Origin of the sequence: Solwaraspora sp. WMMD1047 (assembly GCF_029626155.1) — a bacterium.
In the GTDB taxonomy this organism is placed as follows: domain Bacteria; phylum Actinomycetota; class Actinomycetes; order Mycobacteriales; family Micromonosporaceae; genus WMMD1047.
Genome location: NZ_JARUBL010000001.1, coordinates 6,471,056 through 6,586,398, shown reverse-complemented (window position 1 = coordinate 6,586,398; position 115,343 = coordinate 6,471,056). Strand labels below are relative to the sequence as shown.

Below are 115,343 nucleotides of genomic sequence, written 5' to 3'. Positions count from 1 at the left end.
CGTGGCGTCCGGCGGCAGGATGATCGGCTCGCTGGTCATCACGCTGCCGGCCGTGCCGGGCTTGTACTTGAGCAGTTGCCGGACCGGGTCCGCCTCGTCCGGCTCCATCAGGTCCAGCAGCACCTCCTGCTCCGGTGGCGGGAGCTCGCTGAGCAGGTCGGCCGCGTCGTCCGGGTCCATCTCCTCCAGGACGTCGGCGGCCCGTTCCCGGCCGAGCGCGGTGAGGATCTCCACCTGGTCGCGCTCCGGCAACTCGCCCAGCACGTCTGCGAGCCGTTCGTCGTCGAGCGCGGCGGCCACCTCGTCCCGCCGCCGGTCGGGCAGGTCCTGCAGGGCGTTGGCCAGGTCCGCCGCCCGCATCCCCTCCAGCACCGCGAGCAGGTTCGCCGTACCCCGGGTCTCGGAGAGGCCGATCAGGCCGCGGGCCTTCTCCCACTCCAGCTGGTGGAGGTGGCCCCGCCGGCTGAGCCGGCCGGTCTGCTCGCGGACCGCGACCCGGGTCAGCGTCCACTCACCGTTGCGGTTGGTCTCCATCGCGACGTCCACCACCGTGCCCGGCCGGCCGTTCGACTCGATCTGGACCCGGCGGTCGAGCAGGTCGGCCAGGACCAGCAGCTCGTTGGGCCGCTTCTCGAACCGGCGCAGGTTGAGCGTGCCGGTGCCGAGCACCACCGACTCGGCGTCGATCGAGGTGATCCGGTTGATGGACAGGAAGATCCGCCGGCGCATCGGCATCTCGGCCACCAGCCCGACCACCTGCGGTGGCCGGGTGACCGTGGTACGCAGCCGGGCCACCGCGTCGCGAACCCGGCCGACCTGGTCACCGTTGGGGTCGAAGACGGTGAGCCCGGCGAGGCGGGCGATGTAGACCCGGTTCGGAGTCGTCACCGGCCCAGCCTATGCGGCCCGGCAGCGCCGGTAGGCAACCGTCGGGCCGCCCGGTCCGGCGCGAGGTGAGGCAGGATACGAGGGGTGACCGACGAGGTAGCCGAGAGCACGCCCGCCCCGCTGGTGGCCGAGGCGATGAAGAAGGCGGCGATCGCCTGGGTGGCGGTCGCCGACGGACCGGCCGTCGGCCTGTGGTGCGTACCGCTGGACGGGGCGCTCTACGTGGCCAGTGGCCCGGGTGAGCAGGCCGCGCCGGGACTGGCCGAGGCGAGCACCGCGACCGTGACGCTGCGCGGGGACCATGGCGGCCGGATCGTCACCTGGCGGGCGGAGGTCCGTCGGGTGGAGCCCGGCAGCCAGCTGTGGACCGAGGCGGCCCCGCTGGTCGCGGCCAAGCGCCTGAACGCGCCCGGGTCCGCGGCCGAGCTGGTCGAGCGGTGGGCCGCGGAGTGCGTACTCAGTCGGTTGGTGCCGGTGGACGCGCCGCTGGCCGCCGGTGCCACGCTGCCCGACGACTCGCTCGCGGAACCGCCCCGACCGACCGGTGCGGTCCGCCGGCCCCGCAACCCGTTCCGGCTGCACCGGGTCCGCCGGCGGTGACCGGCCGACCCGGGTCAGCCCTGGACTGACGTCCCGGTCGCGGCCGGTGCTCGGCCGTCCCCGGTGGCCGGGTCGTCGCCCGTCGCCAGCGCCACCACCTCGGCCAGGGACCGCACCAGCGGACCCGACCAGGCCAGATCCGGATCGAAGACCAGATGACCGGCAAGGTCCGGGGCGGCCAGCCGGACCGCGGACAGGCCAGCCCGGATCGCCCCGGTCAGCTCCCGGCCACCACCGTCGCCGACGTAGAGGCAGTCCGGCGGCGCCACCGCGAGCCGGGCGCAGGCGGCCAGGTAGAGCGCCGGGTCGGGCTTGCACCTGCCCTCCTCGACCGACAGGACCCGGATGTCCAGCAGCGGAAAGACCGGCAGGTCGGGCAGGATGACCGGCAACTCGTGGGTGCAGTCGCTGATCAGGCCGGTCCGCAGCCCGCCGCGGCGCAGCGCCCGCAGCGTTTCGACCGCGTCCGCCCGCAGCCGGATGTCGGCCCGGACGGCGTCCAGCCGGGCCGCCAGCGCGGCGTCCAGCGCGGCGTCGGTCGGCCTGGTCCCGAGCCGCCGGCAGAGCCACCGCAGGCTGGCCCGCGCGTCCCCGAGCTGACCGCTGGCCCGGACCGGAAAAGACCGATCGAGTACGTGGATGAGCGCCTGCCGGTCACAGCCGAGCAGGTCGGCGACCACGTCGTGCCGCCTTCCCCGCTCGACGGCGTGACTGAGGGTTCCGAAAAAGTCGAAGATCACCGCGCGGAAGTGGGGCACGCGAACCAACCTCCGGACGTGGAGTGTGTGGATGAGCGCGGATCGTGAGGAATCGTAACGTCTCGTCTATCGAAAAGTCACCCGTTGTTACGTGTGACGATTTCTTCGTGCCGACCGCGTCCCCCGGGCCGGCCGGAGCCGACGAGCCGGTCCGGCCGGCCAGCCACCCGCTCTCCGGCGCCGCGGTGCTGCTCGCACTGCTCGCCGTCTCCTCCTCAGCCCCGCTGATCGCCTTCGCGGCGGCCCCTGCCCTGGCCCTCGCGTTCTGGCGCAACATCCTCGCGGCGGCGGTGCTCGGCCCGTTCGCGCTGCTCCGACGCCGGGCCGAGCTCCGGCTGCTGGCCACCGCGGCCGGACGCCGGACCGCGGGCTACTGCGTACTGGCCGGGCTGGCCCTCGCGGCCCACTTCGCCACCTGGATGCCGAGCGCCCAGCTCACCTCGGTGGCCGCGGCCGCCGCCCTGGTCGGCACCCAGCCGATCTGGCAGGGACTCATCGCGCTCGGCCAGGGCCGGCGGCTGCCGGTCGCGGCCTGGATCGGGATCGTGGTGGCGGTGCTCGGCGCCGGCTGGGCGACCGGCGCCGACTTCGGCACCTCCGGCCGGGCGTTCGCCGGTGATCTGCTGGCGGTGCTCGGCGGCCTCGCGGCAGCGGTCTACACCGCCCTCGGCGAGCGGGCCCGGGTCACCCTCAGCACCACCACCTACACCACCATCTGCTACGGGGTCTGCGCGTTCGCGCTGCTGGTGGGCTGCCTGCTCGGCGGGGTGCGGCTGACCGGATTCGACGGCCCCACCTGGCTGGCCATCCTCGGCCTGGTGGTCGGCGCCCAACTGCTCGGCCATTCGATGTTCAGCTACGCGCTGCGCCGGATCTCGGCCACCACGATCAGCGTCCTGATCCTGCTGGAGGCACCCGGGGCCGCGTTGATCGCCTGGGTCTGGCTGGGTCAGCTGCCCCGGGCGGCTGCGCTCCCCGGACTGGGCCTGCTGCTGGTCGGCGTCGCCATCGTGGTGCTCTCCGGCGCCCGCCCCGCCCGCCGGGCGGTGCCACCGGAGGCCGGGCCCCTGCCGTCCTGATCGGACTGCGGCACCTGGACCAGCCGGGTCGGACCGGTTTCGCGGGGCCGACCGCGGTCAGTGCCGTCTCGGCAAGACCTCCAACGGGAACTAACATCGGTGCAGATAAATGACGTCGGGGCGGCAAGGGCGCGGCTCCTGTCGGTGCCCGCTGCCGGCCGGCTCGCCCTTACCGGCTGCGGTACACCGCGAGCTCCCCCGCCTGGCCGGCGCGGCACCGCCTCGGTCGAGGAGCTGACGTAAGCGTCGAATCGCGTGCGGAAGGTTCCTGACGATGGCATCCGAGGCAATGGCTCAGGCGTCGGTCCCGACGACGTTCCGGCTCGGCGATTCGTGGGCGACGGACGCGCATGAATGTTGAGCTGTACCGGTTGTCCCATTCCCAGTTCCTCAGCATTGCGTCGGGCCACGGGCGGCCCGACGCCATCGAGGTTCTCGCCGCGAGTCAGCGCTCCAAACGGCGCCTGCTGTTGCTGGCGATCATCCAGTGTGTGGCCGGTTCCGAGCTTGCGGCGACGGTCGGGGCCGCGGTCGAGTTGTTGGTCGAGGCCGAGCACGTCCGAAAAGACGTGGTCCGGGCGGTCCTCGCGTATCCCTTCTTCGACAACTGGGCGAGTTCCTGGCTGAACCGGCTCGCTCAGGCCGGGGCGGCGGCCACCACGAACGCGGCCCTGCGCGACGATCTGAGCCACCTGACCACCCTCGCCGTCGCCGCCGCCGTCCAGGCCGGAATTCCGGTCGAGTTGACCGTGCCCAGCCGGGACGGGGTGGTGGTACTGCCCACCTTGGGAGCCGCCGTCGGCCTTGGCGCGGGGGAGGTCCGGATCATCGTTGATCGCTCCCGCGTCGTCTTCACCGGCAGCCACGGTGCCGTGGTGGTGCCGCGCCCCGTCGACGAACCGGCGCCGGGCTGGGAGCCGGTCCGCTCGGTGCGGGTCGAAGGCGCCTCCGACGGACATGTCCTGGCGATCGAGGACCTGGATCCGAACCGGGACTGCTATCAGTGGCAGGTGGCGCAGCGGCTGGACGAGGAGAATGCCGAACGGTTCGCCGACCACTGCCGCCGGGCCTGGGCACTGATCGTGGCGCACCACCCGGAGCACGCGGCGGGCATGCGGAGGGCGCTGAAGTCCCTGACCCCACTGGCGCAGACGGCCGCGGGAACCAGCCAGGGCGCGACCTCGTTCCGCGCCTTCGGGTCGTTGGCGGTCTCGATGGCAGCGCATCCGGAGAACCTGGCGATGTCGATGATTCACGAGTTTCAGCACATGAAGCTCTCCGCCGTCGAGGAGATCCACGGCCTCTACCGGTCGCGCAGCGGCTCCTACTTCGCACCGTGGCGGCTCGACCCGCGACCGATCCATGCGCTCATGCACGGGGCGTACGCGCACACCGGGGTCTGTGATTTCTGGCGACGCCGACGGACGGTGCTGGTCGAGCGGCCGGCGGTCCGCACCGCCCACTACGAGTTCGCGCTCTGGCGCCGGCTGACGATGCTCGCGGCCGACAGTCTGCTCGCCGCCCCGGAACTTACCGCTCGCGGTCGCCAGTTCGCCGGCCAGCTGCGCGCCACCCTGATCCGCTGGGGCCGGGAGCCGGTGCCGACGGAGATCGACCGGGCGACCGCCGATGCCGCCCTGGCGTACGAGGTGCGGTGGCGGCTCGTACACGGCAGGCCGGAGCCCGAGGATCTGGCCCGACTGGCGCGAGCGCCGAAGCCCCGATGGCTGCGGGTCGATCCGGCGGCGGTGGTACGGGTGGACCGGCCACCGCCGGCGGCCGTCGCCGTAGGTCCCGCGGAGCCGGCGTTCGCCCGCATGATCCGGGTCGGCACCATCGGCGCGGCGCCGGCCGGGCAGCCCGATCCGGCGGCGGCAGGCGCCGGCCCGCCCGAGCCCGGCACCGATCTGCCCTTCGAGCCAGCACTTCGCGACGGCGACCGGGCCTACCTTGCGGGTCGGTTCCGCGATGCCCGGGCGGCCTATGCGGCGGCGATCGACGGCGGCTGCCACTCCGGCTGGGTCGGCTTCGCCGTCGCGACGGCGAGGTCGGCGCGGGTGGGCCAGCGGTGGGCCCGGCAGATCGACCTCCTCCGGCAGGTGCACGCCGCGGGACAGGGCCGGGTGGGCGCGGCCGAGGTGGCGCGGTGGTGGCTTGACTCTGGCCGTCGTTCGCGCCACGCCCGGTAGCTGCCGGCCGGCCTAGTGCGGCTCCGGCTCGATGTCGGAGTTGATGCGTTCGCCGTTGCGGATCGCCAGCGTATTCGGGTGGTCGTCGCCAAGTACCTGCCGGGAGAGCCGGAGCGCCTCCTGTAGTTGGCGCCGGGCGTCCTGGGGAGCGCCGGTGTCGCGAAGGCTGACGGCGAGGTTCGAAGCGGCGGCGATCACCGTCGGGTGCTCCGGCCCGAGCGGCGCCAGCCGGCTGTAGCTGAGCTCGTCGAGGCGTCTGGCCTCCGTCAGATCGCCGGTGGCGTGCAGGGCGTTCGCCAGGTTGAGCCGGCAGACCAGGGTGTGCGGATGTTCCCCGCCGAGGGTGGTGGCGAGCCTGCCGGCTGCCTCCGCCAGGATCGGGCGCGCGGACCAGCCGTCGCCGGCCCGCATCAGGAAGATGCCGAGGTCGTTCTCGGCGGCCAGGGTGTGCGGGTTCGCCGGACCGTAGCTGTCCCGGTAGAACCGCTGCACCTGTCGCGCCAGCTCCTGCGCCCCGCTGTGGTCGCCCATCGCGGAACGTAGGCAGGCGATCTCCAGGGTGCAGGAGACGGTGTCCCGGACGCCGGGGCCGAGCACGGTGCGGGACCGCTTCTGGGTGTCCGCACCCAACTCGTTGGCTTCGGGCAGGTGGCCCATCCGTCGGAGCGTGACGGTGAGGCTCTTCGCGACCAGCAGGGTGAGTGGGTGATCCTCGCCGAGTCGGGCGCGGCAGGAGGCGAGGGCTTCCTCGAGCAACTCTCGGGATGCCGGATAGTTTCCGAGGTCACGATGGTCGCGGCCGTAGTTCATCGCGGAGAACAGCGTCCAGTAGTCGCGTTCGCCAAGGGTCTTGCGGCGGCGCCGCAGCGTTTCCGCGTCTATCTTGGCGGCCGCCGGAAAGTTGCCGTTGAGCCGCTCCGCCAGGGCGACGTTGTTCGCGGCGCTGAGGGTACGGGGGAAGTCGTCACCGAACGCCCCGCGCCACCGGTTCCAGATCTCATGGTTGAGTTGGAGGGCCTCGGCGTATCGGCCGGCGGAGAGCATGTCGGCCGCCAACCCGCTGGCCCCCTCGAGCCGGTACGGATGATCGGGGCCGAGCAGCGTGTCCAGCAGCGGTAGCACCGCCTCGCTGATGCGCAGCGACTCGGAATCGCGACCCGCCGCCCGGAGAGCGTTCGCGAGCTGGACCCGCATCCGCAGACTGAGGGCGTCCTCGTCGGCGTGGAGCTGGGACCAGCGCGAGTCGGCCCGGACGGCCAGCTCCTCCGCGCCGGCGGGGTCGCCGCTGAGGGTCAGATAGCGCACCATGTCGACGACGAACTGCCGGACCGCGTCGTCCCGGGAGTCCAGCGTCCCGGACGGCACCAGATGCGGGCGCAGCTCCTCAAAGGTCGACCAGTTGTCCCGGTCGTCCGGACCGCCCTGCCGCGCCGCCCCGGCCGCGGCGAGGATCTCCTGAACCTGCACCCGCGTCTCCGCCCTCGCCTCGACGCTCATGGCGTCCCTGATCACCTGTTGTACCAGCCGATGTACCCGGATCGAGTTGATTGCCGGATCGACCCGGGCCAGGGCGTAGCGTCCGATATCCTGGATCAGCGAACCGTGCAGCATCGGGTCTCGCATGCCCCGGTCGACCGCCACCAGATCCTCGACCATCCGCGGCGTGGAGAGCAGCCAGGTCGGGATCGGCTCCGGCGAGAAGAACGAGAAGAGCTCCAACAGCCGGGCGGCGGCGGGCCGGTTCTGCCGCAGCCGCTCCAGCGACAGGCTCCAGGTCGCCGCCGCCGAGTTCGGGTACCCCGGCGGTGGGCGCTCGGCCAGCACCTCGGAGAGCCGGGTGTCGAGCAGGTCCAGGTAGCTGCGTACCGGCATCGCGGTGGTGGCCAGCCAGGCGGCCGCCTGCTCCACGACCAGCGGCAGGTCGCCCAGTCGCTCGGCGACCGCGGCTGCGTCGGTCGACGGCAACGCCGCGACCCGGCGGGAGATGAGCTCCACGCTCTCGGCGCGTTCGAAGACGCCGACCTCGATGGCGTCCCCGACCTGGGCCCAGCTGGGATTGCGGGTGGTGATGATGACGTCGCCGGGACCGTCCGGGAGGAAGTCGCGCAGCTCTTCGGGGCTCTCCGGGTTGTCGAAAATGATCAGCCAGCGCGGCGAGCGGGTGCCCTGACGCAGGGCCTGCAGCACGGCGTCCACCTGTTCGTTGGTGGTCGAGCCGACGGGGATTCGCAGTGGTCCGGCGAGCTTGGCCAACTCGGCCCGGACGATCGGCGGCTGATCCGCCGATATCCACCAGACGATGTCGTAGTGGGCGGCGAACCGGTGGGCGTACTCCAGCGCGACCTGGGTCTTGCCGACGCCGCCGAGACCCAGCAGGACCACAGGTACGGCGGTGGTGTGCCGGAACAGCCGGACCCGAAGCTCCTCCAGCACCGCCTCCCGGCCGGTGAAGGCCGGGTTGCGGCCGGAGATTTTGCAGATCGGCGGTGGGAGTGCCGGGAACCGCGGCCAGGACGGCGACTCGCCACCGGTCGACAGCAGGTCGTGCAGACCGAGGGCGGCCAGGAGGACTTCTCGCGCCCGGGCCGCCGACACGCTGTGCAGGTCGACGATCTCGCGCTCCTCGAACGGCGCCGGCACCGCGGTGCTGTCCAGCCGGACCGGCACCAGGAACCGACCGCCGGGGAACTCCCGGTCCCGCCCACGCCGCCAGAGCTGCTCCGCGACCGGGGACCGGACGGACTCCTGGGAGATCAGCACGAGCATCCGGTCGACGTGCTCGACCGCGGCCACCGAGGCGCGCTGCTCCATCAGCCGGCTGGGCTGGCTGACCCGGCGCAGCTCCGAGCCGATCCACTCGGCCCAGATCCGGTCCCGAGCCGCGTAGCTGATCACCAGGTCGCGCTGGGTGACCGGGTCCCGCTGCTCGAACTCGGCCAGCCAGCGCTGCCGCTGCGGCTCCGCCAGGGTCGCCGGCAACTCGCACGGGGCGTCAATGATCATGCTGGTCAGCCGCTCGTACGCGGCCAGCAGGGAACCCTCCTGGCGGGGCCGGTCACCGAACGCCGAAAGGATCTCCTCGTACGCGTAGTAGGGCTTGTACGGGATCTCCACGGAACCCCAGTACTTGTCGTCGTCCTGCCGGTCCAGGGCGCGCACGAACTCTTCGAACTGCCGCCGGGCGTGGGTGCGGCTGCGTTCGAGCTTGGTCTGCTCACCGTCCTCGACCCGGGTCGGCACCGGCAGGATGCGGATCGGCCGCCGGCGCAGGTTGCGGATCGAGCGGGCCACCGCGACCGCGCCCTGGATGCTCTGGGTGCTCATCGTGAAGCAGTTGATCAACATGTCGGGGAGCACCACGGTGCAGATCCCCGCCGTGTCGCTGAGTCCGGTGCGGCTGTCGATGAGGATGAAGTCGTAGTGCCCGCGCAGGTCGTCGCGGAGCCGGGTCAGGAAGGCCGCCCCGCCGAGCCGGTCGTAGAAGTCGTCCCAGTTGAAGGTGCTGACCCGGGCCGAGTACTCCGGCCCCTGCCGGCCGGCCGGCACCAGGTCGATGCCGCCGTTGCCGGGGAACGGGAAGTCCAGCGAGCTGGCGTACCGCTGAATCCGGGCCAGCCGGGTGAGCTCGGCCCGGTCGAGCAGACCGGAATCGCCGTCGGTCGGCCGGGTGGCGGCGCGGGCGTACTCCCGGACGAGATCGATGACGCCGTGCGAGTCGCGCAGGTCCTTGTCCACCAGGAACGGATGGAAGTAGCGGTGCAGGCCGGGGGATTCCAGGTCCCAGTCGACCGTCAGCACCCGGTACCCGTTGCTGGCGAGCAGCCAGGCCACATTGGCCAGCGCCATCGTCCGGCCGGTCCCACCCTTGTACGAGTAGAACGTGATGATCGTGCCGGAGCGCTCCTGACCGTGAGGGCCGGTCATCGCCACTGTTGCACCGTCCCGCACTGTGGAGGACATTTGCGAGCCGGGCCCAGTATATGAAGGGGGCGCCATCAGGGCCCCTGCAGGATCGGCCGGTCCGGCGGCTCGTCCCCGGCCGGTCGGCGAAACACCCGGCCATGGCTGAAGATGCGATTCTGCGCCTCTTCGAGAGCGGTCACCAGGTCGATCTCAAATGATTCGGGACTGTCGATCTCGATCCGGACCAGTTGGTCACCCCGGTTGAGGTTGTGCGGGAACGTCCGGCCCAACTGGGCGCGCAACTCGCCCCGGTGCCGGACCGTCTCCGGATCGGTGCTGCTCGCCGGTGCCAGTACCGCCACCCCCGATTCGCCCCGCCCGTCGAACTCGGCGAGCATCCGCTGATAGCCGGCGAGCCGAGTCACCCAACTGTCCACCAGCAACACGACGATCTCGTTGTTCCGGCGGGCCTGGTCGACCCGATGGGCCAGTTGATCGAGATCACTGACGTCCGAACCGAAAAGCCGCTCACCGGCCAGGGCGCGGGCGTGGGCCACCAGCGGTTCGGCCAGCGTCGGATGATAGGCCGCCCAGTCCCGTCCGCGCTCGCCGTAGAAGCGGAGATCGTTGCGGACCTCGTCCATCTCGGACCGGGACCCGGCCGCCACCACGAAGTGCACCCGCTGGGTCGGCGCCTCGGCGAAGGCCAGCGCCTCCGGCGTCTCGGTCGTGGCGTCAGCTCCGCCGAGGTCGAACGCGTTCGGTATCCGGTCGGGGTCGAAGTCCGGTTCGGACTCCGGTAGCGGGTGCGTCTCCGCGCATGTCATGATCCGCCCCGCCAACTCGGCGAGGTAGGTCTCGTACTGTGGGCGTCGGCTGCGTAGCCGGATGAGCTGCCGGATCGGCTCGTTACCGAGTTCGCCCCGCCGGTCCCCGCCGCCTGGGTGCTCGGCCTCCCCGGCGCTGGACCAGAGAACCGGGATCAGCGCCGGTGGCCGCTGCCCGGTCGCCCGTTCGTAGCGACGGATCCGGTCGGCGAAGATCCACCACTGCCGCCCGTTTCGCTCACTGAGAAAATAGCGGGGTGAGCACAACGCGACAAACGTCCGGCAGGAGGTCAAAGCGTCCCGCGCGGCGATCGACCATGGCGCCCGGCCACCCGCGTCCGAGGCCTCGACGAAGCCGACGTCGCCAGCCACGTCGGCGATCTCTCTGATCGTGGCCGACAGGTCACGGAAGAACCGGAGTGCGTAGCTGTCGTCATCGCCAGCCGCACGACTCAGGAAGAACCGCAGCAACTGCTCCTCCCAAGGCGAGTCGTGCTCGTGTGCGCGCTCCTACTCTGGCTTGCCGAATTCCGCCATCGACACACTGCGCGGCCCATTCTGGACGGACCGGCCACGCATCCGCAAGACCCTGATCGGTCAACGGCGGACGTCGATCGGTCGGGTCGCTCCGGTGCCGCCGTGGTCCGCTCGCCCGACCTGCGCCAGTGGCGTGGTCGGGGCGATAGATCAGGTTCGACCAGCGGTAGGCAACAGGCATCAGGGTCGCGGGCGCGGCATGCCGATCCCCTTCAATCCGCTACCGCGCCGGCGAATCGACGTCAAGTCGCGTCCTGGCAGGACGGACGTCGAGAGTATTCCGGTGATACGGCCATTACCCAATCGAGACCGGACCGTGCATCATGGCTCTGCGGGATGTCTCGATCGCCAGCCGTGACGCCCGCTGGTCCTTCTTCCGCCATCTCGACGGGGGGTCCGACGTGCCCGCGCAGCATCCCGGTCAGATGCCCGGGTCGGCCGACGACGCTCGGCCCCGGCTCTTCTTCTTCCTCAGCTACGCGCGCAGCGACGACGATCCGTACGTCGAGCAGTTCTACCGGGACCTCTGTGGTGAGGTCCGGGTCCGGGCCGGGTTGGCCAGCAGCGAGGAGGTCGGCTTCTTCGACACGCACAGCATCGGCATCGGGGCGACCTGGTCGTCCGAGCTGGTGGACGCGTTGGCCGAGTCCGGTACGTTCCTCGCGCTCTGCTCACCGCGGTACTTCGTCAGTGAGGCGTGCGGTCGGGAGTGGCAGATCTTCACCGAGCGGGTCGAGCGGCAGCAGCGGGCCACCGGTACGCGGTCGCGGACCATCATCCCGGCGTTCTGGCTGCCGCCGCGGCAGGTGCCGGCGGCGGTGCAGCGGCTGCAGTACGACAGTGCCGCGTTCGGGCCGGGGTACCGCCGGGACGGGTTGCGGCAGTTGCTGCGGTTGCGTCGTAACCAGGACGAGTACCTCGACCTGCTGGCGGTGCTCGCCGACCAGATCGTGGAGAACGCCAGCACCGATCCGCTGCCGGCGATCCCGCCGCCGGAGCGGGTGGAGTTCGTGCGGGCGCCGAGTGCTTTCCACCCCGCCAACCACCGGGCTGAGCCGACCCCGTGGCAATCCGCGGCGGCGCGTACCGACCATGTGCACTTCGTGATCGCGGCGCCGAATCGGGAGGAGGCGAGCGCCGTGCGGCGCGACGTCGACTACTACGGCGAGTTCCCGGTCGAGTGGGCGCCGTACCTGCCGACGATGGCGGACTCACTTGCCGACTTCGCCCGGGCGGTGGCCGCCAAGCGCGGGCTCACCTCAGAGGTGTCGGCGCTGTCCGGGTCCGGTCTGGAGACCGCCGGTGGACGGATCGTGGTGTTGCTCGTCGACGCCTGGGCGACCCAGATCGACGAGCTGCGGCGCGCCCTGGTGGAGCGGGAGATCCGGGCGGCGCCCGCCGAGACGGCGATGGTGCCACGCAACCATGAGGACCAGGAGACGCACGAGAACTGGCGGCTGCTCTCCGACGGGCTGCGCAGTGTGTTCCTGCGGCGGGTCGCGGCCGGTGAGGCGTTCGCCTTCCGGCCGGACATTCTCAGCCACCGGGCCTTCGACGAGGACCTGCAGGTGGTGCTCGAAGTGGCCCGCAACCGGGTCTTCTCGCAGGGTCGCGGGCCGGCAGACGAGCCGCCCGGACCCGGGCGATCCCGTCCCATTCTGGAAGGACCCTGAGGAGGGGCAGTGACGGCAGATCCACCCCAGGCGCGTCGACGGCCGGGCCAGATCATCACCTTCTACTCGTACAAGGGCGGCACCGGGCGGACGATGGCGCTGGCCAACGTCGCCTGGATCCTGGCCAGTAACGGGTACCGGGTGTTGGCGGTGGACTGGGACCTGGAGTCGCCCGGCCTGCACCGGTTCTTCCACCCGCTGCTGGCCGACCCGGAACTGCACACCTCCGACGGTGTGATCGACCTGGTCCGGGAACTCGCCGAGGCGGCCGTCCAGCATCAGCAGACGGTCCCCAACGGGACACCGGCGGAGCCGGTCCGCCCCGACGTCCGCCGGTACGCGGTCTCGCTGGACTGGCGGTTCGCCGACGGCGGCGAGTTGGACCTGCTGCCCGCCGGCCGGCAGGGGCCGGCCTACTCGGCGACCGTGAGCACCTTCGACTGGCCCAGCTTCTACGACCGGCTCGGTGGCGCCGCCTTCCTCACCGACCTGCGCCAGAACCTGCGGGACAGCTACGACATCGTCCTGATCGACAGCCGGACCGGGCTCAGCGACAGCGCCGGGATCTGCACGGTGATGCTGCCCGACACCGTGGTGAACTGCTTCACCCTGAGCACCCAGAGCATCGACGGCGCGGTGGCGGTGGCCCGCTCGATCCGCAACCTGCGGGTCGACGAACCGATCCGGGTGCTGCCGGTGCCGATGCGGGTCGAGGAGGGGGAGAAGAACAAGCTCGACGCCGGTCGCGAATACGCCTGGCTGCGGTTCGCGTCGCTGCTGGAGCACCTCGACCCGGAGGCCAGGGCGCGCTACTGGGCCGAGGTCGAGATTCCCTACAAGGTCTACTACGCGTACGAGGAGATCCTGGCCGCCTTCGGCGACCGGCCCCGGCAGCCGAGCACCCTGCTGGCCGCGTACGAGCGGCTGGCCGGGGTGATCGGCGGCGACCTGGAGCGGCTCGCCCCGTTCGACGATCCGGTGCGGCGGTACTGGCTGTCGAAGTTCGAACGCACCCGGCCGCGGGCGATGACCCGGGTCCTGATCAGCTACGCCGCCGAGGACCGGATGTGGGCGGAGTGGATCGCCGGGGCGCTCAGCGAGGTGGGGCTGCCGGCGGTGCTGCGTGACGTGGCGGCCGCCACCGAGGCGGAGCCCGGGTCGGACCAGGCCGGGGCCGAGGCCGACCAGCCCGGCCCGGAGGCGTGGGCGGACGCGGACCTGGCCGCGGTGGTGCTCTCCGCGGCGTACCGGGTGCCGCCCGAGATCGTCGCCTGGCCGCAGCGGCAGCTCGGGTCGGCGCCCGGGCAGCGCCGGTCGAACCTGCTGACCATCTCGGTGGACGGGACGACACCCCCGGCCGAGCTGGCGGAGTTCGGGGCGCTGGAGCTGTCGGGAATGTCCGCCGAGCGGGCCCGGGGGGCGCTGCTGGCCGCGCTCAACCGGCCGACCGCCGAGCCGCCGGTCGGCGGCGAGAGTCCGGACCCGCCCCGGTTTCCGGCCGACCCGCCCCGGGTCTTCTGGCTGCCACTGCGCAACTCCAGCTTCACCGGCCGCCGCCGGCTGCTGGCCGCCATCCGTGACCACCTGTCGGCCCGCTCCGGTGCCGGCTCGGTGTTGGCGTTGGCCGGCCTCGGCGGCGTCGGCAAGACCCAGATCGCCACCGAGTACGCCCACCGGTTCGCCGCCGACTACGACCTGGTCTGGTGGATCTCGTCGAGCCAGAGCAGCATGGTGCGGGCCGGCCTGGTGGACCTCGCCGACAAGCTGCGGATTCCGAAGACGGACACCACGGCCGAGCGGATCCGGCTGCTGAGCGAGGCGTTGAGCCAGGGCCGGCCGTACCGGCGCTGGTTGTTGATCTTCGATAGCGCCGGCGAACCGGCGGACCTCGCGGACGTGCTGCCCGGCGGGCGGGGACACGTGCTTGTCACCTCGCGCAGCCCGGCGTGGGCCAGCGCCGGTGAGCTGATCGAGGTCCGGCCGTTCGGCCGGCGGGAGAGCATCGAGCTGCTCCGGCTCCGCCGGCCGGCGCTCACGGTCGACGAAGCCGACCGGGTCGCCGAGCGGCTCGGCGACCTGCCGCTGGCGATCGAGGTGGCCGGCTCCTGGCTGGCGGCCACCGGCATCCCGGTGGACCGCTACCTCGCCCTGGTCGAGCACCAGCTCTCCCGGCTGCTGACCGAGAACCCGCCGGCCGGCTACGAGCGGGCCGGCGAGGTGACCTGGCTGCTCTCGCTGGACCGGCTCCGCCAGGAGAGCCCGGCGTCGGCCCGGCTGGTGGAGTTGCTGGCCTTCTTCGGGCCGGAGCCGATCCCCTCGTCGCTGCTCTACAGCCGGGCCTTCATCGCGGCGGTGGCGGGCGACGACCCGGAGCTGCGAGACGACGCCAACTACGGCCGACTCATCGCACAGGCCCGCAAGTACGCGCTGGTCAGCCTCGACGAGGGGCAGGGCAGCCTGCAGATGCACCGGTTGGTGCAGGCGGTGATCCGGGAGAGCCTGCCGTCGGAGACGGCGGAGTCCTACCGCGATCAGGTGCACCAGATCCTGGTCGCCGGTTATCCGGGCAGTTCGGAACGGCCGGAACACTGGCCCGGGTTCGCGAACCTCTGGCCGCACCTCGTCCCGTCCCGGGCGCTGCGCTCCACCGACGAGGAGGTGCGTCGCCTCGTCCTGGAGGTGGCCCGCTACCTCTACCTGCGCAGCGACACCGCGAGCAGCGCCGACCTGCTGCGGGCCGCGCTCGACGCCTGGTCCGCCCGCTGGCCCGCCGACGACCAGAAGATTCTCAAGGCCAAGATGTTCCTGGGCAACGCCCTCCGTCCCGAGGCGGATTTCAACTCGGCCCGGCGGTATGACGAGGAGGCGTACGCGGGACTGATGGCGACGGTCGGACCGCGGCACCAGGACACCATCATGTGCATGTCCGGCCTCGCCGCCGACCTGTGGGTCACGATGGAGTTGCGCCGGGCCCGCGAGCTCACCGAGGAGGCACTGCGCCAGTCGACGGACCTGCTCGGTGCGGACCATAGGCAGACGCTGCGGGCCACCAACAACGTCGCGGTCAGCCTGGAACAACTCGGCGAGTACCGGGAGGCCCGGCGGCTGCACCAGACCGCGTACGACGGCCGACGACGCACCCTGGGCGAGCGGTTTCCGGACACCCTCTACTCGGCGAACAGCCTGGGCCGGGTGCTGCGGCTCACGGGCGACCTGCGCGGCTCCCGCCGGCTGCTGGAGACCGGCCTCGCCGTGCACCGGGACGTACACGGGGACAGCCACGCGGACACCCTCCGCACCGCCGTCGAACTGTCCGCCACCCTCCGCCGGCTCTGGGACCTCGACCCGGCGTACGCCCTGGCCCGGGAGACCTACGCCGCCTACGAGGCGACCCGTTCCGCGCACAGTCTCGACCGGCTGGCCTGCGCCAACACCCTGGCACTGACGCTCTCGGCCCTCGGCAACCAGGTGGAGGCCGTCCGACTCGGCCGGGAATGCAGGGACCGCTACCGGGAGGCGATCGGGGTGAACCACATCTGGTCGCTGGGGGTCGCCGGCAACCTGGTGGCCTACCTGCGCCGGCTGGGCGAGGTGGACGAGGCGCGGCAACTGGCCGACGAGGTGGTCGACGGTCTGGACGCGGTGGTCGGGCCGGACCACCCGTACACGTTGCAGTGCCGGATCATCGCGGCACACGCCCGGTTCGTGGTCGGCGAGGTCGAGCAGGCGCGGGAGATCGAAGGTCGGGTGTTCGCGGTGATGACCAAACGGTTCGGCGAGACCCACCCGGACCGGCTGGTCGCCGGTTGCAACCTGATCTCCAGCCGGGAGGAGTTGGGCGACACCGACGGGTTGGCCGAGTTCCGGGCCAGTCTGCTGGCGGTCGCCTCCCGGGCGCTGGGCCGCGAGCACCAGATCGTCGAGGCGATCGCCCGGGGTGAACGGGAGGAGTGCGAGATCGACCCGGGCCAGGTCTAGGCAGGTGGTCGGGCGCCCGCCGGTTCGGGTCGAGACGGGCGCAGGTCTGCGCTGAGCCGGGTGTGCACGTGCCGGATCAGCGCGGCCAGGTCCGGGCAGTAGACCGACGGGTTGTCGAAGCCGTTGTCGGCCCGGTAGCGGTGGGCGTAGAGGCCGCCGCCGCAGACCCGCACCAGCGGACAGGCCCGGCAGGTGGCGGCCAGTCCGGCCAGCCCGGACTGCCGGGCCCGGAACTCCGGCAGGGCGAGCACGTCGTCGAAGCCGGCCGACCGCAGGTGCAGGCCGGTCGCGGCCATCCCGTCCTCGGTGGTCTTCAGCGTGTCGCCGTGCTCGATCGTGCCGTCGGTCTCGATCGTGAGCAGGTCGACCGGACCCAGTCCGACCGCCTCGCTGCGGCTCGCTCCGCCGAGCAGCAGGTCGATAAGCGCCTCGAAGAGCCGGATGCCGGTGCGCTGCGGCCGGGTCGCGTACCACCGGTCGAAGATCGGGATCAGCCAGTCGGCGTACGGTGTCGTGCCGTCGTTCGGCGGCCGGCCGGGTGGCGCCGCGGTCCAGTTGCCGTGCGGGAGGAGGAAGTCCAGCCGGGGCGGGTCGAACTCCAACAGGCTGCGGTACACCTCGATCGGGTCGTTGAGCAGATCGATGGTGCTGAGCACGCCGCCGTAGAGGTGCCGGCGGTCGGGGCCGGCGAGCAGCCGCAGCGCCCGGGCGACGCTGCGGTAGCTGCCCCGGCCGCTGGGGAAGATCCGGTGCCGGTCGTTGCCGGTCTCGCCGGCGTCCAGGCTGACGCCGACCCGGATGTCGTGCCGGTCGAACAGGTCCAGAAAGTCGTCGTCGAGGAGTACGCCGTTGGTCTGCAGCCGCAGATCCACGCGGGTGCCGGCGGGCGCCGCCGACCGGAGGACCTGGGCGGCGTACCCGATCAGGGTTTTCCGGGCCAGCAGCGGTTCACCGCCGTGGAAGATGACGGTGACAGCCGGGAGGTGGTGTCGTGCGGCGTGTTCGGCGATCCGGGCGGCGGCCAGCTCCACGACCGGCTCCGCCATGGTGACCGGCTGGTTCCGCCAGCTCTGGTCCACGTTCTGGTAGACGTAGCAGTAGTCGCAGGCGAGGTTGCACCTACTGTGGATCTTCAACAACACCTGCCGGATCGGGGACCCGGAAGGCGGCTCAGATGTAGTTGTTGAACGCCGCCACGGTGTCCTGGGGCTGCCGCTGGGCCGCATCGATGACCCTCCGGATCGAGTTGGCCAGGACAGAGTCATTCTCGTCCAGGTCCAGCACCTGAGCCAGCGGAATCAAGTCGAGGTCGACCAGGTGCCCCTCGACGTCGGGACCCAATGCTTCCATGCCGCCCTCGTCCTCCGCGCATGCTCCGCTGCGAAACGTTAGGGCAGAGGTTACAGGTCAGGAGCGAGCGGTGGGGCGGGTACTGGCGGTAGTGGATTGTACCTGCCAATCCATCAGAAGTGGCTCACCCGACGACCGGTTCGCCCGTGTCGAACCAGATGTTGCTCGGCCGGTCCCACTCGACTCCCGGCTGGTCGGGGCGGGCGATCACGCCGTACCGGTAGTCCCGGCCGAAGGTGTTGGCCCGGATCACGATGCCGGATCCGGTCAGGTCGGCGCGGACCCCGATCGAGTAGTTGCCGCCGGTGCAGTAGTTGCCCTCCACGAGCACGTTCCGGACCGCCGACCGGGGCTTCGAGCCGATCATGAGGCAGGCGTTCATCGGGTCTGCTGTGTCGGGTCGATAGGCGTCCAACCGGTTGCGGCGGACCACGATGTCGCTGCCGCCGACGGCCTGGACGGCATCGTTGTGGGTGTTGGCGGTCCGGACCAGCCGATGGACCCAGGAGTCGACGACCGTGCTGCGCGAGCCGACCCGCGGGCCGTCGACGCTGCTGTGGATGTCCGCCCGGCGCACCGTGTAGCCGACACAGCAGATCGCCGCGGCGGTACGCCCACCGCCGTCGATCTCGACATCGGTCACCAGCAGGTTGTCCGCGGTGCCGAGCATCCGGATGGCGAAGGCCGGGCCATGGCAGGTGATCCGGGTGTTGCGGATGGTGACGTTGCTGGCCCGGACGAGCACGCAGCCCTCGACGTCCAGGCCGTCGACCACCTGACCGTCGTGGCGCAGATCCAGCGGCCCGGATCTGGTCAGCACGGTGCCGGCGGGAACCCCGGTGGAGTCCGGGCCGGGCCAGGACCCGAGCGGAGTCGGCGCCGAGGCGGCCACCCGCCGAGGGGTGACCGCCGGCCCCTCCACCGCGCCGACGTCGGCCGGATCGGCGGCGACGGTGATGCTGCCCGGCACGGTCTCGGTGTACGGCTCGCCGTCGACGGAGGAGTCCAGGATGGTGGCCGGCGCGTCCAGGGTGCGGGCGAAGGGCCGGCCACAGCCGTGGGTCCGGACCCGCACCGCGGTGTACTCGCCGGGCCCGACGGCAACGGCGTCGCCGGTGGCGCCGACACAGTGGATCTCGCTCTCCTCGATCACGGTGTCCAGCACCCCCGGCCGGATCGTGACGGCCGAGGCGCCGTCCACCACGATCAGCACCCGCCGCAGGGTCACCCCGTCCGCCGCGATCTCGATCGGGCGGCTGATCGTCGATCCGGTCACGGTGGCGTTGGCCTCGCTGACGACGAGCGGGCCGGCCTCGGTCGGCCCGGGCCAGGCGACGATCAGCCAGAGACTGGCGCCGAGCACGGTCAGGCAGACCGCGAGGACGGCCAGCGGCCGCCACGGACGGGCGGTGGACGGGGTGTCGCCGCCACCCCGGAGAGCGGCGGGTGGGAAGGGGTCGACATTGTTCATGCGGAGTCCTCGGGTGCGCAGCCAGCAGCGGAGGCTCCAGAACGAACGTTACTCCCGGTAAAGGAGTCCTGCCCGGCGCTGCGCTGGCGGATTCTCGACAGGGGAGTTGTCAGCCGAGGTCGAGAAGGCGCCGGCTGGCCTCCCAGAGCCGCCCGGCCAGCTCCGGATCGGTGGTGCCCGGCCACGGTCGACGCAGTCGCCGCCGCCGGTAGTAGCCGCCGTTGGTGAGCGCCGCCCGGTCGGCGTGGGCCAACCAGACCAGCGTCCGGGCGCCCCGGGCCGGCGATGGCAGGAACGGCAGGACCCGGATCCCGAGCGCGGTGATCGGGTTGGCGTCGACGATCCGGGTCCGCACCGGGCCCGGGTGGTACGCCGCGGAGAACACCTCCGGCCAGCGCCGGGCCGCTTCGGCCGCGAACAGGACGTTCGCCTGCTTGCTGGTGGCGTAGGCCCGGAAGGGCCGGTATCCGCGCAGCTCGGCGTTGAGGTCGTCGGGATCCAGCGCGCCGAGCCCGTGCGCCCCGGAGGCGGTGCCGACGATCCGCCCGGTCCGGTCGCGGAGCAGCTGGCTGAGGAGGAAGGGCGCCAGGTGGTTGGTCTGCATGGTGAGCTCGAAGCCGTCGACGGTCACCGTCGGCTCGGCCACGATGGTGCCGGCGTTGTTGGCGAGCAGGTCGATCCGGTGGTAGCGGTCGCGCAGTTGGCCGGCGAGGCGGCGGACGTCGTCGAGCCGCGCGAAGTCGGCCCGGAAGGTGGCCGGCGGGGCGCCGGCGACCTCGCGTACCCGGTCGGCGGCCGATCCCAGGCGGGCCGGGTCGCGCCCGACCAGGACGACCTCGTCGCCGCGGCGGGCCAGCTCGACGGCGGCGGCCAGACCGATGCCCGAGCTGGCCCCGGTGATCACCGCGAGTCGGGCCGGTGGCGTCGCGGGCGACGGCGGAGGGCCGGGTCGCCGCCGCCCGACCCGCACCTCCGCCTGCCCTGCCCGCCGGGACCGACCCGGCCGGTCAGTAGCCGCTGTTCTGGTCCGCGTTGATCGCGAGGGCGATGCCGATGCCGATCGCGATGGTCGCCAGCACCGCGATACCGGTCGCGATCCAGCCCATGATGATGCCGGCGAGCGCCATCCCGTCGCCGCCCTCGCCGCTTTCCCGGATCCGCTTCTTGGCGGCGTGCCCGAGCAGCGCGCCGACCACGCCGATGTAGCCGCCGAGCCCGTAACCGCAGAGCCCGAGTAGACCGATGATCGACACCACCATCGACGCGATGGCGAGCCCGTTGGTGGGCTGGGCGGCGGCCGGGTATCCGTATCCCGGGTACGCCTGGCCGGGGTAGCCGCCCTGGGCCGGATAGCCGCCGGCCGGCGGGTAGCCGCCAGGCGCCGGGTATCCGTCCGGGCCGACCGGCTGTCCGCTCACCGGCTGCCCGCCGATGGGGTGGCCGCTGATCGGCTGCCCGCTGACCGGCTGGCCCGGTGGTGGCGGGTAGCCCGGCTCGGGGTAGCCCGGCGGGGGGTAGCTGGCGCCACTCGGGTCCTGGTACGCGGGTTGGTAGGTGGGGTCCTGATAGCCCGCCGGCTCCCCGCTGACCGGGTGACTCTGCTCCGAGCCGGACGACGGTCCGGACGACTGCCCGGACGATTGTCCGGGCGGCCAGGACGGGTCGCTCCAGTTGCCGGGTTGCTGGGGATTGGTCATGAGGTCTTCTCCGTAGGCAGGGGATGCGCGCCGTCAGGGTAGTCCTCGCCGGCCAGCTTCGTCGCTCCGGCGCTGCGACGTTGCCCGGGTCGGCCGGACCGGGCAGGATCTCGGCATGGCATTCGACGCGCGCGCCGGGGACAGATCGGCGAACCGGCCCAGGCGGGACGCCACGCGTCCGGCGCTGGGCCGCCGGAACCGGACCGTCTCGCTCGGCAGCGGACTGGCTGACCCGCCGTCAGGCACGATCGACGGGGCCGGCCCCGACCTGGACGGTCCGGCCCGGCAGCCGGAGCCCGAACCGGTCACCGAACGGCTCGACGGCCGGGTCGCCCTGGTCACCGGCGCCGGCAGCGTCGACGGCATCGGGTACGCGACCGCCCGCCGGCTGCGCGTGCTCGGCGCCCGGGTGGCGATCGTCTCCACCACCCGCCGCATCCACGACCGGGCCGGCGAGCTCGGCGCCACCGGCTTCGTCGCCGACCTCACCGACGAGGCGGAGGTGGGCGCGCTGGCCGACGCCATCGCCGAGCAGCTCGGCGAGGTGGAGGTCCTGGTCAACAACGCCGGGTTGGCCAGTCGGGCCAGTCCGGAGGTGCTCCGGCCGGTCGCCCAGCTCAGCTTCGACGAGTGGCACGGCGAGATCGACCGCAACCTGACCACGGCCTTCCTGTGCAGCCGGGCCTTCATCGGCGGGATGGCCGAACGCGGCTGGGGCCGGATCGTCAACCTGGCCGCGACGGCCGGACCGGTGAACGCGCTGCCGACCGAGGCGGCCTACGCGGCGGCCAAGGCCGGCGTGGTGGGGCTGACCCGGGCGCTGGCGATGGAGATGGTCGCCGACGGGGTGACCGTGAACGCGGTGGCGCCGGGGACGATCTACACCGCGGCCTCCACCGCCGCCGAGGTCAAACAGGGCATGGGTACGCCGGTCGGCCGGCCCGGCACGCCGGACGAGGTGGCGGCGGCCATCGCCTTCCTCTGCTCGCCCGCGGCGTCGTACATCACCGGGCAGATGCTGGTGGTGGACGGCGGCAACAGCGTGCGCGAGGCGCAGTTCCGGTAGGCGCGGCTCAGCGGTGGGCGGCCGGTAGCCCGGGCGGGACGTAGAGGCCGAGCCGGCAGGCCCGCAGGATGGCCACCTCCCTGGTCGGCGCGGCGAGCCTGGCCGTGATGAGCGCGACGCGGTCGGCGACGCCGGCCGGCGACGTCCGGAGTGCGGTGGCGATCCGCCGGTCCGGCCAGTCCTCGGCCAGCAGGCCGAGGATCTCCAGCTCGTGGCGGCTCAGGCCGTGCTGGTCACCGGGCGGGGAGAGGGTGACCACCGCGACCAGGTCCGGGGTCGGGCTGGCCGCGGCCAGCGCGGTGACCCGGAGCAGCCGCTGGTCGGCCGGATCGGCGCCGACCGGGCAGCGGAACGACAGGTGGGTCTCGCCGTCGGTGAACCGTCGTCCGACGACGGTGAGCGGGCCGGCCCCGCTGGCCAGCAGTGGATGCCCGGCCAGGCCGGGCAGCGGCAGCGGCTCGAATTCCCGGGTCAGAGCGACGCCGGCGGTGGCGTCCCGGACGATTCCGGCCAGGTCGGCGAGGGAGCGCAGCGGGTCGAGCGCGGCGGCGATCCTGGGGGCGAGGCGGCCGACGAGATCGAGCGCCTCGTCGGTCGGGTGGTCGGCGGTGTCCAGGTGTAGCAGGAGAATGCCGAGGTAGCGGCCGTCCGGGGTGAAGAGCCCGGTGCCGAGACCCTCCTTGAAGCCGGCCGGCCGCAGGTGCAGGTCCCAGGCCGGCAGCGCCGACTCCGGCACCGGCGAGGTACGCAGACAGAGCGCCCCGGGGCTCCGGTTGACGCCGGTCAGCTCGATCTGTTCGAACGTCTCCGAGCCGGCGAGGTAGTGGCGGAACCGCTGCTCGTGGCCATGGTTGAGCAGTTCGGTATGACCGAGATGTCCCATCGCGAGCAGGCCGATCCAGGCGGCTTGGAACGGCACGATCCGGCTGAGCGGGCAGAGCAGCGCCGCCGCGCGGTCCCTTATCGACATCGGGGTGGCTGCGATCCGTGCCACCTCACTGGCGACATCCAGGCTGGCACGAGCGAACTTGGTCACCTTGACCTCGACGGATTGTGGATTCCAGAAATTGTGGCCGGTCGTGATCGGCCAGTCGGGGTGGTTCGTCATTCTTGGCGGTGCCGGTGCTGATGCGGGACGTAGAGACCGAGTCGGAGCGCGCGCACCGCCGCCACGGTCCGGGTCGGAGCGGCCAGCTTGGTCATTATGTGCTCCACATGGGCCGCGACTGTTCGTGTCGCGATGTGCAGCTTTTCCGCGATTCGCGAATTGGGCCATCCGTCGACCACGAGGCTGAGCACGTCGACCTCCCGTGAGGTCAGGCCGCGCAGGTCCACGGTGGCACAGATCAGCACGATCGCCGCGAGGTGGTCCGGTGCCTCGGTGGGCGCGGCCAGGGTGGCGATCCGAAGGTGCCGGGGATGTTCGGCCGCCGGGTCGGGCCAGAGGAAGGAGGCGTACGGCTGTCCGCCGGCCAACTGGTCCCGGACCGCGGCGAACAGCGGCGAGCCGGCCCGCAGGACCGGGTGGTCGGGCAGTCCGGCCAGCGCGAGCGGGATGCCACCCCGGGTGAGTACGACCCCGGCGCTGGCGTCACCGACCATCCTGGCCAGCGGGGTGAGTGTCCGCATCGGATCGATGGCCTGGGTGATTGTCGCGCCGAGCGTGCCGACGAAGTCCCGGGCCTGGTCGGTGGGGTGCTCCTCGGTGCTGGTGAAGACGGTGAGGACCCCGAGGTGCCGCTGGCCGGGGGTGAACAGGCTGAGGCCGAGGGCCTCCCGGAAACCCTGCGGGGTCAGATGTTCGGCCCAGGTGGAGAGGTCGCTGGCCGGGACGGGCGAGTCGCGCAGGCACATCGGGCCGCGCGGCGAGGCGAGGCCGACCAGCTCGATCTCGGCGTAGAACTCGGACCCCGTCAGGTGGGTACGGGTGCTTTCGGTGTGACCGTCGACGGCGAGTGTCACGAGCTTCAGCCGGTCGGGATCGAGGAGTGCGACGAAGTAGCCCTCGAACGGAATCAGGCGGCGTAACGGCTCGCAAATCGCGCTGGCCCGTTCTTCGATGGTGGCGGGCTGGGCCGCGATCCACCGGAGTTCGGCGGCGACCTCGGCGGCGCCGGCCGGCAGGTCAGCCAATCAGATCATCGGTACTCATGGGAGCGCGACCTCCGCTGAATCGGTAATCCTGCCAATCGACAGCACCGACGCATGCTGGTGCGATCGCAGTAGGAAGCAAACTGCGATCGTGCGCCGTGGGGAAGCGACCGTCGCAAAGAGCCTGCCACACGGGGGCGGCCGGGTGCTCGCGGCGGACCGCCTAATCAGGATTCACCCGACCGGGTGAATCCACCAGATCTGCGACCCTGCGGACCGGTTTCGCATCGACCTGGCCGATGTCGACGGGTCGCGGCGTTACGCCCGGTCGCGGTAGGCGTGGGGGGCGCGCTTGGCTCCGGCGCGCTCCCCACCCCGGCTCGGGTCGGGGCCGGTGTCGGGTAGGTCAGTAGGTTCCGCTGTCGGCACCGGCCCAGACCACCAGCGCCAGCCAGGCGCAGCAGCCGATCAGGTAGAGGCCGGTGAAGATGTAGCTCAGCACGAGCCCGGCGGTGGCCAGGCCGCTGCCCTGCTCGCCGGTCTGCCGGATCTGCCGCCGGGCGAGGTGGCCGAGGACGATGCCGACCGGGGCGAAGATGAACGCGAACACCAGGGAGAGGATCGCCATCACGTTGGTCCCGGCCGGTTGCCCACCGCCGGGCCCGTGGCCACCGCCGGGCCCGTAACCGCTGTACGGGGGTTGCTGGGGATCTGGGGGTTCGCCAGGTGGTGGATAGCTCATCCGATTTGCCCTCCTTGTCCCGAGATTACCCGGCCGGACGAGACTTTTCCTCGCGGTTCCGGCTACTGCCCGACCCGGGCGGCCGGATGAGCCCGGCCGGCTCGTCGGGTCAGGGCTGGTCGAGCCGGGTGAGGTTGCCGGCGGCCCGCTCCACCGCCATGCAGTGGTCCTCCACGTAGTCGATGCCCGCCTCGGTGGCGATCTTCCGAGCCTCGGCGGAGACGATGCCGAGCTGCAGCCAGACGGCCGGGGCGCCGATCGCGACCGCCGCGCGTACCACCTCCGGGGCCTCCTCGGCCGGCCGGAACACGTCGACCAGGTCGACCGGGTGTGGGATGTCGGCGAGGGTGGGGTAGACCTTCTCGCCGAAGAGTTCACCACCGGCCGGGCTGACCGGGATGATCCGCCAGCCGTTGCGGCGCATCTGCAGCGGCACCCGGTGGGCTGCCTTGAGCGGGTCACGGGAGGCGCCGACCACGGCGATCACCGCGGAGTCGGCCAGGATTTGCTGGGGATCGCGCATCTGGTGACTGTAGCCCCGATCGGCGCGTTCGCCAGCCACGCCGCTCAGAGCAGGGTGAGCTGCTCCGTGTCGACCGGCGCGGGGCCGGCTCCGTCAGCCGGCTGGCGGGCCCGGGCCGGGTCGGTGCGGTCCAGGCCGTATCGGCGGGCCGCCAGCCGGACCCGGGCGACCAACTCCCGCTGGTAGTCCTTCGGCAGGTAGGAGCCGCGGCCGTACAGTTCCCGGTAGCGGGGCAGCAGAGCGGGGTGTTCGCGGGCGAGCCAGGCCGCGTACCACTCGCGGGCGCCCGGACGCAGGTGCAGCGGGAGCGGCGTCACACTGGCCGCGCCGGCGGCGGCGATCGCCGCCACGGTGGCCTCGATCGACTCGTCGGTGTCGGTGAGGCCCGGCAGGATCGGCGCCATCAGGACGCTGACGTCGAAGCCGGCCTCGGTCAGGGTGCGGACCGCGTCCAGCCGGCGGGCCGGGCTGGGGGTGCCGGACTCCACCGAGCGCCACATCGCCTCGTCCACGAACCCGACCGAGAATGCCACCCCGACCCGGGTCACCTCGGCGGCCTGCCGCAGCAGCGCCAGGTCGCGCAGGATGAGTGTGCCCTTGGTGAGGATCGAGAACGGGTTGGCGAAGTCGCGCAGCGCGGCCAGGATGCCGGGCATCAGCCGGTAACGGCCCTCGGCCCGCTGGTAGCAGTCGACGTTGGTGCCCATCGCGAGGTGCGCCCGGCGCCAGCGTGGGGCGGCCAGCTCCCGGCGGACCACCTCGGCCGCGTTGACCTTCACCACCACCTTGCTGTCGAAGTCCCGGCCGGCGTCCAGGTCGAGATAGGTGTGGGTGTTGCGGGCGAAGCAGTTGTGGCTGACCACGCCGTTGGCGATGAAGTCGCCGGTGCCGGTGGTGATGTCGTAGAGCGTCCGGTCGGCGCCGAGCGGCTCGATCGACCGCACCCGCCGGGCCACCCGGCGATCGAGCGCGACTCCGGCGGCCACGTCGTCGTCGATCGCGAGCAACCGGTCACTTGTCGTCAGGTAGGGGCGGGGCGGGCCGTCGCCTATGGTGGGGCCGGTGACGTGTTTCCAGCCGCGCTCGGTCAGAAACCGGTGGTCGCCGCTCGCGGTCAGCTCGCCCCCGCCGTCGAGGAGGAGCCGGTACGCCGGCTTGACCGTGGACCAGTGCGCCAGCACCTCGGTGACGACCAGGCGGCGGTGGTTGTCGGTCGACCGGGTGCCGTAGATCTTGTCGCCCGGGGTCAGTTCGGCGAGCGGCCGGGAACCACCGTCGGCCAGCAGGATCTCGGTGTCGCCGGCGAGGCAGTAGCTGCAGGCGTGCCCGCAGCCCCGGTAGGGGTTGATGGTCCACTCGAACGGCACCCGGGAGGTGCCGGGCACCCGGTTGAGCATCGACTTCGCCCGGACCTCGTAGAAGGTCATCCCGGCGAAGCCGGGGGTGTCGAAGGTCCGGACGACCGCGCCGGGCAGCGCCAGCGGCAGTGGTGCTGCCGCTGGCGCCGTCTCCCCGCCCCTGGCCGGGGCCCCCGCGTCGTGGGGAGCCGACGTGAGGTTGGCCCAGCGCATGGCGAGTATTCGAACATACGTGCGAGCCGAGCGCAAGCGCGCGCCGCGCCGGTCGGCGGCGGTCAGGACGCGGGCGGCGGCGCGGTGCTCTCCCGGCGGACCAGTTCGGCGGAGACGTGTTCGATGTGTGGCGAGTGCATCGGGTCGGCCGGTTGCAGAGCGAGGGTCATCGCCCGGGCGCCCATGTCGGCCAACGGGAGCCGGATGGTGGTCAGGGTCGGCGTCACGTCCCTGGCCACCGGCATGTCGTCGAAGCCGACCAGGCTCATCTGCTCGGGCACCCGGATGCCCCGGCTGCGGAGCAGGGCGAGGGCGCCGATCGCCATCGAGTCGTTGAGGGCCGCGATCGCGGTCAGCTGCGGGTGGGCGTCGAGCAGGCTGGCGGCCGCGGCGGCGCCGCCGGAGCGGTCGAAGTCGGCGTACGCGATCTGCCGGGTGGGCAGCTTCTGGCCGTGTTCCCGGGCGGCCCGCCGCAGGCCGGTGAGTCGGTCGGTGGTGGTGGTCAGGTGCTTCGGCCCGGCGATCACGCCCAGCTGGGTGTGGCCGAGGGCGAAGAGCTCGGCGCCCATCAGATAACCGCCGGTCTCGTTCGCCGGGATCACCGCGTGGCCGGTGTGCTCGTGCCGGCCGATGACCGCGACGTGCCCGCCGGTGGCCTGGTAGACCCGGAGCTTCGCGTCGAGGGAGTTGGTGAACTGCTCGTCGTGGTAGCCCGAGCCGGCGAGGATGATCGCGGCGGCCTGGTGGGCCCGGAGCAGTTCGACGTACTCCAGCTCCTTCTGTGGGTCGCGGTAGGTGTTGCAGATGATCACCAGCCGGCCGTCGGCGGTGGCGACCCGCTGCAGCCCGCGGGTGATCTCGGCGAAGTACGGGTCCGAGACGTCGTGCACGATCACCCCGACCGCGCTGCGGTGGTTGCGGGCCAGTAGTTGGGCGTGCGCGTTCGGGACGTACTGCAGCTCCTCGACGGCGGCCAGCACCCGCTCGCGCAGGGCCTCGGTGACCGGTTTGGAGCTGCCGTTGATGATCCGGGAGGCGGTGGCCGGGGAGACGCCCGCCCGCCGTGCGACATCCGCCAGAGTGGCCATCGCCCCCAGTCCTTCCCGGGCGGCCCGGATCGCCCGACGCGAGTGAGGATAGCGTGCCCCGCGTACGCTGGTAGGAAAGCCCTTGCCGAAGTGCGGCCGAAGCCAGTAGCGTGCCCAGGAAAGCGCTTCCCTGGCGGACGATCACGTTCGGCGCAAGCGAGCAGCCTGAGGAGGCGGAGGAATGGCCCGTACCACGATCGGGATCGTGCTCAACGGCGTCACCGGCCGGATGGGTTACCGGCAGCACCTGGTGCGTTCGTTGCTGGCGATCAGGGAACAGGGCGGCCTGCCGCTGCGCGACGGCACCCGCCTCTGGCCCGAGCCACTGCTGGTCGGCCGGAGCGAGACCAAGCTGGCCGAGATCGCCGGGCGGCACGGGCTCACCGAATGGACCACCGATCTCGCCGCCGCACTGGCCCGGCCGGACATGCAGGTCTACTTCGACGCCCAGGTCACCGCCCAGCGGGAGAAGGCGCTCCGGCTGGCGATCGAGGCGGGCAAGCACATCTACACCGAGAAGCCCACGGCGGAGGACCTCGCCAGCGCGGTCGAGCTGGCCCGGCTGGCCGACGCGGCCGGCATCAAGCACGGCGTGGTGCAGGACAAGCTCTTCCTGCCCGGTCTGCGCAAATTGGACCGGCTGGTCAAGGGCGGCTTCTTCGGCCGCATCCTCTCGGTGCGCGGCGAGTTCGGCTACTGGGTCTTCGAGGGCGACTGGCAACCGGCCCAGCGTCCGTCGTGGAACTACCGGGCGGCCGACGGCGGCGGCATCGTGGTCGACATGTTCCCGCACTGGCACTACGTGCTGGAGCAGATCTTCGGTCCGGTGACCGCGGTGACCGCCCGGACCGCCACCCACATCCCGACCCGGTGGGACGAGGCCGGCCAGCCCTACCCGGCGACCGCCGACGACGCCGCGTACGGCATCTTCGAGATCGCCTCGCCGGCCGGCGGAATCGTCGCCGCCATCAACTCCTCCTGGACGGTCCGGGTCTACCGCGACGAGCTGGTCGAGTTCCAGGTGGACGGCACCGAGGGCAGCGCCGTGGCCGGCCTGCGCAACTGCCGGATCCAGCACCGCTCCACCACCCCGAAGCCGGTCTGGAACCCGGACCTGCCGGTCACCGAGGACTTCCGGTCACAGTGGCAGGTGGTGCCGGACAACGAGGAGTACGACAACGGCTTCAAGGCCCAGTGGGAGCTGTTCCTGCGGCACGTCGCGCAGGACGAGCCGTACAGCTGGGATCTGTGGGCCGGTGCCCGCGGGGTGCAGCTCGCCGAACTGGGGCTGCGGTCGGCCCGCGAGGGCCGCCGGATCGAGATTCCCGAGCTGACCGTGCCGGGCGGCCCGGCGTGACCCCGACCGCGCCGGCCCGGTTCGCGCTGAACCAGGCCACCACCAAGTACTGGCCGCTGCCGGATCTCGTCGCCGGCTGCGTCGACGCCGGCGTCACCGGCGTCGGCCTGTGGCGGGAGGAGACCGCCGCCTACGGCCTGGACAAGACCGCGGCGCTCGTGCGCGACGCCGGGCTCGCGGTCACCTCACTGTGCCGGGGTGGTTTCTTCAACACCCCCGACTGGTACGACGAGAACCGGCGCGCCATCGACGAGGCGGCCACCCTCGGCGCGCCGGTCCTGGTGCTGGTCTCCGGCGGGCTGCCGGCCGGCAGCCGGGACGTCGACGCCGCCCGGGCACACGTCGGCGAGGCGATCGGCGCCCTGGTGCCGTACGCCCGGCAGGCCGGGGTGCGGCTGGCGATCGAGCCGCTGCACCCGATGTTCTGCGCCGACCGCTGTGTGGTGGCCAGCCTGGGGCAGGCGCTGGACCTGGCCGCGCCCCACCCGGCCGAGACGGTCGGCGTGGTGGTGGACACCTACCACCTCTGGTGGGACGACCAGGTCTGGGACCAACTGGCGCGGGCCGGCCGGGAGGAGCGGATCGCCTGCTTCCAGGTCGCCGACTGGGTGACCCCGCTGCCGGCGGGGGTGCTGCTCGGACGCGGCCTGCCCGGCGACGGCTGCGTGGACCTGCGCCGGTTCCGGGCGGCCGTCGACGCGGCCGGCTACCGGGGGCCGGTCGAGGTCGAGGTCTTCCACGCCGACGTCTGGGCCCGGCCGGGCCGGGATGTGTTGAACGCCGCTCTCGCCGGCTACCTGGCACACGTGGCCTAGTCGATCGGGCAGGATGGAGACATGCTCCAGTCAACCTTCGTGTACGACGGAGACTGCGCCTTCTGCACCTCCTGCGCCCGGTTCGCCGAGCGTTGGATTCCGACCCCGGCCCGGCTGGTGCCCTGGCAGTTCGCCGACCTCGACGCGCTCGGCCTGACCGTAGCCGAGTGTGAGGAGGCGGTGCAGTGGGTCGGCCGGGACGGCGTGCGCGCCGCCGGACCGGACGCCATCGCCCGGCTGCTGGGGGAGAGCCACCTGGGCTGGCGGCTACCCGGCCGGCTGCTGCTGCTGCCGCCGGTGCGGGCGGTGGCCTGGCCGCTCTACCGCTGGGTGGCCCGCAACCGTCACCGGATGCCCGGCGGCACGGCCGCCTGCGCCGTCCCCAGGCCACCGGCGGCCGGCTGAGTCTCGGCACCGACCGGCTCGCTCGGCTCGACGGGTTGATGGCTCGGCTCGGCCGCGTGGCTCGGTGGTGGCTTCCGTTCGGCGACCGCCTGCGCCGGGACCGGCTGGTGCCGCCCGGTAGGCCGGATCCGTCGGCGCAGCCAGTGGATCGGGCGGATCCGCTCCAGCCTGAGGAACGCCGTCATCGCCACCAGGTGCGGAGCGAAGGAGATCGTGATGGTGGCGAAGGTGACCAGGTGGAACGAGTAGAAGAAGCCGATCACCGCCCGCCGCCACCGCCCGGTCAGGACGAAGACGATCGGACTGAGCAACTCGAAGGCGACGATGCCGAGCTGGGCCGCGATGAGCAAGTAGGGCACCTGGGCGATCAGGTCGGCCAGCTCGGTGCCCCGCCGGATGATCGCCCGGGCCAGCACCGAACCGGTGAGCCACTCGATCCCGCCGAACCGCAGTTTCGCCCAGGCGGCGAGGAAGTAGGTGCAGACCACCGCGATCTGGGTGACCCGCAGCGCCCAGCCGCCTGCCTCGGTTCGGACCGGATCGCCGTGCCGGGCCCGTCCGGCGGTCGGCAGCACCGCGAGGGCGACCAGGAACGCGAACCGGTCGTGGTCCACCTTCCCGTAGCTCATCGCGATGATCATCCACTCGAAGTACAGGACGAAGACCGGCCAGCCGAGGGCTCGGGGCGCGCGGCCGGTGGCGGCCACCAGTGACAACCCGAGCAGCGCCCAGAAGATCACCGAGAGCAGCAGCGGAGTGGGCGTCGGCAGCGGCAGCAGGCGCCCGACGAACAGCGGCTGGTACAGCTCACCGGAGAGCCGGGCCGGGTCGCGTACCCAGGGGGTGAACAGCAGCAGGTCGGCGGCGACGAAGAGGTAGATCAGGGTGCGGAAGGCGGCGATCCGGCCGCGCGGTACCGGCCGGGTCAGCCAGCCGGTCGCGGCGGTCAGGGCGCGCGCCACTGCACGACCGTCTCGTCGACCGCGGTGCCGGTCGGTCGACCGTCGCGGATGCCGTGCCAGCGGATCACGATCCGGACCTCGACCAGGCCGGGCGCCTCCGGGTGGCGCTCGGCGTACGCCTCGGCGACCGTGCGCAGCAGGTCGGGTTCGGACTGGTAGCGGCTCTGCTGGCCCTCGATCTCGGCCCGCCGGATGCCGGTGTTCTGCTGGCCCAGGTCGACGACGGCGCCGGTGACGTCGACCCCCTCGACCCGGGTGTCCGGGGCGGGCTCGTTCGGCGGGTTCGAGCCGGCGTACATCCGGAACGGGCCGAACGGGAAGTGGTCGTCCTGTCCCCACAGCGTGCCGGCGAGCAGGAGCGCACCGGCGACGACGGTGCAGACGATCCGGCCCGTCCGGCCGTGGCGGCTGAGGGTGTCCATGGCGTGCTCACCATACGCCGCGCACGCCACCGTCAGGGGGCCTCGCCGGGTGCCCGTCGCCCGACCGGCCGCCATCGGGGACACGGCGGGGCCGGGTCCGACGGATCGGACCCGGCCCCGCAGTTACGCCGGTCAGGTCAGTGCGTGTGCCCGGCCAGCTGGGCGCGTACCTCGGCCATGTCGAGGGCCTGCACCTGCTCGATCAGTGACTCGACCGCCGACTCGGGCAGCGCGCCGGGCTGCGAGAAGACGATGACGCCGTCCCGGATCGCCATGATGGTCGGGATCGAGCGGATGTCGAACTTGGCGGCCAGTTCCGGCTGGGCCTCGGTGTCGACCTTGCCGAACACCGCGTCCGGGTGCTTCGCCGACACCCGCTCGTACACGGGTGCGAAGCGCTTGCACGGACCGCACCAGTCCGCCCAGAAGTCGACCAGGACGATCCCGTCCTTGCCGGTCACCTCGTCGAAGTTGGCCGTTGTCAGCTCAACGGTCGCCATTGCACTCTCCGATCCACCGGGATTCGCCTACGTCTGCCACAACCTGCTGACCGGCTTGGGAATTCCCGCCGGATCGATGTCGAAACGGCTCGGCGTGGCACTGCTCACCCGGCTCGAAACATCGATGAGCATGCCATGTCGTCCGGCTTCCGACACGGTCGCAAGGCCGACGGGCGCCGGCTACCCCAAGTGATGGGAGCGATTCCAAGGGTATCTATCGATGGAACTTCCAGTGAGCGCTAACCCAAGTGCTGACAAGCGGAAACCGTTCGGATGACGCGGCGTGGCGAAGGTGCCTACTCTGACGGACAGTAAGGTCACAAATAGATAACTGTGACGCCCGTCTCCTGTTGGGGTCTTCTGTGTGGCGTGCGTCTCGGGCAGAATCTTTCTCATCAGAGCGTGGGCGGCGGGTGCCGGGGAGGGCCCCGCCGCTCATTGCGTCCGGGGTCAGTTTTCACCTTCGATGGACGCCACCAAATCCCCGCACCGGCCCGGCCCCCCATCATCGCCTTAACCATCACTAAGGCGGTCGTGCGCCGCCGGGCGCGCCCTCGGCCGTTCCGGCCCGGACCGTCTCCGGCCCGGACCGTCGATCCTTCACCCGACCGGCTGACTTCCCGCGTCGACCGGCCGATCCGCCGGCATATGCTGACCGCGGAGGTCCCCATGAGCCACTCCGCGCCTGGGCATCCGCCCCCCGTCGGCGGACCCGTCAGCGGCCGCCTCGCCGCCTCGGCCTACTCGGCCGCCGAATGGCGACTGCTGATCCGGCTCCCCGGCCGGGTGGCCGTCGCGGCCACCCCGGTCGACCCGCGCCGGCCGGTGCGGGGCGTGCTCGCCGGGCTGGCCGGACTGGACGGCCTCGCCGCCGGCCGGGCCTTCGACAGCGACCTGGTCCGGGCGGTGGTCGCGGCGATCTACGCGGAGCCGGATCACGGCCCGCCACCGACCGGGGCCGGCCGCCCCGGCGACGAACCGGCCGAACTCTTCGCGGCCTGCCGGGCGGCCACCGAGCTGCTGGCCGCGCGGGCCGACCCGGCGGACTCCGCCGCGTACCGGCAGTGGGTGCAGACCATCGCGGTCCGTGCGGGGCGGGCGGCGGCGGAGTCCTTCGGACCGCCGCCGATGGCGGCCGAGTTCCGCGGCGGCCGCGGGTCCGCCATCGGCAAGCAGTGGTTCGCCGAGCCGCCGGCGGCCCGGCGGGGCGCCGAGGCCCGCGAGCGGGCGGCGCAGCTGGCGTTCCTGGCCGACCTCGGCCGGGCCCTCGGCCTCGCCCGGGGACGCTGATCCACCGGCCCGTACGCTCTGCAGATCGTGGAGCCCGACCGGATCGACGCCGCCGACGTGGTTGGCGACGGTGGTGCGGTCGAGGTGGGGGTGGGTCCCTGGCCGGGTGAGCCGCCGACCGATCCGCGCTACGACCCGGAACTGCTGGCCCACGGCGACCGGCGCAACGTGGTGGACCGGTACCGCTACTGGCGGCGGGAGGCGGTCGTCGCCGACCTGGACCGGCGCCGGCACACCTTCCACGTGGCGATCGAGAACTGGCAGCACGACCTCAACATCGGAACCGTGGTCCGCAACGCCAACGCCTTTCTCGCCGCCGAGGTGCACGTGGTGGGGCGCCGGCGGTGGAACCGGCGCGGGGCGATGGTCACCGACCGCTACCAGCACGTCCGACACCACGAGACGATCGAGGCGTTCCTGACCTGGGCCGCCGCCGCTGAGCTGCCGATCGTCGGGATCGACAACCTGCCCGGATCCCGCCCCATCGAGAGGGCGGTCCTGCCGGCCCGCTGCGTGCTGTTCTTCGGCCAGGAAGGTCCAGGTTTGTCCGAACCGGCGCGGCGGGCCTGCGCGGCGGTCCTGTCCATCGCCCAGTACGGCTCGACCCGCTCCATCAACGCCGGCGTGGCCAGCGGCATCGCGATGCACACCTGGATCCGCACCCACGCCGGACCGCCCCCGGACGCCCCCGACCGGGATGAGTGGCGCTCTGGCGGGACGAATGGTGTCTGCACGTGATGAATGGTGTCTCGGCGGGATAAATGGTCCGCTGGCGGATGAACGTCCCCGCCGACGGGTGAATGGCTCTCGCCGGATGAATGACAGGTCGAATGACGGATGAGTGAACCTGTCGCCGGATGACCGAAAAGGCCGGTTCGCTTGACTCCGCCGGACGAGCCGGGGGACTGTGGTGGGGTGGGTATCGCGGTGAGTTGTCCTCGCTGTGGCGGAGCGGTCCGGGAGCCGGACCTGATGCACAGCGACTGGCGGTGTGCCGACTGCGGCCCGGTGTTCCCGCTGCACGTGGCGGAGCACGTCGGGCCCGAGATCGTGGCCAGCGTGGCGGCCCGGATCACCGACCCGGCCGGCGGGGACCGACCCCCGGTGCCGCTCTGGTGTCCGTGGCCGCTGCCGGCGGGTTGGACGGTGACCGGCGTCGCCTGGGCCGGGGACGAGGCCGGTGGCGCGCGCGCCACGGCGGTCGCCTGCAGCGGCCCGGCGCCGCTCGGCGGCGGGCCGGCTGACCTGGTCTTCGTCGCCGAGGAGCCGGGCATCGGGCTCGGCACCCGGTACGCCGGCATCCCCGGTCCGGACCCCGGCGAGCAGCTGGCCGACCTGATCGCCGACGCCACGCCGGAGCGTCCCGAGACCGCCCCGCATGCCAAGATCAGGGTGGCCGGGCACCCCACTCCACTGTGGTCGGTAAAATCTCCGACAGACCGCGCGGCGTACGCGGGTGAAGCTCGGGGGATGTGGCTGTATGCGATAGCCTGGCCATCGAGCGCGGGCTACCTCCTCGCGGCGGAGGTCGTCCTCCATGACCTGGCCGAGTGGCTGCCGCCCGAACTCGTGTACGGCGCGCCATCGCCGTACCTGCACGGGAAGGTCTGACGCCTGACCGCAAGGGTGCGAAAAGGCGTGTGGTTGATTCACGGTACGACATCTGACTGATACTCTGGGTACTGCTGCGGTACTGGAACCAGGCGCCGCGCGGAGGGGATGGCCCGCCATGGCTAAGAAGTTCCTCACCTGGGGCGGAATCGCCTTTTTGATTTTCTTCATTGCGTTCCGACCCAACTCCGCCGCCGACGTCTTCAAGTCGCTGGGCGGCGGCATCGTCGACATCGCGCAGGGCTTCGGCGACTTCTTCACCAGCCTCGTCGCCTAGCCGTCAATGGGTAACCCCTCAGGCGAACCGCCCGAGCCCGACGACGCCGAGCGACGCCGACGCGAGCGCGACACCGAGCCGATCCCCCGCGTCCGCCCGGACGACGGCCCGGGCTTCGGGGACGGCCCGGCGTACGCCGACGGGCCTTCCTATTCGGACGGCCCCTCCTACTCCGGCGACGCCGGATACGCCACCGGCCGGGCCCGGTCGGGGCGGACCTGGGAAGCCGACCCCGACGCCTTCGAGCGCCCGGAGATCTCCGAAGAGGAGCTGGCCGGCCTGCGGGTCGACGCCTCCGGGATGCCGCTGGGCCCGCGCCGGGTGCTGCCCCTTGAGGACGAGCCGACCCCGCTGGTCGCCCGCTACCTCTTCCCCACCGAGCGTTACCGTGGTGAGTGGAAGCGGCACAAGATCTCGCTGGCCACGCCGTTGCTGGTCGGCCTCGCGGCGACCTTCATCCTCGGCTACCTCTCCGGCTTCCTGGCCCTGCAGGGCGGCGGTGGGCTCACCACGGTCGCCGTCCTGGTCTGGGTCGGGATCATGGGCTGGACGGCCTGGAAGGTCGCCGACTGGTTCTTCGACCGGTTCATCCTCACCAACAAGCGGGTGATGGTGGTCAACGGCATCATCACCCGGCGGGTCGCGATGATGCCGCTGCTGCGGGTCACCGACATGAAGTACGAGCAGTCCCCGCTGGGCCGCACCCTCAACTACGGGACGTTCGTGCTGGAGTCGGCGGGTCAGGAGCAGGCCCTGCGCGAGGTCAAGTACCTCCCCAACCCCAACGAGCTCTACCTGCGCGTGGTCGAGGAGATGTACGAGCCGCAGGCCGTCGAGGCCCGGCTCGGCAAGGAGGAGGACGAGGCGAAGGCCGACGACGGAGCCTGACCCACCCACGGCCCCCGTCGATCCGCCTCACCCGTCAGTCCGGTATCCGTCGGCCTGGTGGTCGTCGATGTCGCCCCGGTCGGTGTTTATTACCCGGCCGTAATCGACCCCGGCCACCATCTGTGGCAGCCTTTCGGGAGACGCGGCAACGGGAGGGCGGCGACAGGTGGTGGCCAGGCACACCCTGGAGGAGGAGTTCCGCGAATTCGTCGCGGCCCGTTCGCCGGCCCTGTTACGCACCGCGTACCTCCTGGTCGGAGACTGGGGCACCGCCGAGGACCTGCTCCAGACCGCGTTGACGAAGACCTACCTGGCCTGGAAGCGCCTCGGCCGGATCGAGGCGGTCGAGCCGTACACCCGGCGGGTGCTGGTCAACACGGCGACGAGCTGGTGGCGGCGCCGGTGGCACGGCGAACGCCCGACCGAGGTGCTGCCCGAGCGGGCCGCGCCCGACCAGATCGAGGAGCAGCTGGAGCGGGACGCGCTCTGGAAGCACCTCCGGGCGCTGCCGGCCCGGCAGCGGGCGGTGCTGGTGCTGCGCTACTACGAGGACCTCACCGAGGCGCAGACCGCCGCCATGCTCAACATCTCGACCGGCACGGTCAAGAGCCAGACCTTCCGCGCCCTCAACACCCTCCGCCAGCGGCTCGGCAACCAGGCGGACCTGCTGCCCGGCGTCGCCGTACCCGTGGAGCGCCCGCCGGCCGAGCCAACCGGCCGGTTGTCGGCGCCGTGCGCACCGCCCGCGTCGACGCCGCCGGCTCACACCCCGGCGCCCACCGCGGCGCCGGCCCGCCCCGCGGTGGCCGGCGGGGCGGCGGTACCGGCCGTGACGGTGCCGGCGGTCGTCGGGGAGAGCCGATGACCAGGATCGAGGATTCGCTGCGGGAGCTGCTCGCCGCCCGGGCCGAGTCGACACCACCGGTCGGCGATCCGGCCGGCGCGGCGATCCGACGCGGCCGGGCGATCCAGCGGCGCCGGTCGGTCGGCTCGGCGCTGGCCGTGGCGATGGCCCTCGTCCTGACGGTGGGTGGGATCAGCTCGATCGGCGGCTGGTGGCGCCCCGGCCACGGCACACCGTCCGGCACGCTCATCGACTTCGGCCCGGCGCAGACCACCGCCGCCACCGTCCCCACGGCGGGTCCGGCGGGCGACACCGGCATCGGGCTCGACGTCCGGGTCGGTGACCGGCTCTGGACCACGGACGGCCGGCAGTTGCTGCTGACCGGGGTCGGCGAGGTGACCCGGATCATCCGGGTTCCGGACGGCTGGGTCTACGCGGGTGCCTCCGGTGTCCGGTTCCTGCGAACCGACGGCACCTCCGTCGCGCTCAGCGGCGAGGACGACCGGTGGGTGCTCAGCCCGGGTGGCGACCGGATCGCCTTCGTCATCGAACAGGTGCTCTATGTGGCGCGGCTGCGGCCGTCCGGGCTGGCCGTCCTCGCCAGCGTGGAGGTACCGCCGGCCACCGCCCCGATCGCGCTGCTGGGCGACCGGGTCGTCATCCAGGTCGAGGGCCGCGGCTTCGACACGCTCGATCCGGCCCGGGCCTACCAGCCCGCCTGGAACGACGAGGTCACCGCCGTCTTCGGGGTCCGCGGCGACTCGCTCGCGGCACTTGTCCGCGACGCGGGCGGGCAGGCACCCTGCCTGGCCGAGCTGCGGTCGACCGGCGCCGGCCTGGAGGTGATCCGGACCGGCGGATGCGGCCTCGACCTGCGGCTCGACGGCGCCGACGGGCGCCTGGCTCCGGGTGGCGGCTGGCTGGCCGAACCCACCGCGACCCAGGTCGCGCTGGTGGACTGGGACCGGGCCGTCGCCAACCCGACCGGCACCGGGGCGGAGCAGTTGCTGAGCTGCCCGATCCGGGCCTCGGTCACGCCCACCTGGGCGGACGACCAGACCGTACTGAGCGCGGACGCCCACGGGGTGGTGCGGTGCCGCACCGACGGCAGCCAACAGGCGGTCGCGCTACCGGAAGGGGTGGGCGCGGGCTGGCAGTTCGTGCCCAGGGTCGCGACCGCGCCGACCCGGACCGGATAGCGTGGCGGTGCGATAGCCGTGGCGACCCGGATCGACCTGCACGCGCACACGACCGCCAGCGACGGCACCTGCACCCCGCCGGAGCTGGTACGCGCGGCGGTCGAGGCGAAGCTTGACGTGCTGGCGATCACCGACCACGACACCACCGCCGGGTGGGCGGCGGCGACCGCCGCCCTGCCCGCCGGCCTCACGCTGGTCCGCGGCGCCGAACTCTCCTGCCGCTGGTACGGGGGGCAGCCGTCGATCCCGCTGCACCTGCTCGGGTACCTGTTCGATCCGGACGAGCCCGAACTCGCGGCCGAGCTGGCCCGGGTCCGCCAGGCCCGGACGGTGCGGGGCGAGCGGACGGTGGCGCTGCTGCGGGCGGACGGAATCGACGTGAGCTGGCCGGACATCCAGGCCAGGGCGGCCGGTGGCACGGTCGGCCGGCCACACATCGCACAGGCGCTGATCAGGGCCGGGCTGGTGCGGACGACCACCGAGGCGTTCGCGCCGCGGTGGCTGGGCGAGCGCTACCGGCTGCCCAAGGACGACATCGACGTGTTCCACGCCGTCCGGTTGATCCGCGCCGCCGGTGGGGTCGCCGTCTTCGCGCACCCGCGGGCCAGCCGGCGGGGCCGGATCGTGCCGGACTCGCTGATCGCCGAGCTGGCGGTCGCCGGACTCGCCGGACTGGAGGCCGACCACCAGGACCACTCGCCGGCGGAACGGGTCCACGTCCGCGCCCTGGCGGCCGAGCTGGGCCTGCTGGTCACCGGATCCTCCGACTTCCACGGTACGCACAAGACGGTCGCCCTCGGCGCGCACACCACCGCGCCGGAGGCGTACCAGCGGATCGTCGCGGCGGCCGGCGCCGCGACCCCGGTCGTGTCGGGCTGAACCGGGTCCGACCAGGCCCGGACCGGGCCGGCGCCCGGTCGACCGCGGAATGTCGGCCGGGGGCAATGCCAGGAAGTTAAGTGCTTTCCGGGCCGGGTTTGGTGAGGTTGGTGGTGTAGGTGGCTGTGGTTGATGCTGGTTCGGTTCGTTTCTTGCCGCGGTAGGGCGAGGTAGGGCGTTTGACCGCTCGGGGGCTGGAGCGTGACCGGCGTGGGCCGGTCTGATCGTCTAGGAGTTCGTCAGCGACCGTGATCAGTGCGCTGGTGAGGTCCCGGCTGGTGGTGATCGCGGTGTTGATGACGTGTCGACGTGCCAGGCGTAGGCAGGTCAGGAACGGTAGTCGGTCGGGGTCGAGGTGATGCTCGGCGGCGGTCGTGGTGATCAGGTCCCGTAACGCTTGGTAGACGATGAGATGAGCCCACATCTCCTGCCGGACACCGGTGGGATCGTGGGAACGTAGTACGACCTTCGACCCTCGCTGGTGGGTCTTGAGGTTCTGGTAGCTGTTCTCTGTTTCCCAGCGTTGGTGGTAGCAGTCGATCAGCTGTCCCGCGGTGATGTCCTGCGGGCAGAGTAGGTTGGTGACCAGCCGGTACCGCTCGGTCCGGCATGCCGTCACGCCGTGTCGGTTGGTGGTGGCGACCGTGACGGTGTACTCGATCACCCGGACGGTGATGACCGGTTCGGTGCCCCGCCGCCGCCCTGGTGGGGGTTTGATGACTGATATCCAAGATCCATCTGGCAGTGCCCTTACCACGGGCAGGTGGCGGTTGGACTTCATCCGCCAGAGCAGTCCTGCGCCGGTGGCCTCCGCTGCCCGCCACAGGTCATAGCCGTGAAAGTTCCGGTCAGCGACGAGCAGCATGTCTTCCCGTAGCAGGGGAAGCAGGGCGCGGGCCTGGACCATTTCCGCTTCGCGGCCGAACGACGCACCGATGACCGCATGCGTGCCACACTCGATCAACGTCAACAGCCACAGCCGTGGGTAGCCCGCCGTGTTGCCACCGCCACCCGCATCACGACCAAAAGCGGCCTCATTGGCGGGACTGTCGGCCGTCTGCAGCTTGGTGCCGTCCCAGGCCACGACCCGCCGTCCGGCCACGAACACGCCGGGCATGCCCGGCTCGCCCCGCGCCCCGGCCACCCGCTCGAACAGATATCTCAGAGGCGCCTCCCCCAACCGCTGACGGGCCTGAGAAAACGCCGAGGTGGTAGGGGTGATCCTGGCCAACGCGGGCCAGCCCGAAACCAGCAACCGCCACACCTGCCGGTAGCCGTCCGTACTGAACAGGCACATCGCCAACACAAACAACACCACCACCCGAGCCGGCAGCAGACGTACCCGCCGCTGAGTGACTCCGGTCGCCGCTACCGCCTCATCGATGAGCTCTCGCGGCACCGACTGTGACAGCACGCCCAGCCCGATGTGTTGCCACGCGGCGCCCGCACCAAGCCGCGGCAACGCATCCATGGAAGAATCCCCGGACAACGAAGCTCCTGTATGAATTTAGATCTTGGTCGATCCACGTTCTACAGGAGCTTCGTCTTATTCAGGCACGTGACACACCCTTAACTTCCTGGCATTGCGGCCGGGGGTGAAAGGATCGTGCGGTGCGAAGGCCATCCCGACCCGGTAACCGGGCCCCCCGCCCCCGCGACGGCCAGCCGGAGCAGCTCGGCTTCGAGGGGATGCCGGAGCGGTTGTTCGTCTGCACCCCGAGCAAGCTCGGCGCCTACACCGACTGTCCGCGCCGCTACCGGTACTCCTACCTAGACCGGCCGGCACCGGCCAAGGGACCGGCCTGGGCACACAACTCGCTCGGCGCGAGCGTCCACACCGCCCTGCGTAACTGGTACGCCCTGCCGGCCGACCGACGCCGCCCGGAGGCGCTGCCCAGCCTGCTCAAGGGCACCTGGGTACGGGACGGCTACCGCGACGACGAGCAGGAGCGGGCGGCGTACCGGCGGGCGCTCGGCTGGCTGGAGTCCTACGTCGACACGCTGGATCCGGCCGACGACCCGCTCGGCGTGGAGCGCGTGGTGGCGGTCAAGACCGCGGTGCTCGCCTTCAACGGCCGGGCGGACCGGATCGACTCGCGGCCCGGCCCGGAGGGTCCGGAGCTGGTGATCGTCGACTACAAGACCGGCCGGACCGGATTGGACAGCGACGACGCGCGCGGCTCGACCGCGCTGGCGCTCTACGCGTACGCCGCGGAGCGGGTCTTCCGCCGGCCCTGCCGGCGGGTGGAGCTGCACCACCTGCCGACCGGCACGGTGGCCGCCCACGAGCACACCGCGGAGTCGATCGCGCGGCAGGTCGGCCGGGCCGAGGAGACCGCCCGGGACATCCTCGACGCGGAACGGTCGGTGGCCGACGGCGGCGACCCGGACGAGGCGTTCCCGGTCGCGCCCGGACCCCGGTGCGCCTGGTGCGACTACCGGCGGAGCTGCCCGGCCGGGGCGCAGGCGCCGGGGAAGGAACCGTGGGCAGCGGTCGAACGGACCCTCCTGCCGACCGACGACGCGAGCTGACCTGGACCTGAACCGCCGGGACCCGGGGCGGGCGGGTCGTGGATCTGGGCGGGTCGTGGATCGGGCCGGGGCTCAGCCGGTGGCCGGGGCGAGCCGGGCCGCCCTGGCCTTCGCCTCCTGGTAGAGCGGTCCCTCGACGTACCGGCGGGGAATGGCGTTCAGGGCCAGCCGCAGCGTCCGGACCGAGAGCGCGGCGGAGAGGTCGGTGGTGGGTAGCCCGGGGGCGCCGTACCGGCGGCGGGCCCAGGCCGGCAGCAGCCCGAACGCGGTGCCGGCGATGCCGAGGTACGCCAGCCGGGCCGGCCCGAGGCTGAGGCCGAGCTTGAGCGGGCGGCTCATCCGCCACGGCACCGGGGGAGCGGTCAGGAAGAAGGCCGTTTCGGCCGCCTCCCGGGTCATCCGCAGCTCGGGCCGCACCGCCCGGTAGTACTCCGCCACCTCGGCGAGGCTGCCCGGCACCGTCGCCGGGTCGAGGCCGACCAGCGCGGCGGCGGCCCGCTGCTCGGCGTAGTAGCGGTCCACCTCGTCGTCGGTGAGCGGCAGGCCGGCCCGCCGAGCGGTGCTGACGAACGACTCCACCTCGGTCACGTGCACCCAGCGCAGCAAATCGGGGGAGTCGACCCGAAACTCCTCGCCGGTGAGGAGGTCCCGGCCGCGCAGCCGGGCGTGCCGGGCGCGCAGCCGGCGGCCGGCCGCCTCGGCCTGGGCGGTCGTGCCGTAGATGGTGGTCGCCACGTACTGCGCGGTGCGCACCAGCCGCCCCCACGGGTCGGAGCGGAAGTCGCTGTTCTGGGCCACCCCGGCCATCGCCCGGGGATGCAGTGCCTGCAGATAGAGCGAGCGCAGGCCGGCGAGGATCAGGATCGGCTCCTCGTGCACCTTCCAGGTCACCGAACCGGGCCCGAAGAGGCCGAGGTCGTCGTCGGGCGACCGGGCCGGCCGCCCGGGCGTGACCGTGGTGCTCATCGCTCCGCCTCTCGGCGGGTCTGGCAGGCCGGGCAGAGGCCCCAGAAGGTCACCTCGGCCTCGTCGACCTCGAAGCCGTACGCGTTCGTGGTCTCCGGGTCGAGGCAGGGCGCGGCGCCGACCGCGCAGTCGACGTCCGAGATCTCACCGCAGGCCCGGCAGACGATGTGATGGTGGTTGTCCCCGACCCGGGCCTCGTACCGGGCCGGGCTGCCGGCCGGTTCGATGCGCCGGGACAGGCCGGCCCTGGCCAGCGCGCCGAGCACGTCGTACACGGCCTGGGTGGAGACCGAGTCGAGCCGCTCCCGGACCCGGCGGGTGATCTCGTCGACCTCCAGGTGGCCGCCGCCGGCGAGCACCTCCAGCACGGCGAGGCGCGGCCGGGTGACCCGCAGGCCCCTCGACCGGAGCAGTTCCTCACCGCCGGGCATTACCCCATCACAGCACGGCGTTCAACTGGCGACAACCCGTTGGTCAATCGATGGTGGTCGGCGCCACAGCCGGCTGACCAGCGCCCGGGGCGGCGCAGGTGCGCTGTCGGCCGCGTTCAGAACAGCACTCGGGAGCAGAGCAGACACATCACCACCAGGAGTACCGCCGTGGTGAGCATTCCGATGCCGTAGGTGAGGGTGCGGGCGCTGCCCTCGGCGGCGTCCAGGGCGGGTAGGTCCTGCGGCGGCAGCCGGCCCGGTGGCGGCGGCTGCACGTGCACCGGCGGCCGCCAGCCGGCCGGTGGGGGAGTGCTGGGGGGCGGCCCTGGATAGCTGGGCCGGCCGACCGGACCGGCCGCTTCCGGTGCCGGCTGGTCGGGTCGCCGCAGCCCGTCCGGCTGGCCGGGCGGCCGGCGCCAGAAGCCCTCGTCGGCAGGATCGCCGTTGCCGGTCGTCACAGGCCTGACGCTACCAACGCCGGCCGGCCGCCGGCCCCGCGGCAGTGCCGGAGAGCCGCCTGGCTGGGTAGGCTCCCGGTCGTGAAGCGCGCCGATGAACCACCGGTGCCCCGCGCGTCCGGGGACGACGACCGGGAGGTCGATCTCAGCGAGGACTTCGTCGTGCTGCCCGAGCAGACGGCGGACGACACCGACCGGGGGTGGGGCGAGTACGCCCGGTCCAACGACGACCGGTTGCTCGCCGAACGCCCGCCGCACTGGGACTGACCGGCGCCGGGCAGCCGGCACGGGTGGCCAGCACGGGCTGCCGGCACGGGTGGCCAGCCCGGGCAGCCGGCACGGGTGGCCAGCACGGGCTGCCGGCACGGGTGGCGGATGGGCCTGATCGGTGCGCTGGGCGGTCAGGGCAGGACCGCGAGGGCGAAGCGGGCGTCGGGCGGCATGCCGATCGTCCGTCGCGCCTGCTCCGGGTCCAGCGCCAGGTAGACGGCGGCCGAGCCGTCGGTTGCCGCCGGGCGCAGCACGGCCAGGACCGGCACCCGCTCGGCCAGCAGCACCGGCTCGACGGTCGCGCCCGGACGGCGGGCGGGCAGCGCGGCCAGCAGGTTGACCCGGGTGCCGGGCCGGACGACGGCCAGTACCGCCGGCTCCGCCAGTGGAACCGGAACGCCGACCGCCCCGGCCGGCAGGGGCAACCCGCCCGGCAGTTCGCTGCCAGGCTGCCCGTCCGCGTCGGCCGGGTCATCGGCGGCGTCGTCCGCGTCGGCGGCCGGCCGGCCGGCAGCCTGGGCGGCCGGACCGGGGTCGGGATGATCCGTGGAAACCGGCCCGCTCGCTGGCCCGGCCGAACGGCCGGCACCGCAGCCGTCGCCGCCCGCACCCCGGCCGTCAACCGGCGTGCTGGCGACCGGCTCGCAGCCGGTCGCCGGCGGGACCGCGTACAGCGCTCCGGCGGCCAGGGCCAGGAACGTCGCCACCAGCCCGGCTCGGAGCACGGTGGTCCGCCGGGGCGGTCCCGGCCAGCGGGTCGGCCGCAGGGCCGGCTCCGTCGCCATCCGTCGCCTCCCTTCCCCGGGGCACCGGTCGGTGTCCGGGACGTCAGGAGGCTAGGCGCCCGGCGAGTCGGCTCGCCGATGGAAAGCGCCAGGCTGTGGAGAACCTGGCCGGCTGTGGACAAGCCCCCGCCCGGGCGCCACTCGTGCTACGAAGCGGCCCGGAGCGCGGGCCGGTCGTCAGGCGCCGGTCTTGGTGGCGGTGCTCGTCGAGCCGCCGCCGGACGAGGTGCCGCCGGTGGAACCCGCCTTGGCCTTGGCGCTGTCCGAACCGCCGCTCTTGGTGGCACTGTCGGTGCTGCCCGAGCCCTGGGACCCGCCGTTGGCCGAGCCGCCGCCAGCGGTGGCGCCGCCGTTCGAGCCGGAGTCCCCGGAACCGCTGGTCGCGGCCTTGGTCGCGGAGTCACCGCTCTCCGACCCCTTGCGGGAGCCGTTCGAGGATTCCCGGGAGTCGTTGCGGTAGAAGCCGGACCCCTTGAAGACGATGCCGACGGAGCCGAACAACTTGCGGAGCCGACCCTGACACGCCGGACACTCGGTGAGCGGCTCGTCGGTGAAGGACTGGACCGCCTCAAGTTGATCACCGCACGCGGTACAGGCGTACTGGTAGGTGGGCACGGTTCCCCTCCGGATCTTGCTCGGGCTGTTGGCACTCGTCGTGTCCGAGTGCCAATGGTGCTTCATCGGACCCGATTTCGTCCACCCGGCCCGGCCACCAGGTCACCCCGGCCGCCCGGCGGCCTCACCCGGGCGGCCCGCCGCCCCGGTCGCCGAGTGACCTGAAGCCGCCGGTCGGGGTGACCACCGCGTGCACCGGGCGGTCGTGTGGATGGGCCGGAAGCCGATCGACCAGTTCGCCGTCGTGCAGCGCCGCCACGATCAACGCACCCGGTGCCACCCGGGCGAGCGCGCGGTCGTACGAGCCGCCGCCGCGGCCCAGCCGGATGCCGGCCCGGTCCACGGCCAGCGCCGGTACGACCACCAGCCCGGCCCCGGCGATAGCCGCCCGGCCCAGCCGGGCGCCGTCCGGCTCCCGCATCCCTCGACCGGCCGCCACCAGACCGCCTGGTCCGGTGTAGCGACCCCAGTCCAGATCCAGATCGGTGCGCAGCACCGGCAGCAGCAGCCGGCCGCCGCCGGTCTCGACCGCCCGGGACAGCACCTCGGGCAGCTCCGGCCCGCCCGGTTCGGCCCCGACCGGCGCGTACCCGGTCATGGTGGTCGGGCGCAGTCGACGTACCAGGTCGGCCAGCTGGTGCTGGACGGCGCCGGCGGCGTCGGCCCGGGTCGGAGCCGGCAGCGCCCGGCGGCGGGCGAGCAGGTCGTGGCGCAGCTCCCGCTTCACCCGGTCGATCGCATCCGCTTCGTCCGAAGAATCCGACACGTAACACTCCTGCCGTGACCCGCGTTAAGTAAGTGGTTTGTCGCAGCATCGCAGCATCGGGTGCGGAGCTTCCGGAGGGAAGAGTGACGCTGCGCGGAAGGTTGACAAGCGCCTTTCTCGCCGTGGTGCTCGGCCCGGTGCTACTCGGCGCCGGCTTCGTCGGCGTCACGGCGGCCACCGTCGGTCACCAGCGGTCCGAGGACCGGCTGAGCCTCGCCGCAACCACGGTACGCAACACGATCACCGCGCTGTGCCAACAGCTCTACTCCGCCGCCGCCGCGGTCGCCGTGGCCACCGACCGGTCCGGGCTCGCCACCGAGTTCGTCACCCAGGGCCTGGCCAGCGCGGTCCTGGTGACCGCTGCGAACGGCACGCCGGTGTTGATCACGCCCGACCCGCCGGCCGGACCGTGGGCCGACTGCGGCGGCGACCGGTCGACCGCGGTGGCGCCGCGGGCGATCGCCGCCCGGGTCGAGCTCCGGGACACCGCCGGAACCCCGAGCGGCAGCGTGCACGCCGCCCAGGTGCTGGACACCGCCTTCGTCACCCGGCTCGCCGCCGCCACCGGTACCGCCGTCACCCTGCTGCCGGCCAAGCCGGCCGCCACCGGCCCGGCGGGTCCGGCCAGTCCGACCGGCGGGCCGGAGGCCACTGCCGGACCGGTCACCGACGGATCGGCCGCCGAGGGACCGGCCGCCGAGGGACCGGCCACCGACGGATCGGCCGCCGACGGATCGGTGGCCGAGGGGTCGGCGCCCGGGGGGTCGGCCACCAGGGAATCGATCGACGGCGGCCCGCCGGCGGTCGACCCGGACGCCGACGGCGGTCCGAGCACCGAACCCAGCGGCACCCGGGAATCGGTGTTCGCCGCCGCCGAGCGGATCACCGGCGACGGAATCGTCGAAACCCGCGGCGGCCGGTACGTCAAACGGATCGGCCCCGCCCCGGGCCAGCCCCTACCGCTGATCCTGTCGGTGGCCCGCGAACCGTCGCGGACCCTGCACGCCCTGCTGGCGGGGGCGGTCGGAGTGGCCGGCGTCCTCGCGCTGCTGGCCGCCCGCCGGCTGGCCCGCTCGACCACCCGCCCGCTGGTCGAGCTGGCCCGGGCGGCGGCCCGGATGGCCGGCGGCGACCTGACCGCCCGGCTCCCGGTCCGGGCGCCCGACGAGGTCGGCCGGCTCGCCAGCACCTTCAACCGGATCACCCGCGAGACCCAGACCTACGCCCAGGCCCTCACCGTCAGCCGGGACCAGCTCCGCGGCCACCTGGCGATCCTCGGCGACACCCTGGCCAGCACCCACGACCTGCCGCGGATCCTGCGGGTGATCCTGCGGACCGCCGTCACCGCCACCGGCGCCCGCGCCGGCCTCGTCCTGCTCTTCGACCCGGCCACCGGCACCCTGGTCTGCCGCTGCGCCGAAGGACTCAGCCCGACGGCCGGCGCCGACGACGGCCCGATCCGGTTCGGCGCCGGGCTGCTCGGCGCGGTGGCGGCCACCGGCGAGCCGCGCCGCGGCCGGGTGGACCGGGACGGGCCGGCGCTGGCCGAACACGAACCCCGGTGCCACACCTACGTCGCCGTGCCGTTCACCGCCGCCGGGCAACCCCACCAGCCGGGCCTGCCGCTGCCGGCGACGGTTGCCGGTCGGCCGGACGCCATCGGGGTGCTGGCCCTCTACGACCGGCACGGCGGCGACGAGTTCGACGACGCCGACCTGGCCACCCTGCGCACCTTCGCCCGGCACGCCTCGGTGGCGGTGGAGAACGTCCGGATCCACGAGGAGGCGCAGCGGCTCTCCCTCACCGACCCGCTCACCGGGCTGTGGAACTACCGGTACCTGACCGAGTCGGTCCGCCGGGAGGTCGAACGGGCCAGCCGGTTCGGCCGGATGCTCAGCGTGCTCGCGCTGGACCTCGACCGGTTCAAAGGGGTGAACGACTCCTACGGCCACGCCGCCGGGGACGCGGTGCTGGCCGAGTTCGCCCGCCGGATCCGCAACCTGGTACGCGAGGTGGACCTCGCCTTCCGCCGCGGCGGGGAGGAGTTCGTGGTGCTGCTGCCCGAGACCGACGCCCCGGGGGCGGCCACCGTCGCCGAGCGGCTCGGCGCCACCATCCGGGACACCCCGATAACCGTCGACGCCGAGGTCGGCCCGGCCGGCGAACGCCGGCGGATCTCGGTGACCGTGTCGATCGGCATCGCCGTCTATCCGGACCACGCGTTCACCGGACCGCACCTGCTCGAAGCGGCCGACCAGGCGCTCTACGCCGCCAAGTCCGCCGGCCGCGACACCTACCGGATCGCCGTACCCAGGATCGGGCCGCCGGTCGCGGAGCTGGCGGTGGCCGGCGGCGCCGTGCCGCCGGCCGACGACCTGCCCCGGGCCGGCCGGGCGCCCCGGCCGGCCGACGCGACGGACGGTGAGGTGGGTCGCCCCGGCGGCGCGTCTTCCGGGGCACACCCGCCGCTACAGACCCGTGGCCGATAGTCTCGCGACATGCCGGAGCATGCAGCGACCTCAGCGACGAACTCCTCCTCGACCCCCACGACCCCAGCGCCGACCGGGCGACGAGCGGTGAAGGCGGTCATCCCCGCCGCCGGTCTGGCCACCCGGTTCCTGCCCGCCACCAAGGCGGTGCCGAAGGAGCTGCTGCCGGTGGTCGACCGGCCCGTCCTGCAGTACATCGTGGAGGAGGCCGCCGCGGCCGGCATCGGCGACGTACTGCTGATCACCGGCCGGGGCAAGACGTCGATGGTCGACCACTTCGACCGCCAGCCCTACCTGGAGCAGCGCCTGGAGGAGAAGGGCGACGCCGCGCGGCTCGCCGCCGTCCGCCGCCCCGCCGAGCTGGCCGAGATCTACACCTGCCGGCAGGGCGAGCCGCTCGGCCTCGGCCACGCCGTCTCGTACGCCGAGTCGCACGTCGGTGACGAGCCGTTCGCGGTGCTGCTCGGCGACGAGTTCGGCGACCCTGCCGACCCGCTGCTCCCCCCCATGCTGGAGCTGCAGTCCCGCACCGGCGGCATCGTCCTCGCCTTCGGCGAGGTGCCCTGGGAGGAGACCAAGCGGTACGGCATCGCGTCGGTCACCGAGGCCGAATCCGAACTGACCGACCTCGGCGAGGTGGTGAAGGTGACCGGCCTGGTGGAGAAGCCGGACCCCGCCGACGCCCCGAGCAACCTGGCCGTACTCGGCCGCTACATCCTGCCCGGCCACATCTTCGACGCGATCCGGCGGACCGGCCCCGGCAGCGGCGGCGAGATCCAGCTCACCGACGCGATGGCCACCCTGCTCAAGGAGGGGACACCGGTGCACGCCATCGTCTACCGCGGCACCCGCTACGACACCGGCATGCCGCTGGGCTACCTGCAGGCGGTGGTGCAGCTGGCCTGCCAGAACGACGACCTCGGCGCCGAGTTCCGGCAGTGGCTCGGGGAGTTCGTCGGCACGTTCGCCGGGCGCAGCACATGACCGGGGTGACAGTGTGACAGCCACGGCCGACGCCGAGGCGGCCGCCAACGAGCTGACGCCGCTCGCCGACTACCTGGGCAGCGTACTGCGCAGGTTACGCGCGCTGCCCCCGCTCGACCTCGACCTGACCCAGGCGTACGGGAACGTGCTCGCCGAGAACGTCACCGCGCCGCACTCCTTCCCGGCGTTCGACCAGGCCGCCATCGACGGGTACGCGGCCCGCTGGGAGGACATCTCCGGAGCCGGCCGGGGCGGCGGCTTCCCGCCGGCGGGTGGCCTCGGCCCCGGCCCGGCCCGGCTCGGCGACCCCCGGCCGGTCCGGCTCAACGTCGTCGGCGACCTCGGCGCGGCGAGCTGGCGGCCGGTCCGCCTCACGCCGGGATCCTGCTTCTCGGTCGCCGCCGGCTCGCCGCTGCCGCTCGCCGCCGACGTCGTCGTCCCGGTCGAATGGACCGACCAGGGCATGGCCGCGGTGGAGATCTTCCGCACCCCCAAGCGGGGGTACGGCCTGCGCCGGGCCGGCGAGGAGATCGCCGCCGGCACCCTGCTGGCCCGGTCCGGCAGCTACATCTCGCCGGCCCTGGTCGCCGTCCTCGCCGCCACCGGCATCGGCCACGTGGTGGTCCGGCCGAGCCCCCGGGTGGTGATCGTGGCCACCGGTGACGAACTTGTCGACGTCGGCCGGGGCAGCCAGCCCGGCCAGGTCGTCGACGCCAACTCGCACGCCCTCACCGCGGCCGCCGCCGAGGTCGGCGCGGTCGCCTACCGGGTCGGCATCTGCGACGACGACCCCGAAGGGCTGCGCGGCCTGCTGGAGGACCAGACCCTGCGGGCCGACCTGATCATCACCACCGGCGGCACCGGCACCGGGCCGGGCGACATGGTCCGGCGGATCATGTCCCGCCGCGACGGCGGGCGACCCGGCCCGGTCGTCTTCACCGACGTCGCGCTCTACCCCGGCGCCGCCCTCGGCTTCGGCACGGTCGGCGCCGAGGAGGTGCCGGTGGTCTGCCTGCCCGGCGACCCGGGCGCCGCGCTGATCGGCTTCGAGGTGCTGGCCCGGCCCGCCATCCAACTGCTCGCCGGCGCCGAACCGGTGTTCCGGCCGAGCGTGCGCGCCCACCTGCTGGAAACGCTGTCGTCCCCGGCCGGGCTGCGCGAGTTCCGCCCCGCCCACGTCGCCGAGCGGCGCGGCGGCGGCTACACCGTGCAACCGCTGCTCGGTGGGCCGTACACCCTCTCCGGGCTGGCCGAGGCGAACGGTCTGCTGGTTCTCGGCGAGCGGGTGACCACCGCGGCGGCCGGCTCCACCGTGGACGTGCTGCTGCTGGACCGGCGCCGATGAACCTCTCCGCGCCCGGCTGGCCCGTGGTGCTGCGGGACGGCCCGGTCGTGCTCCGCCCGTACCGGCGCTCCGACGCCGCCGCCTGGTCCGAGGTGCGCCGCGCCAACCAGCGCTGGCTGGCACCCTGGGAGTCCTCCCCACCCGGCCGCTGGGACGAGCTGAACTCCCCGTCCGCGTTCCGCTACGTGCACCGCGACCAGCGGCGCTCCGCCCGCCGGGGCGAGGGCATGCCGTTCGCGGTCTGCCTGCGGGAGAACGGCCGGGAACGGCTGGTCGGCCACCTCAACCTGGGCAACATCGTGCGGCGCGCGTTCTGCTCGGCGTACGCCGGTTACTGGGTGGACGCCCGGGCGGCCGGGCGGGGGGTGATCCCGACCGCGATGGCGCTCGCCGTCGACCACGCCTTCGGCCCCGGCGGCCTGCACCGGATCGAGGTCAACATCCGGCCGGAGAACGCCCCCTCCCGTCGGGTGGTCGAGAAGCTCGGCTTCCGCGAGGAGGCGTACCACCCGCGCTACATGCACATCGACGGCGCCTGGCGAGACCACATCGGGTACGCCATGACCAGCGAAGAAGTGGCCGCCGAGGGTGGTCTGCTGGCCCGCTGGCACCGGCTGCGCGCCGCCGCCTCCTGAGCCGGGTGCCCGGCGCGGCGTACGAATATCCTGGTGGGAGCCCCGTAACCTGAAGTAACTGGGACGTGCGGCAACCCCGGACCGGCCCTGTCGATCCTGCCGATCGAGGGCCACGGCGCGACAGTTCTCGCGCCCGCCGGGGTTGCCCGACAAGGGTGACGGGAGGGGTGAGGGTGCCGGCGTCGGTGCTCCTCGCCGTCCTCGCCGCCGCTGGTCTGCTCGCTCTCGCGCCGGCGCTGGTGCGCCGGTACGACGCCACCGAGCGGCTGGTGGCGGAGCGGGCGCAGTCGACGGCGCGGGTGATCGAGCGCCGCCGGCGGCGTCGTACTGTCCCGGGCCGCCGGCCGGTCAACCCGTCCCGGGTGCTGGTGGTCACGCTCCGGGCCGGCGTACCGCCGCAGGGGCAGGCCTCCGGCCCACCGGCGGGTCAGGTGTCCGCGCCGCCGGCCGACAACGGCGGCGGTCGGCGCAGCGGCCGGCTACGGTCGGTACCCCGGTCCGGGCCGAGGCCGCGTCGCCCCGACCGGCGGCACACCCCGGCGGTCTACCGCCGCCGCCGGGTCTTCGCCGCGCTGATCCTGCTCAACCTGGTCGAACTGGTGGGTGTGGTGCTGGTCAGCCCCGGTTTCTGGATCAGCTTCGCGGTCACCGCCGCCCTGCTGGGCGCGTACGTGGTGCACCTGCGCAACCGGGCGGTGGCCGAGCGCCGCCGCCGTCGGGCGCGGGCCCGGGAGGCGGCCTGGCTGGCCGCCCGGCAGGCCGAGGTACGCCGGGAGCAGGCGCGCCGGGCGGCGGCCCGCCGGGAGGCGCAGCGGCGGCTGGCGGCCCAGCGGGAGGCGGTCCGGCGTACCGCGATGGGTCTTGACCTGCCGGCCGAGCTGCCGGCGGCGGCCGGTGGTGGCCGGCCCGGGTCGGTCTCCTACCGGCGGTCGGGCGGGTTGCGCGGCCGCGCCTACGAGGCCGGCCGAGGCTCGCACTCCGCGTGACCGTAGGGCGCTGGGGCAGTTTCACGGCGGGTCGGGGGAACTGTTAGCCTTGTCCTCGGCCCGCCGGGTTTTCCCGGTCGGCGGGCCGGGGGGCTGTGGCGCAGACCGGTAGCGCACCTCGTTCGCATCGAGGGGGTCAGGGGTTCAAATCCCCTCAGCTCCACACCATTAAGGCTCTGACCAGGAGAAACGTTGGTCGGGGCCTTAAGTTTACCTATGTGATTTTGAATCACCCCCCGAAAACCTGAGCGCCCCACCAGACCGCCTGCGCCACCTCGACAAAGGGGGCCACGGCAGCCGGACGCGGGCAGGCTGCTCAGCGCGCCCGCCCTACAACTGCGGGTGGGTGTCCAACGGACCACACCCAGGGCAAACACGGAAATCTACCCAGTCCTCCCACTCCCGGTCGACCGGCTACCCGCCTGCGGCGGTAGGCGCTGCGGATCCGCGGGGGTGGGCGTCCGGGCTGAGCTTGCGGCCGTTCGTGAGCCTGATGTTGTCGAAGTGGACCTCGACGGGTCGGGCGTAGCGACGGCCGTTCACGGGGTCGTGGCGCATACCGGAGTGCCGTCGCGGCTGAGTTCCAGGTGTACGTCGAGGCCGGGGACGAAGCGTCCGTCGACGGCGTCGGCGACGGCGACCTCGAGGTGGGCGTTGGCGTCGTCGTCGGCCTCGCGCCAGACGAGGCTGTCGCCGTCGAGGGCGTACATGCCTTCGGCCTCTTCGTGGACGAAGCCGACGAGGTAGTCGTCGACCTGGGCGGTGTGGGCTCCCTCCTCCTCAGCCATGGCCTGCATGGCCTGGTGGTAGACGTTGCCCTGACTTCGGGCGACGTCGAGTTGTTCGCTGGTGGCCTCGTTGCTGGGTGCCATCGGTGGGTTGGTCTGCCTCATCGTCGCGTTCCTCCTCCTGCGTGACGGTGGAGCCGGGCCGGTTACGTGCGGCGTGCCTTTGTGCTTGCCAGCGCGGCGGAGCCGACACGGACGATCTGCGCCACCAACAGACCGTCGCGATCGACCAGCTGGTACGCCATGAGATGGATCCAGGTCAGGGTCGAGACTGCCGATCGGCGTTCCTGGGCCAGATCTTGGCGCCGACGGCACCCCCGGCGGCAGCCGCCACGACTGTCAGGCCGAGAACGAGCAGCGCGACCAGTGCGGCGTCCTGCGCCGCATCGGTGATGGCGGCAGGCAGCTCCTGTCCGGTCCCGACACGGCCGGTGCCGAACAGTTGACCGAACGCGCCGAAGCCGATACCGGCACCCACCGCGGACAACACCAGCAGCGCCACCATCGTGAGTGCCCACACCGTCACCCCCAGCAGCAACCCGTCGCGCGGACCTTGCCAACGTGACGCGGCACCGGCCGTTAGACCCCCGACGAACAAGGCGACAACGGCGGCCAGCAGGGACCACCACCAGGCGCTTTGGTCAGGGGCAGGATCGGGTCCGGCGGTCACCCCGGTCAGGGTCAGGGCGACCAGCAGCACCTCGAGCGTGATCCAGCTGGCGAGCGCGACGACGAAACCACCCCAGACCGGGCCACCGGTTATCCGGTCTCCCGCGCTACGTCGCATCGTAGGTGCGTCGATCTCAACGGCAGCCGGGACCGGCGCCGTTCTCGGAAAACGTCCCGTCTCGGCCATCAGTGACCGTTCCTCTGTTGCCATGCCAGCTTCCATCCCTTCCCGAGAAGGCCCGGTGTGACAACCGCGCCTCGTTGACCAGCGGAGGCATCGGTTTCCCCGCAACCGGCCAAAGTCACCTCGACCGCCGAACGAGACTGCTCGCGTTTTCGCGCCGCCGATGGCGAGCGGGGTGGCTCAGGGTCACCAGCCCTTGCCGGGCGCCGATGTGGGCGCTGGTGGCCGGGAATGCGGGGGCCGAAGTGGTCAGGGGCGTTCCCAGAAGTCGGGGCCGATGGGGTCTTTGTAGTCGGAGGAGGCAACGAAGAAGCCCTCGTCGTCGACCTCGATCGGTAGTTGGGGCAACGGCCGGCTGGCGGGACCGAAGACGGGTTTGGCGTTCTCGGTGATCAGGAACTGTGACTGGTGGCAGGGGCACAGCAGCCGGTTTGTCTGCTGCTCGTAGAGGCTGGCGGGGCAGCCGGCATGGGTACAGATTTTCGAGTAGGCGATGTAGTTGCCCCACATCCAGTCGGTCTTGCCGGCCTCCTCATTGTTTTCGCGAGCCTTGAGCGCGTCCTCCGGTCGTAGGTGGATGAGCAGGGTGACCGAATCGGCGTACTCGTTGCTCGTCCCGCGCGGGATGCCGGGAAAGACGGTGACCTGCCCACCGGGCAGTAGGTCCGCCGGACGCACGGCGCGCCCGTCTTCCCGCACGAGACGGATGCTGGTGATCGCGCCCTGGTCGTCGGCGGGGGCGAAGCCGGTCTGGTAGAGCTCCCGGTCGGTGTGTGGGTTACGGATGAGGCCGCCGATCAGGGGGGTGGCGGCGACCACACCGACCGGGACGAGCCCGGCGAGCAGGGACACGCCGAGCAGCGGCCGCCGTTTGATGCCGAGTTCGTCGGCCATGTGCAGCATGGTCTGCCCGGTGATCCGCCGCTCCTCGGGGGAGACAGCACCCTCGTGGCGGTCCTGGATGGAGACCTCCTTGGGCAGCAGCTTCTTGCCCCACACGAGAATGCCGAACCCGACGCCGAGCAGCGCGATGCCCAGCGTCACCCCCAGCAGGGGGGTGTAGTACTCCTCGACGTCGGCGACCAGACGGTAGCGCCACGGCCACCAGATGAACACCGCCAGGAACGCCAGCGAGGACAATCCGGCGACGGCGAACAGCGCCGCGACGGTACGTGTCAACCGGCGCTCGGCCTTCGAGCCTGGCACCACCTGTGGTTCGTAGTGGACGATCTCGACATCGTCCCGGCGGGCGCCCTCCCGGACGATGTCGAAGCGCGTCATCGAGGGATCGTTGACGTCGAGGGGTTCCCGGCTCTGCTGGGCAGCATGCACGCTCACGACTTGCCCGCGATCCAGAGGCTGGCGAAGACCAGCGCGACGATGCCGACCAGGAACACCGCCAAGCCCTCGGTCGACGGGCCGTAACGGCCCAGGTTGAACCCACCCGGGTCGTGGTCGGACTGGATCACCTGCTGGATGTAGGCGATGATGTCCGCCTTCTCCTGCGGGGTCAGGGTGTTGTCACCGAAGACCGGCATGTTCTGCGGGCCGCTGAGCATCGCCGCGTAGATGATCCGGTCGCTGGCCGGGTAGAGGCTCGGCGCATACTTGCCCGACGACAGCGCCCCGCCACCTCCGCCGAACGCGTGGCACTGCGAGCAGTTGATCCGGAACAGCTCACCCCCACGGGCCAGGTCGGCGTCCTCGACCAGGCCGTCCACGTCGTCCGGCACCACCGGACCGACCCCGAGCGAGTCGATGTACGCCGCCAGTTGCCGTACCTCCTCGTCGGAGTACTGCGGCGGCTTGCGCGCCGCCTGCGCCTCCTGCCGAGCCAGCGGCATCCGGCCCGTGCCGACCTGGAACTCCACCGAGGCGCCCCCGACATTGATCAGACTCGGACCTCGTCCCTCCACCCCGCCGGCACTGCGGCCGTGGCAGGTGATGCAACCGACCTCGAACAACGCCTCACCCGCAACGGCAGCAGCGCTCAGCCCCGGTTCCTCCTGCGCCCGGGAGGCCGGCGCGAAGAACGCGTACACACCCCCGGCCAACAGCAGCGCCACCACCAGCCGAACGCTCGCGTTGAACCGCCGGCGGGCCTGCCCTGTCAGCCACGGGCGTTTCCAGGCCCGGCGAGGGCCTGGGCGCGGGGCCTTTCCCATGCCGTCCTGCCTCCCAATGCGAATTAGGGCGAAAGATCTGGTTAAGCCAGTTTAGGTATCTCTGCTGCTACGCGCCGGTGAAACCGCAGGCCGCGTTGCATGTGAGGGCCCGGCCGGCGCGGTCCGCAGGGCCGGCCCCGGCGGTGGTGGCGCCTCGCGGGCGGACCACTCCGGCAGGTGACATCCCGCAGTTCGGCGTGTGGGCGAGGCTCCGGCACAACTAGCCTTGAACGGCGGTGTGTGCGGACACGGCCCCCTCGACTGGTGGACGGAATCGGGCGAGACCAGGAGGAGGAGACCGACGTGATGCGCTCGATCAGGCATTCCCGGTGGGTGGCTCTGCTTGTTGGTGGCGTGGCGACAACGGCCGGTCTGATGCTGTCCGGATGTAGCGCTGGCCAGATCGCCGAGACCGCCAACAAGGTGCCGTCGGCCCAGGGTGTCAACGCCGAGACCGCCAACGGCGAGTACGCCATCCGCGGCCTGCTGCTCGCCTTCCCTGGCCTGGACGGCTACGAGGCCGGCGACAACGCGATCATGAACGTGGTCATCTACAACGACTCGCCCAGCCCCGTCACGGTCACTGTCACCAGCCAGGACGCGCGCGAGGTCGTCATCGCCAACGCCGAGCCGGCCGCCGGAACAGCCGTGTCGCCGACCGAGATCCCGTTGACCACGCCGCCGCCTGCCGGCACCGACTCGCCGCGCCCGGATGCCCGCCCGACCGGCAGTCCATCGCCCTCCCCGTCGGCTCGCCCGGCACGCGTGCAGATCCCGCCGCTGGGTCATGTGCAGCTCAACACGGAGGCTGAGCAGGTGCTGCAACTCGTCGGGCTGGACGAGTCGCTGCGCTCTGGGCAGAACGCCTTCGTCACGTTCGACTTCGGTAACGGCTACACGGTCACCGCTCCGGCGCCGGTTGCCGTGCCACTGAGCCCGGCGGGTCCCCCTTCCCAGATCATCGAGCGCGAAGACGGCTCTCCTTGAACCGGGGCGTCGCCGCAGATGATCAAGGACGACCTTTATCGGCGCTCTCGGGGGCACCGCCAACGCCGAGCGGGGCGGCGGCCAGACCCAGAAGGACCCCCGTCCCAGGGGCGTCAGCCCGCAGGATTACAGAAGGTGCCCGGCAACCAGACCTCGTCCCGATACTTTCAGCGTCGGGGCGAAAGGCCGGTGGAGTAGCTGCATGCGGCGGCTGGTACGGCCCCGTCCGGCTGGGAGCCGAGCCGGCGTGAGGGCCGGTCTGGGTGCCCGGGAGCCGGTGCCGGTAGACGGGTGGTGACAGGTTCAGTGGCAGTCGATACCGGTGCAGGTGAGAAGCGTCGCGCCGATTTCCTTGAGCTGTTCTTTGACCTGGTGCTGGTCTTCTCACTGTCGGGAGTCGTTTCGCGGGTCGCGCCGGACCTGTCCGCCGAGACGTTCATCCGACGGTGGGCAGCACTGCTGTACGTCCTGGTGCTGGTTGTGCCGATCATGTGGCTGTGGACGACCACCGCTCACATCACCAGCCGATTCGACCCGCGCCGGCGGGCGGTCCAGGCGATGGTGCTGCTCACCGCGTTCGGCGCGGTGTTCATGGCGTCGGCACTCCCGTACGCGTTCCACTCCCGCGGCTGGGCGTTCGCCGTACCGTACGTGATCCTCCAGGTGGGGCGACCGCTGGTTCTCACCCGGCTGGTGCAGCACCCGGCACTACGAGGTCTCTACGCCCGGTCGGCGATCTGGTTCACCGTCTCGGCCGTGCCGTGGCTGGGGGGCATGCTGGTCCAGGACGCAGCCCGGCTCGGCCTGTGGTCACTGGCCATCACGATCGACCTCGTGTCCGCGCGCTACTCCTGGCCGGTGCCCGGGATGAGCCGGGAACTGAACGACGCGTGGGATCCCACCAAGACCCATCACCTCGCCGACCGGTACGAGCAGCTGTTGCTGATCGCGCTCGGTGAGAGCGTGCTGGCCCTGGGACTCACCTACACCGACACCCCGGTGTCGCTGGCCACGACGCTGGCACTCGTGGTCGGCTTCGCCACCACGGTCCTGCTGTGGCGGATCTACTACTACCGTGCGGGACAGGTTCTCCCCGAAGCCGTCGACACGGCTCAGGACCGCGTCCTAGCCGGCCGACAGCTAGGACGCGCTCACATCATCATGGTGCTGGGAATCGTGTACGTGGCCGTCGGCTACGAAATCGTCGTGACCCACTCCGTCGACCACGTACGCCCGGCCTGGCTGGTGCCCGTCCTGGGCGGGCCGATTCTCTATCTCGCCGGCCGGATCGGGCTGGAACGGGTGGTCTTCGACCGGGTCGCCCGGCGCCGGCTCGTCGGCATCGCCGCCCTGGCCGCCGCCGCACTCCCGCTGGCCTTCACCACACCGCTGATCGCGGCCACCGGCGTCCTGACCGTTCTGCTCGGCGTGGCCCTGGCCGACGCTCGACACGCCCGGGGCCGACCACCGGAACCTCCGTCACCACCCACCGCCCGGACGACGCGGACCTGAGCCGGCGCGAGCGCGGCACCACCCGGCGTGACCAGCATCCCGGAGGTCCGGCTCCTTAGGTGTCCAAGCAGCCAGCGGGGCCGCATCGATCACGACGGCGGGGGTAAGCAGCCCGAATGGTACGAGCCCCCTCTCCTGAGGAGATTTACGACAGCTCCCGCGCCGAGGGCGAGCGCCGGCTGTCCATGGGCGCGCTGGAGCAGGCATCCACCGGCTTCATCGCCGGGGTCACCATCGTGTTCGGGATCGTCGCGCTGGGCGTGTCCCGGGAACTGGCGGCACCCGATTTCGCCTCCGGGGTGGGGCAGTTGGTGGGAGCGCTGGCGTTCGGCATCGGTTTGGTCTTCGTGGTGGTCGGGCGCACCGAGTTGTTCACCGAGAACTTCTTCGACCCGGTCGCCGCCGCGGTGGCCCGTCGGCGGCTCGCCGCCCTGTGGCCCCTGGTGCGGCTGTGGCTGCTGGTGCTCGTCCTCAATTTCGTGGGTGGTGCGGTGATGGCCGCCGTGTTCTCCGTACACGGGACGCTGCCCGGTCGGGCGCACCACACCCTCGCGCTCGTCGCCGAGGAGATCGCCGCCAAGGGAGGGCTGGCTACCTTCACCCGGGGCATCGCGGCCGGGACCCTGCTGACGCTGCTGTCGTACCTGCTGCACGCGGTGAACTCGGTAGGCAGCCGGATCGCCCTGGCGTACGTGGTGGGGTTCTTCCTCGCCCTCGGCCCGTTCGATCACGTGGTCGTCTCCGGGCTGCACCTGCTGTTCGGTATCTGGCTCGGCGCCCCCGTCTCCTACGCCGACCTGGGGCTCAACGTCGTCCTCTCCGGCGCCGGGAACCTGCTGGGTGGACTGCTGCTGATGACGTTGACGCACGCCGTGCAGGTCAAGGGCAGCTCCTAGACCCACCGAGGCCCACAACGATCGGACCGACGCCTGGCGGTAGCCGGGCGTGCCTCTCCGGAGCCGACGATGCAGGTCCAGCCCACCGGGACCGGTCCTGGGCCGCCCGGTTCAGGCGCAAGGACGGGCGCATCAGCGGTCCCGGCCCGCCAGCTCGAGCACGGGCACCCGGGAGACCCGGTACGCGGGCCACGCCGCGGCGACGACGCCGGCTGCGACCGCAACGGCGAGCGTCACTGCGAGGCGGGACCACGGTACGACGACGAATGGGATCTCCGCGCCACCGGTGACGTCGATCAGCGCCCAGCCGAAGCCGACCGCGACGGCGATACCGATCGATGCTGCCACGAACGACAGGAGTGCCACCTCGAGCCGCACGATTCGACGCAGCTCCCGGCGAGTCGCGCCGACCGCTCGCAGCAGCCCGAGCTCTCCAGAGCGTTCATTGATCGCGAGCGCCGTGGTGTTGGCGACTCCGAGGAGCGCGATGAAGCTCGCGAGGATGAGCATCCCGTCGATGAAGTTCCGGAACGCGGCGATTTCGCTCCCGCTGTTGGCGACGTGTTCTGCCCGGGTCTCGAAGAACGACCCGGGCGTGGCTCGGACCAGCGCCCGCACGTCTTCCGCTGCGTCCGCGGCCGCTCCGTCGGCGAGGTCGACGAACAACAGAGCGTCGAGCAGACTACCGACCGAGGCGTCGAGTGTCGCACGGTCGAGGAAGTACAGAGGGGCTTCGAAACCGCCGGTGCTCCTCGCTACCACGGCAACGATCGGCGCCTCGAGTGTCGAGCGTTCGAACTCGATCGCGAGCGTGCCGCCGAGCAGCGTCGGGTCGTCGCCGACCACGGCCACGCCCCCCTCGCTCAGGTCGGCGAGGTCGCCGGCGATCGGGTCGAGGTCGAACATGGTGGGCAGTGCCGTCGGGTCGATGCCGCCGATCGCCTCGGCTTTCCCGGCCACGATCCCTTCGGCGATCGACAGCGCGGCGACTGCGTCGACGTCGGGCAGCGTTGCGATCCGGCCGGCCAGAGCGGGGTCGATCGTCGGGAAGTCGGCGGTCGCCGACGTGACCACCAGGTCCGCCCGCAGCCCGTCACGAACGTCCGTCCCGACCGCGCTCGTCAGTGAGCTCGCGAAGATCGCGAACATCGTCACCAGCGCGGTGCCGAGCATGAGCGCGAGCGCCGTCGACGCCGATCGACGAGGGCTCGCAGCCAGGTTGCCCGCCGCGATCGAGCCACCCACGCCGGCGGCGCGGCGGGCCACCCGAGCGCTCCCACGCGCTGCGGCGGTCACGATAGCCGGACCGCACAGCACGAGCGCCGGGACGATGGCAGCGACGAGCACGACCCACGTCGCGCTCGAGCGCACCACAGCCACGGCTCCGCCAGCGATCGCCACCGCCGCGAGCACGAGCCCGCTCGCAGTTCGTGCCGGGCTCACGACCCGGGGTTCCGCCGCGCTCTCGCGCAGCGCCTCGATCGGCGGTGTCGCCGCGGCGCGGCGAGCCGGGATCCATGCCGACAGGATCGTTGCGCCGATACCGACGGCCGCGGCGACCGCGATCGAGGTCGTGCTCACGATCGACGGGCCGGTGAGCAACGTGATCCCGGCGAGTCCGACGAGCCAGCGCAGCGCGCCCACTCCCGCGACCCCGCACACGAGGCCGGCGAGCGTGGCGATCGTCCCGACGAGCGCCGCCTCGATCACCACTCCGCCGAGCAGTTGACGTCGTTCCGCACCGATCGCCCGCAGCAGCCCCGACTCCCGCCTGCGGCGGGCGACGGTGAGCGCGAACGTGTTGAAGATGATCGTCACACCGATCAGCACCGCGACCACGGCGAAGGCCAGGAGGAACACGGTCAGAAACTGCAGTGGGGACGTCGCGGCGTTCTGCATCGTCCGGATGTGGTCGGACCCGTCGATGACCTCGGCATCGGTCAGCGTCGACAGTCGGCCGAGCACCTCGGCGCGGTCGGCGTCGTCCGCGACGTCGACGAGCACCTCCGTCGGTGCCGCAGTGTCGAGCCAGGCGGACACCGCTGCGTCGGGCAACAGAACCGTTCGCTGCAGCGGTGCCGCGTCCGCCGACGCGAACGTCGCGACGCCGGTGATGGTCGCGTCGTGCATCCCCGTCGTGGTCAGGACCTGTACGACGTCGCCAGGAGCCAAGCCCGCGTCACCGGCGAGCGATCGGTCGATCACGATCTCGCCCATCTCGGTCGGTGGTCGTCCGCTCGCGAGCCGGAACGGATTGAGCTGCGGGTCGGCGACCCAGTTGCGACCGACGTCGCTCGCCGTGCCGGTTCCGACCGACGATCCGTCGACGACCAGCTTCGCGAAGCCGACCCATTGCGAGGCGGCGCCGTCGACGCCATCGACCGTAGCCACGCGCTCGGTGATGTCGGGATCCAGTGATCGCCGAACCGACCTTTCCGGATCTCCCGGCCCTCCGCCGGGCTCGCCGAGGCCGACGCCCTGCACCACGGCATCCGTCCCGGCCAACGCTTCGGCGATGTCACCGGCCGCTCGACCACGCATCGAGTCGGACAGCACCAGCGTCGCGACGAGGAACGCCACCGACAACATGATCGCCGTGCCCGTCAGCACGAACCTACCCCGACTCGCGACCACGCTGCGAGCCGCACTCCGCATCATCTGGCTCATCGCCCCAGACCCTTCATCACGTCGATCACCGAATCGGCCGACGGGTGGTCCATCACGCCGTGGACTCGGCCGTCGACGACGAACACGACGTGGTCCGCCCAGGCAGCGGCGTTGGGATCGTGCGTGACCATCACGATCGACTGGTGGTGCAGATCGACAGCTGATCGCAGGAATCCGAGGATCTCCTGTCCGGACCGGGTGTCGAGGTTGCCGGTGGGCTCGTCGGCGAAAACCACCTGCGGCTGGGCGACCAGCGCCCGGGCGACGGCAACTCGCTGTTGCTGGCCACCCGAGAGCTCCGTCGGCCGATGATGCATGCGATCACCGAGGCGTAGCAGCGACACGACCTGATCGAGCACCGCGATGCTCGGCCGGCGCCCCGACAACGTCATCGGCAGGCAGATGTTCTCCTCGGCCGTGAGCGTCGCCACGAGATTGAATGCCTGGAAAACGAATCCGATCCGTTCTCGGCGCAACCTGGTCAACTCGCGATCGTTGAGCGTCGACAGATCGGTGTTACCGACGAATGCGCGGCCCGACGTCAGTTGATCCAACCCCGCGGCACAGTGCATCATCGTCGACTTACCCGAACCCGATGGGCCCATCACAGCCGTGAACTTCCCTGTGGGGAACGCGATGGTGACGTCGTCGAGCGCGACGACGGCCGACCGGTCGGAGCCGTATCGCTTCACGGCGCCGACGAGCATGGCCGCGGCGTGGTCAGCGTTGGCTGACAGCGCGCTCCCGGACTGCCGATCGACGACCGTGGAACCTGGACGTGCGGACACGAGACCTCCGATGAGTTGCTGGGCAGGTTTGGGTGAGGGATTCCGTCGCTTCTCTCAGGCCTACTCATACCGAGCGAACCTGAGGCGACCGTTAATGCGGCGCTCAGGCCGGTTGGCCGATCCAGGAGCCCAGCGCACACCAACGGGGTGACGTCGAGGCCCTACCCGGCATGTGGGAGTACGACGTCGGCGGCCTGCGCACCGTACGTCACTGGTTCTAACCGTCGTCTCAGGTTCGCTCGGTATGAAGTGGACATCGTCGGGCGACACGGGCCTCGGCCTCGCCGGCATGGCCGAATGCGCCGCGCTCTACGGCGGCACGGTCAGCGCCGGCCCGCACCGGACGGTGGCTGGACCGTACACGCGACCCTGAAAGGCAGCCATTCATGATCACTGTGCTCGTGGTGGACGCCCAGCCGCTGCAGCGCTTCGGGTTTCGCATGCTGCTGGAGAGCACCGCAGACACCGAGATTGTCGGCGAGGCCGAGAACGGCGCCGAGGCCGTTCGGCGGACCACCGAGCTGCATCCCGACGTGGTGGTGATGGGCATCCGCATGCCGGGCATCGACGGGATCGAGGCCACCCGGCGCATCGTCGCCGCCGGCGGGCGTTCGCGGATCCTGGTGCTGACGTCCGACGTGGACCGGTCCGCGCTCGCCGCACTGCGGGCCGGGGCAAGCGGCTTCCTGCTCAGGGACACCCGACCGGAGGAGCTGCTCGCCGGCATCCGGGCCGTCGCCGCCGGGGACGCGGTGATCGCGCCGGCCCTGACCCGGCGGCTGCTCGACGCGATCGCCGACCGGCTCGACGATGATCTCTGCGGGGCCGTCCGGCAGGACCCCCGGCTGGACTCCCTGACCGACCGCGAGCGGGAGATCCTCGTCGCCATCGGCCACGGCCTCACCAACGGCGAGATCGCGCAACGGTTCACGCTGTCGGAGTCGACGGTGAAGACCCACGTCGGGCGGGTCCTCGCCAAGACCGGCGCACGGGACCGGATCCAGGCCGTCACCCTCGCCTACGATCTGAGACTCACCCGGCCGGCCGATGTGGCGCTTTCGTCGGGGGCGCGACCGTAGTTCCCAGCCGCACCGCTGCGGGCCGATCCGCTCGGCGGGATCGACCGCTCCGCTGCCGGTCCGCCTGCAGCCGCCCGCGTCGCCGCCGTACGTGTGTGAGCTCAGACCTGCGCTTCGGCTTGTTGACCTCAGTGAGCTCACACACGTTCGACGTTTCGTCAGGACTTGCGGGGGGAGACCGTCATGATGCCGATGCACATCTCGTCGCCGGTGCCGTCGCCCCACACCACGTAGCGCGGTGGCAGCTTCTTCAGCTGCGGCAGCTGTTTGCGCAGCCCCACGTCGTGCGTACACGTCACCCGCAGCGTGTCCCCCGGGCCGACCTCCACCGGCGACGGCAGCTTCACCATCCGCTGGTTGTCGAAGTCGAACTGCGGCACGTCCAGCAGGACCTTGGCCTTCGGCGTGCCCGGGTTGAGTTCGACCTTCAAGGACCGCCCGAGCATGTGCATGTGTCCGAAACCGGCGAACACCGTCACCGGCTCCTCCACCTCGTGGTCGCAGGACTGGGTGTCACCGGGCTTCGGCACGCCGCCCTCGTTGCACTCCTCCGCCTGACGGTCCGCGAACTCGCCGACCTCCGGCCCGAACCGCTTCGTCACGTCCGCGATCGAGGCCGCCCGGTCACAGAGCGGACCCGACTCGTCGGCGGCACAGGGCAGGTCGGTCGGCGCGTCGAGCGACCAGGTCTCGAGTTCCCGGGTCTGCGGCGTGCCGTCCGTCAGCCGCAGCCGCACCGCCGAGCGGTCCGACCCGCCCGGGTTGCCGTCGGTCGCGAGCAGGTTGTAGTGCATCTGGAGGACGACCAGGCTGCCCGGCTCCAGCTTGAAGCCGGCGTCCTGGTCGAGCAGCGTCTCCGTGGCGCCCGGCGCCCAGGTGTCCACCCACGCCGCGCCCGGGTCGGCGCCCTCGTCGTCGCCCTCCACGTCGGCGCCGTCCACACCGGTTCCGCCGAAACACTGCCAGCCGGGACCGGGAGTCTTCGCGTCCTGCTCGCGCACCGCGGCAGCGCCGCCCGGCGGCACCGCGTACACGATGCCGTGGTGCGCGATGGCGACATTCTCCGGCATGACCTGGGTCCCGGTCAGAAACGCCACCTTGGTGAGGCCCGGATCGAGCACCTGGCACCGGTACTCGTCCAAGCCGCCCTCCGTCGGTGCGGGCGTGTAGGCCTCGGGCATCTTCAGGTCGACGAACCGCTCGCCGGCGCGCAGCGGCTGCGGGGGAGCCGACGACGTGCCCGCATGCGCGCTGTGCGGGCCGGACGCGGCGGGCGCCGCACTCTTGTCGGCATCTGACCCGCAGGCTGCGACGGCAGCGATCGCCGTCACCAGCGCCATGGTGGCCGTTCCAAACCTCCACCGTGGACTTCCAGAATTTCTCATGGCCTGAAAGCTAGGACCGATCCCGTCCTGTTTCGTCGTGCCGCGGTCGTCAATCCCGAGAGGGGATGCGGTACCGCGGTACTACGTCACCTTCACCGCCCGCACGTCCATTAATCGTCGTCTCAGATTCGCTCGGTACGAAGTCGGCATCGAACAGGCGATAGGGGCTGTTGATGGCCGTCAAAGCAACGCCGTCCGGAGCGGCGCCGCCCGGCCGGTCGGCGCCGCCGCTGGTGGTCGTCGCGGTCGGGCTCGGGTTCGGGCTGCTGGTGCTCCTTGTCCGGCTGCACCTCGAACCGGTGATGAGCGTCGACCGCGGTGTCGCCCGGGAGCTCAACGAGGTCGTGTCGCCCCGGTCGTATCTGGTGAACGCGCTCAACGGGATAACCCGGCTGGGCGGACGGCCGATCATGCTCTGGCTGGTCGGCGTCGCCGCGGTGCTGCTGCTGGTGCGCCGGCGGCTCCGCCTCGCGGTCTACCTGCTGGCCAGCGTCGCCGGTGGGCTGCTGCTCGACCCGTCGGTGAAGTCGCTGGTCGGCCGGCTGCGCCCGGTGGTGGAGGTGCCGGTGGCGGCCGCGTCCGGCAACAGCTTCCCGAGCGGGCACGCGCTCGGCTCGATGGTCGTCTACGGCGCCGTGCTGCTGGTGTTCCTGCCGGCTGTCCGACACCGCAAGCTGTTCATCTCGGCGATCGGGCTGATCGTGTTCGCCATCGGCGTCACCCGGATCGCGCTGGGCGTGCACTACCTGACCGACGTGCTGGCCGGCTGGCTGCTCGGCGCGCTGTGGCTGAGTGTCACGGCGTACGCGTTCCGGGTGTGGCGGCGGGAAGCGGGACGCCCGGTGGCGCCGCTCGACGAGGGCCTGGAGCCCGAGGCCGCCGAGGCGATCAACCGGGTGCCTGATTCCAGTCGCCCGATCCCGCACCGGTGGGTCACGGCGACCGAGATCCTGACCGGCTGGGTGTTCACGTTCGGCATCCTGTACGTCGTCGGCTACCTGCTGAAGAACCACACCGAGGGCACCTGGCTGGGGCGTTTCGACGACGGTGTGGTCCGGTGGCTGCAGACGTTCCGTGCGCCCACCCTGGACGACGTGAGCTGGGTGTGGAGCAAGGCCGGCGACACCCACGCCATGCTGGCCATCTCGCTGGTCTTCTGCCCCATCGCGCTGGCTGTGTGGCGGCAGTGGCGACCGGTGGTGTTCGTAGCGCTCGCCATGGTCGGCGAGCTGACCCTGTTCCTGTGCACCGCGGCCGCCATCCAGCGGGACCGCCCGCCGGTGGCGCAGCTCGACGGCCCGATGTCCACGTCGTCGTTCCCGTCCGGGATCGCCGCCACGATGTGCATCTGGGCGGCGATCGCGGTCCTGATCATGGGCCGGGTGCGCAGCCGGTGGCGCTGGGTCGCCGTGGTGCTCGCGGTGGTCATGCCGGCCGGCGTCGCGCTGTCCCGGATGTACCGCGGCATGCACCACCCGACCGACCTGTTCGGCGCCGCGATCCTGACCGCGCTCTGGGTCGGCCTGCTGTGGTGGGTGCTGCGGCCCAACGTGCGCGCGGCGCCGGCCGAGGTGCGCAGGTGACGCTGCCCTTCGTCACCTGGAACAAGACCGGCGAGCTGGCGCGTGCGCCGGGCACCTGGTTCGGCCACCCGGTCTGAGCGGCGCATTAACGGTCGCCTCAGGTTCGCTCGGTTGAGTAGGCCTCAGACAAGCGACGTAAACCCGTACGTAGGGGGCTAGTGATGGCAGTCAACGCAGTGCCGCCCGGGGAGGCGCCGGTCGGCCGGTTGGCAGGCTGGTGGGTGCCGTGGCTGGTGATCGGAACCCGCACCACGGAGCTTGCTCGGTCGGCCCGGCGTGGGGACGACCGGTGCGAAACCTCCGGCCGGGGCGTTTCGGCATGAACCTGACCCAGGCCGTGCTCGAGCACCCCTACCTGGTGCTCGGTCTATTCGTGCTCATCGAGGGGCCGGCCGCGACGATCACCGCGGGCACCCTGGTCGGCGCCGGCGCTGCGGCGTTCTGGCCGATCTGGGTGATCGTCGCGCTGGCCGAGGTGGTGGGCGACAGCCTGCTCTACCTCGTCGGCCGGTCGGCCCGGCGGCCCTGGGTGGCATCCCTGCTGAGCAGGCTCAAGGCGACGGCGCTGCTCGACCGGCTGGCCGGGATGTCACTGCCTCGGCTGGTGGTCACCGCCAAGATCGTCGATGTCTTCGCAGTCCCGGCATTCGTGTCGTTGGGGCTCGCCGGGCTTCCGTACCGGAGATTCGCCGCCTGGGTGGGTGCCACCGCCGCCGCACGCGGCCTGGTGCTGATCGGTCTCGGCGCTCTGTTCGGTAGCCAGCTGTCCGGCCTGCTCGCACTGCCCGGCGGCATCTTCCTGCTCACCGCGGCCGTCGCCGTGCCGGTCGCTCTCTTCCACCTCGTCATGAAGCGCTTCCACCTACGAAAGATGGCGCTTCCACCTCAGAAAGGTCGTTGTCCCATGCGCATCCTCATCGGCGCCGACACCTACGCCCCGCACGTCAACGGGGCGGCCTACTTCGCCCAGCGGCTGGCCGTGGCACTGACCGCCCGGCACGAGGTCCACGTGGTCGCGCCGTCGACGGACACCCGCAGCCATGCCGGCACGTCCGGCGACGGCGTCGTCGAGCACCGCGTGCGCTCCTTGCCGGTGCCGGGTCATTCACCTTTCCGGTTCTGCCCGCCACCGGGACTGCGCGCGGCGGCCCGCCGGATCCTCGACGAGGTCCAGCCCGACGTGGTGCACGTGCAGAGCCACTTCCCGCTGTGCCGGGCGCTGGTCGACACGGCGCACGAGCGCGGCCTGTTCGTCATCGCCACCAACCACTTCATGCCCGAGAACCTGATCCACTACCTGCCCATCGGCAACGCCGGCCGGACGAGGGCGCACGAGTGGGCGTGGCGCGACGCCGCCCGGGTGTTCGCCAGGGCGGACGTCGTCACGGCCCCGACCCCGTACGCCGCCGCGCTCGCCATGTTCTCCGGTGTGTCCGGGCCGGTCCTGCCCATCTCGTGCGGCATCGACCTCACCCGCTTCCGCGAGCAGGCGCCCGCGGCCGAGTTCCGACGGGCCTACCGCCTCGCGCAGAAGCCCACCATCACGTACGTGGGCCGGCTCGACGCCGAGAAGAACCTCGACGTCGTGATACGGGCGTTCGCGCTGGTGCGGGGCTCCCTCGACGTCCAGTTGCTCCTGGTCGGCACCGGGTCCGAGGACCGGACGCTGCGGTCGCTCGCCGGGGAACTGGGCGTCGCCGAGCATGTCACGTTCACCGGCTTCATCCCCGACGAGGACCTTCCCTCCGCATACGCGGCGTCGGCGGTCTTCGTCAACGCGGGCACCGCCGAGCTGCAGAGCCTGGTCACGCTCGAGGCGATGGCCAGTGGCAGGCCCGTGATCGGCGCCGACGCCGCAGCCCTACCCCACCTCGTACAGGACGAGGAGACCGGCTACCTGTTCCCGCCCGGCGACGTTGCCATGCTCGCCGAGCGACTGCTCACCGTGCTCTGGGACCCGAAGCACGCGGAAGAGCTGGGGCGCCGGGCTCGTGCCGTGGCCGAGCAGCACGACCAGACCCGCACGGTGTCCGCGTTCGAGCAGCTCTACCGGATCCGTCCGGCCCGTGAGGCGCCCGCGCCCGCCGAGGTCGCCGAGGTCGCCGCATGACAGCAACGGTCGTCCGCGCGGGCACCTCCCGCTGGTATCGCAACGTCCAGCTGAGCCTGGGCATGGGCACGGCGGCCGGGGCGGGCCTGCTGCTGGTCGGCGATGTCGACCCAATGGACGAGATGGTCAGCGAATCGATCCGGACCGTGCCGGGCACCGTCCTGCTGGCCCTGGCGGCGGGTGGGCTCGCGGCAGCCGGCGCCTGGCTCCTGGCCGGCGTCCGGCGGGTGCTGCCACCGTCCGGGCCACTCACCGCGCTGCTGTCGGTGTGGTGTGTGTCCCTGGTCGCGGTGGTGGCGTTCCCCACGAACCTGCCGGGGACCGAACCGGGCGTCGCCGCCGGGGTGCATCGCTTCGGCGCGGCGCTGATGGCGGCGCTGCCACCGCTCTTCGCACTGCTCATCGCCAGGCGTACTGGGCGCGGGGCAGACCCGGCCCGGGTCCGCTGGCTGCGCGCGGCCGGGTGGTCCGCGGTCGCCGCATGCGTCGCGTTCGCGGCGGTGAACGGGCCGGCGGTGCTGCTCGGCCAGGGCCCTCTCCCGTTCGCGGGCCTGGCCGAACGGGTTCTGCTGGCGCTCGTGCTCGTCGTGGTCGGGCTCTGCGCCTGGGTGCTCGAAGGGGAGGAGCGGACCCGATGGACCTGATGGCCATGATCGAGAATGCGATGACCTCTCCGGTCATCTATCTGGCGATCCTCGCGCTGGCGACCCTCGACGCGTTCCTGCCGTTCCTCCCGTCGGAGTCGGTCGTCATCGCCGCGGCGGTCTTCGCCGTGTCGGGCATCCCGTCGCTTCCGCTGATCATCGTGTTCGCCGCGCTGGGCGCCTTCGTCGGTGATCACATCGGCTACCTCATCGGGCGCCTGTTGCGCGCGCGCCCTCCGGGCGGCCGCCTGATCCGCGCCGCCGACAGGATCACCCCGCACCTGCACCGCCGGGGCGGCGCCCTGATCATCGCGGGCCGGTTCGTCCCCGGCGGCCGCACCGCGATCGTGACGGCCAGCGGTGCCACCGGCTACCCGCTTGCCCGTTTCACCCTGTTCACCGCCATCGCCGCCGTCACCTGGGCCGGCTATTCCGGCCTGATCGGCTACCTCGGCGGCGCCGCCTTCGAATCCAACCCGACGCTTGGCCTGGCGGTCGGCCTCGGGCTCGCCCTGTCCATCACCGCGCTCGGCGAACTGGGCCGCTTCGTGTTGCGCCGCCGCCGATTCTTGAGTCGGTAGCTGGGTCCGTTGATCCCGAGGACGTTGGGCGTGGGTAACTCCAGCCACCGCTCCGACCGCAAGATCATCGCTATCCTTCACCCGAGCGCATACCAGGCGAAATCTAACTCATCGGACACCCGGCCAGGCCGCCGCCACGCCGTGACCTGGCCAGGTCAGCTGTACCTACCTGGAGAACCAAACCCGTACGCCCGCCACGCGCCAGGGCCGAGGTCAGCGCACCGCGGTGTCCTTACCAGCGGTGAGCCGCGCGATCGGGGCGGGCGGGGTCGCGGCCGGAAGTTCGACCCGAAGTAGCGCGCCACCGCGTGCGGAGCGGGCGACGGTGGCCCGGCCGCCGTGGGCCTCGACGACCCGCCGCACGATCGACAGCCCGAGCCCGGATCCGGGCAGCGCCCGGGCGCTGTCGGCACGGTAGAACCGGTCGAACACCCGCGGCACGTCGGCGGCGTCGATGCCCGGCCCGGCGTCGTCGACCTCCAGCACCGCCGACGCGCCGTCGGCACGACGCGCGCCCTCGGCGCGGAGCCGAACCTGGACCGGCTGGTCCGCGGGGGACCACTTGCCGGCGTTGTCGATGAGGTTGAGCACCGCCCGCTGGAGCGCAGCGGGGCGCCCGCTCACCCACACTGAGGTCACGTCGAGCGCGACCTCGATGTCGGGCAGGCGGGATCGCGCCCGGGTCGCGGCGGCCACCACCACGTCGGCGAGGTCGAGCAGCTCAGTGCTCTCGTCGCTGACGTCACCGCGAGCTACCTCGGTCAGCTCGGCGGCAAGGGTGCTCAACTCGGCCACCTGGGCGCCGAGATCATGGAGCAGCCGGGTCCGGCTCTCCGCCGGCAGTGCGCTGTCCAGGGTGCCGCGCCGATCGAGCCGGATCAGCAGCTCGACGTTGAGGCGCAGGCTGGTGAGCGGGGTCTTGAGCTCGTGGGCGGCGTCCTCGGCGAGCAGCCGCTGGGCCCGCCGGGAGTCCCGGAGCGCGGCGAGCATGTCGTTGATCGACTTGACCAGCCGCCCGATCTCCCCACCGCCCTCGTCCGGGATGTCGGCGTCGAGATCCCGGGTGTGCGCGACACGCACCGCGGCGGCGCTCAGCCGGTCGATCGGCGCCAGCCCGGTCCGCGCCACGGTCCGCCCGACAAGGGCGCCGCCGACCACGCAGAGCAGCCCGATCAGCAGCATGCCGAACCCGAACTGGTTGATCGGGCTGTCGTCGACGACGCGGGCCACCTGCACCGCGCCGTCGCCCGCCCGCAGCGTGTAGATGAGATAGCCCTCCTCGCTGTCATTCGACTCCATCAGGTCGGCCGACGCGCCCTGCGCCACGCGCCCGGCGTGCTCACTGACCGGGGGCAGCGCGGGCTGACCGGCCGGCGTCCGGGTCGAGCCGTCGGGCAGGATGACCCGCACCAGCCGACCGGATCCGGGATACGGCGGTAGCTCGACCTGCGTCAGACCGGCGCGCTCCGCGGTCGTCGCCAGGACGCGGGAGTCGGCGCGCAGCTGATTCTCGGCGTCGTTCCGCAGCTCCAGGGCCAGCAGTTCGCTTGCCACCTGGAAGGCCATGAACACGCTGACGGCGATGGCCGTCGCCGCGATCACCGTCAGCCTGGTCCGCAAGGACCGCCGGCGCCACCATCGGGTCAGCCGGCGCGGTTCCCGACCGGTGGGCCTGCTCACGGAGGAGTCTCCCGCAGTGTGTATCCCAGGCCGCGCAGTGTGTAGATCAATCGTGGCTCACCCTCGGCCTCCATCTTGCGGCGCAGGTAGCTCACGTACACCTGGAGGTTGTTGGCGGTGGCGCTCATGTCGAAGCCCCAGATCGCTTCGAACAGCGCGTCGCGGGTCAACACCCGGGTCGCGTTGCGCACGAGGACCTCCAGGAGGGAGAACTCGGTCCGGGTCAGGCGCAGCGGCCGCGCACCCCGCCATGCCTCGAACCTGTCGGGATCGAGCCGGACATCGGCGAACGACAGGACCTGCGACTCGCCGTCGCCCGGCGTGCGCCGGCGCAGCAGGGCGCGCACCCGGGCCAGCAATTCCTCGGTGGCGAACGGCTTGGGCAGATAGTCGTCGGCGCCCGCGTCCAGCCCCGCGACCCGGTCGGAAACCTGGTCACGGGCGGTCAGCATCAGCACCGGCAGATCCTGGCCCGCGGCCCGCAACCGCCGGCAGGTCTCCAACCCGCCGAGGCGGGGCATCATCACGTCGAGGATCAGCAGATCCAGCGTGTCACCGCCGGCCCCACCGACCCCGTCGAGCACGGCGAGACCGTTGGCGACCGTGCTGGTGTCATAACCCTCGACCTGGAGCACCCGCTCCAACGACTCACGGATGGCCGCGTCATCATCTGCGATCATGATCCGCACGCCGGCCCGCCCCCTTCCAGTTGATGCTCTGCCGCCCATTTTCCCCGACCAACCTGAGACCAGGGTTAGCGCGTCGCCGGGGTCCGCGCTCTTAGGGATATCTGAGTGCCGGTGAGATAGGGAACTGGTGGCACCGGAATTCGCCTCCGGAGTGGGGCAACTGATCGGGGCGTTGCCACCAGGACGGACTTGCGACCTTCCTCACCCGGGCATCGCGGACGGGACCCTGCTGACCCTGCTGTCGTACCTGCACGTGGTGGTCTCCGGCCTGCACCTCTTGTTCGGCATCTGGCTCGGCGCTCAGGTCTCCTATGCTGATCTGGGACTCAACGTCGTTTCCGGTAACCCGCTGAGGGCCGCCATTTCCGTCCGCCAACTCGTCAACGGCGTCGGGTTCAAACCCCTGAGGCCGGCGGGCCGGCACCACCGCCGCGTGGTGGCCGGCGAGTCGCGGTTGCCGCGGATGCAGATGTACGGCGCGCGGACCGTATGGCAGCGACTATTCGTCGCTCCTGGATCCGGGGTGAGCACACGTCCTGGTTCCACGGAGGTCAGGACTGCTGCGGCTGCGCCGAGCGTTACCGCTCATCGGGAGCGACCAGTCGGTTCGTCGGCCCCCGCCGTCATCGTCCTGTCCGGGATGCAGGATCAGGTAGCTGGCGGTCAGCCACAGCCCGGTCAGCAGGATGCTGCCGGCGATGTCAGTCGGGTGGTGCACACCGCGGTAGAGTCGGGCCACCGCGACGAGTGCGGGTATCACCAGTGCGCCGGTCACCGCGACGGTCCGCCACAGCGTCGACCTGGTGGCCTGCCAGACGAGGATCGCAGTGGCGCCGTACAGGCACAGCGCTCCGGCGACGTGACCCGATGGGAAGCTCGCCGTGGGTGGTAGATCCGGTTGCAGCGGTTGGACCAGTGGCCGGGCCCGGGTCACCACTGTGGCGGTGATGAGGAAGAGGATCACCTCGCCCACCATGACGGTCCAGAGGAAGACGACCGGTCGCCAGCGGCGGAACAGGGCCAGGGCGATGCCGCTCGCACCGAGGGTCCAGGTGATGATCCAGTAGGTCCTGCCCAGGTTGTTCGCCGCCGTCAGGACTGTCGTCCAGGGATCGGTGCGTTGGGTGGCGAACCACTGCACCGCGGCCAGGTCCGCCTCGGCGAGCGCGGTGCCGTCGAGGACCGTGGTGACCAGTACGCCGGCGCCGAAGGCCGCCCCCACGGTCAGGACCGCGGCGACCAGCAGCTTGGTGGCGATCAGCAGCGGGTGCGCCGGCCCGGAAGGTCGGCCGTCGGTGGGGCGTAGCGCGGCCGCGGCTCCCGAGGTCGGTCCTTCCCCGGCCGGTGTGGCGGTCCGACCAGTCTCGATCTGCCAACGGCGGAATGCGGCGGAGGTGACACCGAGCCATGCCACGCCGAGCGCCCATCCGCCGACGACATCACTGACGTAGTGCACGCCGAGGGCGACCCGGGTCAGCCCGATGAGGGCCACCAGCGTGGCCACCCCGGCGCCGACCAGGCGCCGGCGCCGTGGCGGCACGGCCGGGAGGAAGACCAGCAGCAGGACACCGTACGAGACCAGCGAGCCGAGGGCGTGTCCACTGGGAAAGCTGGGCCCGGGGGCGGTAACCACCGGATCCGCCACCTCGGGTCGGATCCGCTCCACCAGCAGCTTGACGACAGGATCGAGGATGAGCGCGCCGAGCGACGAGATCACCACGTACACCGCCAGCCGGGGTTGGCGGCGGATCAGCAGGTAACCGGTCGCGGCCACCAGCACGACCGTGAGCATGCCTCGACCGCCGAAGTCGGTCACCCCGCGCAGGACGACGACCACGATGTCGCTGCCCGCGACGGCGCTGTTGAACCAGTCCGCGACGGCGCTGTCCACGTTCTGTAGTGGCGCCCATGCTGTGCGTACGAGACTCAACAGCACAGCGAACAGCACCCCTGCCGCCCCGACACCCACCAACCCGGCCGAGGCTCGCCCCGCGAAGCGCTCCAACGGACGTGGCTCCAACCGTCCGAACTCGTCAAGCATGGCTATTGCACTTCCCCCTCCAGTCCCGGCTACTCAACTGCTCGGGATGAGCCGGCCTTTGGCGAGCGGTCGAGAGACTTGTGGTACCGACTTCCGGCCCGTCGGCTGGGGTCTGATTCATGAGATGTATTGCCTGTGGCAAGGCCGGACAGCCTGGAGTGCCTCCCCGACCTCTGGTCCGATTTTTCCCATGACTAGCCGTTGACGTCACGCGATCGAGACGCCTAACGTCTGATGTCTCGGCCGCTTGAGCAACCACCACCACCCGCGCCATCCGTGTCTGGAGGGCTCGCCACGTTTCCGTCGCCGCTCCAGCTCGATCACCGGGCAAGCAGTGGGGCTGGCCGGAGGCAGGGGGCCATCAACGCGGTCTGACCCGCACCGCCCGACTTCCCACCTGGAGGAACGACGATGAAGCGCAGAGCTCTGCTGGGCGTGGGGCTGACCATGGTGTTGACGGCGTCGGCGACCCTCGCCGCCGGCTGCGGCGACGACCCGACCGGCGAGGGCGGCAACGCCGAACCGCTGGTCGGGGTGGACTACCCGCGGTCCGACACGGACTTCTGGAACTCGTACATCGAGTACGTCCCACAGTTCGGCGACGAGCTGGGCATCGAGCTCAAGACCACCAACTCACAGAACGACATCGCCAACCTCATCTCGAACACCCAGACCTTCATCAGCCAGGGGGTCGAGGGGGTGGTGATGGCGCCGCAGGACACCGCCGCCATCGCGCCGACGCTGGCCCAGCTCGACAGCCGCAAGATCCCGGTGGTCACCATCGACACCCGGCCGGACACCGGCAACGTCTTCATGGTCGTCCGCGCCGACAACCGCGCGTACGGCGTCAAGGCGTGCCAGTTCCTCGGTACGAAGCTCGGCGGCCGGGGCAAGGTCGTCATGCTCCAGGGTGGCCTCGACTCGATCAACGGCCGGGACCGCACCGAGGCGTTCAACGAGTGCATGCGGACCGAGTTCCCGGAGATCACCGTCTTCGGTGAGGCCACCGACTGGAAGGCGGACGTGGCGGCGGCGAAGCTGCAGACCAGGTTCGCCTCCGACCCGGACATCAAGGGTGTCTACATGCAGTCCTCGTTCGCGTTGTCGGGCACCCTGCAGATCCTCAAGCAGCGCGGCCTGCAGGTGCCGCCGACCGACCCGAAGCACGTCTTCGTGGTCTCCAACGACGGGATTCCCGAGGAGCTGAAGAACATCGGTGCGGGTCTGATCGACGCCACCGTCAGCCAGCCGGCCGACCTGTACGCGAAGTACGGGCTGGAGTACGTGAAGGCGGCGATCGCGGGCACCACGTTCCAGCCCGGTCCGACCGAGCACGGCAGCAACATCATCCAGGTGCGGGAGGGCCTGCTGGAGGACCAGCTTCCGGCGCCGCTGGTGACGCTGGACGGGGCGCCGATCGCGGGTGAGCCCACGCTGAAGTTCGACGACCCGTCCCTGTGGGGCAACAACGCATGAGTACGCCCGCGCAGCGCCGGACCGACGGATCGGCCGGCGACGGCCGACCCGTCGTCGAGGCCGTCGACATCACCAAACGGTTCGGCTCGACGGTCGCCCTGTCCGGGGTCGACCTGGTGGTCCGGCCGGGTGAGACGCACGCCCTGGTCGGACGCAACGGCGCCGGCAAGTCGACGCTTGTCGGCATTCTCACCGGGCTGCTCGCCGCCGACCACGGCACGGTGACCTTCGACGGGCGGCCGGCGCCGCCGTTGGGGGATCGCGACGCCTGGCGGCAGCGGGTGGCCTGCGTCTACCAGCGGTCGACGATCATCCCCACCCTCACCGTGGCGGAGAACCTGTTCCTCAACCGGCACGCCCGGGGCGCGGGCGGACTGATCCACTGGTCCCGGCTGCGCCGGGAGGCGGCGCGGCTGCTGGCGGCGTGGTCGGTCGATGTCGACGTCCGGCAGCCCGCCTCCACCCTCACCGTCGAGCAGCGGCAGTTCGTGGAGATCGCCCGGGCGCTCTCCTTCGGCGCCCGGTTCATCATCCTCGACGAGCCGACCGCCCAGCTCGACGGCGCCGGCATCAACCGGCTCTTCACCCGGATCCGGGACCTGCGGTCCCAGGGGGTGACGTTCCTGTTCATCAGCCACCATCTGCAGGAGATCTACGAGATCTGCGACCAGGTGACCGTCTTCCGCGACGCCCGGCACATCCTCACCGCTCCGGTGGCGCAGCTGAGCCGGCCGGCGCTGGTCACCGCGATGACCGGCGAGGACGTGTCGATGCCGGAGTCCGACCGCCGGTTGATGCCCGCCGACGCGCCGGTGCTGCTGTCGGTGCGTGACCTGGTCACCGCATCCGGCGCCGAGCTGTCGCTGGCGGCCCGGGCCGGCGAGGTGGTCGGCCTCGCGGGCGGGGGCGGCAGCGGCAAGGTCGAGGTCGCGGAGGCGATCACCGGGCTGGCCCGGCCCGCCCGGGGCACGGTCGCCGTCGACGGCCGGGTGCTCCGGCCGGGCAGTGTGCCCGACGCCCTCGACGCCGGCATCGGGCTGGTGCCGCAGGACCGGCACCGGGAGGGCCTGGTGCCGTTGCTCTCCATCGCCGAGAACGTGACGATGACCGTGCCGGATCGAATCGGCCGGCGGGGCCTCATCTCGTCCGCCCGCCGCGACGCCCTGGCCCGCGACACCATCGCCGCGCTGACGATCAAGGCGGCCGGGCCGGGCGTGCCGGTCGCCGAGCTGTCCGGTGGCAACCAGCAGAAGGTGGTCATGGGCCGGGCGTTGGCCAGCGACCCGAAGGTGCTGGTGCTGATCACGCCGACCGCCGGCGTCGACGTGCGGTCCAAGCAGACCCTCCTGGGCGTCGTCGAGGAGGTCCGCCGACGTGGCACGGCCGTGCTCGTCGTCTCCGACGAACTCGACGACCTGCGGATCTGTGACCGGGTGCTGGTGATGTTCCAGGGCCGGGTCGTCGACGAGATGACGCACGGCTGGCGTGACAACGATCTGGTCGCCGCCATGGAAGGGGTGGATCTGCACCATGTCTGAGACGCTCTCCACCGCCCCGCCACCGTCGTCGGCGTCGCCACCGCCGGGTCGACCGCCCGCCTCGTCCCGGAGTCTGGCCATTGCCCGGCTGCGCGACCTGGCGCTGGTGCCGGCGATCATCGCGGTCGCGATCGTGGGGTCGATCGTCAGCCCGGTCTTCCTGCGGTCCGACAACATCATCAACGTGCTGCAGAGCATGTCGGAGATCGCCATCCTGGTTCTGGCCCAGACGATCGTGCTGATCACCGGCAAGATGGACCTGTCGCTGGAGTCCACCTTCGGTCTCGCGCCCGGGGTCGCGGCGTGGCTGGTCATCGATCCGGCGCTGACCCGGGGTCTCGGCCTGAACGCGCTGCCGGACGGCTGGGCGGTCCCGGTCGTCCTGCTCGTCGGTGCCCTGGTCGGCGCCTTCAACGGGCTGCTCATCGTCCGCTTCGGCCTCAACGGCTTCATCGTGACGCTGGGCATGCTGATCGTGCTGCGCGGACTGCTCACCGGCATCTCCGGTGGACAGACCTTTTTCGCGTTGCCGGAGTCGATGACCTACCTCGGCTCCACCAGTTGGCTGGGGATTCCGGCCTCGATCTGGCTGTCGCTGCTGCTGTTCGCCGGGGGGATCGTCATCCTCGGCTACACCCGCGCCGGTCGGTCGCTCTACGCGATCGGCGGTAACGCCGACGCGGCCCGGGCGGCCGGGATCCGGACCGATCGGGTGCTGTGGATCGCGTTGATCGTGGCCAGTGTGCTCGCGGCGCTCGCCGGCCTGCTGATCAGCGGCCGGCTGGCGGCGGTACCGGCCGCCCAGGGCAGTGGCGCCATCTTCCAGGTCTTCGCGGCTGCGGTGATCGGCGGCGTCAGCCTCAACGGCGGCAAGGGCAGCGTCTTCGGCGCCTTCACCGGCGTACTCCTTTTATTTATGATTATCAATGTTTTGACCCTGGCCGGGGTGCCCGCGCAGTGGACGAACTTCCTGAACGGCACCGTCATCCTGGTGGCCCTGGTGGTCTCCCGCATCACCGGAGGCAAGGCACAGACCTGAGGCGACCGGCCCGCCGACCGGGCGATCGCGAGCCATAACCACGGGGCCGAGAGCGGCCGCCGATCTACCTCCAGGAGTCCCGGTGACTGAACGCATCTCGGCCGTAGAAACCATCGACGTACGGTTCCCCACCTCCCGGCACCGCGACGGATCGGACGCGATGAACCCGTTCCCGGACTACTCCGCGGCGTACGTCATCCTGCGGACCTCGACGGGGGCGCAGGGCCACGGCCTGGTCTTCACCGTCGGCCGGGGCACCGAGATCCAGGTCGCGGCGGTACGGTCGCTCGCCCCGATGGTGGTCGGCCAGCCGGTCGACGAACTGCTCGCCGATCCGGGGGCGCTGGCCCGGCGGCTCGTCGGCGACAGCCAGATCAGGTGGCTCGGCCCGGAGAAGGGCGTCGTGCACATGGCCGCCGGTGGGCTGGTCAACGCGGTGTGGGACCTCGCCGGCCGGCGGGCCGGCAAGCCGCTCTGGAAGCTGCTCGCCGATCTCACCCCGGAGCAGCTCGTGGCGCAGGTCGACTTCCGCTACCTGCGCGACGCCCTCACCGAGGAGGAGGCGCTGGCGCTGCTGCGCGCCGCCGCCGCGGGCCGGGCCGAGCGCGAGCACCGGCTGCGGGCGGAGGGCTACCCCGCCTACACCACCACCCCCGGCTGGCTGGGCTACGACGACGAGAAGCTGGCCCGGCTCTGCAAGGAGGCGGTCGGGGCGGGCTACCGGCTGATCAAACTCAAGGTCGGTGGCAACCTGGCCGACGACGTCCGCCGGATGACCATCGCCCGGCAGGCGGTCGGGCCGGACGTCGCGATCGCCGTCGACGCCAACCAGATCTGGGGCGTACCCGAGGCGATCCGGTGGATGCGCGAGTTGGCGCCGTACGACCCGTACTGGATCGAGGAGCCGACCTCCCCGGACGACGTGCTCGGGCACGCCGAGGTGCGCAAGGCGCTCGCCCCGGTCAAGGTGGCGACCGGCGAACACGTGCACAACGCGGTGATGTTCAAGCAGTTGCTGCGGGCCGACGCGGTCGACGTGGTGCAGATCGACGCCTGCCGGGTCGCCGGGGTCAACGAGAACCTGGCGATCCTGCTGCTCGCCGCGAAGTTCGGGGTGCCGGTCTGCCCGCACGCCGGCGGGGTGGGGCTCTGCGAACTCGTGCAGCACCTGGCGATGTTCGACTTCGTCGCGGTCAGCGGCAGCACCTCCGACCGGGCGATCGAGTACATCGACCACCTGCACGAACACTTCGTCGATCCGGTACGCGTCCGCGACGGACGGTATCTCGCGCCGACCGCCGCCGGCATGAGCGCGGAGATCGTCGCCGCCACCCTGGCCGACTACCGGTTCCCCGACGGTCCGCAATGGACCTCGACGCCGACCGGGGAGGTCGCATGATCATCGACGCGCACCATCACCTGTGGCGGCCGGAACGCGGCTACCCCTGGCTCGACGAACCCGGGCTGACCGCCATCCGCCGGCCGTTCACCCCGGCCGACCTGACCGCCGAGCTCACCGCGACGGGCGTGCACGGCACCGTGCTCGTGGAGGGCGGCCGCTGCCACCCCGACGAGGCGGCCGAGTTCCTCGGCTACGCCGCCGACACGGCGCCCATCCTCGGGGTGGTGGCCTGGCTGGATGTCGCGGCCGGGAACGTCTCCGGCACCATCGACGGCTACCGCCGGCTGCGTGGGGGTGAGCTGCTGGTCGGCGTACGGTCGCAGGTGCAGGGCGACCCGGACCCCGACTACCTGGACCGGGTCGACGTGCGGCGCGGCCTCGCCGACGTCGCCGCCGCCGGGCTCGCCTTCGACCTGGTGATCCGGGCCGACCAGCTGCCGGCGGCGGCCCGGGCGGCGCGGGCCCTGCCGCAGCTCCGGTTCGTCCTCGACCACCTGGGAAAACCCCGGATCGACCAGGGTGCGGCGGGCCTGTCGAGCTGGCGGGGGCCAGTCGCCGAGCTGGCCGCCAACGCCAACGTCACCGGCAAGCTCTCCGGACTGGTCACCGAGGCCCGGCCGGACTGGTCGCCGGACGAGCTGCGCCCGTTCGTCGAGGTGGCGATCGAGGAGTTCGGGGCCGATCGTCTGATGTTTGGCTCGGACTGGCCGGTGTGCCTGCTCAGGTCCGACTACCCGGGGGTGCGGCGGGCGCTGGAGGTCGCGCTGCCGCCGCTGTCGACGCGGCAGCGGCGCGACATCTTCGCCGGCACCGCCATCCGCACCTACGGCCTGACCCTCCCGGCCGACGGGATCGACCCCGACGCGCCGTCGGCATGATCCGCGCCGACCGCGGGTCAGGCGTCCGTCGCCTTGGCGGCGAGCACCGTACGCAGCCACGCCTCGGAGGTGTTGACGTGGATGAGCGCGCTGGCGTGGGCGAGCAGTTGGTCGCGCGAGCGCAGCGCGAGGTAGATCGCGTGGTGCTCGTCGATCGTCTTGTGCGCCGCGTTGCCCTCGATCAGCCCTCGCCACACCCGGGCCCGCAGGGTGCGGCTGGAGAGCCCGTCCAGCAGCGAGGTGAGCGTCTCGTTGCCGGCGGCGGCGACGACGGTGTGGTGGAAGGCGGTGTCGAACTGGATCAGCTTCTCCGCGTCGTCGGCCGCCCCCCGCATGTCGTCGAGAATCTGGCTGAGCTCGTCCAGTTGGGTGCCGGTCATCCGCAGCGCGGCCAGGCCGGTCGCCACCGGCTCCAGCATCCGGCGTACCTCCATCACCTCCAGCAGGGTGTCGTCGCGCAGCAGTTCGACCGCGACGCCCAGGCCCTCCAGCAGCAGCCGGGGCGCGAGGCTCGTGACGTAGGTGCCGTCACCGCGGCGTACGTCGAGCACCCGGGCCGATTCGAGCACCTTCACGGCCTCCCGGACCCCGCTGCGCGACAGCCCCATCTGCGCGGCCAACTGCGGCTCCGGCGGCAGCCGCGCACCCGGCGGCAGCTCGCCGCTCTGGATCATGCTGCGGATCTTGGCGATCGCGTCGTCGGTAAGTGCCATCCACGCCCCCTCGGATCGGCCCTTCCCACTATAGATACATCGGACGTTTGGGTCCGTCGTGGCCCACGGAAGGACAGATGATCATATGCAGTACCGTCCCCTCGGTCGGACCGGCCTGACCGTGTCGATGCTCGGCTACGGTGCCTCGCCGCTCGGCGGGGTCTTCGGCCAGATCGACGAGCAGGCCGGCATCCGCGCCGTCCGCACCGCGCTCGACCTGGGCGTGAACATCATCGACGTGGCGCCGTACTACGGCGCCACCGTGGCCGAGCAGGTGCTCGGCCGGGCGCTGCGCGGCGTCGACCGGGACACCTACCTCCTCGCCTCCAAGGTCGGCCGGTACGGCGACTCGGCGTTCGACTTCTCCGCCGCGCGCGTCACGGCCAGCGTCGAGGAGAGCCTGGGCCGGCTCGGCACCGACCACCTCGACCTCGTCCAGTGCCACGACATCGAATTCGGCGATCTCGACCAGATCATCGACGAGACGCTGCCGACCCTGGCCGGGCTGCGGGCGGCGGGGAAGGTCCGCTTCCTCGGCATCACCGGCTACCCGCTGCCCGCGCTGGCCCGGGTGGCGGCCGCGGTGCCGGTGGACACCGTCCTCTCCTACTGCCGCTACACGCTGCTGGACCGTACGCTGGCCGCCGCGGCGCCCGGATTCGCCACCGCCGGCGCCGCGGTGATGAACGCGTCGCCGCTGGCGATGGGGCTGCTGACGCGCCGCGGAGCGCCCGACTGGCACCCGGCGCCACCCGAGGTACGGCGGGCCGCGGCCGCCGTCGCGGACCGCTGCGCCGCGCGGGGCGTCGACATCGCCCAGGTGGCGCTGAGCTTCGCCGCCGCGCCGGTCGAGTTCGCCACCACCTTCGTCGGCTCGGCAAACGCCGACAACATGGCCGACAACGTGCGCTGGGCGCTCTCGGACATCGACCCCGACCTGCTCCAGGAGATCGAGAAGGTGGTCGCGCCGGTGCTCAATTACGCCTGGTCCACCGGCCGGCCGGAGAACAACAATCCCGGGGAGGCGGCATGAACCGCAGCGCACACTACGTCGGCGAACGGACCTTCGTCGTCGAGGAGACCGCGGCGGTGCCACCCGGCCCCGGCCAGGTACGCCTCGACGTCGCGTACACCGGGATCTGCGGCACCGACCTGCACATCGCGCACGGCGCGATGGACCAGCGGGTCCGGGTACCGGCGGTGATCGGACACGAGATGTCGGGCCGCGTCGCCGAGGTCGGCCCGGGCGTCGCGGACCACCGGGTGGGTGACCCGGTGACCGTGCTGCCGCTGGACTGGTGCGGCGAGTGTCCGGCCTGCCGCGCCGGCCACACCCACATCTGTCACCGGCTCAACTTCGTCGGCATCGACTCCCCGGGCTCGATGCAGCGCTCCTGGACGGTACCGGCGCGGCTGCTGGTGCCGCTGCCGGACGGGCTGCCCCTGGCGACGGCCACGCTCGTCGAGCCGACCGCGGTGGCCGTGCACGACGTACGGCGCTCCCGGCTCGTCGCCGGCGAACACGCGGTCGTCATCGGCGCCGGCCCGGTCGGTCTGCTGATCGGCGCCGTCGCCCGGGCGGCCGGGGCCGCGGTGACCATGCTGGAGCTCGACCCGCGGCGCCGCCAACTCGCCACCGATCTGGACCTGCCCGCCGTCGATCCGGCGACCGTCGATGTCGCGCGGCACGTCCAGGCGGCGACCGGTGGGGCGGGGGCGGACGTGGTGTTCGAGGTCTCCGGCTCGGCGGCCGGCGTCCGCACCGCGACCGACCTGCTCGCCGTACGCGGGCGGCTGGTCGTGGTGGCGATCCATCCCACCCCGCGCGAGGTGGATCTGCACCGGGTCTTCTGGCGCGAACTGGAGCTGATCGGCGTGCGGGTGTACGAGCAGGAGGACTACGCCGAGGCGGTCCGGCTGGTGCACGGCGGCCAGGTGCCCGCCGACCGGCTCATCTCCCGCATCGTCCCGCTGGCCGAGGTGGCGCAGGCGTTCGAGGCGCTCGCCGCCGGTGGCGACGTGAAGGTGCTGGTGGACTGTGGAGGCGACGCGTGAATCCGTTCGACCTGACCGGCCGGCTGGCCGTGGTGACCGGCTGCCGCCGCGGGATCGGCCTGGCGATGGCCGAGGCGTTGGCGGCGGCCGGCGCCGACGTGCTCGGCGTGAGCGCCGGCCTGGAGGAGACCGGCAGCGAGGTGGCCGAGCGGGTGGCGGCCCATGGGCGCTCGTTCGAGCCGTACCGGGTCGACCTCGCCGAGCGGACCGCGGTCCGGGCCCTCGCCGAACGGCTCGGCCAGCGGGACCGACCGATCGACATTCTCGTCAACAACGCCGGCACCATCCGGCGGGCGCCGGCCGCCGAGCACACCGACGAGGACTGGGACCACGTGCTGGAGGTGGACCTCTCCGCCGCGTTCGTGCTCGCCCGCGAGATCGGCCGGGACATGCTCCGGCACGGCAGCGGGAAGATCATCTTCACCGCGTCGATGCTGAGCTTCCAGGGCGGCGTCACGGTGCCCGGCTACGCGGCCGCGAAGTCCGGGATCGCCGGTCTGACCCGGGCGCTGGCCAACGAGTGGGCGGGCCGGGGGGTGAACGTCAACGCGATCGCGCCCGGCTACATCAGCACCGACAACACCCAGGCGCTGCGGGAGCAGCCGGAGCGGAACCGGGCGATCCTGGAGCGGATCCCGGCCGGCCGGTGGGGCCGGCCCGACGATCTCGCGGGCGTCACCGTCTTCCTCGCCTCCGACGCCGCCGCCTACGTGCACGGCGCGGTGATCCCGGTCGACGGGGGCTGGCTCGCCCGCTGACGACGTCATCCGCCCACCCGGCCCAGGGGCGGCTGTCCGCCCGCCCCGCCCGGGGGTGGCTGTCCGTCGGCAGCCACCCCCGGACATCAACTCAGGCCACCTGGACCAGCCGCCAGCGGTTGTCGGCGCTGCCGTTGTCCGAGTCCTGGACGACCTGCGTACCCCAGGCGGTGTTGCCGTTGAGCACGCCGAGGAGCTTGCCGCTGTGGACGTTGCGGATCCGGTAGGTGCCGTCGCCGTTGTTGACCAGAATCCAGCGGTGGTCGGCGGTGCCGTTGTCCGCCCACTGCAGGACACGGGCGTTGTCGGCGCCGGACATGTTCTCCACGCCGAGCACCTTGCCGCTGTTGACGTTGCGGAACCGCACCGCGTCGCCGTCGGTGATCATGACCCAGCGGTGGTCGGCGGTCCCGGTGTCGCCCCACATCACGGCCAGCCCGCCGTCCGCGGTGGACATGTTCTGCACCCCGAGCACCAGGCCGGAGGCCGCGTTGGTCAGCTTGTAGGTGCCGCCGCCGGGGTTGCTGCCCGAGCCGGTGTTCCAGTAGACGACATAGTTGAAGCCCTGGGCGTCGTGGAACGGCCCGAGGTTGACCGTCGACCCGTTGGCGGACGCGGTGAACGCCAGCGAGCTGGTGCTGGTCCGGGTGATCGACGAGACGTTCAGCGACGGGGCAGAGCTGACCGTGGAGTTGCCGTAGTTGCCGCAGAGCACCGCCGGACCGTAGGTGACCGCCTGGAGGTTGGCGTTGTCGTTGGCCGCCTGCATGGTGACCCGCATCGGCAGCCGGACGGTGATGGTGTCGCCGGCGGCCCAGGTCCGGGTGACGGTGGCGTAGCTGCCGGGCGTGGTCGCCACGTCCTGCGCCTGGCCGTTGACGCTTATCGTCGCGCCGGTGGTCCAGCCGGGGATCCGGACCCGGATGCTCCACGAACCGCTCATCGTGCCGGCCAGCGTCAGCGTGCTGGTGTCGCTCACCGGATAGTTGGTGCTCTGGGTGACCGTGATGCCCCGCTGCGACCAGGTCAACACCGACGGCACGAACAGGTTCACCGTCAGCGTGGTGTCGTTGTAGAAGTAGATGGAGTCCATCAGCTTCGTGTTCGTCTCGATCCCGGTGCCCTGGCAGCACCAGAACGAGTTGTAGTCGGTGCTCCAGGTGCCGCCGCCCCAGGCCGGCCCCACGCCCCGGCGTCCGCCGGGCCGCAGCGGCGTGAAGTAGGTGATGTGCCCGTGGTTGTCGGCCGGGTTCTGCGCGCCGACCAGGTGGTTGAGCAGCGCCCGCTCGTAGTAGTCGAAGTAGGCCACCCGGTTCGGGTCGAGCAGCCACAGTTCCCGGGTCAGCTTGAGCATGTTGTAGGTGTTGCAGTGCTCGCAGGTGTCGTTGCTCAGGTAGCCCGCGATCGCGTTCGGCGGCCGGAAGTGCTCGGCCTGGCTGTTGCCGCCGATCGCGTAGGTGTGCGCGTTGACGGTCATGTTCCAGGCGTTGCCGGCGATGTCGCGGTAGCGGGTGGTGCCGGTGGCCTTGTACTCCCGGGCGGCGCCGACCCACTTGGGCACCTGGGTGTTGGCGTGCAGCCCGTTGAGCTGGTCCTGGTTGGCCGCGAGCGGGTTGAACACGGCGGCGTGGTCGAAGCGCTGGGCGGTGGTCAGCCAGCGGGCGTCACCGGTCTGCTGGTAGATGTCGGTGAGGACGGCGTTCATGCCACCGAACTCGGTGCCCAGCATCGCCTGCATCTGGTTGTAGGTCAGCCGCGCCGTCCGGGTGTCCACCCAGCCGGCGAGCGCGAGCAGGACGGTGCGGGCCTGGGTGTTGCCGAGGTAGCGCCAGGCGTCCAGCAGCCCCATGAGCGTCTTGTCGATGCAGTAGTAGGGGACGTTGCCGTTGTTGAGGGTGCGCTGTTCGACGGCGGTGAAGTCGGACTCCGGGAAGCCGGAGAGGTAGCCCGCGCTGAATCCGGCGGCACCGTTGTTCGCCTGGCACTTGGCCAGCTCGGCGACCATGTAGTTGGCCTTGTCCCGGCACGTCGTGTCACCGAGCACCGCGTACATCTGGGACCAGGCGGTCAGGAAGTGTCCCTGCATGTGGGTGCGGAACGGGAACGAGGGGGCGTCCCAGCCGCCGTTGTTCGCGGCGCCGTTGGTCGACAGCCGGTGGTTGGCCCGGAAGTTGCGGAGCAGCCGGTCCACGTCGACGAAGCGCAGGTAGTTCAGGGTGCGGTTCTGGTTGTCCATGAGCCGGCCGGCGGTGAGCCGGACCTGACCCAACGGGAACGGGTACGCCGAGACGCCGATGTCCGCGCGGGCCGGCGGGACCACGGCAGCCGCCGCCGGGCGTGCCCCCAGCAGCCCCGCGCCGGTCATCGAGACGAGTGCCCCGCCGGCGGCGGTCTGCAGCAGCCGGCGCCGGTTGATAGGCAGGTCGGACATTGATTCCTCCAGGATGTCTGGCAGGAGCGGCCGGTGGTCGGTGCCGGCTCCAGTCGTGACGAGGTCTGGTGCGGGTCGCACCGTCGATGTGAGCGATCACATATCGACGGGCTGCTATTCCAAGCCTCGACTGTTATCGATAACATAGCCGTTCGTCAAGATGTAACAGTGAGGTTTCCGTCTGACGTGTGACGTCTACCGGCTTCCCGCAGCGGTGGTGCGGCGCCCCGAGGGGCGCCGCACCACCCGGTCAGTTCTCCACCGCCAACGCGGCCACCGGGCTGACCCGGGCGGCGCGCCGGGCCGGCAGCAGGCCGGCCAGCGCGGTCGCCACCGCCAGCGCCAGCACCACCAGGGCGAGCTGCCCGGCGGGGAACCGGACCGGCGTGTCCGCGCCGAGCGCCCCGACCGCCAGCCACGCGTACGGCAGGGCGAGCAGCAGGCCCAGCGCGGCCCCGATGAGGCCGTAGAGCCCGGCCTCCACGGTCAGCATCATCCGCAGCCGGGGCCGGGACATGCCGATGGCCCGCAACAGGCCGGACTCCCGCACCCGTTCCACCACCGACAGGGCCGTGGTGGTGGCCACCCCGACCACCGCCACCAGCACCGTCAGTCCGAGCAGGCAGAGCAGCACCACCAGCACCGTGTTCAGCGAGCTGACCGTGTCGTCCCGCAGGTCCGCCAGGACCACGACCTCCAGGCCGGGGCCGCCGATGGCCCGCACCGCCCGCACCGCGGCCGACCGGGCCTGCTCACCGTCGTCCGCGACGTCGGCCAGTAGGCCGGTCGGTGCCGGCGCGACGCCGAGCCGGTCCAGGTCCGCCGGGTCGAGCAGCAGGCCGGCGCCGATCGGAGTGTTGTCCAGTACGCCGGTCAGCCGCAGGTCGATCGACAGCTCACCGCTGGTCACCGTGACCGTATCGCCCGGGCGCAGGCCGGCCTCCTCGGCGAGGAACCGCAGCAGCACCACCCGACCCGGGCCGGGATCGACGGTGCCGGCGCTGGCGGTGAAGTCCTCCCAGGTCGCGAGCTTGCGCAGGTCCAGGTCCGTTCCCGGCAGCCCGCCGACGTCCAGGCCGGCCACCTTGACCGCGTCACTGCTGCGGTACGTCACCACCCGGGCCACCTCGCCGGTGGCCCGGACCCGGTCGGCGAACCCCGCCGGCAGCGCCCCGTTGCGGCTGTCGGCGGTCAGCACCTGCAGGTCAGCCGGTGCCTGCCCGGCCAGCTCCCGGCTGGTCAGTTCCCGCAGCGAGGCGCCGCCGACCAGCGCGCCCGCGACCAGCGTGACGCCGAGCGCGACCACCACGCTGACGGCAGCCGCCCGGCGCGGGGCACCGCCCACCCCGCCGACCGCCAGCCGGCCGAGTGGACCGAGTCGCCGCAGCGGCCAGCCCACCGCGGCCAGCACCGGCCGCACCAGCAGCGGGCCGAGCGCCACCAGCGCGGCGTACGCCAGCGCTCCGGACGCCACGATCGTCAGCAGCGTGTTGGAGGCGTTGTAGTTCTGCGCATCCGGTCCGGGCAGCATCAGGTACGCCAGCAGCCCGACGCCCAGTGCCGCGACGGCGAGCAGGAACCCCGCCACCGCGCGGACCAGGTTGATGCCGCGCTGGCCGGCCGAGACACTGGCGGTGCGCAGCGCCTCCAGTGGCGCCACCCGGGCGGCGGTCACCGCCGGCGCGAGCACCGCCAGGACGGTGACCATCCCCGTGCCGAGCACCACGCCCACCGCCCAGCCGGTCGGATAGTCGGGAGTGGCGACATCGGGACCGAGGCTCCGCAGCACCGGCGGCAGCAGGAGACCGAGCGCGGAGGCGGCCAGTACCCCGATGGTGCCGGCGACCAGCCCGGTGATCGCCCCCTCGGCGACCAGGGCCCGGAGCAGCCCACCCCGGCCGGCGCCGACGGCCCGCAGCAGGGCGAGCTGCCGCATCCGCTGCGCGAACACGATCCGGAAGGTGGAGGTGGCGACCATGGCGGCGGCCACCACGGCGATCGCCACGAACATCCCGATCAGGGCGAACAGGTCCTTGACGCGGTCGCTGACCTGGAGGACCTCCGCGTACCGGATCTCCGCGCCGGAGCTGACCGCCACCGGTCCAGCGTCGGCCGGTACGGTGCCCTCCGCCGCCCGCGCCAGCGCCGCCATCGCGGAGTCCACGTCCACGCCGGGCGCCAGCCGCACGTCGATGCGCGGCAACCACTCCTCCCCGGTGAGCCGCAACGCCAACTCGTCGGTGGTGTACGCCGAGTCGCCGAAGTCCTCGGCCGCGTCGACCACGCCGACCACCGACAGCGGGATCGGCGTCGCCGGCACCGGTCGCGCGTCGGGGTCGTCGGCGTTGTCGAACCTGACCGGCTCGATCGACACCTGGTCACCCACCGAGAGACCGAGCCGGTCGGCGGTACGTTCGGTGACCGCCACCTCGTTCACGGCGTCCGGGTAGGCGCCGCGTATCAGGCTCACCTTTGCCAGCGGCCCGGTGCCGGGGTCGGAGACCACCGTGAGGTCGATGCCGCCCTGGCTGCCGGAGGTGAAGCCGGTGCTGATCCGGGCGACCGCCTCGGCCACCTCCGGCAGCTCCCGGACGGCGGCCAGGGTGCGGGTGGTCGCGCCGGTGCCCTCCCCGAGTACGACGTCCACCGCCGCCGGGGTACCGCTGAAGGCGTTCAGCGCGGTCTGCTCGGTGCTGTTGCTCGCCAGTGCGGTGCCGAACGTGACGAACGCCGCGATGATCATCGCGACCGACATCAGCAGCACCCGCGCGGGACGGCGGGCGGCGTCGACCAGCTGCGAGTGCAGCACACCCGTGCGCCGGCTCATCGGGCCGCCGCCAGATCCTGCAGCGCCCCGGTGATGGTGGCCCGGTCGGGCCGGTCGAGGTCGCCGGCGATCCGGCCGTCGGCGAGCAGCACCACCCGGTCCGCGTACCCGGCGGCCACCGGGTCGTGGGTCACCATCACCACCGTCTGCCCCAACGTCTGGACACAGGTACGCAGAAAGTCGAGCATCTCGGCCCCCGACCGGGAATCGAGGTTGCCGGTCGGCTCGTCGGCGAAGACCACCTCCGGCTGGGAGATCAACGCCCGGGCCAGCGCGATCCGCTGCTGCTGCCCGCCGGAGAGCTCGCTCGGCCGGTGCGCCAGCCGATTGCGGACATCGAGCACGTCCACCACCTGGTCGAACAGCGACCGGTCGACGTCCCGGCCGGCCAGGTCGAGCGGCAGCCGGATGTTCTGCTCGGCGGTGAGCTGGGGGAGCAGGTTGAACGACTGGAAGACGAACCCGATCCGCTCCCGCCTGACCTTGGTGAGCACCGCGTCGGACTGGCGGGTCAGGTCGGTCCCGCCGAGCAGCACCCGGCCGCTGGTGGCGGTGTCCAGCCCGGCCAGGCAGTGCATCAGGGTCGACTTCCCGGACCCGGACGGGCCCATGATCGCGGTGAACCCGGCCCGGCGCAGGCCGACCGTGACGCCGTCCAGGGCGCGGACCGAGGTGTCCCCCTTGCCGTACACCTTGACCAGGTCGACGGCCGCGACGGCCGCCATCGGCGTCGGCGGGTCGGACAGGACGGACTGTTGCATGATCGGCACCTTCCGATAGGCACTTTCGGGAACGGAAGAAGCGTCGGCGACCGGGCACCTGCCACACATCGGTCCGGCGGCAGGTTCACCCCGGGCCGGGTCTGACTTTCGGCTGATTCGGCCTGCTCATCGGGTTGGCTACCGTTGGCAGGCGATGACGGAGACCCTGAATGCCTGGTGGAGGCGAGCGGGCAAGGCCCTCGCCCTGGTCGGCATGGCGTTGCTCGGCCTGATCGACGTCGGGTTCGGCAGCATCTTCGCCGCCCCCGGCGACTTCCGGCTGCCGGTGGTCCTCCTGCAGGTCGCCCTGGCCGTGGCCACCGCGGCGGTCTGGCTCCCGGCCCGCCGGTTGGGGCCGGGACGGCTGCCGGTGGCTGCCTTCGTGGTGGCGGTCTGGTCGTTGGCGACGACCGCCGGGCACATCGCCAGCGCGGTCGGTCTGATCGGCGAGCGTTCCGGCCTGCGCGGACCCTTCTGGGGGCTGGCCGAGTCGTGCGGCCTGCTCGGCATCGTCTTCGTGCTGGCCCGGCTGGCGCGGCCGGGGCCGGCGCTGCTCACCATCGCCGTCACCGGCCTGGCCGTGGCCGCCCTGCCGCTGCGGGTCGACCTCGGCAACGGTCACCGGGTGATCGGGATGCTCTACGCGCTGCTCGCGGCGGGGGCGGCCGCCGCCGGCATGTACTTCCGGCTGATCGCCACCGGCCGGGAGCGGCAGCTCGCCGCGATCCGCGCCGAACAGCGCGCCGAGTTCGCCCGCGACCTGCACGACTTCATCGCCCACCACGTCACCGGGATCGTGGTGCAGGCGCAGGGCGCCCGCTACATCGCCGAACAGGACCCGCAGCGGGCGTTGGCCGTCCTCGAACAGATCGAACAGGCCGGGGCGGAGACCATGACGGTGATGCGCCGGATGGTCGGCGTACTGCGCGGGCACGAGGCTGAGCCGGACGCGCCGCTGGCGCCGCTGGCCCTGCTGACCGACGTGCCGGAGCTGGTCCGCGGCTTCTCCGACGCCGGTCCGGTGACGGCCCGGCTGCACACCGAGGGGCGCATCGACGACCTGCCGGCCGACGTGACCTCCTCGGCGTACCGGGTGGTGATGGAGGCGCTGACGAACGTCCGGCAGCACGCCACCGGGGCGCGGCAGGTGGAGGTGTGGATCAGTCGTACCGCCGACTGGTTGTTGGTGCGGGTGACGGACGACGGCCGGCCGCAGCGCGGGGGCCAGCGGCCGGGTCGACCGGGCTTCGGCCTGGCCGGGCTCACCGAGCGGGTCGGCGCGCTGGCGGGCCGGCTGCGGGCCGGGCCGGGCATCGACGGCGGCTGGGTGGTGGACATGGCCCTGCCCCTGACCGGGAAGGACGCCCGATGATCCGGGTGATGATCGCCGACGACCAGGCGATGGTGCGGACCGGATTCGGCATGATCATCGGCGCCCAGCCCGACATGGAGCTGGTCGGCGAGGCGGGCGACGGGGTGGAGGCGGTGGAGCTGGCCCGCCGGCTCCGCCCGGATGTCGCCCTGCTCGACATCCGGATGCCCCGGCTGGACGGCCTGGCGGCGCTACGGCTGATGGCCGGTCCCGGTGTCACCAACCCGGTCCGGGTGGTGGTGGTCACCACCTTCGACCTGGACGAGTACGTGCACGCCGCGCTCCGCAACGGCGCCTGCGGCTTCCTGCTGAAGGACTCCGGCCCGGCGTTGCTGGTGGAGGCGGTCCGGGCCGCCGTCAGCGGCGACGCCCTGATCAGCCCGTCGATCACCGTACGGCTGCTGGCACACCTCAACCCGCCGACGCCCACCGGGCCGCCGGAGACCGGGCTGTCCCCCCGGGAACTGGAGGTGGTGAAGCTGGTGGCCCGCGGCGCGACGAACGCCGAGATCGCCGCCGGGCTCTACATCTCCGTCGGCACGGTCAAGTCCCACCTCGGCAGCGTGCAGACGAAGCTGGGCGCCCGCAACCGGGTGGAGATCGCCGCCTGGGCCTGGGAACGCCACCTGGTCAGCTGACGATCGAGGGTGGACCCCGACCGTCGGTGCGGCTCAGAGTGGGCCGCGGTCGACCAGGCTGAAGGTGGTGTCGATCGGGGCGTCGCCAAGGAACTCGACGTAGATTTTCGACCGGCTCCGGCTCCACTGCACAAAACCGTACGTGTCGTTGTAGATCTGGTAGGTCGGGCGGCCCTTGTCGTCCGTGCCGTCCACCGGCGAGATCTCGAACAGCGTTGCGGCGGTCGGATAGCACTCGGCGGCCACCAGCGCGGCCGACTCCTCCGGGAGCACCTTGACCCCGAGACACGGCCGGTGGTCCACCTCCGGGTTGAGCGACTTGATCATGTAGTCCACGCCGATCGGGACGAGCGCGAAGAGCGCGTCCGGGCCGGTGCCATCGGAAACGTGCGTCACCCCGTCGAACGGCATGGAGAGATCTCGGTCGATCTCGGCGATGTGCAGGAGGGCGCGTCGCTGTCCGGTCAGGATGGCCCGGGTGGTGTCGGCGGCGCCGGACGGTGCGGCACCGGAGGTCGCGGCACCGGAGGATGGCGCACCGGTGGGCGCGGCGGTCCCGGTCGCTGGGCTGCCGGACGCGCTCCCGGTCGGGACAGCCGGGGCGCCGCTGTCGGGCTCGGCCAGCAGTTGCCGGCCGAACAGCGCGCCAGGGACCAGGACCGCGAGTACGGCGGTGGCAACCCCGAGCCCGATCAGCCAGCGACGGCGACCACGGGCCGGCGCTCCATTCCCGCCCCCGGCCGCCACCGCGCCGGCCGCCACCGCGCCGTCCGCCGCCCCGGCTGGCGGGCCGTCCGCCGTCCCGGCCGGCTGAGCCGGCTGATCCGAAGCGGCACGCAGCGTCGGCAGGGCCTGGGCCGGCGCGGCCGCGCCGGCCGGCTGCCCGGCGGCGGTGAGCAGCTCATCGAGCAGTTCCCGGGCGGTGGGGCGGTCGCCCGGCTCCTTCGCCAGCGCCCGCTCGACCAGACCGCGCAGTGGTCCGGTGAGCCCGGTCAGGTCCGGCGGCTGGGTGAGAATCCGCATCGCGGTGGCGGGCGGCGAGTCCGCCGCGAACGGGGTGCGCCCGGTCGCCGCGTAGCCGACCACCGCGCCCCAGGCGAAGATGTCCGCGGCCGGACCGACGGTGTGGGAGCTCTCGGCGTCGAACCGCTCGGGCGCCATGTACGAGACCGTGCCCACCACCTGGTCGGTACGGGTGTGCTGGCTGGTGGCCTCGAACGCCCGCGCGATCCCGAAGTCGATCACCTTGACCCCGCCGAGCGCGAACAGCACGTTGCCCGGCTTGAGGTCCCGGTGGATCACCCCGGCCCCGTGGATCGCGGTGAGCGCGGTGGCGATCCCGACGGCCATGCTGTGCAGCCCGGCCGGGCTCAGTGGTCCCTGCCGGCGGACCACCTCGGCCAGGCTCGGCCCGTCGACGTATTCGACGACCAGGAACGGCGGGTCGTGGTCGGGCTCGGCGTCCAGCACCTCGGCCGTGCAGAACGGCGGCACCTGCCGAGCCCGGTTGACCTCGCTGCGGAACCGGCCGCGGAACTCGTCGTCATGGGAGAGGTCCGGCCGGACCACCTTTATCGCGACCTGCCTGCCCTGCGGATCGCGAGCCAGGAAGACGTTGCCCATGCCGCCCTCACCGAGGCGGCCGACCAACTCGTAGCGGCCGAGCCGGGGCGGGTCGCCGGGGCGCAGCGGCGCGGTCACGTCGGGTTCGCCCGGGCCGCGCGGAACCCACCGTCCGTACTCCCCATCACCGTTCCCCCAGGCCCGCTCGGATGCCGACCCGCACCTTACCGCCCGTGGGGTGGGCGGTCGTCGGCGCTGGCAGGTCAGACCCGCGTGACCGGCGACTCGGCGGTCCCGCCGAAGTTGCTCCGTACGACGATCTGGGTCGGCGCGCTGGTCCGCCAGCCGCGCTGGTCGGAACACCGGCCGCCGCCGTTGTTGCTGAGCTGGAACAGGAACGAGCCGCTGGGCAGGTGGACGCTCAGGATCACGTTCGGGTCGCTGCCGGTCGCCTCGATGGTGAGATCCGGGACCGGTGGCCGGAATTGATCCACAGTGGCGGGAGCGCTGCTCCTGGCCGGCCGGTTGCCCCCGGCCGGCCAGGACGCTGCGAGCGGATCGCCCGCCCCGGCCGGCGTTCCCACGCCGCCGACCTGGTTGGCATCCGCCCGGCTCGCGGTGCCGAAGACATCGTGACGCCCGTAGATGTCAGGCTTATTAGGGCCGTCGGTCGCGGTGATGAAGTCCGCCGCACCGCCGCCGGCGAGGAGGGTCAGGCGCGGGAGCGGGCGAGGAGGTAGACGAAGTAGGGGGCGCCGATCAGGGCGACCGCCAGGCCGGCCGGGATCTGCGCCGGGGCGACCACGGTCCGGCCGAACGCGTCGGCCAGTCCGACCAGGACGGCGCCGAGCAGGACGGCGACCGGCAGCGTCCGGGCGTGCCGGCCGCCGACCAGCGCGCGGGCCGCGTGCGGGGCGACCAGGCCGACGAAGCCGATCACGCCGACCGCGGCGACGCTCACCGCCGCGAGTACGGCGGCGACCGTCAGCACCAGCAGCCGGACCCGTTCCAGGCCCACCCCGACCAGCCGGGGAGTGTCCTCGTCGAGGGCGAGCAGGTCGAGTTCCCGCCGCACCACGAGCGCGACCGGGAACGCCGCCAGCAGCAGCACCGCCACCGGCAGCACCTGCTCCCAGGTGCGGCCGTAGGTGGTGCCGGAGAGCCAGGTGAAGATCCTGGGGGTGTCCCACGGGTTCGACCGGATCAGCAGGAACGTCGTCATGGCCAGTGAGCCGTACCAGACGCCGATGCCGACCAGCACCAGCCGGTCGGCGTCCAGCCCGCGCCGCCAGGCCAGGCCGTAGACCAGGGCGAAGGCGACAAGCGCACCGGCGGTGGCCGCCACCAGCAGACTGGCGTTGCCGCCGCCCCCGCCGCCCGTCACCACGATCACCGCGCCGAGGCCGGCGCCGCCGGTGATGCCGAGGATGCCCGGTTCGGCGAGCGGGTTGCGGCAGGTGGCCTGGACCAGCGCCCCGGACAGCGCCAGCGCCGCCCCCGCCGCCAGCGCGGCCGCCACCCGGGGCGCGCGTTCGTCGAGCGCGAACCGGATCATCGGGGAGCCGTCCCCGGAGAGCCAGAGCATGATGTCGCCGGTGAGCAGCCAGGTGTTGCCGGCGAGCAGGCCGAGCAGCAGGGTGCCGGCGGCGGCCGCCGCGCTCACCACGAGCACCACCTGGAACCGCAGCCGGCTGCGGACCCCCATCCCGGTGCCCGGCGGTCGCCGGGTCGGACCGGAGTCGCGGCTCTGCCGGGCCAGCGCGATGAGCACCACCACGCCGAACAGGGTCGTGGCCACCCCGGTCGGGATCATGATCGCCTCGTCGGCGCCGAGCAGCGCCCGGATCACCGCATCGGCCAGCACCACCACCAGCGCGCCGACCAGCCCGGCGGCCGGGATCAGGATCACGTGCCGGCGCAGCGCCGGCACCACCCGGGACAGCAGCCGGGCGATCACCGGGGCGCAGAGGCCGACGAAGCCGATCGGCCCGGCCAGCGTCACCGCGGCGGCGGTGAGCAGCACCGCGAGCACCACCCCGACCGCCCGGGTGGCCCGGATCGGCACCCCGAGTACGCCGGCCGTGTCGTCGCCGAGGCCGAGCAGGTCGAGCCGGCGGGAGATCAGCAGGCCGCCCAGGGTGGCCAGCAGCACCACCGGGGCGGCCTGCTGGAACGCCGAGAGGCCGAGCTGGCTGAGCGAGCCGCTGCCCCACGCGTACAGGCCGGTGGTTTCCTGTTCGAAGATGATGAGCAGCGCCGACGTGCCGGCCTGCAACGCCATCGCCACCGCCGAACCGGCCAGCACCAGCCGGGTGGTGGAGGTGCCGGCGCCGCCGGCCAGGCCCAGCACCAGCCCGGCGGCCAGCAGCCCACCGACGAACGCGACCGCACCCGAGGCCCAGATCGGGATGCCCAGCCCGAAGACCGCGACAAGCGTGACCGCCAGGTACGCCCCGCCGGTCACCGCCAGGGTGTCCGGGGAGGCCAGCGCGTTGCGGGCCAGCGACTGGAACAGCGCCCCGGCCACCCCGAGGGCGAACCCGACGGCGATCCCGGCGGCCAGCCGGGGGAGCCGGGAACCGATGAGCACGTCCCGGGTCGCCTGGTTGGCCGCCGAGTCCGCACCGAGAGCGAGGTCGAGCAGGTCGGCCAGCCCCATCCCGGAGGTGCCCTGGGTGAGATGCCAGCCGGAGGTGAGCAGGAGCAGGATGGCCAGCCCCAGCAGGGCGCCGGTCGCGCCGAGCAGGCCGGCCGCGCCGGTGGTGCCCGGCACCGGGGGCGGCGGACCGCCCCCGGTGGCCGGGTTGTCGGGTTCTGCTGTCACCAGCGGCGACGACCGGCGCTCGGTCACTTGGTCAGAAGATCGACGTACGCGTCGAGCACCTGCTGCGAGGAGCGCGGCCCGCCGAAGGTCCAGATACCCGGCGGGAAGGCGTGCACCCGGCCCTCGCTGACCGCCGGCAGCGACTTCCACGCCTGGTTCTTGTCCAGCTCGGTCAGCACATCGCCGGCCGGGTCGACGGTGCCGGTGTGGAAGAAGGTGGCGCTGCCGACCGCCCGTACCCCTTCGATGTCGGTCTGGCCCAGGCCGTAGACGGGGTCGACCTCGCCGGTCCAGGCGTTTGTCAGGCCCAGCTCCTCGCCCAGCTCGCCGACGAGCGAACCCTGACCGAACGGCCGCAGCGCGACGTTGCCGCCCTGGATCCAGCCGTCGAAGTAGATGAACTCCTTGACCGGGATGTCGGCCCCGCTGACGGTCTCCTTCGCCTCGGCCAGGCTGGCCTTGAAGTCGTCGACGACAAGCGCCGCGCGCTCCTCCCGGCCGGTGGCCTTGGCGATGAGCGTGAAGGTGTCCAGCATGTTCTGCACCGGGTCGGCGGCGTCGGCGCCCTTGGTGGCGAGCACCGGTACGTCGTACTCGGAAAGCTGCTTGAGGACCGCGTCGTCGGCGGCGGCCGCCTCGATGATGACCAGGTCGGGGTTGGCGGCGAAGAGGGCGTCGAGGTTCGGCTCGCCGCGGGTGCCGACGTCGGCGACGCCGGACGGCAGGGCCTCCGCGGTGTTCCAGGTGGTGTAGCCCTTGGCGTCGGAGACGGCGACCGGGGTCAGGCAGAGGGTGAGGGCGTCCTCGATCTGCTGCCATTCGAGGACGGCGACCCGCTTGGCGGGTTCGGGCAGCTCGACGGTGCGGCCGAGGGCGTCGTTGACGGTGACCGGGCCGGTGGCGGTCGCGGTGGTGTCGTCGGCGCAGTCCACCGAGGCGTTGGCGGCCGGCGCCTCCGCCGAACCGGTGTCGGGTTCCGTGGTACCGCACGCGCCCAGCAGCAGCGGCACCAGCGCCGCCGAGGTCAGGGCAGCCGCGATCGATCGTCTGTTCATGGGGTTCCTCACTCGGTTGTGACCGGTTGTGACGTCAGCGGCTCAGGCTGGTTGGCGCAGGCGCCTGGCCTGTGGTTCCACCCGGACCTGGCCGGTCTCCGGGTCGGTGGTGGCGTGGATCGGCAGTCCGTAGACCTCCGACAGGTGCTCCGCGGTGAGCACGTCGGTGGGGGTGCCGGTCGCGTGCACCCGGCCGAGGTGCAGCAGGACGACCTGGTCGGCCACGGTCGCGGCGTGGTTGAGGTCGTGCAACACGACCCCGAGCGCGGTGCCGTGGTCGTCGGCCAGGTCGCGGATCAGATCGAGGGTCTCGACCTGGTAGCGCAGGTCGAGGTGATTCGTCGGTTCGTCCAGCAGCAGGACACCGGTGTCCTGGGCCAGGCAGGTGGCCAGCCAGACCCGCTGCAGTTCGCCGCCGGAGAGCTGGTCGACCGAGCGCTGGGCCATCGCGGTGACGCCGGTCAGCGTCATGGCGTGTTCGATGGCGGTCCGGTCGGCGTCGCACAGCGGGGCGAACCGGCGGCGGTGCGGGTGCCGCCCGAAGGCCACCACGTCGCGTACGGCGAGCCCGGACGGGTGCGGCCGAGACTGGGACAGCAGGGTGACCCGGCGGGCGAACTCGCGGGCCGACAACGGTGCGACATCCCTGGCGTCGCCGTCGCCCTGGTCGAGGCTGACCCGTCCGGACTCGACCTTGTGCAGCCGGGCCAGCGAACGCAGCACAGTGGACTTACCGCTGCCGTTCGGGCCGATCAGGGCGGTCACGGCCCCGGGCCGCAGTCGGACGGAGACGCCATGCACAACGGTGGCACGCTGGTAGCCGAGCACCAGGTCGTCCCCGTGCAGCGCAGTAGCGATCATGTTAGGGAAGGCTACCCTAAAGCGCTGGCCTGGCAATACCCAGGTGCCAGCCTGTGACCTCGCCCGCTCCCTCGGCCATCTCCCGCTGCCAGGGCGCCGAACGGCAACGAGGTGAACACCTGTTACCCTACGACCGCGTTTTAGGGTAACTGGCGTTCACCTCGTGGGGTCTGCGCCTACCGGTGGGACTGGTCGCGGAAGCGGACGAACGAGTTCTCCTTGTTCGCCATGTACTGCCATGGCCACTCGGTCATCAGGTCGCCGATGACGTCGAACTGCTCCCGGGCCGCCGACCAGTCCCCGTTCAGCGAGAACGCCATGGCGAACGAGTTGTGCACCGTGGGCCAGTGCGCCCGTCGTACGAAGTCGGGGTGTCGCACCGAGCGGTCGGCGGCGGCGTTCAGGTCCGCGCGGACCTCGGCTGTCGTGAGGTAGCCCTCGTCCTCGCCCTCGGGCAGGTCGAGCCAGTGTTCGAGGTGGGCGGCCGGGGTCAACTGACCCAGCAGCGAGCCGGCGGGCATCGCCGCCAGGGTTTCGGCGGCGAACCCGTGCATCAGCTCGTGCGAGCCACCCCACTTCCGGCAGAGCTGTTGCAGCATCTGTTCGTGTGCCTCGACGTGCCACGGGTGGCGACGGCGCACCTTGTCGAAGCGGCGGCGGGTCTCGTCGATGCCGAGCTGTCGCGCCCGGCCGAGGACAACCAGGAAGGCCCAGGCGGTGGCCGAGTCGGAATCACGGTCGGTCACGTCGTCCAGGCAGTCCTCGGCGACCTTGAGCCGCTTGAAGAAGATCTTGTACGCCGCCTCGCCGACCGTGTTCGCCCGCCCGCTGCCGCGCGCCTCCCACGCCCAGGAGATCGCGTGCGCACCCTTGACCAGCAGCGGCAGGGTCGAGCGAGGCTCGGCGGCCACCCAGTCGTCGACCCATTCCTGCACCCCCGTGGTGAATGCCGCCTCGCGTACCCGGAAGTAGTGGTCGTCGGGATGCTCGGCGGCCGACACCAGCTCGGCGATGGTCCGCCAGTCGCCGGCCTTCGCCGCCGCCCGCAGGCGTGCCACCACCGGATCACCCATGCTGGGGTCGATCGTCAGTGGCTTCTTGTCTGATCTGCGCCTGCAAGGCCACATCGGACCTGATCCCTTCCCACGTCAACGGTGGCACGACTATAGGGGTCTGGTGTACGGTCCCGTACTCGCCGGGGCGCTCCTGCTCTGGCGGCGGCGTACGGGGAGAAACCATGCCGGTCGCGCTTCGCGCTCTCATCTCGGTGGCCATGCTCGCCGGGTTCTACGTGCTCGCCGTCGTCCAGTTCGCCGCCGGGATCGCGCTGGCGGTCTGGGTCGCCTCGGTCGCGACCGGCTTCCTCGCCGCGAAGATCGGCATCGCGGTCTTCGGTGCCACCGTCTGGGCGGTCGGATACGGCACCTGGAAGGCGATCCGCACCAAGCCCGCCGAGCCGCACGGACTGCCGCTGGACCGGGCCACCGCGCCGCACCTGTGGGCGACCGTCGACGAGCTGGCGGCGGTGGTCGGCACCCGGGCGCCGGACGAGATCTACCTGGTGCCCGACGTGAACGCCGCGGTCATGGAGCGCACCCGGCTGATGGGTCTGGTCGGCGGTCGGCGCTACCTCTACATCGGAATGCCGCTGCTGCAGGCGTTCACCGTCGCGCAGTTGCGCTCGGTGCTGGCGCACGAGCTGGGCCACTACTCGGGCCGGCACACCCGGCTCGGCGCGGTGTCGTACCGGGGCCGGATCGCGTTGCGGCGCACCATCGGCCACATCGGCTCGGGCAACATCGCCGGCTGGGTGTTCAAGGGCTACGGCCGGCTCTACATCATGGTGGAGAACTCGGTCAGCCGCCGCCAGGAGCTGGAGGCCGACCTGGCGTCGGTGCGGGTCGCCGGCCGCAACGCCGCCGGCAGCGCGCTACGCGAGGTGCAGGTGTTGGCCGCCGCGTTCAACTTCTACATGAACAGGTACGTCGGCCCCGGCCTGGAGGCGGGCTATATGCCGGACGACCTGTTCGCCGGCTTCGGCGAGATGCTGCACGCCCGCGCCGACGAGATCGCCGAGATCCGGGCCAGCGAGCCCGACGACGAGCCGTCGGTCTGGGACACCCACCCGCCGCTGGGCGTGCGGCTCGCCGGCATCACGGCGGCGCCGGAGTCGCCGGTGGCGGTCGACGAGCGGCCCGCCGCCATCCTCATCCCCTACCCGGATCAGGCCGGGCGCGCCCTGCAGGCGCGGGTGCTCGACACCGCGAAGCTGACCTCCCTGCCGTGGGACCAGTTCACCACCGCCGCCGCCAGCACCGAACTGCAGGAGAACATGGACGGACTGCTGCGGGTCCTCGCCCGCGCGGTCAACCAGCCGGTGCCGCACGTCGGGGTGGTGCTCGACCTGATCGAGGCGGGCCGCCTCGACGAGATGGCCGCGCCGGTCTTCCCGGACGCGACCCGCCGCGAGGCCCGTACCCTGTTCGCCAAGCCGGTCGCCGCGCTGCTCAGCCTCGCGGCGGTCCGCTCCGGGGTGGCCCGCTGGCAGCACTCCTGGACCGGCCCGGTCACGCTCGTCGACCAGGACGGCGCACCCCTGGAGTTGAAGGACGTCGCGGAGCTGGCGGTCGACCCGGCGTCGCTGCCGGAGGCCCGGCAGCGGCTCGCCCAACGCGGCATCGACGTGGCCAGCGCGCAGCACGTCCAGCAGCGGGCCACCGCGGACAAGGCCGAGTTCTACGGCGGCATCGTGAACATGGTGGTGGACAAGGAGCGGACCGACGTGCTGGTCCTCAGCCACGGCCTGCTGCTGGTCCCGGGCGTTCCCCGGCTGAAGATGCGGACCGCCAAGCGCCGGCTGGCCAACTGGATCTCCGACGGCAACCCCCGGGAGCTGGCCGCCGACGCCGCAAACCGCTTCATCCCGTACGAGGAGATCGTCGCCGCCCCGCTGACCCGCAAGTTCCCGCTCAAGTACGAGCTCCAACTGCACGACGGCCAACGCATGGAGATCCGCTGGGGCACCGAGACCGAGGAACTCGGCAACAGCTCCCAGATCCTCGGCCAGGCGCTCGCCTCCGCCACCGACACCTGACCGCGCAACCCCACGAGGTGAACACCAGTTACCCTACGTCGCAGTTTTAGGGTAACTGGTGTTCACCTCGTGAGGCAGCCTGCGACCAGGTCGGTTGGGCGCTGCTGCGGTCAGGTCGGGCCGATCGCGTGGAAGGCGCCGGCCCGGGTGCCGACGTAGAGGACGCCGCCCCAGACCGCCGGGGTGGACTCGACGCAGCCGCCGAGCTTGAGCCGCCACAGCCGGCGGGGCGCGGCGGTGGTGTCGGCGACGTCGTAGGCGTTCAGGAAGCCGGCGCAGTCGCCGATCAGCAGCACGTCGTCGACGACCACCGGGGACTGCCAGGTCGGGCCGGGCAACCGGAACCGCCAGCGTACGGCGCCGGTGGTCCGGTCGATGCCGAGCACCTCGCCGCCGTTGGTGTCGAAGATGGCCAGGTCGCGGTGCAACGCCGGGGTGCCCCAGACGCCGGCCGGGTTCGACCCCCGGTCGTCGACCTTCCAGACCAGCGGGTCGTCCGGCCGGGCCGGGTCGAGCTTGACCATCTGGCCGACCGTCTTGGAGCGGGCGGTGCCGCGTTCGTACTCGGCGCCGACGTAGAGCGCGCCGGCCTCGTCCACCACCACGGTGGCGTCGGTGTCGTCGCCCATCCAGTACCGGAACACCCGCTTCGGCTGGCGGCCGTCCTTCAGGCCGCCGATGTCCCAGCCCTGGACCAGGCCGCCGGAGTTCGCGAAGTAGACGGTGTCGCCGTACACCGCCACCGAACTTTCGATGGAGACCATCCGGTCGCCGATGTCGCGCAGCAGTTGGGCGTCCCAGCCGGGCGCGTGGAACACCAGCTTCGGGGCCACCGTTACCCGCCCCTTGGCGTCGTAGCCCCGGTTGAGCCTGACGATGTGGAACTGGCTGTTCTCGCCGCCGAGGAAGAGGTGATCGTCGAGGATCAGGCCGGCGCCGTCCCAGTCGTCGTTCCACAGGGTGGGGGAGACCGCGTCGGCGGAGAGCCGCCACAACTCGGTGGACTTGCCCCGGTCGATCGCCAGGATCCGGTAGTGGTTGTCCCGGGAGCCGGAGTAGACGAGCGGGAAGCCGTCCGGGTCGACGGTCACCGAGCCCTTGATGATGTCGCCGGTGGGGAAGTCCGGCAGGATCCGCTCGCCGGTCGCCGCGTCCAGGAAATGGATCTTCCGGTCGTACGCCCCGAAGACCACCCAGGTCCGGCCGTCCCGCTCGAAGACCGCCGGCTGCCCGGTCCAGCCCGAGCCGCACCACTGCCGGGTGCCCTTGTCGTCGGTCGACTCCGAGCAGAGCCCGCCGCTGCGCGGGAAGCGCCACCGCTCGCCGGGCGTGGTGCGCGGCACCGGCCCGGTGCCGTAGTAGGTGCGGGTCGGGTTGCCGCGGAAGGTCAGCAGCCCGGCGACGGTGTCGCCGTACGGGCGACCGACGCCGGCCGGGTCGGACCAGCCGGCGAAGGGCGTCGGCGCCGCCGGCGTGCTCGCGTCGCTGCCGCCGCCGGTCGCCGAGGGGGAGACCCGGGCCGACCCGGGCGTGGTCTGCCGGTCGCTGCCGCACGCCGCGGCGGCGACAAGCAGACCGAGTACGGCGACGAGCGCGGCGCCGCGGCGGCCGGCTCGCCCGCGCCTGCGGCGGGCCATCGGCACAGTCTGCCCAGCGACGGACGCGAGCGGTAGTCATCTTTCCGGTCGGGGTCGGGCACCCGGGACGCCGGCCCGGTGGATGGACCGGCACTTGCGGCACCTCGTACCGTCGATGGCGTGACAACCGGTGTGGTGGTGCGGCTGGGCGTCGACTTCGGTACGTCGAACACGGTCGCGGTGGTCGCGGTCGACGGGCGGGAGCCCCGGCCGCTGCTCTTCGACGGGTCGCCGTTGCTGCCGTCCGCGGTCTGCGCCGAAGTGGACGGTCGGCTGCTGGTCGGCCGGGACGCCCGGCACACCGGGCTGACCTACCCCGGGGCGTTCGAGCCCTACCCGAAACGGTGCATCGACGACGAGACAGTGCTGCTGGGCGAGGTGGAACTGCCCGCCGAGCGGCTGATCGCGGCGGTGCTGCGCCGGGTGGCCGAGGAGGCCGAGCGGGCCGCCGGCACGCCGGTGACCGAGACGGTGCTGACCTGCCCGGCGGCCTGGGGCGCCCAGCGGCGCGGCGTACTGCTCGGTGCCGCCCGGGACGCGCTGCCCGGCACCGTCCGGCTGGCGGCCGAGCCGGTCGCGGCGGCGGCCCGGCTGATCGAGGCGGCCGGCGACCGGTTCGCCCCCGGGGCGCACGCCCTGGTCTACGACTTCGGCGCCGGCACCTTCGACGCCTCGGTGGTACGCCGCACCGCCGGGGGAATCGAGGTGCTGGCCACGAAAGGGCTGACCGATTCGGGCGGCCTGGACGTCGACGCGGCGATCGTCGCCTACGCCGGCACCGCCCTGGCGGATCGGGACCCGGCGCTGTGGGCGCGGTTGATCACGCCGGAGACGCTCGCCGACCGGCGGGCCAGCCGGCAACTGTGGGAGAACGTCCGCACCGGCAAGGAAATGCTGGCCCGCAGCTCCACCACCGTCATCCACATGCCGCTGCTCGACGCCGACGTGCCACTCGGGCGGGAGGAGCTCGACCGGCTGGCCGGGCCGGTGCTGGACCGGACCGTCGAGGCGTCCCGGGCCGCGCTGCGTACCGCCGGGATCGAGCCCGCCGAGCTGACCGCCATCATGCTGGCCGGTGGCTCGTCCCGGATGCCGGCGGTGTCGACGGCGCTGCACCGGGCCTTCGGCAGCGTCCCGGTTGCCGTGGACCAGCCTGAGCTGGTGGTGGCCGAGGGCAGCCTGCGGGTGGACGCGGCGTCCGGGGCACCGGTCACCGCGGAACCGGCAACCGGTGAGTCCTGGCCGACCGCCCAGCTCCCAACCGACGAATCCGCACCGATTTCCGGACCGGCGCCGATGCCCGGGGCGGCGCCGACGGACGGGCCGGCATCGGCGCCGGTCGGGTCGGTCCGGTCCCGTCGACGCCTGCTGGTGTTGGCGGCAGCGGCGGCGGTGGCGGTGGCCGTCGCGGTGCCGGCCGTGCTGGTGGCCATGTCCGGGTCCGATCCGTCGGATGAGGTGGCAGACGGCGGTGAACGGGTGGCGGCCGGGGTGTCGCAGACAGCCACCCCGGAGCCGACGGCCAGTCCGACGCCGAGCGTGCGGGCCGGGTTGGACCCCTGCCTGATCGGCACCTGGCGCCGGGTCTCCAGCGAGCGGACGCTGACCATCGACGGCAAGCCGGTCCAGTTCACCGGCAAGGTCGACGTCGTCGAGACCTACCGGGCGGACGGCACGCTACGGATCACCTTCGGCGCGGAACCACCCGGAGTGGCCTGGGTCAACGGCGTCAAGTGGGCCGAACACACCGAGGGCAGCGGGACGGTGAGTTGGCGGGTCACAAACGACGGCCACATCCTGTTCAGCAACCCGAAGGTGAAGGGCAACTGGAAGCTGACCCGCAACGGGAAATACAACAACGGCGGAAAGCTCACACTCAGCGTCAAGCCGGTGCAGTACGTCTGCAGCGAGGACACCTATGTCGCGGTCAGCGACTTCTACTCGATCCAGGCCAAGCGGGTCGTCGAATCTCCTTGACGGGGCGCGGATGGCGGTTGACCCGCAACGGCCGCGCCAACAACAGCGGCTCTTTCAACATCAACCTGACCCCGGCCGACTACGTCTGCTCGGAGGACACCCTGGTCGAGGTGGGAGAAACGTACTCCAACGAGTCGAGACGGGTGCCGCCGCCATCCCCGACTCCGGCGCCGCCGAGCCCGGAGCCGTGACGCGGATGGCAGGTACCCCGCCTGGCCGGCGGGTGGGGCGCCGGCCAGGGGTGAGCGGGGTCAGAAGGCGTGCGTCACCGTGAGGGTGACGTTCGAGCAGGAGTTGGCGCGGCTGGTCAGGGTGCTCTTCTCGGCGCTGTCGACGGTGAGCCGCCAGCGGGTCTTCACCGCCACCCACTCCTGGATGTAGCGGCAGACGTTGAGGCTGGGCAGCCACGCGGCCGGGTCCCGGTCGCCCTTGGCCTGGTTGACGTTGTCGGTGACCGCGACCAGCGACCGGGCGTCGCCGAGGTCGTTGGCGAACTGCTGCCGGCGGGAGGTGGTCCAGCTGCGGGCCCCGGAGTCCCACGCCTCGGCCAGCGCCACCATGTGGTCGATGTCCAGGTCGGCCGGGACGGTCCAGTAGGCGCCGTCGTAGTAGGAGTACCAGCGTCCGCCGCTCAGTGAGCAACCCGAACCGACGCTGGGCCGGGTCACCGCCTCGGCGATCAGCACCTCGTAGCGGGTGTTGCAGCCGTCCGAGTCGGCGTCGATCCAGTGCGGGAAGAGGTCCCGGTTGTAGCCGGTGCGGACCTCGGTGGCGACGGGGAGGTTGGCCACCATCGTGCGCAGCGGCTGCGAGATCGTCGCGGCCTGCGCGGGTGCCGCCACCGTGACGGTGGCGAGGGTGACGCTGGCCAGCAGGGTGGCTGCCCAGCGGAGGGTACGGGTCATGACGGCTCCATCCACAGCAGGAAGGCGGAATGCCTGCCCTAGATATAGACAGAGCCGACTTGCTGCGGCAGATACCAGATAGTTAATACCGGGTGACGGCGTCGCTAAAGGAGGCTCAGCCGCTCACCGTGGCCTGGCCGGTCCGGTGCAGCTTGTGCCAGCCCAGCCGGGAGCCGGTCAGCGCGGTGATCGTCGACTGGATCAGGACCAGATACATCAGCTGTCGGTAGGCGAACTGCTGCAACGGCAGCGCCCAGAGCGCGCGCCGGCTCTCCCGGTCCAGCCGGAACGCCACCACCGCCGTGACCAGCTGCAACAGCAGCATCGCCAGCCAGGCGGCGGCCGTTTCGACCCGGGTGGAGAAGAGCAGGCCGTAGACGGCCATCAGGTCGATCAGCGGGGCGAGCAGCGGCAACAGCACCCCGAACAGCGCCAGGAACGGCAACCCGCGCCGCCCGAACCGGCCGGACGGGCCGTGCTCCGTGATGGCGTGCCGGTGCTTCCACATCGCCTGCATGGTGCCGTAGCTCCACCGGTAGCGCTGCTTCCAGAGCTGGCTCAACGTCTCCGGCGCCTCGGTCCAGGCCCGCGCCGTCTCCTCGTACACGACCTTCCAGCCGGCCCGGACGATGGCCATGGTGAGGTCGGTGTCCTCGGCCAGGGTGTCGTCGGTCATGCCGCCGACGCCGACCACCGCCTGCCGGCGGAACGCCCCGATCGCGCCCGGCACGGTCGGCATGCAGCGCAGCGTCTCGTAGAGCCGGCGGTCCAGGTTGAAGCCGATGACGTACTCGATGTGCTGCCAGCGGGCGACCAGCCCGCCCCGGTTGCCGACCTTGACGTTGCCGGCCACCGCGCCGACGGCCGGATCGCCGAACGGCTGCACCAGCCGGCGGATCGAGTCCGGCTCGAAGATGGTGTCCCCGTCCACCATCACGATCAGGTCGTGACTGGCCAGTGCGAGCCCCAGATTCAGGGCGCTCGGCTTGCCGCCGTTGATCTTGCGGATGACCCGGACGTTCGGCAGGCCGAGGGCGTCGGCCAGGTCGGCGGTGCCGTCGGTCGAGCCGTCGTCGACGACGATCACCTCGATCTCCGGGTGGTCCCCGGTGGCCAGCGACCGCACCGCCAGCTCGATCCCGGCCCGCTCGTTGTAGGCGGGCACGATCACCGAGACCGGCTCGGTCACCGGTGGACCCCACGCCCAGTCCCGCGCGCGCCGGCGCCGGGCGTGCCGCCCGGCCAGCACGAAGAGCAGCAGCGTACGCCCGACGGTGAGCACGCCGACCGCGATGAACAGCACCCAGAGCAGGTCGACCGTGCCGTCGGCGATGTGCACCGCCCAGACCAGCGCCCGACCCCGCCACCGGTCGTCGGGTGGCGCGAGGGTCTGGTCGCTGAGCGCGGTGGCCCCGGCCGGCACCGACCCGTCCTCGGCCGCCGGGCCGGCCAGCGTCTGCCCGAGACCCTCCGAGACGGTGGTGAACCGGTAGCCGCGTTCCTGCATCTGCGGGATGAAGCTGTCGATGGCGGCGACCGTCTGCTCCCGGTCGCCACCCGCGTCGTGCAGCAGGACGACCGCACCGGCCCCGCCGGCCGGGGTCATGTTGTTGATGATCTCCTGCGGGCCGGGTCGGGCCCAGTCCCGCGCGTCCAGGTCGTTGACCACGGTCAGGTAGCCGAGGTCACCGGCCTGGCGGACCAGCGTCCAGGTCCGGTCGTCGATGGCGTCCGGCCGCGACGAGTACGGGAACCGCAGCAGCGAGGTGGAGACTCCGGCGGCGTGCGCGATGGCGAGCTGCGTCTGCGAATACTCCAGCTCGCGGCGCCACTGCGGCAACGCCGCCAGGTCCGGGTGGGTGAAGGTGTGTACGCCGAGCTCGTGCCCGTCGTTGACGATCTGCCGGGCGACGTCCGGGTGGCGGGCCACCTGTGAGCCGACGACGAAGAAGGTTGCCCGGGCGTCGTACCTGCGCAGGGTGGCGAGGATCCGGGAGGTCCACCACGGGTCGGGTCCGTCGTCGAAGGTGAGCGCGATGGTCTTCTCCGGCAGCCGGAACGAGCGCGGCTGTTCGCCCGACGCGTTGATGATCGGGCCCCCGGAGCGGATGTCTTCCGGCACGGACTGCTGCCCGCCGGTCTCGGTCACCGAGTCCGGGGTGAACTCGGCGTTCACGAAGGCGGCGAAGACCAGCACGCTGACGAAAACCGTGAAGAGTACGCCGGTGAGCAGCCAGTGCGGTCGGGGAGTGACGCGTCGACTGCGGGACCGGCCGGGAGCCGGGGCTGGGCCGACGGGGGTGGTGGGCCCGGTCATACGGCCGGTGCTGGCGGTTCGCTCGGGTCCGGTGGGACCGGCGTACCGGTGGGCTCCGGCGGGGTGGTCGGCTCGACCGGCGTGGTCGTCTCGGTGTCGGTCGGCGCGGGGGTGGCCGGGCTCGGCACCCGGGTCGCCGGTCGGGTCGTCGTCGGGGACGGTCTCGGCGTCCCGGTTGCGGTCGTCCGGGGAGCGACGGGCGCGGCGCCGTTGACGGCCCCGCCGAGCGCCGAACCCACCGACCGGCCGGGGCTCGGCGCGATTGTGGTCGCCGGGACGGTCGGGCTCGGTTGGTCGGGCGTCGGCCGGCTCTCCTCCTGGACCTCGTTGATCAGGTCCGGGAACGGCAGCAGGGCGTTCGGGGTGGCGGAGCCACCGGCGATGCTGACCCCGACCAGCACCAGGTAAGCGATGCCGGCGGCCCCGAGTCCGTAGGCGACCAGCCGCAACCGTCGCCGGCGGCGCCCGGTTCCGTCCACGAAGACCGGTGGCTGGTCGGTCTGGGGCGGCGCGGCGAATCGCATGTCGATCGGTTCGGTCGGCCCATCGGATTGGTCGGGAGGAGTGTTTTCCGAGGTCACGGCCCCAACAGTAAGATCAGGTAGCAGGCTCTGCACGGGGTCGCCGGGGTGCCGGGCGGGCCGTTCCGGCGGCTGGGGCCGAGCGCGAGGTTCGTCGCCGGCTGGGCGACCTCAAGGCCGGAGTCCGTTCCGTCCTGCACATCAGGTCATCGGATGAGGACCTGCGGTGAAGTCTGGTTGACACGCTGCTGGCGCACGTTCACCCAGGGTCGGATTCGCCGGCTACCCGAGACTGGTTCAGGGTGGTTGCTCGGCCGGAGGTGGCCGCTGTGAATCGCGTCATCTTTTGGTCCCGTACACGGGACTGAGGCCTTCTGCGGTAAGTGATACCCGTCACAGTAGAAGTGCCTGATCTGTCCGATCTGCTGGACGATGCGTCGGTCGCGAATCTGACCGAACGCGACCTGTTGTGCCGGTGATCCCGGGTGGTTAAGCTCATCTTGCGCGCCCCAATCGCCCGCTTCCCCCGTGGCAGGCGATCGGGGCGCGCCCTATTTGTTGGGCCGGCAACCGCCAGCAAGCCGTTGCCGGCCGTGCTAGATCCAGCGACTGCCCAGCCACATGCGCGCTGACCAGTCCGCGTAGTCCATCAACTGCCCGACGAAGATCGGGTAGAAGTAGCCGAAGCAGATCGCGACCAGCAGCACGTACGCACCGACGATCACCGCGCCGACCAGCCGCCGGTCGCTCTCCTGGGCGGCCCGGGCGGCCGCCGGCCCGGTGCCCTCACCGGCAGCCGGGCCGGCCCTGTCGGACCCGCTGGCACCGTCCGATCCGTCGGACCCGCTGGCGCCGTCCGATCCGTCGGACCCGCTGGCACCGTCCGATCCGTCGGACCCGCTGGCGCCGCCGGACCCGACGGCGGCCGGGACCGGCGTTCGGGCCGGGCCGAGGATCGCCCCGAGGACGTACGTCACCGCGAGCACCAGGAAGGGCAGGGCGGGCGCGGCGTAGAAGGAGAACATGGTGCGGTCGTCGAGTGCGAAGTAGAACCACGGCCCGAGGCCGGCGGCCACCATCAGCCAGATGGTGCCGGCCCGCCAGTCCCGCCGGGCGATGCCCAGCCAGGCCAGGGCCGCCAGCGCCGGCAGGAACGACCACCACAGGATGGGCGTACCGAGGAGCAGGATCTCCTCGGCGCAGCTCGCCGCGCCGCAGGCGCCCTCGGTGGTCCAGTGGAAGGCCACCGGCCGGGCGAGCAGCAGCCACTGCCACGGCCAGGACTGGTAGGTGTGCTCGGTGTCCAGAGTGGTGTGGAAGCCGAGCGCCGCGCTGTGGTACTCGTACAGGTTCCACAGCGCCCCGATCACCGGCGGCTCGCTCAGCCCCTGGTCGGCCCGGAAGTGCCGGTAGTAGCCGACATCGGTGAAGAGCCAGCCGGACCAGGTCATGATGTAGGTCGCCAGCATCAGCACGCCGGCCAGCACGAGCCAGCCGGTCTCGGCGCGCAGGGTCGCCCACCAGGGCCGGGGAACCCCGGCCGACCGCCGGGCGCCGACCTCCCAGATGATCACCAGCAGCGCGAACACCGGAATGAAGAACGCCGCGCTCCACTTGACCCCGATCGCGCAGCCGAGCAGCACGGCGGTGGCCAGCCGCCACCACGGCACCCAGTCGGCGAACCGGACGGCGATCCGGCCCTCCCGCCCCGGCCGGGTCGGGTCGAGGCCGGCCTCCAGGGCGCGCAGCCAGCGCCGCCGCCGGGCGTCCCGGTCGAGCACCAGCGCGCCGAACGCGGCCAGCACGAAGAACATGACGAAGATGTCGAGCAACGCGGTCCGGGACAGCACCAGGTGGAAGCCGTCCAGGGCGAGCAGCAGACCGGCGGTGCAGCCGAGCACGGTGGAGCGGAACATCCGGCGGGCGATCCGGATGAGCAGCAGGACGGAGATGGTGCCGGCCATCGCGGCGCCGAACCGCCAGCCCAGCTCGTTGTAGCCGAACAGCTGCTCGCCGAGCGCGATCATCCACTTGCCCAGCGGCGGGTGCACCACGTACGCCGGGCCGGTGTTCTCCTGGTTCCACTCCACACCGTGGATGAGCAGGTTGTGCGCGTCGGTGGCGTAGTAGACCTCGTCGAAGATCTTGCCCTTGGGATGGGTGATGCCGACCAGCCGCAGGATGGCGGCGATCGCCACGATCACGCCGGTGGCGAGCCAGGACCACGGGTCGAGCCGGCTGTCGATCGGGGCCAGCCGGCGCCGGACGGCCGCCGGAAGCAGGCCCGGCTCGCGGACCTCGCCGTCCGGGCTGGTCGGGGGCTCGCCCGGCCCGCCGTCGGCGCGGTGCACGGATGTCCCGGGGCTTTCGGTCTGCGCTGTCGACGCCAGAGTCACCCCGCGATCGTAGGCTGCCATCGGGGCGTCCGGGGTCCTACGGGCGGCCTAACGTGCTCACAGTCGTCGATGGAAGGGTGGCTCGGTGGGTAATATTTCCGAGTTTGGGCGTCTAGTCCTACTTGGTGTACCGCTGGGTAACCCCGGTGACGCCTCCGACCGGCTCCGCGAAACCCTCGCCACCGCCGACGTGGTCGCCGCCGAGGACACCCGCCGGCTCGCCCGGCTGGCCCGCGATCTCGAGATCACGATTCCCGGCCGGATCATCTCCTACTTCGAGGGCAACGAGGAGCGTCGTACCCCGGATCTGGTCGACGCGTTGCGGTCCGGCGCCGTGGTCGCGTTGGCCACCGACGGCGGCATGCCGAGCGTCTCCGACCCCGGCTACCGGCTGGTCCGCGCGGCGCTGGACGCCGGCGTACCGGTCACGGCGGCCCCCGGACCCAGCGCGGTGACCACCGCGTTGGCGCTGTCCGGCCTGCCCACCGACCGGTTCTGCTTCGAGGGCTTCCCGCCCCGCTCGGGCGGAGCGCGCCGGTCCCGATTCCGGGTGCTCGCCGCCGAGGAACGCACGCTCGTCTTCTTCGAGGCCCCGCACCGGATCGCCGCGACCCTGGCCGACCTGGCCGACGCGTTCGGCGCCGGCCGGCCGGCCGCCGTCTGCCGCGAGCTGACCAAGACGTACGAGGAGATCGTGCGCCGGCCGCTGGGCGAGCTGGCGGCCTGGGCCGCGGACGGGGAGCCGCGCGGGGAGATCACCCTGGTCGTGGCCGGCGCCGACCCGGCCGCGGCGCCCCGGCCCTCCGACGAGGTGCTACGGGCGGCGGTGACCGAGCGGGAGACGGCCGGCAGCTCCCGGCGGGACGCGATCACCGCCGTCGCCACCGAGTACGGGCTGCGACGCCGGGACCTCTACGCGGTCATCCACCCGCCCACCGCGCCGCCGGCCTGAGTCACCGCCCACCGCGCCGATGGCGTGAGCCACCGCCCACCGCGCCGATGGCGTGAGCCACCGCCCATTGAGCCCGTCGGCCTGAGTCAGCCGGCCGCCGGCCGGTCACGGTGACCGCCAGCCACAGTGGGATCGCCGCTCACGGAGACCGGGAGCTCCAGTAGACGGCGGTCACGAAGCCCGCGGCGAGCAGGATCGGGGCCGCCACGCCGGCCAGCAGCGCGGTCCGACGCGGCCACCCGGCGGGCAGCCGCAGGGCGCCGGTGGCGAGACCGATTCCGACCCCGGTCAGCAGCACCATCGCCATCCCGACCGACCAGCGCAGGTGCAGCGGGCCGGTGCCCGTACCGAGGTAGGCGGTCCCGCTGCTGGCGCCGACCATCCGGGCCGGCGCCCGGGTTCCCGGTTCCCGGCCCTCGGGACCGACCCCGGCCAGCCGGATGTCCCAGGCGGTGAACGAGTCGCCGTCGGCGGTGAAGTCGCCCCGGCACTGCTGGCCGAGGCCGCTACCGGTGCAGCCGAGCACCGTGGCGGTGCCCCGGTCGCCGTGCCCGAGGGCCAGCCAGAACGGTTCCGCGCTGACCCAGGCGAAGAAGCTGCCGAGCAGGGCGAGCAGCAGCAGACCGGTCAGGCCGACCGCCGGGTGGCGCTGCGCCCGGTGCCGACGGCGGGTCCGCCGGGCGGCGGCGGCCGAGGGGTCCCGGCGGAACCACCGGCGTGGGGTCGGGGTGACCGGGGTGCCGTCCCAGTGCACCTCCTCGATCGGCAGCCAGAAGTCCTCTTCCTCCTCGTCGGCGGCCGACCCGCCGGCCGGATCCGCCTGAGCCGGCGCGCTGCCGGGTGCGACCGGCACCGGCCAGCCGGCGGGGGCCGGGGCGGGTGGGCCGTCCGCGCCCGCCGATCCGCCCCGCCCGGCCGGGACCGGGTCCGTCAATCCGGGGCCGATGGTGCGGGCGGTCCCGTCCGCGCCGACCCGGGCAACCCCGGTGGCCGGCAGGTCCGGCACGCCGACCTGCGGCGCCCGCTGCGGAAACGCGGTAAGCGGCGCGCCGGTGGTCGCCTCGATCACCGTCTGGGTGGCAAGTACCTCGTCCCGGTCCGGCCTGGCCCCGGGCGCGGTTCCGCCAGGCTCGCCGACTGGTTCACCCGTCACCACCACATTTGACAACGAGTGACGAGAATGGCAACGCAGCGCGATGGCGTGTCGGGCGGGAAATCGTCCGGATGATCGGATGGGGGCTATTGCGTCGCAGGCTCCCGGCCACGGTCACTAGGCTTGCTCTCCATGAGTCACGTTCTCGCGGCGGTCGCCTGGCCGTACGCCAACGGTCCGCGCCACATCGGCCACGTCTCCGGCTTCGGAGTGCCCGCCGACGTTTTCAGCCGCTACATGCGGATGGCCGGCCACGACGTGCTCATGGTCTCCGGCACCGACGAGCACGGCACTCCCATCCAGGTGCAGGCCGACAAGGAAGGGCTCAAGCCGCGCGAGCTGGCCGACCGGTACAACCGGGTGATCGTCGAGGACCTGCACGGGCTCGGCCTCTCGTACGACCTCTTCACCCGGACCACCACCGGCAACCACTACCGGGTGGTGCAGGAGCTGTTCGAGGGGATGTACCGCAACGGCTACATCGTGCCGAAGGTGACAATGGGCGCGATCTCCCCGTCCACCGGGCGCACCCTGCCCGACCGCTACATCGAGGGCACCTGCCCGATCTGCGGGTACGACAGCGCCCGCGGCGACCAGTGCGACAACTGCGGCAACCAGCTCGACCCGATCGACCTGATCAACCCCCGGTCGAAGATCAACGGTGAGACCCCGAAGTTCGTCGAGACCGAACACTTCTTTCTGGACCTGCCCGCCCTGGCCGGCGCCCTACGGACCTGGCTGGACAGTCGGCAGGGCTGGCGACCCAACGTGCTGCGGTTCTCGAAGAACCTCCTCGACGACCTGCAGCCCCGGGCCATCACCCGGGACCTGGACTGGGGGGTGCCGATCCCGCTCGACGGCTGGGTGGAGCGGCCCGACAAGCGGATCTACGTCTGGTTCGACGCGGTGATCGGCTACCTCTCCGCCTCCATCGAGTGGGCCCGCCGCTCCGGCGACCCGGAGGCCTGGCGGCGCTGGTGGGCGGCGGACGCCGAGGGCAAGGACGCCCC

The 115,343-nt window shown here is 72.1% G+C and carries 97 protein-coding genes, 1 tRNA gene and 1 pseudogene (2 of these 99 running past the window's edge); 48 read left to right on the top strand and 51 right to left on the bottom strand.

The genetic code is table 11. The annotated features are described in order from the left end of the window. Window positions 1–888, bottom strand: partial view of a CBS domain-containing protein gene (locus O7627_RS30125; protein ID WP_278096832.1) — the 5' portion only. The gene continues 375 nt to the left of window position 1, outside the view; only the first 888 of its 1,263 coding nucleotides appear in the window; the start codon lies at window positions 886–888; the stop codon falls past the left edge of the window. 135 nt (window positions 889–1,023) lie between these two features. On the opposite strand from O7627_RS30125, the gene O7627_RS30120 reads away from it, so the two are divergent. Then, window positions 1,024–1,488 (top strand): hypothetical protein, encoded by a 465-nt coding sequence (locus tag O7627_RS30120; protein ID WP_278098490.1) that lies wholly within the window; start codon window positions 1,024–1,026, stop codon window positions 1,486–1,488. 14 nt (window positions 1,489–1,502) lie between these two features. Here O7627_RS30120 and O7627_RS30115 read toward each other — a convergent pair whose 3' ends face one another. Beyond that, the gene (locus O7627_RS30115; RefSeq protein WP_278096831.1) at window positions 1,503–2,246 is read right to left on the bottom strand and encodes an HAD family hydrolase; all 744 of its coding nucleotides are present in this window, start codon (window positions 2,244–2,246) and stop codon (window positions 1,503–1,505) included. A gap of 107 nt (window positions 2,247–2,353) precedes the next feature. On the opposite strand from O7627_RS30115, the gene O7627_RS30110 reads away from it, so the two are divergent. After that, window positions 2,354–3,325 carry a DMT family transporter gene (locus O7627_RS30110; protein WP_278096830.1) on the top strand — a complete coding sequence of 324 codons (972 nt, stop codon included), beginning with the start codon at window positions 2,354–2,356 and terminating at the stop codon, window positions 3,323–3,325. A 350-nt stretch (window positions 3,326–3,675) separates the two neighbouring features. Continuing rightward, window positions 3,676–5,514 carry an HEXXH motif domain-containing protein gene (locus O7627_RS30105; RefSeq protein WP_278096829.1) on the top strand — a complete coding sequence of 613 codons (1,839 nt, stop codon included), beginning with the start codon at window positions 3,676–3,678 and terminating at the stop codon, window positions 5,512–5,514. 12 nt (window positions 5,515–5,526) lie between these two features. On the opposite strand, the gene fxsT (O7627_RS30100) is transcribed toward O7627_RS30105, so the two are convergent. After that, window positions 5,527–9,438: an FxSxx-COOH system tetratricopeptide repeat protein gene (gene fxsT / locus O7627_RS30100; RefSeq protein ID WP_278096828.1), complete on the bottom strand. Its 3,912-nt coding sequence runs from the start codon at window positions 9,436–9,438 to the stop codon at window positions 5,527–5,529. A gap of 71 nt (window positions 9,439–9,509) precedes the next feature. Then, window positions 9,510–10,715 carry an FxsC protein gene (gene fsxC, locus O7627_RS30095; protein ID WP_278096827.1) on the bottom strand — a complete coding sequence of 402 codons (1,206 nt, stop codon included), beginning with the start codon at window positions 10,713–10,715 and terminating at the stop codon, window positions 9,510–9,512. Between the two features lie 389 nt (window positions 10,716–11,104). Here fsxC and O7627_RS30090 point away from each other — a divergent pair, with 389 nt between their 5' ends. Together O7627_RS30090 and fxsT (O7627_RS30085) are read left to right on the top strand one after the other, a co-directional pair. Then, window positions 11,105–12,454 (top strand): TIR-like protein FxsC, encoded by a 1,350-nt coding sequence (locus tag O7627_RS30090; RefSeq protein WP_278096826.1) that lies wholly within the window; start codon window positions 11,105–11,107, stop codon window positions 12,452–12,454. A 9-nt stretch (window positions 12,455–12,463) separates the two neighbouring features. Further along, window positions 12,464–16,432, top strand: a complete 3,969-nt coding sequence (gene fxsT, locus O7627_RS30085) for an FxSxx-COOH system tetratricopeptide repeat protein (RefSeq protein ID WP_278096825.1) — start codon at window positions 12,464–12,466, stop codon at window positions 16,430–16,432. Here fxsT (O7627_RS30085) and O7627_RS30080 read toward each other — a convergent pair. The 5 genes from O7627_RS30080 to O7627_RS30060 all read right to left on the bottom strand — a co-directional run bounded on the left by O7627_RS30080 (window position 16,429) and on the right by O7627_RS30060 (window position 20,950). Continuing rightward, on the bottom strand, window positions 16,429–17,574 hold the full coding sequence (locus tag O7627_RS30080; RefSeq protein ID WP_278096824.1) for an FxsB family cyclophane-forming radical SAM/SPASM peptide maturase: 1,146 nt from the start codon (window positions 17,572–17,574) through the stop codon (window positions 16,429–16,431). The two genes, fxsT (O7627_RS30085) and O7627_RS30080, sit on opposite strands and share 4 nt — an antisense overlap. 28 nt (window positions 17,575–17,602) lie before the next feature. After that, the gene (locus tag O7627_RS30075) at window positions 17,603–17,782 is read right to left on the bottom strand and encodes a hypothetical protein (RefSeq protein WP_278096823.1); all 180 of its coding nucleotides are present in this window, start codon (window positions 17,780–17,782) and stop codon (window positions 17,603–17,605) included. A gap of 124 nt (window positions 17,783–17,906) precedes the next feature. Next, window positions 17,907–19,253, bottom strand: a complete 1,347-nt coding sequence (locus O7627_RS30070) for a hypothetical protein (protein WP_278096822.1) — start codon at window positions 19,251–19,253, stop codon at window positions 17,907–17,909. A gap of 109 nt (window positions 19,254–19,362) precedes the next feature. Further along, a complete protein-coding gene (locus tag O7627_RS30065; RefSeq protein WP_278098489.1) occupies window positions 19,363–20,157 on the bottom strand; it encodes an SDR family NAD(P)-dependent oxidoreductase in 795 nt (264 codons plus the stop codon). Window positions 20,158–20,260: 103 nt separating this feature from the next. Further along, window positions 20,261–20,950, bottom strand: coding sequence for a DUF4190 domain-containing protein (locus O7627_RS30060; RefSeq protein WP_278096821.1), 690 nt, complete (start codon window positions 20,948–20,950; stop codon window positions 20,261–20,263). A gap of 115 nt (window positions 20,951–21,065) precedes the next feature. Between O7627_RS30060 and O7627_RS30055 the strand changes: the two genes are divergently transcribed. Further along, window positions 21,066–22,016, top strand: a complete 951-nt coding sequence (locus O7627_RS30055) for an SDR family NAD(P)-dependent oxidoreductase (protein ID WP_278096820.1) — start codon at window positions 21,066–21,068, stop codon at window positions 22,014–22,016. 7 nt (window positions 22,017–22,023) lie between these two features. Here O7627_RS30055 and O7627_RS30050 read toward each other — a convergent pair whose 3' ends face one another. The 6 genes from O7627_RS30050 to O7627_RS30025 all read right to left on the bottom strand — a co-directional run bounded on the left by O7627_RS30050 (window position 22,024) and on the right by O7627_RS30025 (window position 28,031). Then, entirely contained in the window at window positions 22,024–23,052 is a 1,029-nt protein-coding gene (locus O7627_RS30050; RefSeq protein WP_278096819.1) for a hypothetical protein, read from the bottom strand. Between the two features lie 68 nt (window positions 23,053–23,120). Beyond that, the gene (locus O7627_RS30045) at window positions 23,121–24,149 is read right to left on the bottom strand and encodes a LuxR C-terminal-related transcriptional regulator (RefSeq protein WP_278096818.1); all 1,029 of its coding nucleotides are present in this window, start codon (window positions 24,147–24,149) and stop codon (window positions 23,121–23,123) included. A 364-nt stretch (window positions 24,150–24,513) separates the two neighbouring features. After that, window positions 24,514–24,849, bottom strand: a complete 336-nt coding sequence (locus O7627_RS30040) for a DUF4190 domain-containing protein (RefSeq protein ID WP_278096817.1) — start codon at window positions 24,847–24,849, stop codon at window positions 24,514–24,516. Between the two features lie 109 nt (window positions 24,850–24,958). Continuing rightward, window positions 24,959–25,372: a CoA-binding protein gene (locus O7627_RS30035; protein ID WP_278096816.1), complete on the bottom strand. Its 414-nt coding sequence runs from the start codon at window positions 25,370–25,372 to the stop codon at window positions 24,959–24,961. A 44-nt stretch (window positions 25,373–25,416) separates the two neighbouring features. Further along, complete coding sequence (locus O7627_RS30030; protein WP_278096815.1) at window positions 25,417–26,943, bottom strand: Rv2578c family radical SAM protein; 1,527 nt, start codon at window positions 26,941–26,943, stop codon at window positions 25,417–25,419. A 62-nt stretch (window positions 26,944–27,005) separates the two neighbouring features. Then, complete coding sequence (locus O7627_RS30025) at window positions 27,006–28,031, bottom strand: LacI family DNA-binding transcriptional regulator (RefSeq protein WP_278096814.1); 1,026 nt, start codon at window positions 28,029–28,031, stop codon at window positions 27,006–27,008. Between the two features lie 181 nt (window positions 28,032–28,212). Here O7627_RS30025 and O7627_RS30020 point away from each other — a divergent pair, with 181 nt between their 5' ends. Genes O7627_RS30020 through O7627_RS30010 form a run of 3 tightly spaced genes read left to right on the top strand, consistent with a single transcriptional unit; the run spans window position 28,213 to window position 30,608 of the window. Next, window positions 28,213–29,388 (top strand): Gfo/Idh/MocA family oxidoreductase, encoded by a 1,176-nt coding sequence (locus tag O7627_RS30020; protein ID WP_278096813.1) that lies wholly within the window; start codon window positions 28,213–28,215, stop codon window positions 29,386–29,388. Beyond that, window positions 29,385–30,203 (top strand): sugar phosphate isomerase/epimerase family protein, encoded by an 819-nt coding sequence (locus O7627_RS30015; RefSeq protein ID WP_278096812.1) that lies wholly within the window; start codon window positions 29,385–29,387, stop codon window positions 30,201–30,203. The genes O7627_RS30020 and O7627_RS30015 overlap by 4 nt, the downstream gene beginning before the upstream one ends. Window positions 30,204–30,224: 21 nt before the next feature. Beyond that, entirely contained in the window at window positions 30,225–30,608 is a 384-nt protein-coding gene (locus O7627_RS30010; RefSeq protein ID WP_278096811.1) for a DCC1-like thiol-disulfide oxidoreductase family protein, read from the top strand. On the opposite strand, the gene O7627_RS30005 is transcribed toward O7627_RS30010, so the two are convergent. The 3 genes from O7627_RS30005 to trxA form a co-directional block, all read right to left on the bottom strand. Further along, complete coding sequence (locus tag O7627_RS30005; protein WP_278096810.1) at window positions 30,548–31,570, bottom strand: MFS transporter permease; 1,023 nt, start codon at window positions 31,568–31,570, stop codon at window positions 30,548–30,550. The two genes, O7627_RS30010 and O7627_RS30005, sit on opposite strands and share 61 nt — an antisense overlap. Further along, window positions 31,555–31,992 carry a hypothetical protein gene (locus tag O7627_RS30000; RefSeq protein WP_278096809.1) on the bottom strand — a complete coding sequence of 146 codons (438 nt, stop codon included), beginning with the start codon at window positions 31,990–31,992 and terminating at the stop codon, window positions 31,555–31,557. Before O7627_RS30000 ends, O7627_RS30005 begins: the two co-directional genes overlap by 16 nt. A 137-nt stretch (window positions 31,993–32,129) precedes the next feature. After that, a complete protein-coding gene (trxA, locus tag O7627_RS29995) occupies window positions 32,130–32,492 on the bottom strand; it encodes a thioredoxin (RefSeq protein ID WP_278096808.1) in 363 nt (120 codons plus the stop codon). Between the two features lie 648 nt (window positions 32,493–33,140). Here trxA and O7627_RS29990 point away from each other — a divergent pair. The 8 genes and pseudogenes from O7627_RS29990 to O7627_RS29955 form a co-directional block, all read left to right on the top strand. Then, window positions 33,141–33,593, top strand: a pseudogene (locus O7627_RS29990) (hypothetical protein); the annotation flags it as partial. 246 nt (window positions 33,594–33,839) lie between these two features. Further along, entirely contained in the window at window positions 33,840–34,520 is a 681-nt protein-coding gene (locus O7627_RS29985; RefSeq protein ID WP_278098488.1) for an RNA methyltransferase, read from the top strand. Window positions 34,521–34,697: 177 nt separating this feature from the next. After that, on the top strand, window positions 34,698–35,393 hold the full coding sequence (locus O7627_RS29980; RefSeq protein ID WP_347404689.1) for a DUF6758 family protein: 696 nt from the start codon (window positions 34,698–34,700) through the stop codon (window positions 35,391–35,393). 118 nt (window positions 35,394–35,511) lie between these two features. Beyond that, window positions 35,512–35,670 carry a hypothetical protein gene (locus tag O7627_RS29975; RefSeq protein ID WP_278096806.1) on the top strand — a complete coding sequence of 53 codons (159 nt, stop codon included), beginning with the start codon at window positions 35,512–35,514 and terminating at the stop codon, window positions 35,668–35,670. Between the two features lie 6 nt (window positions 35,671–35,676). Continuing rightward, window positions 35,677–36,558: a PH domain-containing protein gene (locus O7627_RS29970; RefSeq protein WP_278096805.1), complete on the top strand. Its 882-nt coding sequence runs from the start codon at window positions 35,677–35,679 to the stop codon at window positions 36,556–36,558. Between the two features lie 166 nt (window positions 36,559–36,724). Then, window positions 36,725–37,423, top strand: coding sequence for a SigE family RNA polymerase sigma factor (locus tag O7627_RS29965; protein WP_278096804.1), 699 nt, complete (start codon window positions 36,725–36,727; stop codon window positions 37,421–37,423). After that, window positions 37,420–38,601, top strand: a complete 1,182-nt coding sequence (locus O7627_RS29960) for a hypothetical protein (RefSeq protein ID WP_278096803.1) — start codon at window positions 37,420–37,422, stop codon at window positions 38,599–38,601. Before O7627_RS29965 ends, O7627_RS29960 begins: the two co-directional genes overlap by 4 nt. An 18-nt stretch (window positions 38,602–38,619) precedes the next feature. Continuing rightward, a complete protein-coding gene (locus O7627_RS29955; RefSeq protein ID WP_278096802.1) occupies window positions 38,620–39,480 on the top strand; it encodes a PHP domain-containing protein in 861 nt (286 codons plus the stop codon). A 76-nt stretch (window positions 39,481–39,556) separates the two neighbouring features. On the opposite strand, the gene O7627_RS29950 is transcribed toward O7627_RS29955, so the two are convergent. Next, entirely contained in the window at window positions 39,557–40,951 is a 1,395-nt protein-coding gene (locus O7627_RS29950; protein ID WP_278091547.1) for an IS4 family transposase, read from the bottom strand. A 218-nt stretch (window positions 40,952–41,169) separates the two neighbouring features. Between O7627_RS29950 and O7627_RS29945 the strand changes: the two genes are divergently transcribed. Then, window positions 41,170–42,012, top strand: coding sequence for a PD-(D/E)XK nuclease family protein (locus O7627_RS29945; protein ID WP_278098487.1), 843 nt, complete (start codon window positions 41,170–41,172; stop codon window positions 42,010–42,012). A gap of 72 nt (window positions 42,013–42,084) precedes the next feature. Here the strand turns inward: O7627_RS29945 and O7627_RS29940 are convergent, their stop codons facing one another. From O7627_RS29940 to O7627_RS29930, 3 genes are all read right to left on the bottom strand, one after another. Continuing rightward, window positions 42,085–42,978 (bottom strand): oxygenase MpaB family protein, encoded by an 894-nt coding sequence (locus O7627_RS29940; protein ID WP_278096801.1) that lies wholly within the window; start codon window positions 42,976–42,978, stop codon window positions 42,085–42,087. Next, the gene (locus tag O7627_RS29935) at window positions 42,975–43,409 is read right to left on the bottom strand and encodes a Fur family transcriptional regulator (protein ID WP_278096800.1); all 435 of its coding nucleotides are present in this window, start codon (window positions 43,407–43,409) and stop codon (window positions 42,975–42,977) included. Before O7627_RS29935 ends, O7627_RS29940 begins: the two co-directional genes overlap by 4 nt. Window positions 43,410–43,525: 116 nt before the next feature. Beyond that, complete coding sequence (locus O7627_RS29930; protein WP_278096799.1) at window positions 43,526–43,867, bottom strand: translation initiation factor 2; 342 nt, start codon at window positions 43,865–43,867, stop codon at window positions 43,526–43,528. Between the two features lie 81 nt (window positions 43,868–43,948). Here O7627_RS29930 and O7627_RS29925 point away from each other — a divergent pair, with 81 nt between their 5' ends. Then, window positions 43,949–44,134, top strand: a complete 186-nt coding sequence (locus O7627_RS29925; protein WP_278096798.1) for a hypothetical protein — start codon at window positions 43,949–43,951, stop codon at window positions 44,132–44,134. A gap of 134 nt (window positions 44,135–44,268) precedes the next feature. Here O7627_RS29925 and O7627_RS29920 read toward each other — a convergent pair whose 3' ends face one another. The 3 genes from O7627_RS29920 to O7627_RS29910 form a co-directional block, all read right to left on the bottom strand. Then, window positions 44,269–44,922: a flagellar biosynthesis protein FlgA gene (locus O7627_RS29920; protein WP_278096797.1), complete on the bottom strand. Its 654-nt coding sequence runs from the start codon at window positions 44,920–44,922 to the stop codon at window positions 44,269–44,271. A gap of 177 nt (window positions 44,923–45,099) precedes the next feature. Continuing rightward, window positions 45,100–45,537, bottom strand: coding sequence for an FmdB family zinc ribbon protein (locus tag O7627_RS29915; RefSeq protein ID WP_278096796.1), 438 nt, complete (start codon window positions 45,535–45,537; stop codon window positions 45,100–45,102). 124 nt (window positions 45,538–45,661) lie between these two features. Then, a complete protein-coding gene (locus O7627_RS29910) occupies window positions 45,662–46,252 on the bottom strand; it encodes a 5-formyltetrahydrofolate cyclo-ligase (RefSeq protein WP_278098486.1) in 591 nt (196 codons plus the stop codon). A gap of 134 nt (window positions 46,253–46,386) precedes the next feature. On the opposite strand from O7627_RS29910, the gene O7627_RS29905 reads away from it, so the two are divergent. From O7627_RS29905 to O7627_RS29880, 6 genes are all read left to right on the top strand, one after another. Further along, a complete protein-coding gene (locus O7627_RS29905) occupies window positions 46,387–48,792 on the top strand; it encodes a diguanylate cyclase (protein ID WP_278096795.1) in 2,406 nt (801 codons plus the stop codon). A gap of 9 nt (window positions 48,793–48,801) precedes the next feature. Continuing rightward, window positions 48,802–49,776, top strand: a complete 975-nt coding sequence (locus O7627_RS29900) for a UTP--glucose-1-phosphate uridylyltransferase (RefSeq protein WP_278096794.1) — start codon at window positions 48,802–48,804, stop codon at window positions 49,774–49,776. Between the two features lie 13 nt (window positions 49,777–49,789). After that, on the top strand, window positions 49,790–51,121 hold the full coding sequence (gene glp / locus O7627_RS29895) for a gephyrin-like molybdotransferase Glp (RefSeq protein WP_278096793.1): 1,332 nt from the start codon (window positions 49,790–49,792) through the stop codon (window positions 51,119–51,121). Next, entirely contained in the window at window positions 51,118–51,756 is a 639-nt protein-coding gene (locus tag O7627_RS29890) for a GNAT family protein (protein WP_278096792.1), read from the top strand. Before glp ends, O7627_RS29890 begins: the two co-directional genes overlap by 4 nt. A gap of 167 nt (window positions 51,757–51,923) precedes the next feature. Then, window positions 51,924–52,742 (top strand): hypothetical protein, encoded by an 819-nt coding sequence (locus O7627_RS29885; protein WP_278096791.1) that lies wholly within the window; start codon window positions 51,924–51,926, stop codon window positions 52,740–52,742. Window positions 52,743–52,831: 89 nt separating this feature from the next. After that, window positions 52,832–52,905 (top strand) — tRNA-Ala (locus O7627_RS29880). 376 nt (window positions 52,906–53,281) lie between these two features. Here the strand turns inward: O7627_RS29880 and O7627_RS29875 are convergent. From O7627_RS29875 to O7627_RS29860, 4 genes are all read right to left on the bottom strand, one after another. After that, a complete protein-coding gene (locus O7627_RS29875) occupies window positions 53,282–53,635 on the bottom strand; it encodes a hypothetical protein (RefSeq protein WP_278096790.1) in 354 nt (117 codons plus the stop codon). A 154-nt stretch (window positions 53,636–53,789) separates the two neighbouring features. Further along, on the bottom strand, window positions 53,790–54,410 hold the full coding sequence (locus O7627_RS29870) for a hypothetical protein (protein WP_278096789.1): 621 nt from the start codon (window positions 54,408–54,410) through the stop codon (window positions 53,790–53,792). Window positions 54,411–54,632: 222 nt separating this feature from the next. Next, entirely contained in the window at window positions 54,633–55,664 is a 1,032-nt protein-coding gene (locus O7627_RS29865; RefSeq protein ID WP_347404688.1) for a Rieske 2Fe-2S domain-containing protein, read from the bottom strand. A 53-nt stretch (window positions 55,665–55,717) separates the two neighbouring features. Beyond that, a complete protein-coding gene (locus O7627_RS29860) occupies window positions 55,718–56,548 on the bottom strand; it encodes a cytochrome c (protein WP_278096787.1) in 831 nt (276 codons plus the stop codon). A 303-nt stretch (window positions 56,549–56,851) separates the two neighbouring features. Here O7627_RS29860 and O7627_RS29855 point away from each other — a divergent pair, with 303 nt between their 5' ends. The 3 genes from O7627_RS29855 to O7627_RS29845 all read left to right on the top strand — a co-directional run bounded on the left by O7627_RS29855 (window position 56,852) and on the right by O7627_RS29845 (window position 59,943). Continuing rightward, window positions 56,852–57,535 carry a hypothetical protein gene (locus tag O7627_RS29855; protein ID WP_278098485.1) on the top strand — a complete coding sequence of 228 codons (684 nt, stop codon included), beginning with the start codon at window positions 56,852–56,854 and terminating at the stop codon, window positions 57,533–57,535. 306 nt (window positions 57,536–57,841) lie between these two features. Beyond that, the gene (locus O7627_RS29850; RefSeq protein WP_278096786.1) at window positions 57,842–59,047 is read left to right on the top strand and encodes a low temperature requirement protein A; all 1,206 of its coding nucleotides are present in this window, start codon (window positions 57,842–57,844) and stop codon (window positions 59,045–59,047) included. A 116-nt stretch (window positions 59,048–59,163) separates the two neighbouring features. Next, window positions 59,164–59,943 carry a formate/nitrite transporter family protein gene (locus O7627_RS29845; protein ID WP_278096785.1) on the top strand — a complete coding sequence of 260 codons (780 nt, stop codon included), beginning with the start codon at window positions 59,164–59,166 and terminating at the stop codon, window positions 59,941–59,943. 132 nt (window positions 59,944–60,075) lie between these two features. On the opposite strand, the gene O7627_RS29840 is transcribed toward O7627_RS29845, so the two are convergent. Further along, entirely contained in the window at window positions 60,076–62,553 is a 2,478-nt protein-coding gene (locus O7627_RS29840; protein WP_278096784.1) for an ABC transporter permease, read from the bottom strand. A 53-nt stretch (window positions 62,554–62,606) separates the two neighbouring features. Further along, window positions 62,607–63,317: an ABC transporter ATP-binding protein gene (locus O7627_RS29835; protein ID WP_278098484.1), complete on the bottom strand. Its 711-nt coding sequence runs from the start codon at window positions 63,315–63,317 to the stop codon at window positions 62,607–62,609. A gap of 467 nt (window positions 63,318–63,784) precedes the next feature. Here O7627_RS29835 and O7627_RS29830 point away from each other — a divergent pair, with 467 nt between their 5' ends. Beyond that, window positions 63,785–64,477 (top strand): response regulator transcription factor, encoded by a 693-nt coding sequence (locus O7627_RS29830; protein ID WP_278096783.1) that lies wholly within the window; start codon window positions 63,785–63,787, stop codon window positions 64,475–64,477. Between the two features lie 158 nt (window positions 64,478–64,635). Here the strand turns inward: O7627_RS29830 and O7627_RS29825 are convergent, their stop codons facing one another. Next, the gene (locus O7627_RS29825) at window positions 64,636–65,817 is read right to left on the bottom strand and encodes a monooxygenase (RefSeq protein ID WP_278096782.1); all 1,182 of its coding nucleotides are present in this window, start codon (window positions 65,815–65,817) and stop codon (window positions 64,636–64,638) included. Window positions 65,818–66,035: 218 nt separating this feature from the next. On the opposite strand from O7627_RS29825, the gene O7627_RS29820 reads away from it, so the two are divergent. The 4 genes from O7627_RS29820 to O7627_RS29805 all read left to right on the top strand — a co-directional run bounded on the left by O7627_RS29820 (window position 66,036) and on the right by O7627_RS29805 (window position 70,780). Then, complete coding sequence (locus O7627_RS29820) at window positions 66,036–67,445, top strand: phosphatase PAP2 family protein (protein ID WP_278096781.1); 1,410 nt, start codon at window positions 66,036–66,038, stop codon at window positions 67,443–67,445. Window positions 67,446–67,764: 319 nt separating this feature from the next. Beyond that, on the top strand, window positions 67,765–69,555 hold the full coding sequence (locus O7627_RS29815) for a glycosyltransferase (protein ID WP_278096780.1): 1,791 nt from the start codon (window positions 67,765–67,767) through the stop codon (window positions 69,553–69,555). After that, a complete protein-coding gene (locus O7627_RS29810) occupies window positions 69,552–70,199 on the top strand; it encodes a DUF998 domain-containing protein (protein WP_278096779.1) in 648 nt (215 codons plus the stop codon). The genes O7627_RS29815 and O7627_RS29810 overlap by 4 nt, the downstream gene beginning before the upstream one ends. Next, a complete protein-coding gene (locus tag O7627_RS29805; protein WP_278096778.1) occupies window positions 70,190–70,780 on the top strand; it encodes a DedA family protein in 591 nt (196 codons plus the stop codon). Before O7627_RS29810 ends, O7627_RS29805 begins: the two co-directional genes overlap by 10 nt. A 213-nt stretch (window positions 70,781–70,993) precedes the next feature. On the opposite strand, the gene O7627_RS29800 is transcribed toward O7627_RS29805, so the two are convergent. The 3 genes from O7627_RS29800 to O7627_RS29790 all read right to left on the bottom strand — a co-directional run bounded on the left by O7627_RS29800 (window position 70,994) and on the right by O7627_RS29790 (window position 75,097). Next, window positions 70,994–72,460, bottom strand: coding sequence for a HAMP domain-containing sensor histidine kinase (locus O7627_RS29800; protein ID WP_278096777.1), 1,467 nt, complete (start codon window positions 72,458–72,460; stop codon window positions 70,994–70,996). After that, on the bottom strand, window positions 72,457–73,149 hold the full coding sequence (locus tag O7627_RS29795) for a response regulator transcription factor (RefSeq protein WP_347404687.1): 693 nt from the start codon (window positions 73,147–73,149) through the stop codon (window positions 72,457–72,459). Before O7627_RS29795 ends, O7627_RS29800 begins: the two co-directional genes overlap by 4 nt. Before the next feature lie 499 nt (window positions 73,150–73,648). Continuing rightward, complete coding sequence (locus O7627_RS29790; RefSeq protein WP_278096775.1) at window positions 73,649–75,097, bottom strand: phosphatase PAP2 family protein; 1,449 nt, start codon at window positions 75,095–75,097, stop codon at window positions 73,649–73,651. A gap of 504 nt (window positions 75,098–75,601) precedes the next feature. On the opposite strand from O7627_RS29790, the gene O7627_RS29785 reads away from it, so the two are divergent. The 5 genes from O7627_RS29785 (at window position 75,602) to O7627_RS29765 (ending at window position 81,523) form a co-directional block, all read left to right on the top strand. Beyond that, a complete protein-coding gene (locus O7627_RS29785; protein WP_278096774.1) occupies window positions 75,602–76,666 on the top strand; it encodes a sugar ABC transporter substrate-binding protein in 1,065 nt (354 codons plus the stop codon). Beyond that, complete coding sequence (locus O7627_RS29780; RefSeq protein WP_278096773.1) at window positions 76,663–78,204, top strand: sugar ABC transporter ATP-binding protein; 1,542 nt, start codon at window positions 76,663–76,665, stop codon at window positions 78,202–78,204. The genes O7627_RS29785 and O7627_RS29780 overlap by 4 nt, the downstream gene beginning before the upstream one ends. Next, on the top strand, window positions 78,197–79,243 hold the full coding sequence (locus tag O7627_RS29775) for an ABC transporter permease (protein ID WP_278096772.1): 1,047 nt from the start codon (window positions 78,197–78,199) through the stop codon (window positions 79,241–79,243). The genes O7627_RS29780 and O7627_RS29775 overlap by 8 nt, the downstream gene beginning before the upstream one ends. A gap of 82 nt (window positions 79,244–79,325) precedes the next feature. Further along, the gene (locus O7627_RS29770) at window positions 79,326–80,642 is read left to right on the top strand and encodes an enolase C-terminal domain-like protein (RefSeq protein ID WP_278096771.1); all 1,317 of its coding nucleotides are present in this window, start codon (window positions 79,326–79,328) and stop codon (window positions 80,640–80,642) included. Then, window positions 80,639–81,523, top strand: coding sequence for an amidohydrolase family protein (locus O7627_RS29765; RefSeq protein ID WP_278096770.1), 885 nt, complete (start codon window positions 80,639–80,641; stop codon window positions 81,521–81,523). The genes O7627_RS29770 and O7627_RS29765 overlap by 4 nt, the downstream gene beginning before the upstream one ends. Before the next feature lie 17 nt (window positions 81,524–81,540). Here the strand turns inward: O7627_RS29765 and O7627_RS29760 are convergent, their stop codons facing one another. Further along, window positions 81,541–82,236: a FadR/GntR family transcriptional regulator gene (locus tag O7627_RS29760; RefSeq protein WP_278096769.1), complete on the bottom strand. Its 696-nt coding sequence runs from the start codon at window positions 82,234–82,236 to the stop codon at window positions 81,541–81,543. Window positions 82,237–82,321: 85 nt separating this feature from the next. On the opposite strand from O7627_RS29760, the gene O7627_RS29755 reads away from it, so the two are divergent. Genes O7627_RS29755 through O7627_RS29745 form a run of 3 tightly spaced genes read left to right on the top strand, consistent with a single transcriptional unit; the run spans window position 82,322 to window position 85,049 of the window. Further along, window positions 82,322–83,269: an aldo/keto reductase gene (locus O7627_RS29755; RefSeq protein ID WP_278096768.1), complete on the top strand. Its 948-nt coding sequence runs from the start codon at window positions 82,322–82,324 to the stop codon at window positions 83,267–83,269. Next, window positions 83,266–84,291 (top strand): alcohol dehydrogenase catalytic domain-containing protein, encoded by a 1,026-nt coding sequence (locus O7627_RS29750; protein WP_278096767.1) that lies wholly within the window; start codon window positions 83,266–83,268, stop codon window positions 84,289–84,291. Before O7627_RS29755 ends, O7627_RS29750 begins: the two co-directional genes overlap by 4 nt. After that, window positions 84,288–85,049, top strand: coding sequence for an SDR family oxidoreductase (locus O7627_RS29745; protein ID WP_278096766.1), 762 nt, complete (start codon window positions 84,288–84,290; stop codon window positions 85,047–85,049). The genes O7627_RS29750 and O7627_RS29745 overlap by 4 nt, the downstream gene beginning before the upstream one ends. Before the next feature lie 91 nt (window positions 85,050–85,140). Here the strand turns inward: O7627_RS29745 and O7627_RS29740 are convergent, their stop codons facing one another. From O7627_RS29740 to O7627_RS29730, 3 genes are all read right to left on the bottom strand, one after another. After that, a complete protein-coding gene (locus O7627_RS29740) occupies window positions 85,141–87,480 on the bottom strand; it encodes a beta-L-arabinofuranosidase domain-containing protein (RefSeq protein WP_278096765.1) in 2,340 nt (779 codons plus the stop codon). 250 nt (window positions 87,481–87,730) lie between these two features. Then, a complete protein-coding gene (locus O7627_RS29735) occupies window positions 87,731–90,307 on the bottom strand; it encodes an FtsX family ABC transporter permease (protein ID WP_278096764.1) in 2,577 nt (858 codons plus the stop codon). Then, window positions 90,304–91,068, bottom strand: coding sequence for an ABC transporter ATP-binding protein (locus tag O7627_RS29730; RefSeq protein ID WP_278096763.1), 765 nt, complete (start codon window positions 91,066–91,068; stop codon window positions 90,304–90,306). The genes O7627_RS29735 and O7627_RS29730 overlap by 4 nt, the downstream gene beginning before the upstream one ends. A gap of 154 nt (window positions 91,069–91,222) precedes the next feature. On the opposite strand from O7627_RS29730, the gene O7627_RS29725 reads away from it, so the two are divergent. Together O7627_RS29725 and O7627_RS29720 are read left to right on the top strand one after the other, a co-directional pair. Beyond that, entirely contained in the window at window positions 91,223–92,440 is a 1,218-nt protein-coding gene (locus O7627_RS29725; RefSeq protein ID WP_278096762.1) for a histidine kinase, read from the top strand. Then, on the top strand, window positions 92,437–93,078 hold the full coding sequence (locus tag O7627_RS29720) for a response regulator transcription factor (protein WP_278096761.1): 642 nt from the start codon (window positions 92,437–92,439) through the stop codon (window positions 93,076–93,078). Before O7627_RS29725 ends, O7627_RS29720 begins: the two co-directional genes overlap by 4 nt. A 33-nt stretch (window positions 93,079–93,111) precedes the next feature. Here O7627_RS29720 and O7627_RS29715 read toward each other — a convergent pair whose 3' ends face one another. The 6 genes from O7627_RS29715 to O7627_RS29690 all read right to left on the bottom strand — a co-directional run bounded on the left by O7627_RS29715 (window position 93,112) and on the right by O7627_RS29690 (window position 100,454). After that, complete coding sequence (locus O7627_RS29715; RefSeq protein WP_278096760.1) at window positions 93,112–94,779, bottom strand: serine/threonine-protein kinase; 1,668 nt, start codon at window positions 94,777–94,779, stop codon at window positions 93,112–93,114. A gap of 125 nt (window positions 94,780–94,904) precedes the next feature. Beyond that, window positions 94,905–95,135 carry a hypothetical protein gene (locus O7627_RS29710; RefSeq protein ID WP_278096759.1) on the bottom strand — a complete coding sequence of 77 codons (231 nt, stop codon included), beginning with the start codon at window positions 95,133–95,135 and terminating at the stop codon, window positions 94,905–94,907. A 218-nt stretch (window positions 95,136–95,353) separates the two neighbouring features. Next, a complete protein-coding gene (locus O7627_RS29705; protein ID WP_278096758.1) occupies window positions 95,354–97,492 on the bottom strand; it encodes an iron ABC transporter permease in 2,139 nt (712 codons plus the stop codon). Continuing rightward, window positions 97,489–98,520: an iron-siderophore ABC transporter substrate-binding protein gene (locus O7627_RS29700; RefSeq protein WP_278096757.1), complete on the bottom strand. Its 1,032-nt coding sequence runs from the start codon at window positions 98,518–98,520 to the stop codon at window positions 97,489–97,491. The genes O7627_RS29705 and O7627_RS29700 overlap by 4 nt, the downstream gene beginning before the upstream one ends. Before the next feature lie 42 nt (window positions 98,521–98,562). Next, the gene (locus O7627_RS29695; protein ID WP_278096756.1) at window positions 98,563–99,381 is read right to left on the bottom strand and encodes an ABC transporter ATP-binding protein; all 819 of its coding nucleotides are present in this window, start codon (window positions 99,379–99,381) and stop codon (window positions 98,563–98,565) included. A 176-nt stretch (window positions 99,382–99,557) separates the two neighbouring features. After that, the gene (locus O7627_RS29690; RefSeq protein ID WP_278096755.1) at window positions 99,558–100,454 is read right to left on the bottom strand and encodes a hypothetical protein; all 897 of its coding nucleotides are present in this window, start codon (window positions 100,452–100,454) and stop codon (window positions 99,558–99,560) included. 164 nt (window positions 100,455–100,618) lie between these two features. Here O7627_RS29690 and O7627_RS29685 point away from each other — a divergent pair, with 164 nt between their 5' ends. Continuing rightward, entirely contained in the window at window positions 100,619–102,475 is a 1,857-nt protein-coding gene (locus O7627_RS29685; protein WP_278096754.1) for a M48 family metallopeptidase, read from the top strand. A 110-nt stretch (window positions 102,476–102,585) separates the two neighbouring features. Here O7627_RS29685 and O7627_RS29680 read toward each other — a convergent pair whose 3' ends face one another. Beyond that, window positions 102,586–104,112: a PQQ-binding-like beta-propeller repeat protein gene (locus O7627_RS29680; protein ID WP_278096753.1), complete on the bottom strand. Its 1,527-nt coding sequence runs from the start codon at window positions 104,110–104,112 to the stop codon at window positions 102,586–102,588. A 120-nt stretch (window positions 104,113–104,232) separates the two neighbouring features. Between O7627_RS29680 and O7627_RS29675 the strand changes: the two genes are divergently transcribed. Together O7627_RS29675 and O7627_RS29670 are read left to right on the top strand one after the other, a co-directional pair. Further along, complete coding sequence (locus tag O7627_RS29675; protein WP_278096752.1) at window positions 104,233–106,089, top strand: Hsp70 family protein; 1,857 nt, start codon at window positions 104,233–104,235, stop codon at window positions 106,087–106,089. Window positions 106,090–106,106: 17 nt separating this feature from the next. Beyond that, on the top strand, window positions 106,107–106,280 hold the full coding sequence (locus O7627_RS29670) for a hypothetical protein (protein ID WP_278096751.1): 174 nt from the start codon (window positions 106,107–106,109) through the stop codon (window positions 106,278–106,280). Between the two features lie 60 nt (window positions 106,281–106,340). Here the strand turns inward: O7627_RS29670 and O7627_RS29665 are convergent, their stop codons facing one another. The 4 genes from O7627_RS29665 to O7627_RS29650 form a co-directional block, all read right to left on the bottom strand. Continuing rightward, a complete protein-coding gene (locus tag O7627_RS29665; RefSeq protein WP_278096750.1) occupies window positions 106,341–106,994 on the bottom strand; it encodes an HNH endonuclease family protein in 654 nt (217 codons plus the stop codon). Window positions 106,995–107,109: 115 nt separating this feature from the next. Further along, the gene (locus O7627_RS29660) at window positions 107,110–109,311 is read right to left on the bottom strand and encodes a bifunctional polysaccharide deacetylase/glycosyltransferase family 2 protein (protein WP_278096749.1); all 2,202 of its coding nucleotides are present in this window, start codon (window positions 109,309–109,311) and stop codon (window positions 107,110–107,112) included. Beyond that, a complete protein-coding gene (locus tag O7627_RS29655; protein WP_278096748.1) occupies window positions 109,308–109,835 on the bottom strand; it encodes a hypothetical protein in 528 nt (175 codons plus the stop codon). Before O7627_RS29655 ends, O7627_RS29660 begins: the two co-directional genes overlap by 4 nt. A gap of 593 nt (window positions 109,836–110,428) precedes the next feature. Further along, a complete protein-coding gene (locus tag O7627_RS29650; protein ID WP_347404724.1) occupies window positions 110,429–112,114 on the bottom strand; it encodes a glycosyltransferase family 39 protein in 1,686 nt (561 codons plus the stop codon). A gap of 199 nt (window positions 112,115–112,313) precedes the next feature. Here O7627_RS29650 and rsmI point away from each other — a divergent pair, with 199 nt between their 5' ends. After that, window positions 112,314–113,180, top strand: a complete 867-nt coding sequence (rsmI, locus tag O7627_RS29645; protein ID WP_278096746.1) for a 16S rRNA (cytidine(1402)-2'-O)-methyltransferase — start codon at window positions 112,314–112,316, stop codon at window positions 113,178–113,180. A gap of 139 nt (window positions 113,181–113,319) precedes the next feature. Here rsmI and O7627_RS29640 read toward each other — a convergent pair whose 3' ends face one another. Beyond that, window positions 113,320–114,333: a hypothetical protein gene (locus O7627_RS29640; RefSeq protein WP_278096745.1), complete on the bottom strand. Its 1,014-nt coding sequence runs from the start codon at window positions 114,331–114,333 to the stop codon at window positions 113,320–113,322. Between the two features lie 132 nt (window positions 114,334–114,465). Between O7627_RS29640 and metG the strand changes: the two genes are divergently transcribed. After that, window positions 114,466–115,343, top strand: partial view of a methionine--tRNA ligase gene (gene metG, locus O7627_RS29635; protein WP_278096744.1) — the 5' portion only. It continues 925 nt past the right edge of the window; only the first 878 of its 1,803 coding nucleotides appear in the window; the start codon lies at window positions 114,466–114,468; the stop codon falls past the right edge of the window.

Bases quoted from the DNA above. Each gene is read 5' to 3' on its own strand.
- O7627_RS30120 (WP_278098490.1), top strand. From the start codon at position 1,024: ATGAAGAAGGCGGCGATCGCCTGGGTGGCGGTCGCCGACGGACCGGCC.
- O7627_RS30105 (WP_278096829.1), top strand. From the start codon at position 3,676: ATGAATGTTGAGCTGTACCGGTTGTCCCATTCCCAGTTCCTCAGCATT.
- fxsT (WP_278096828.1), bottom strand. From the start codon at position 9,438: ATGACCGGCCCTCACGGTCAGGAGCGCTCCGGCACGATCATCACGTTC.
- O7627_RS30090 (WP_278096826.1), top strand. From the start codon at position 11,105: ATGGCTCTGCGGGATGTCTCGATCGCCAGCCGTGACGCCCGCTGGTCC.
- O7627_RS30075 (WP_278096823.1), bottom strand. From the start codon at position 17,782: ATGGAAGCATTGGGTCCCGACGTCGAGGGGCACCTGGTCGACCTCGAC.
- O7627_RS30070 (WP_278096822.1), bottom strand. From the start codon at position 19,253: ATGAACAATGTCGACCCCTTCCCACCCGCCGCTCTCCGGGGTGGCGGC.
- O7627_RS30060 (WP_278096821.1), bottom strand. From the start codon at position 20,950: ATGACCAATCCCCAGCAACCCGGCAACTGGAGCGACCCGTCCTGGCCG.
- O7627_RS30055 (WP_278096820.1), top strand. From the start codon at position 21,066: ATGGCATTCGACGCGCGCGCCGGGGACAGATCGGCGAACCGGCCCAGG.
- O7627_RS30040 (WP_278096817.1), bottom strand. From the start codon at position 24,849: ATGAGCTATCCACCACCTGGCGAACCCCCAGATCCCCAGCAACCCCCG.
- O7627_RS30035 (WP_278096816.1), bottom strand. From the start codon at position 25,372: ATGCGCGATCCCCAGCAAATCCTGGCCGACTCCGCGGTGATCGCCGTG.
- O7627_RS30030 (WP_278096815.1), bottom strand. From the start codon at position 26,943: ATGCGCTGGGCCAACCTCACGTCGGCTCCCCACGACGCGGGGGCCCCG.
- O7627_RS30025 (WP_278096814.1), bottom strand. From the start codon at position 28,031: ATGGCCACTCTGGCGGATGTCGCACGGCGGGCGGGCGTCTCCCCGGCC.
- O7627_RS30020 (WP_278096813.1), top strand. From the start codon at position 28,213: ATGGCCCGTACCACGATCGGGATCGTGCTCAACGGCGTCACCGGCCGG.
- O7627_RS30010 (WP_278096811.1), top strand. From the start codon at position 30,225: ATGCTCCAGTCAACCTTCGTGTACGACGGAGACTGCGCCTTCTGCACC.
- O7627_RS30000 (WP_278096809.1), bottom strand. From the start codon at position 31,992: ATGGACACCCTCAGCCGCCACGGCCGGACGGGCCGGATCGTCTGCACC.
- trxA (WP_278096808.1), bottom strand. From the start codon at position 32,492: ATGGCGACCGTTGAGCTGACAACGGCCAACTTCGACGAGGTGACCGGC.
- O7627_RS29975 (WP_278096806.1), top strand. From the start codon at position 35,512: ATGGCTAAGAAGTTCCTCACCTGGGGCGGAATCGCCTTTTTGATTTTC.
- O7627_RS29970 (WP_278096805.1), top strand. From the start codon at position 35,677: ATGGGTAACCCCTCAGGCGAACCGCCCGAGCCCGACGACGCCGAGCGA.
- O7627_RS29960 (WP_278096803.1), top strand. From the start codon at position 37,420: ATGACCAGGATCGAGGATTCGCTGCGGGAGCTGCTCGCCGCCCGGGCC.
- O7627_RS29950 (WP_278091547.1), bottom strand. From the start codon at position 40,951: ATGGATGCGTTGCCGCGGCTTGGTGCGGGCGCCGCGTGGCAACACATC.
- O7627_RS29945 (WP_278098487.1), top strand. From the start codon at position 41,170: ATGCCGGAGCGGTTGTTCGTCTGCACCCCGAGCAAGCTCGGCGCCTAC.
- O7627_RS29940 (WP_278096801.1), bottom strand. From the start codon at position 42,978: ATGAGCACCACGGTCACGCCCGGGCGGCCGGCCCGGTCGCCCGACGAC.
- O7627_RS29935 (WP_278096800.1), bottom strand. From the start codon at position 43,409: ATGCCCGGCGGTGAGGAACTGCTCCGGTCGAGGGGCCTGCGGGTCACC.
- O7627_RS29920 (WP_278096797.1), bottom strand. From the start codon at position 44,922: ATGGCGACGGAGCCGGCCCTGCGGCCGACCCGCTGGCCGGGACCGCCC.
- O7627_RS29900 (WP_278096794.1), top strand. From the start codon at position 48,802: ATGCCGGAGCATGCAGCGACCTCAGCGACGAACTCCTCCTCGACCCCC.
- O7627_RS29890 (WP_278096792.1), top strand. From the start codon at position 51,118: ATGAACCTCTCCGCGCCCGGCTGGCCCGTGGTGCTGCGGGACGGCCCG.
- O7627_RS29875 (WP_278096790.1), bottom strand. From the start codon at position 53,635: ATGAGGCAGACCAACCCACCGATGGCACCCAGCAACGAGGCCACCAGC.
- O7627_RS29870 (WP_278096789.1), bottom strand. From the start codon at position 54,410: ATGGCAACAGAGGAACGGTCACTGATGGCCGAGACGGGACGTTTTCCG.
- O7627_RS29865 (WP_347404688.1), bottom strand. From the start codon at position 55,664: ATGACGCGCTTCGACATCGTCCGGGAGGGCGCCCGCCGGGACGATGTC.
- O7627_RS29860 (WP_278096787.1), bottom strand. From the start codon at position 56,548: ATGGGAAAGGCCCCGCGCCCAGGCCCTCGCCGGGCCTGGAAACGCCCG.
- O7627_RS29845 (WP_278096785.1), top strand. From the start codon at position 59,164: ATGGTACGAGCCCCCTCTCCTGAGGAGATTTACGACAGCTCCCGCGCC.
- O7627_RS29835 (WP_278098484.1), bottom strand. From the start codon at position 63,317: ATGCTCGTCGGCGCCGTGAAGCGATACGGCTCCGACCGGTCGGCCGTC.
- O7627_RS29830 (WP_278096783.1), top strand. From the start codon at position 63,785: ATGATCACTGTGCTCGTGGTGGACGCCCAGCCGCTGCAGCGCTTCGGG.
- O7627_RS29825 (WP_278096782.1), bottom strand. From the start codon at position 65,817: ATGGCGCTGGTGACGGCGATCGCTGCCGTCGCAGCCTGCGGGTCAGAT.
- O7627_RS29820 (WP_278096781.1), top strand. From the start codon at position 66,036: ATGGCCGTCAAAGCAACGCCGTCCGGAGCGGCGCCGCCCGGCCGGTCG.
- O7627_RS29815 (WP_278096780.1), top strand. From the start codon at position 67,765: ATGAACCTGACCCAGGCCGTGCTCGAGCACCCCTACCTGGTGCTCGGT.
- O7627_RS29810 (WP_278096779.1), top strand. From the start codon at position 69,552: ATGACAGCAACGGTCGTCCGCGCGGGCACCTCCCGCTGGTATCGCAAC.
- O7627_RS29805 (WP_278096778.1), top strand. From the start codon at position 70,190: ATGGACCTGATGGCCATGATCGAGAATGCGATGACCTCTCCGGTCATC.
- O7627_RS29785 (WP_278096774.1), top strand. From the start codon at position 75,602: ATGAAGCGCAGAGCTCTGCTGGGCGTGGGGCTGACCATGGTGTTGACG.
- O7627_RS29780 (WP_278096773.1), top strand. From the start codon at position 76,663: ATGAGTACGCCCGCGCAGCGCCGGACCGACGGATCGGCCGGCGACGGC.
- O7627_RS29775 (WP_278096772.1), top strand. From the start codon at position 78,197: ATGTCTGAGACGCTCTCCACCGCCCCGCCACCGTCGTCGGCGTCGCCA.
- O7627_RS29765 (WP_278096770.1), top strand. From the start codon at position 80,639: ATGATCATCGACGCGCACCATCACCTGTGGCGGCCGGAACGCGGCTAC.
- O7627_RS29760 (WP_278096769.1), bottom strand. From the start codon at position 82,236: ATGGCACTTACCGACGACGCGATCGCCAAGATCCGCAGCATGATCCAG.
- O7627_RS29755 (WP_278096768.1), top strand. From the start codon at position 82,322: ATGCAGTACCGTCCCCTCGGTCGGACCGGCCTGACCGTGTCGATGCTC.
- O7627_RS29750 (WP_278096767.1), top strand. From the start codon at position 83,266: ATGAACCGCAGCGCACACTACGTCGGCGAACGGACCTTCGTCGTCGAG.
- O7627_RS29740 (WP_278096765.1), bottom strand. From the start codon at position 87,480: ATGTCCGACCTGCCTATCAACCGGCGCCGGCTGCTGCAGACCGCCGCC.
- O7627_RS29735 (WP_278096764.1), bottom strand. From the start codon at position 90,307: ATGAGCCGGCGCACGGGTGTGCTGCACTCGCAGCTGGTCGACGCCGCC.
- O7627_RS29730 (WP_278096763.1), bottom strand. From the start codon at position 91,068: ATGCAACAGTCCGTCCTGTCCGACCCGCCGACGCCGATGGCGGCCGTC.
- O7627_RS29725 (WP_278096762.1), top strand. From the start codon at position 91,223: ATGACGGAGACCCTGAATGCCTGGTGGAGGCGAGCGGGCAAGGCCCTC.
- O7627_RS29720 (WP_278096761.1), top strand. From the start codon at position 92,437: ATGATCCGGGTGATGATCGCCGACGACCAGGCGATGGTGCGGACCGGA.
- O7627_RS29700 (WP_278096757.1), bottom strand. From the start codon at position 98,520: ATGAACAGACGATCGATCGCGGCTGCCCTGACCTCGGCGGCGCTGGTG.
- O7627_RS29695 (WP_278096756.1), bottom strand. From the start codon at position 99,381: ATGATCGCTACTGCGCTGCACGGGGACGACCTGGTGCTCGGCTACCAG.
- O7627_RS29690 (WP_278096755.1), bottom strand. From the start codon at position 100,454: ATGGGTGATCCGGTGGTGGCACGCCTGCGGGCGGCGGCGAAGGCCGGC.
- O7627_RS29685 (WP_278096754.1), top strand. From the start codon at position 100,619: ATGCCGGTCGCGCTTCGCGCTCTCATCTCGGTGGCCATGCTCGCCGGG.
- O7627_RS29680 (WP_278096753.1), bottom strand. From the start codon at position 104,112: ATGGCCCGCCGCAGGCGCGGGCGAGCCGGCCGCCGCGGCGCCGCGCTC.
- O7627_RS29665 (WP_278096750.1), bottom strand. From the start codon at position 106,994: ATGACCCGTACCCTCCGCTGGGCAGCCACCCTGCTGGCCAGCGTCACC.
- O7627_RS29660 (WP_278096749.1), bottom strand. From the start codon at position 109,311: ATGACCGGGCCCACCACCCCCGTCGGCCCAGCCCCGGCTCCCGGCCGG.
- O7627_RS29655 (WP_278096748.1), bottom strand. From the start codon at position 109,835: ATGCGATTCGCCGCGCCGCCCCAGACCGACCAGCCACCGGTCTTCGTG.